This is a genomic window from Erwinia plantamica (genome assembly GCF_043420595.1).
GTDB classification, from domain to species: Bacteria; Pseudomonadota; Gammaproteobacteria; order Enterobacterales; family Enterobacteriaceae; genus Erwinia; species Erwinia aeris.
In genome coordinates this window covers 1-115343 of sequence record NZ_JBGCUC010000012.1, presented here as the reverse complement: position 1 = coordinate 115343, position 115343 = coordinate 1, and the positions used below count along the sequence as shown (strand labels likewise).

Below are 115343 nucleotides of genomic sequence, written 5' to 3'. Positions count from 1 at the left end.
ATGTATACCCGGCTGGCTATTCTGCTGCTATCCCTGTTTCTCGGCATGGGGAACGCTTATGCAGCCACGGCTCAGGAAGTGGATCAGCGTCTGGATTTTCTGTTTGGCTCCCATCAGAAATACCAGGATTTTCTTGGCGAACTGCAACAGGCGGTGGCGGCAAAAGACAAAGCCAAAGTGGCGACGATGATTGCTTATCCGCTTGAGGTCGGTTTAAAAGGGAAAGCGAAAACCTATCGCACTGCGGCAATGTTAAAGAAGCACTACGGCAGCGTATTCACGCCTGATTTAAGCCGCGTCATTATCGCGCAGAAATATGAAGATCTGTTCGCCAGGGATCAGGGCGTAATGGTGGGCGACAGCGGCCAGCTGTGGTTTAGCGAAGTGTGTCAGGACAAAGCCTGTCACAACACCCGCGTGCTGATTACACGCATCAATCAGTAGCCGATAATGCTTCAAGGACTCAATCATTTAACGCTGGCCGTTACGGACTTACGTGTTAGCCTGGCATTTTACCAGCGGCTGGCGGCCTGTCGCAAAAACCCTTATGCAAAAATGATCTTTAAATAGGGCGGCTTGTTGGCTCGCCGCACCACGGGCTTATCCCTTTCCCGGCTTTATGGCAGAATAACGTCCCTCACTGTTACCGAGCAGGAACCCCGATTGTGAAAATTCTCGTTGATGAAAACATGCCCTATGCGCGCGAACTGTTTAGCCGCACGGGCGATGTAGTGGCCGTTCCCGGCCGTCCCGTCCCGCAGGCCGAGCTGGATGACGCTGACGGCCTGATGGTGCGCTCCGTGACCAAAGTCAATGCGGAGCTGTTAAACGGCAAGCCGGTAAAATTTGTCGGCACGGCCACGGCGGGCACCGATCATATTGATGAGGTTTTTCTGCAACAACAGGGGATCGCTTTTTCGGCGGCGCCGGGCTGTAACGCTATCGCCGTGGTGGAATACGTTTTCTCTGCGCTGCTGCTGCTGGCGGAACGCGACGGCTTCGCGCTGAAAGATCGCACCGTCGGCATTGTCGGCGTCGGCAACGTCGGCGGGCGCCTGCAGGCTCGTCTTGCCGCGCTGGGGATCCGCACCTTGCTTTGCGATCCTCCGCGTGCCGATCAAGGCGACGAAGGGGACTTCCTGCCGCTTTCACAGCTGGTGGCGGAAGCCGATATCCTGACCTTCCACACGCCGCTGTTTAAGCAGGGCGCCTACAAAACGCTGCATCTGGCCGACGAGGCGCTGCTGCGGGCGCTGAAACCCAACGCTATTCTGATCAACGCCTGCCGTGGGCCGGTAGTGGACAATCAGGCGCTGCTGAAGGTGCTGGAAACGCGCCGCGATCTCAGCGTGGTGCTGGACGTGTGGGAGCCGGAGCCGGAGCTTTCCCTGCCGCTGCTGGAAAAAGTGGATATCGCCACCGCCCATATCGCGGGCTACACCCTGGAAGGGAAAGCGCGCGGCACCACCCAGGTATTTGAAGCCTGGACGCAGTTTTTAGGCAACCCGCAGCAGGTGGCGCTGGAAACCCTGCTGCCCGCGCCGGAATTCGGCCTGATCACGCTGCGCGGCGAGCTGGATCAGCCGACGCTGAAAAGACTGGTGCATCTGGTGTATGATGTGCGCCGCGACGACGCGCCGCTGCGAAAAGTGGCGGCCGTACCGGGTGAATTCGATCGCCTGCGTAAAAATTATCTGGAACGTCGCGAATGGTCTTCGCTGCGCGTGCAGTGCAATAGCGAAAGCACCGCGACGCTGCTGTCGGCGCTGGGTTTCAGCGCGTACTGGCAGGCCGATTGCTAAAAATTTCAGGCGTCGCGCCCCCACGTAAGGGCGCGACGCCCGCTACGAACAATTCTGAATCGTCGGGCGGTGTCGTCACCGCCCTCTGTTTTTTATGTACATTATCTGGAGTAAACCAACATGTCTGACGGCTGGAATATTGCGCTACTGGGCGCGACAGGCGCAGTAGGGGGAGCAGTACTGGAATTACTGGCCGAGCGTCAGTTCCCGGTTGGTGAGCTGTATCTGCTGGCGAGCGAACGCAGCGCGGGCGAAAACCTGCGTTTTGAAGGCAGAACGCTGCTGGTTAACAACGCCAGCGAGTTCGACTGGTCGCAGGTGCAGCTGGCCTTTTTCGCCGCCGGTCGCGAAGCCTCGGCGCGCTATGCCGAAGAAGCCGCGAGCGCGGGCTGCCTGGTGATCGACAGCAGCGATCTTTTCGCGCTGGAGCCGGACGTGCCGCTGGTGGTGCCGGACGTGAACCCGCAGGTGCTGGCCGACTACCGCAACCGCAATATCATCAGCGTGGCCGACAGCGTCACCAGCCAGCTGCTCTGCGCGATCAAACCGCTGGTGGATCAGGCGGGCCTGGGCCGTTTGCAGGTGACCAGCCTGATTGCCGCTTCGGCACACGGCAAGGCCGCTGTGGACTCGCTGGCGGGCGAAAGCGCGCGGCTGCTGAACGGGATGCCGGCGGAAGAGAACTTCTTCGGTCGCCAGCTGGCTTTCAACATGCTGCCGCTGCTGCCGGACGCCGAAGGCAGCGTGCTGCAGGAGCGCCGCCTGATCGATCAGGTGCGTAAAGTGCTGCAGGATGAAGGGCTGCCGATTTCGGTCACCACCGTTCAGGCGCCGGTTTTTTACGGCAACGCGCAAATTGTGCACGTGGAAAACCTGCGCCCGATGTCGGCGGAAGAGGCGCGCGAAGCGCTGATGCAGGCGGAAGATATCGCGCTTTCCGATGAAAACGACTATCCGACGCAGGTCGGCGACGCATCGGGCAGCGCACTGCTCAGCCTGGGCTGCGTGCGCAACGATTACGGCATCCCGGAGCTGCTGCAATTCTGGTCGGTAGCGGACAACGTACGCTTTGGCGGCGCGCTGATGGCGGTGAAAACCGCTGAGAAACTGGTACAGGAGTACTTCTGGTAATGTCGGCGCCGCAAACGTACAAACTGGCGCTGGGCATTGAGTATGACGGCAGCCGCTATTACGGCTGGCAGCGGCAGCAGGAAGTCAGAAGCGTGCAGGAGAAGCTGGAAAAAGCGCTCTCTAAAGTGGCCGATCATCCGGTGGTGGTGTTCTGCGCAGGCCGAACCGATGCGGGCGTGCACGGTACTGGCCAGGTGGTGCATTTTGAAACTACCTCGCTGCGTAAAGATGCCGCCTGGACGCTGGGCGTCAACGCCAACCTGCCGGACGATATCGCCGTGCGCTGGGTGAAGCCGGTTGCGGACGATTTTCACGCCCGCTTCAGCGCCACGGCGCGGCGCTATCGTTACGTCATCTATAACCGTCGTCTGCGTCCGGCGATTTTGCACGGCGGCGTAACGCATTTTTACCATCCGCTGGATGTGGAAAAAATGCAGCGGGCAGGGCAGGCGCTGCTGGGCGAAAACGACTTTACCTCTTTTCGCGCGGTGCAGTGCCAGTCACGCACGCCCTGGCGCAACGTCATACACCTTAATGTCAGCCGTCACGGGGCTTACGTGGTGGTGGATATCAAAGCCAACGCTTTTGTGCACCATATGGTGCGCAACATTGTCGGTAGCCTGATGGAAATAGGCTGTGGAAATCAGCAGGAAAGCTGGATGGCCGAGCTGCTGGCGGCGAAAGATCGCACGCTGGCGGCGGCAACGGCGCGGGCCGAAGGGCTTTATCTGGTCGCGGTCGATTACCCGGAACGTTATGATTTACCCCGTCCGCCGATGGGGCCGCTATTCCTCGAGGATTAACGCATTAAGGAACCTGTATGGAAGTGATTCACACCGTCATCGACTTTATTTTGCACATTGATGTGCATCTGCAGGCGATGGTTGCACAGTATGGCGTCTGGATTTATGCCATTTTGTTTTTGATTCTGTTTTGCGAGACGGGGCTGGTGGTGACGCCTTTCCTGCCCGGCGATTCGCTGCTGTTTGTGGCGGGTGCGCTGGCGGCTATCCCGGACAGCGCGCTGAACGTGCACGTGATGGCGCTGCTGCTTTGCGTGGCGGCGATTGTCGGCGATGCGGTGAATTACACCATCGGACGCCTGTTCGGCAATAAGCTGTTCAGCAATCCGAACTCAAAAGTTTTCCGCCGCAGCTACCTGGATAAAACGCATCAGTTCTATGAGCGTCACGGCGGCAAAACGATTATCCTGGCGCGCTTTGTGCCGATAGTCCGCACCTTTGCGCCGTTCGTCGCCGGTATGGGCAAAATGTCCTATCGCCATTTTGCGCTGTTCAACGTGGCGGGCGGTATTCTTTGGGTGGTGCTGTTCTCTTATGCCGGCTACTTCTTTGGCAACCTGCCTGCTATCCAGCAAAATCTGCACTATCTGATCGTCGCTATTATTCTGGTTTCGGTTCTGCCAGGCGTGGTGGAAGTGTTACGTCATCGCCGCGCGGCGCGTCAGCAGAAGCCGCAATAGCCTCTCTGTTATCGTCCGTCCGCCGGCAGCGGCGGCGGACGAGTTCCTTCCTGATGCTTTTGCTCATAAAATACGTTTTCATGGTCGTTGCTGACCGCTTCGCGGCATGATAAATAAACAGCCCGGCCCGCCCGTGCGCGGTGGCGCAAAAGGGAAACGCGGGCCGTTGACGAATTGGTAGCGCGCAAAACGGTTTTATGATGTAATACCGCCTAATTCTCAGGCGATAATCTGTGTTAAGTATCTGATTTAGCACAATAAACAACATAACAGGTCATCAATGAGCTGGATTGAAAGAATTCTCAACAAGAGCACAATCACCCCATCGCGCAAAGCCAGCATTCCGGAAGGCGTCTGGACCAAATGCGACAGCTGCGGCCAGGTTCTCTACCGTGCCGAGCTGGAACGCAATCTGGAAGTTTGCCCGAAATGCGATCACCATATGCGTATGCACGGACGTGACCGTCTGCACAGCCTGCTGGACGAAGGTTCGATGACCGAACTGGGCAGCGAGCTGGAGCCGAAAGATGTGCTCAAGTTCCGGGATTCCAAAAAATACAAGGATCGTCTGGCCGCGGCGCAGAAAGACACCGGCGAGAAAGACGCGCTGATTGTGATGAAAGGCACGCTGCACGGCATGCCGGTTGTGACGGCCGCGTTTGAGTTCTCCTTTATGGGCGGCTCGATGGGCTCCGTGGTTGGCGCTCGCTTTGTGCGTGCCGTTGAGCAGGCGCTGGAAGACAACTGCCCGCTGATCTGCTTCTCCGCCTCCGGCGGCGCCCGTATGCAGGAAGCGCTGATGTCGCTGATGCAGATGGCGAAAACCAGCGCCGCGCTGGCGAAAATGCAGGCGCGCGGTCTGCCTTATATCTCCGTGCTGACCGATCCGACCATGGGCGGCGTTTCCGCCAGCTTCGCCATGCTGGGCGATCTGAACATCGCCGAGCCTAAAGCGCTGATCGGCTTTGCCGGCCCACGCGTGATCGAACAGACCGTGCGTGAAAAACTGCCGCCGGGCTTCCAGCGCAGCGAATTTTTAATCGAGAAGGGCGCTATCGACATGATCGTGCGCCGTCCGGTGATGCGCTTTAAGCTCGCCTCCGTGCTGGCGAAGATGATGAATCTGCCGGCGCCGCAGGAAGAGCGCGTGCCAGAGGTGGAAGAGGCGCCACAAAGCCCTGAAGCCTGACCGATGTCCGAAAGGGCGCGCGTCGCCCTTTCACCAATGAACCGTAACTTGTGAACGGGATACATGGATACTCTTCCTCAAGCCACGTCGCCTCTGGCCACGTGGCTTCATTATCTTGAGAATCTGCATTCTCAGGCTATCGAACTCGGGCTGGCGCGCGTTCAGCGCGTCGCCGCACGGCTTGACCTTCTTAAACCTGCTCCGTTTGTTTTTACCGTCGCCGGCACCAACGGCAAAGGCACCACCTGCCGGACGCTGGAAACGCTGCTGATGGCCGCCGGCTATCGCGTCGGCGTCTACAGCTCGCCGCACCTGGTGCGCTATACCGAACGCGTGCGCATTCAGGGGCTTGAGCTGGCCGAAGCGGAGCATACCGCCTCATTTGCCGATATTGAAAAAGGGCGCGGCGACACTTCGCTGACCTATTTCGAGTACGGTACGCTTTCCGCGCTCTGGCTGTTTAAGCGTGCGCAGCTTGATGTGGTGATCCTGGAAGTAGGGCTGGGTGGCCGCCTGGACGCGACCAATATCGTGGATGCCGACGTATCGGTAATCACCAGCATCGCGCTCGATCATACCGACTGGCTTGGCCCGGATCGTGAAAGCATTGGCCGCGAAAAAGCGGGCGTCTTTCGTGGCGGCAAGCCTGCTATCGTTGGCGAACCTGATATGCCGCATACCATTGGCGAAGTGGCCGATGAGCTGGGGGCGCAGTTATTGAAGCGTGGTCGCGACTGGTCTTACCGCGTTGGCGAGCACGACTGGAGCTTTACCGACGCGCAGGGCACGCTGAACGGCCTGCCGATGCCGCAGGTGCCGCTGCCGAATGCCGCCACCGCGCTGGCCGCGCTGCGCGCATCGTCGTTAAAAGTTGATGACGCCACGCTTTACGAGCTGGACAAAGCGATTTTGCCCGGTCGTTTTCAGACCGTTGCACAATCGCCGCGCATTATTCTGGATGTCGCGCATAATCCTCATGCGGCTGGCTACCTGGCCGAACGCCTGGGCGAGCTGCCGAAAGCCGGAAAGGTCCATGCGGTGGTCGGCATGCTGCACGACAAAGATATCGCCGGGACGCTGGCCTGCCTGGCGCCGCAGGTCGACTACTGGTACTGCGCGCCGCTGGCAGGGCCGCGAGGCGCAAGCGCGGAGCAGCTGCTGGCGCATTTGCCGGGCGCGCAGGCCTGTGCCAGCGTGGCGGCGGCGTTTGACCAGGCGCGGCGGCAGGCCGGGCCGCAGGATATCGTGCTGGTGTGCGGTTCTTTCCACACCGTAGCGCAGGTAATGGAAACGATGGAAACGGAGAGTGGCAGTGGCAAGTAAGTTTCAAAATCGTTTGGTCGGAACGGTGATCATCGTGGCGCTGGGCGTTATCGTGCTGCCGGGCCTGCTGGACGGTAAGAAAAAGCACTATAAAGAAGAGTTCGCCGCGATCCCGCTGGTGCCTAAGCCTGGCGATCAGCAGGAAACGGAGATGGTGCCGCCGGTCACGCAGTCGCTGCCAGCCCAGCCGCCGGAAGGCGCGGGCACGGCGATAGCGGGCCAGACCAATGAAAATACCTCGCAGGCTGAAAGCGGCTCTACCGCGCCGCAGGCGGGCAACCAGCCGACCGTGGTGTCGCCGCCGCCGGTAAGTCATGTGGTGACGGAAAAACCGGTCGAAAAACCCAAAGCGCAGCCAAAACCCGTAGAGAAGCCGAAGGCGGAACCTAAGCCGGTAGCGAAGCCGGAAACCAAACCGGAACCGAAACCGGAGCCGAAGCCCGTACAGCAGGAGAGCGCGCCGGCAGGTCAGGCGTGGGTCGTGCAGCTGGGGGCGCTGAAGAACGCCGCTAAGGTTAACGAAATCGTCGCCTCGCTGCGCCTTTCCGGCTATCGCGCCTTTACGGTGCCGTCAACGCCGGTGCAGGGCCAGATTACCCGCGTTTATGTCGGGCCGGACGCTTCAAAAGCGAAGATGCAGGCCGCCGTGGGCGAGCTGAAAGGCATCTCCGGACTGAGCGGCGTGGTAAAGCCTTATAGCGCACGTTAGATTGTTGCTATCGCAGCAAGAGACGGCGCCTTTCAGGCGCTGAAATCGGGCTGTCGTTGTGCCGTTTCAGGCGAGGCGGCAGCCCGTAAAACAAAGTAAATCAAACAGTTGCCGGGACGAGTCGGCCAGCCTGTTTTCCCGTTATCTCTGCAGGTTTTGCGCTGGTTTTTTTCACGCCCGGTTTTCATCAGGACGGTTAAGGAAAAGCTACGCAAACGTTTTCTTTTTCTGTTAGAATTCGCCCCGAACTCAGGTTGTGTCCCTGTGCTGCCCGTGCCGACGCGGCAGACAGCAGAGGGATGCAGCCTGATCAGAGGCACAGTCGCTGGAAGAGTTCATGGTCTGGATAGATTACGTCATTATTGCGGTTATTGGTTTTTCGGCTCTTGTCAGCCTGATCCGCGGGTTCGTTCGGGAAGCACTTTCGCTCGTCACCTGGGGTTGCGCATTTTTTGTCGCCAGTCATTATTACTCCTTCCTTGCTGTCTGGTTCACAGGTTTTGAAGACGAACTGGTTCGAAATGGAATCGCCATCGCGGCATTGTTTATCGCCACGCTGATTGTCGGCGCGATAGTCAACTATGTGATTGGCTCGCTGGTTGAAAAAACCGGCCTGTCGGGAACCGACAGGGTGCTGGGAGTCTGTTTCGGGGCATTACGCGGCGTACTGATTGTGTCGGCCATGCTGTTTTTCCTTGATACCTTCACCGGCTTTTCCAAAAGCCCGGACTGGCAGCAGTCCCAGCTGATTCCCCAGTTTAGCTATATAATCAGGTGGTTTTTTGACTACCTGAAAAGCACGTCGAGTTTTTTACCCCGGTAATTGAGCCGGGGTTGCGGCTTATGAGGAAATGACCACATGTGCGGTATTGTCGGGATCGCCGGTTTTATGCCGGTCAACCAGTCGATTTATGATGCGTTAACGGTGCTGCAGCACCGTGGCCAGGATGCCGCAGGCATCGTTACCATTGATGCCCTGAACTGCTTCCGCCTGCGTAAAGCAAACGGCCTGGTGAGCGATGTTTTTGAAGCCCGCCATATGCAGCGTTTGCAGGGCAATATGGGGATCGGCCACGTCCGCTACCCGACCGCCGGAAGCTCCAGCGCTTCTGAAGCGCAGCCCTTCTACGTTAACTCGCCTTACGGCATTACGCTTGCGCACAACGGTAACCTGACCAACGCCCACGAGCTGCGCAAGCAGCTGTTTGAAAGCGGCCGCCGTCACGTGAACACCACTTCCGATTCGGAAATCCTGCTGAATATTTTCGCCACCGAGCTGGATCGTTTTCAGCACTATCCGCTGGAAGCGGAGAATATTTTCGCGGCGGTGGCGGCGGTGCACCAGCACGTGCGCGGCGCTTATGCCTGCGTAGCGATGATTATCGGCCACGGCCTGGTCGCCTTCCGCGATCCCAACGGCATCCGTCCGCTGGTTATCGGCAAGCGCGCAATGAAAGACGGCCGCAGCGAGTATATGGTGGCTTCCGAAAGCGTGGCGCTGGATACGCTGGGCTTTGAGTTCCTGCGCGACGTGGCGCCGGGCGAAGCGGTTTACGTCACTGAGAAAGGGCAGCTGTTCACCCGTCAGTGCGCGGAAAACCCCAAATGCAACCCGTGCCTGTTCGAGTACGTCTATTTTGCCCGCCCGGATTCCTTCCTGGACAAAATTTCCGTATACAGCGCCCGCGTGCGCATGGGCACCAAGCTGGGCGAAAAGATTGCCCGCGAATGGGAAGACCTGGATATTGACGTGGTGATCCCGATCCCGGAAACCTCCTGCGATATCGCGCTGGAAATGGCGCGCATTCTGGACAAGCCTTACCGTCAGGGTTTTGTGAAAAACCGCTACGTGGGCCGCACCTTTATTATGCCGGGCCAGCACCAGCGCCGCAGCGCGGTGCGCCGCAAGCTGAACGCCAACCGCGCGGAATTTCGCGGTAAGAACGTGCTGCTGGTGGACGATTCCATCGTGCGCGGCACCACGTCGGAACAGATTATTGAAATGGCGCGCGAAGCCGGGGCGAAAAAAGTCTATCTGGCTTCCGCCGCGCCGGAAATCCGCTTCCCGAACGTCTACGGCATCGATATGCCAAGCGCGACCGAGCTGATTGCGCACGGGCGGGAAGTGGACGAGATCTGCAAGCTGATCAAAGCCGACGCGCTGATTTTCCAGGACCTGGACGATCTGATTGAGGCGGTGCGCGAAGAAAATCCGGATATTGCCCAGTTTGAATGCTCGGTGTTTAACGGCGTCTACGTGACGAAAGATGTCGATCAGCGCTATCTGGAGCATATCCAGTCGCTGCGCAACGACGACGCAAAAGCGCTGGCGCGCCAGAACGAGGTCGAAAACCTGGAAATGCACAACGAGGGCTGATGCGCTCGCCGCTTTCCTGGTATCATGGGTCGGAAGCTATTCCGGCCCATTTTTTTTGGGCCGGCCCCAGGAAGGTTAAGGATTATTATGAAACGACTTATCATCGGCATTTCGGGCGCCAGCGGCGTAATTTACGGCATTCGCACGCTCCAGATACTGCAACAGGTCGACGAAGTGGAAACGCATCTGGTGATGAGCCAGGCCGCGCGGCAGACGCTGGCGCTGGAAAGCGACTATTCCGTGCGCGACGTGCAGGCGATGGCGGATGTGGTGCATGACGCGCGCGATATCGCCGCCAGCATCTCTTCCGGCTCGTTCAAAACCGACGGAATGGCTATCCTGCCCTGTTCAATGAAAACGCTGTCCGGCATCGTCCACAGCTACAGCGACGGTCTGCTGACGCGTGCGGCGGACGTGATCCTGAAAGAGCGTCGTCGGCTGGTGCTCTGCGTGCGGGAAACGCCGCTGCATCTTGGGCATCTGCGGATGATGACCACGGCGGCGGAGCTGGGCGCGATTATCATGCCGCCCGTACCGGCCTTCTATCATCGTCCTGAGAACGTCATGGACATCGTTGACCAGACGGTCAACCGCGTGCTGGATCAGTTTGATATCGAGCTGGATAACGATCTTTTCACGCGCTGGCAGGGTGCATAGAAGCCTGTCTCCTGCGCTTTTTTGGTGCGCTCGCTCCCATAAACACGCTTTGCGTGCAGAAAATGCACCAAAGCGAGGCATTCTTCTTCCATAATCCTGCTGTCGGGTCGCGTTTTTTTAACTTCTTTATGCGCCGGTGCGCTTTCGTGACCCTCTGGTAAAGGTGGCATGAAAGCTGCACGTCTTTACGCTGGCCCCTCCATAATAAAAGTGACTCTGAGGATAATCTATGAAGAAGCAGGTGATGGCTCTTTCTCTGCTGCTGGCGTTCTCTGCCGGTAGCGCGCTGGCCGCCGTGCCCAAAACGCTGCGTATCGGCACCGACCCAACCTATGCGCCGTTTGAATCCAAAAACGCGCAGGGCGAACTGGTGGGCTTTGATATCGACCTTGCCAACGAGATCTGTAAGCGTATGGCAACGAAATGTACCTTCGTCGAAAGCGATTTCGACGCGCTGATCCCGTCGCTGAAGGCGAAAAAAATCGATGCGATTATCTCTTCGCTTTCTATTACCGAAAAGCGTCAGCAGGAGATCGCCTTCTCTGAAAAACTTTATGCCGCCAACGCCCGCCTGATCGCCCCTAAAGGTGCCAAAATCGAACCGACCGTGGCGTCGCTGAAGGGCAAAACTATTGGTTTGCTGCAGGGCACAACGCAGGAAACCTATGCCAACCAGTACTGGCGCACGCAGGGCGTAACCGTAACGCCTTATGCCAATCAGGATTTGGTTTATCAGGATCTGACGGCGGGACGCATCGACGCCGCGTTTCAGGATGAAGTGGCCGCCAGCGAAGGCTTCCTCAAGCAGCCCGTTGGTAAAGACTACGCTTTTGCCGGCCCGGCAGTGAAGGACGAAAAAATCTTTGGCGTCGGCACAGGTATGGGGCTGCCGAAAGAAAGCACCGAGCTGAAAGCCGCTATCGATAAAGCCGTGGCGGCGATGCGCCAGGACGGCACCTATGACAAGCTGGCGAAAAAATATTTTAACTTTGACGTCTACGGCGGCTAAGAAAACCTGTCAGGGGGCGGCGCTGGCGGCTCCCGATTTGCCCCAGGGGTTGGGGCAAACGCCTTAAATCAGACAGGAAACTGCTTATGCTGTATGGCTACTCTGCAATCATTTTCAAAGGCGCGATGGTGACGCTGGAGCTGGCGCTCTGCTCCGTGCTGCTTTCGGTCGTGCTGGGCCTGATCGGCGCGGGCGCAAAGCTTTCCGGCAGTCGTCCGCTGGCTATGCTGTTTGAAGGTTACACCACGCTGATCCGCGGCGTGCCCGACCTGGTGCTGATGCTGCTGATCTTCTATGGGCTGCAAATCGCGCTTAACCAGGTTACCGAGCTGATGGGCCTCAGCCAGTTTGATATCGATCCGATGACGGCGGGCATTATTACGCTGGGTTTTATCTACGGCGCCTATTTCACGGAAACGTTTCGCGGCGCCTTTATGGCGGTATCGAAAGGGCAAATCGAAGCGGCCACCGCGTTCGGTTTTACCGCGTCGCAAACGTTCCGCCGCATCCTGTTCCCGGCGATGATGCGCTATGCGCTGCCCGGCATCGGCAACAACTGGCAGGTGATCCTCAAGGCGACCGCGCTGGTGTCGCTGCTGGGGTTGGAGGATGTGGTAAAAGCCACGCAGCTGGCGGGCAAAAGCACCTGGCAGCCGTTTTATTTCGCCATCGTCGCCGGTGTGGTTTACCTGATTTTCACCACGCTTTCTAACGGCGTGCTGTGGTGGCTTACGCGTCGCTACTCCGTGGGCGTGAAAAGGGCGGACTTATGATCGACATTTTGCAGGAATACTGGAAGGCCCTGCTGTGGACGGACGGCTACCGCTTTTCCGGCGTGGCGATTACGCTCTGGCTGCTGATTATCTCCGTGGCGCTGGGCGGCTGTCTGGCGATACTGCTGGCGATCGCCCGCGTGTCGTCCATTAAAGCCGTACGCTTTCCGGTCTGGCTGTTTACCTATCTGTTTCGCGGCACGCCGCTGTATGTCCAGCTGCTGGTGTTCTACTCAGGCATGTATACGCTGGACGTGGTTAAAGGCAACGATCTGCTGAATACCTTTTTCCGCAGCGGCCTGAACTGTACGCTGCTGGCGCTGACGCTGAATACCTGCGCCTACACCACGGAAATTTTCGCTGGCGCCATCCGCGCCGTGCCGCATGGTGAAATCGAGGCGGCGCGCGCCTATGGCTTCTCTACCTTTAAGCTCTATCGCTGCATTATTCTGCCTTCGGCGCTGCGCATCGCGCTGCCCGCCTACAGCAATGAGGTAATTTTGATGCTGCACTCTACGGCGCTGGCCTTTACCGCGACCGTGCCCGACCTGCTGAAGGTCGCGCGCGATATCAACTCCGCCACCTATCGGCCTTTCGTTGCTTTCGGCATCGCGGCGGCGCTGTATCTGATTATCTCTTATGTATTGATTAGCCTGTTCCGCAGGGCGGAAAAACGCTGGCTGGCGCATATGAAACCTTCATCGACCCATTGAGTAGACCTATGTCCAATAAACTAAACGTCACCGAGCTGCATAAACGCTATGGCGATCATGAAGTGCTGAAGGGCGTCTCGCTTCAGGCAAAGGCGGGCGATGTCATCACCATTATTGGCTCTTCCGGCTCGGGGAAAAGTACCTTTTTGCGCTGCATTAACTTTCTGGAGAAGCCGAGCGAAGGCTCTATTGCCGTTAATAATCAGCTGATTAATCTGGTGCGCGACACCGACGGCCAGCTAAAAGTCGCCAATAAAGAGCAGCTGCGGGCGCTGCGCACCAGCCTGACGATGGTGTTCCAGCACTTTAACCTATGGAGCCATCTGACGGTGCTGCAAAACGTGATGGAGGCGCCCATCCAGGTGCTGGGCCTGAGCAAGGCCGACGCGCAGTCGCGGGCCATTCGCTATCTGGATAAGGTCGGCATCGACGAGCGCGCGCGGGCAAAATATCCGGTGCATCTCTCCGGCGGCCAGCAGCAGCGCGTTTCCATTGCCCGCGCGCTGGCAATGGAGCCGGAAGTGCTGCTGTTTGATGAACCAACCTCGGCGCTCGATCCGGAGCTGGTGGGCGAAGTTTTGCGGATTATGCAAAAGCTGGCGGAAGAGGGCAAAACCATGGTGGTAGTGACGCACGAAATGGAATTTGCCCGCCACGTCTCCAGCCACGTGATTTTTTTACATCAGGGCCGGATAGAAGAGCAGGGGCCGCCGGAGGTGCTGTTTAACCATCCGCAAAGTCCGCGGCTGCAGCAGTTTTTAGCGGGCGCATTGAAATAGGGCCGTTACACCACGTCCGCCAGCGCTTCGTCCAGCTGATACCAGCGAAAGCTGAAGCCTGACGCTTCCAGCCGCTTCGGCAACACGTGCTGACCGCCCAGCACCAGCACCGCGGATTCGCCCATCATCAGCTTAATCGCGCTGGCGGGCGTGCGCATAAAGGCTGGTCGGTGCAGCGCGTGACCCAGCATGGCGGCGAACTGCTCGTTGCGTACCGCGTAGGGCGAAACCATATTGAACGGCCCGCGTAGATCCGGGTTATCCAGCAGCCACAGGATCGCATTCAGCATATCGTCCAGGTGGATCCACGGCATATATTGCTGTCCGCTGCCAAGGGGGCCGCCGATGCCCAGTTTGAAGGGCAGCTTCATTTTGCTCAGCGCGCCGCCGGTTTTAGCCAGCACGACGCCGGTACGCAGCAGGCAAACCCGTGTTCTGTCACTGTCGGCCGCCATCGCCAGCGCTTCCCAGTGCGCGCACAGCTTATGGGTAAATTCCGCATGGCCGGGATCGTCTTCAGTGATCACCACATCGCCGGTATCGCCGTAAAACCCCGTGGCCGAACCGGAGATAAAAACTTTCGGCGGGGTCGTACTGGCATTGATCAGCGTGGCCAGCTTTTCGGTCATCTGCCAGCGGCTTTCACAAAGATGCTGCTTTTGCTGTTCGGTCCAGCGCTTGTCGGCGATAGGCTCGCCGGCCAGGTTGATAACGGCATCCACGCCGTCAAGGTTACGCTGCTGATCCAGCCCGGACCACAGGCTAACCTTTTCCCCCAGTTTCTGCCGTGCGCTGACGACGTCGCGCGTGACCACGCTCACGCTGTCGCCCCGGGATAGAAGACGAGGGATCAGATGGCTGCCGATCAGACCGGTGCCGCCCGTGAGTAAAATGTGCATTTTTTTCTCCTCAAAGGGTGTCGTCAATGCCATAAGCTTAGGCGAAGTTGACGGGAAAGCGCGACGCGCGTCGGCAAAGTAACCGACGCCGGTCAGGAGAGATTGCCTTCTGTTAAAAAAATGGGTAAACAGGTTGCAGACGCCGCCTGATAAGGAACCGAGGATGAATTATCCCAACGTTGTTTTGTGGTCAGATGCCTGTTTTTTTAGTCCCTATGTGATGTCTGTTTTTGTGGCGCTCAGCGAAAAGGGAGTGCCTTTTTCAGTAAAGCGTGTCGATCTGGCCAGCGACCAGCACCTTGAGGCGGGCTATGGCGCGCTGTCGCTGACGCGCCGCGTGCCCACTTTGCAGCTTGATGATTTTATGCTTTCTGAATCCTCCGCCATCGCCGAATATCTGGAGGAGCGCTTTCCTGCGCCGGAGTTTGAACGGCTTTATCCGCAGGGCCGGGAAAAGCGCGCCAGGGCCAGAGAGATCCAGGCCTGGCTGCGCAGTGATTTTCTGCCGCTTCGCCAGGAGCGCCCCACGGAAGTTCTGTTTGCTGGCGAAACCTTTGCGCCGCTGTCGACGGCGGCGCAGCGCTCCGCTAATAAACTGATAAGCGCCGTTGAAAAGCTGCTGCCGTCGGGCCAGCAGAATCTTTTTGGCGAGTGGTCGATAGCGGATACGGATTTAGCGATAATGATTAACAGGCTGGCGCTGCATGGCGACAGCGTACCGGCGCGCGTGGCGGATTACGCTCATTTTCAGTGGCAGCGGGCGTCGGTGCAGCTTTGGCTGTCTGAATCTTCTAAAGATACCGCAGAATGACACAGCGGGATCAGTATCTTAAGGCGACCCGTGGCAGACTGCGCGGGCAGGCATCAACGAGCGCGAAGGCGCCAGAAAAGTAAGGGTTGGGGATGGTGGAGCAAGACAGCGGCACGGAGTGGGTGGATATCGTTAACGAAGATAACGAGGTAATCGCGAAGTCCAGCCGGGCGCAGATGCGGGCGCAATGTTTACGTCATCGCGCCACCTATATCGTGGTGCATAACGGCGCAGGCAAGATCCTGGTGCAGCGCCGGACGCAGAACAAAGACTTTATGCCGGGAATGCTGGATGCAACCGCTGGCGGCGTAGTACAAAGCGGCGAAGAGATGCTGGAGTCGGCGCGTCGGGAAGCAGAAGAAGAGCTGGGCATTGCCGCTGTACCTTTTGCGGAGCATGGTCTGTTCTATTATGAAGACCAGCACTGTCGCGTGTGGGGAGGCCTGTTTAGCTGCGTGTCTCACGGCCCGTTCGCGATGCAGGAAGAAGAGGTCGAAGAGATATTCTGGATGACGCCGGAAGAGATCACTGGCCGCTGCGACGAGTTTACGGATGATTCGCTGAAAGCGCTGTCGCTGTGGCTGAGCCGCAACGGCGAGCAGAATCGCTAAAAAAAAGGCCGCATAAGCGGCCTTTTTAGCACTGGTAATTAGCGAGTTTCGCGTACGGCCAGGCGGGGCTGTGTTTTACGACCCAGCATACCCATCCAACCTGCGATCGCGGCTTCCACCAGCAGCGTGATCAGGGCGATCCAGCTGGCTTTTGCCGTAGCGGCGGCGGCTTGCTCACCGGCTTCACGGGCTTTCTGCTCCGCTTGTTTTTTCAGTTCCTGATATTTCTGGTAAGCCTGCTCATAGCTCTGTTGCGTCTGAGCAACGATCTGATCGACTTCCTGATCGCTCTTACCGGTACGGGCTTTAACGATGTTTTTCAGCGCGTCAACGTCGGCAGCCTGAAGGGTAGCCTGGTTACGCTGCACGAGGCCTGAGAACCAGCTGGCTAAATCGGTATCGGCATTCTGCTGATCTTTGGCAGTGTCCTCAGCCTGATTTTGCGCGGTATCGGCTTCTTTATTAGCGTCCTGCTGCAGTTTTTCCGGCTGCAATTCTGGCTTGCCGGTCTGACGCAGCGTGGTTTCCAGCTCGTTTTGCAGATTGTTCAGGTCAATATTGTTTTCCTGCAGCTTCTGCTTAATGTTCTGGCCTACAGAAGGCGCTACGCTGGAAATACCGTTGCCCAGCATGTTGAAGCCGGAGCCGATCACGCTGGCAGTACCGCTAACGGCGCTGCTAAGCACAATAGCGAACAGCCACACGCAAACCAGCGTGTTCACGGCCCACATCAGTAATCCGTGCAGCGCGCCTTCACGCTGTGCCAGGCGGCCGGTGATATAGGCGCCCGCACCGACAGAGATCAGCATGCTCAGCCCTGTCCAGATAGTGGCGCCCGTGCCCAGGCCTTCAAGCGGATTTTGTTCTTTTAACGGATCGATCGTGGTCGCGCCAATTGCCGTACCCAGAATGGTTAGCAGCAAATAAATAACCACGGAAAGGATCACGCCTGCGAAAATAGCGCTCCATGAAATACGCTTTAGCGGAATGCCGCTATTTACTTCATTGTAAACCGGATGAACTTGGTGATCGCTCATGAGAGAACTCCCTTGCCTGATATAGGTGTTGTTCCTGAAGACATTATTATCAAAAAGACTCTGTCTCTTGCCATGATAAGCCTGGCACCGGAACCTGGATTCTACCAGGAATAATTTTATTCAGAATTTTTATTTTTTATATCAGAGGGTTGTGTGTTTATTCTTTGCGTAAAAATGAATGTTTCAGGACGGGCGCAAATACCGGGGGTAATGTTATTTCGCCAGGATGACTTTTTTATTTCCGAAAAAAAAAGCGGACCTTTCGATCCGCTTCAATTTAAAGTGCGTATTAACCTTCGGCCTGTTTCGCCTGAATGGCGGTCAGGGCGATAGTATAAACAATATCGTCTACTAACGCGCCGCGCGACAGATCGTTAACCGGCTTGCGCATACCCTGCAGCATCGGCCCGATGGAAATAAGATCGGCAGAGCGCTGTACGGCTTTATAGGTGGTGTTACCGGTATTCAGATCCGGGAAGATAAACACGGTGGCGCGACCGGCGACCGGTGAATCCGGCGCTTTGGATTTGGCGACGTCGGCCATAATCGCAGCGTCGTACTGCAACGGGCCGTCGATCACCAGATCCGGGCGTTTCTCTTTGGCGATGCGCGTAGCCTCGCGCACTTTTTCCACGTCGCTGCCCGCGCCGGAGTTGCCGGTCGAGTAGGAGATCATCGCCACGCGCGGCTCAATGCCGAAAGCGGTAGCGGAATCGGCGGACTGGATGGCGATTTCAGCCAGCTGCTCCGGATTCGGATCCGGATTGATGGCGCAGTCGCCATACACCAGCACCTGCTCCGGCAGCAGCATAAAGAACACCGAAGAGACCAGCGAACTGCCCGGCGCGGTTTTAATCAGCTGTAACGGCGGACGAATGGTGTTGGCCGTGGTGTGCACCGCGCCGGAAACCAGACCGTCCACTTCGCTGCTTTCCAGCATCATGGTGCCCAGCATCACGTTGTCTTCCAGCTGCTCCTGCGCCACAACCTCGGTCATACCTTTGTTTTTACGCAGCTCCACCAGGCGAGGCACATAGTTTTCCCGCACCTGCTGTGGATCGACGATTTCGATGCCTTTCCCCAGCTCGACGCCCTGGGCTGCGGCTACGCGCTGGATCTCATCCGGATTGCCCAGCAGCACGCAGGTAGCGATGCCGCGTTCGGCACAGATAGCGGCCGCTTTAACGGTGCGCGGCTCGTCGCCTTCCGGCAGCACGATGCGCTTGCGGGCATGGCGGGCCAGCTCGGTCAGCTGATAGCGGAAGGCCGGCGGCGACAGGCGGCGGCTGCGCTCGGAGGCGGCGGTCAGCGAGTCAATCCAGTCGGCGCTGATATGGCTGGCCACGTATTCCTGCACCCGCTCAACGCGCTGGGTATCGTCGCTGGGCACTTCCAGGTTAAAGCTTTGCAGGCTCAGCGAGGTCTGCCAGGTATTGGTTTTCACCATAAACACCGGCAGGCCGGTCGCGAAGGCGCGTTCGCACAGGCGCTGGATAGGCGCATCGATCTGATAGCCGCCGGTCAGCAGGATAGCGCCGATCTCCACGCCGTTCATTGCCGCCAGGCAGGCAGCCACCAGCACGTCAGGACGGTCGGCGGAGGTCACCAGCAGCGAGCCGGGACGAAAATGCTCCAGCATATGCGGCAGGCTGCGGGCGCAGAACGTCACCGACTTCACGCGGCGCGTGGCAATATCGCCTTCGTTAATAATCTGCGCATTAAGATGGTGGCACATATCGATAGCGCGGGTAGCTATCAGATCGAAGCTCCACGGCACGCAGCCCAGCACCGGCAGCGGACTGTTGACGGCCAGCTGCTGCGGATCGATATTGGCAATGCTGGCCTTGGTGGAGTCATCAAAAATTTCGGAAAGGTCGGGACGGGTACGGCCCTGTTCATCAACAGGCGCGTTCAGCTTATTAACGATCACGCCCGTGATGTTTTTATTTTTGCTGCCGCCGAAACTGCTGCGCGTCAGCTTGATACGCTCCTGTAGCGCTTCCGGCGAATCGTTGCCGGGCGACATCACAAAAACGATCTCCGCGTTCAGCGTTTTGGCGATCTCATAGTTCAGCGCCGTAGCGAACTGATGCTTGCGCGTCGGCACCAGGCCTTCCACCAGCACCACTTCTGCATCTTTGGTGTTCTCGTGGTAGCGCGCGATGATCTCTTCCATCAGCACGTCCTGCTGATTAGCGCCGAGCAGCGATTCCACGCGGCTCATCTGCAGCGGTTCGGCTGCCGGAATCGCGGAGTTTTTACGGATAATCAGCGTGGTCTGGTCAAGCGAATCGCCGCCGGTACGCGGCTGGGCGATAGGTTTAAACACGCTGAGACGGACGCCTTTACGCTCCATCGCGCGGATAACGCCAAGGCTGACGCTGGTAAGACCGACGCTGGTGCCGGTAGGGATGAGCATTATGGTACGAGACAAGGTAAACCTCTCATAATTAGACCCGTTATGCCGATGCTTTAGCGATAACTGCCGGAAAAACAGCGGCGGTGGGTTTCCTGATGTCTGAAACAGCACCGTCAGCCTGAGCTGACGGTGTGCACTTAAGCGGTTAAGCGGCTGGCGTCCTGCGCAATCACCAGCTCTTCGTTAGTCGGGATGACAATAGCAGGTCGGGTGCCTTCTTTATTGATAAAACCCGCTTTGCCGAAGCGAGCGGCCAGATTACGCTCATGATCGGGTTCAAAACCGAGCAGCGCCAGTTTCTTCAGCGTCAGCTCGCGCACCATTGCGGCGTTTTCACCAATGCCGCCGGTAAAGATAACCGCGTCCAGCCGGCCTTCCATCAGCGCCGTATAGGAACCGATGTATTTGGCAAGGCGATGGCAATAAACGTCCATCGCGCGCTTAGCATCTTCTTTGGTGGTGTAGTTCTCTTCCACGTAGCGGCAGTCGCTGGTCACGCCGGTCAGGCCAAGCAGCCCGGACTCTTTGGTCAGCATTTTGTTGATGGCGTCAACGCTCATCCCCAGCGTGTCGTGCAGGAAAAACACAATCGCCGGATCGATATCGCCGGAGCGGGTGCCCATGACCAGGCCTTCCAGCGGCGTCAGGCCCATAGAGGTGTCCACGCACTCGCCGTTACGAATTGCGCTGACGGAACCGCCGTTGCCCAGATGACAGGTAATGATGTTCAGTTCATGCAGCGGCTTGTTAAGCGCTTTGGCCGCTTCGTGCGTGACGTAGTAGTGGCTGGTACCGTGAGCGCCGTAGCGGCGCACGCCGTGTTCCTTATATAAATGATAAGGCAGGGCATACAGGTAAGACTCTTCCGGCATGCTCTGATGAAACGCGGTATCGAACACCGCCACGTTTTTATCGGAAAGATGCGGAAAGTTTTTCATCGCTTCATCGATACCGATCAGGTGCGCCGGATTATGCAACGGCGCAAAAGAAGAGGCGTCTTTAATACCCTGAACAACGTCCTGGTCAATCACCACGGACTGGGTCAGCTTTTCGCCGCCGTGCACGATACGGTGACCTATTGCAGTAATTTGTGCAGACAGCGCTGGTTTTTGTGCCAGAATAGTTTTAACGATAAAGTTAAGAGCTTCACTGTGAGCTGCGCCAGCGCCCAGGGCCGCTTCCTGTTTTTCGCCTTCCAGTTTCCACTTGATGCGCGCTTCGGGCAGGTGGAAACATTCGGCTAAACCGGAAAGATATTCGTCGCCGTTTGCGGGATCAAGAATGGCGAATTTTAACGAAGAGCTACCGCAGTTCAAAACCAGAACTAACTTACTCGACATGGTAGGTCCTATTGGTTGAGGGTGGCGAAAAAAAACTCAATCAGACTATCAGCGTAGCGCATGAAAGCTGGTACATTATGATGAACATCATGCTGTCGGCATAATTTGTCCGAAAGCAAAAAAATTTCATAAAAACCCAAAGATTTTTTGAATTTGTGCGGGCCGACCCGTGTGAGCTCAGCAGAATCGCAGCAAGCATGTAACAGCCATTCAACAATCGCGCACAGGATAACCAGAGTGCCTTGTAAAGACAAAATTTTTTGAAGGCTGTAAGGTAAAGTTGTTACGTGGTATTTTTTGTTTAATTTTTATCCGTGAAGTTGAGGTCAACCATGGCAAATGAATCCGGCACTGTCGGTTGGGTCAAGCTGTTTCAGAACGGGCAGCATTATATGAAGACGTGGCCAGCCGACAAGCGTCTTGCGCCTCTGTTTCCGGAAAACAGAGTTACCACGGCGACGCGATTCGGCATCCGTTTTATGCCGCCGCTGGCCGTCTTCGCCATGACCTGGCAGATCGCGTTGGGGGGCCAGCTTGGGCCTGCCGTCGCCACCGCGCTGTTCGCCTGTAGCCTGCCGATGCAGGGCCTGTGGTGGCTGGGCAAACGTTCCGCCACGCCGCTGCCGCCCACGCTGCTTAGCTGGTTTCATGAAGTGCGCGAAAAACTTCAGGCCGCTGGCCAGGCGCTGGCGCCTGTTGAAGGCAAACCTACTTACCAGGCTCTCGCCGACGTGCTGAAGCGCGCTTTCGGTCAGCTGGACAAAACTTTCCTCGACGATCTCTGAGTTCTACGGTTTTCGCCGCTGCGGCGGCGAAAAACTGCCCTGCATCAAAGAAGTAGCGGTTTGCTGTGCCTCGCTACAGCGCGTTATGCGATCCTTGCGCCATCCTTTCATTTTGTCCACCGTGACACCAGGAGTTGATGATGGAAATGAGCCATGCGCAGCGTTTAATCCTTTCTAACCAGTACAAGCTGATGATCCTGTTGGATCCCGATAATCTTGAGCGCTATCGTCGTCTGCAAACGATCGTCGAACGCGGCTATGGCCTGCAAATGCGCGAGTTGGATCGCGAATTCGGCGAGCTGCCGGAATCCGTCTGCCGTACGCTGATTGATATTATGGAGATGCACCACGCGCTGCATGTGTCCTGGACAAATCTGAAAGATCCCAGCGAAATCGAAGCGCGTCGCCTGCAGTTTTTAGGCTTCGACGCCGCTACCGAGGCGCGATTCCTTGGCTACGTGCGGTTTATGGTACAGATTGAAGGCCGCTATACTCAGTTTGATGCGGGCAGCCACGGCTTTAACGCCCAGACGCCGATGTGGGAAAAGTATCAACGGATGCTGGCCGTATGGCACACTTGCCCAAGGCAGTATCATCTGAGCGCGAACGAGATCGCGCAAATCATCAACGCCTGAGAAGGAACATGTAGTGAAGTGTAAAGGTTTTCTGTTTGATTTGGACGGCACGCTGGTGGACTCTCTCCCGGTAGTCGAGCGCGCCTGGGTAAACTGGGCCTCGCGGCACAACATCGCAGCGGATGAGGTGCTGAATTTTATCCACGGCAAGCAGGCTATCACCTCACTGCGTCATTTTATGGCCGGCGCGTCTGAAGAGGCCATCCAGCAGGAGTTTCTGGCGCTGGAAAAAATCGAAGCGGAAGATACTGACGGCATCGTAGCTTTACCGGGCGCGCAGGAACTGCTCGCCACGCTTAACGAGCTGCATATTCCGTGGGCTATCGTTACGTCCGGCTCTGTTCCCGTTGCTTCTGCCCGGCGTAAGGCGGCTGGCCTGCCGGAACCGGAGGTATTCGTCACCGCTGAACGCGTGCAAAACGGTAAGCCGGCACCGGATGCCTATTTACTGGGCGCCCAGCTGCTGGAGCTGGAGCCAGAAGAGTGCGTGGTAGTGGAAGACGCCGCTGCGGGTATCCTTTCCGGCCTCGCGGCGGGCAGCCATGTGATTGCCGTCAACGCCCCTGCCGGTTCACCTCGTCTGGAAGAGGTCGCCATGCAGCTCAGCTCGCTGGAGGAGCTGATCATCAATAAAAACGGTGACGGCACCATCGACGTGCATCGAAAGCACTAACTTATGATTTAGCCCCGCATCCGCGGGGCTTTTTTATGGCATCCTCCCGACAGTTTTGCTCATAAGCGGGAAGCGGATGTGAATAACGAGCTTATCTGGGTGCTGAGCCTGCTGGCAATGGCGATCGCGCTGTTTGTCAGCGGCAAGGTGCGTATGGATGTTGTGGCGCTGCTGGTGATTATCGCCTTTGTGCTTAGCGGCACGCTGACCTTGCAGGAAGCCACGATGGGCTTCAGCGACGCTAACGTGCTGCTGATCGCGGCGCTGTTTGTGATCGGTGAAGGGCTGGTTCGTACCGGCGTGGCGCTGAGAATGGGCGACTGGCTGATGAAAATGGCGGGCAGCAGCGAAGCGAAAATGCTGGCTTTGCTGATGCTGACCGTAGCCGGTCTGGGCGCGTTTATGAGCTCTACCGGCGTGGTGGCGATTTTTATCCCGGTAGTGATGAGCGTCTCGGCGAAGATGAACCGTTCGCCGGGCAGGCTGATGATGCCACTGAGCTTCGCGGGGCTGATCAGCGGCATGCTGACGCTGGTCGCGACGGCGCCCAATCTGGTGATCAACAGCGAGCTGGTGCGGGAAGGGCTGGCGGGTTTCGGCTTCTTCGACGTCACGCCGATCGGGCTGGTCGCGCTGCTGCTGGGTATCGGCTATATGCTTGTCGCGCGTTTCTGGCTGGGCGCGGCGGAAAACAAACAGGCCAGAAAAGGACAGGAACGCACTTTCCGCGATCTGATCAGGGATTACAGGCTGAGCGGCAGAGCGCGCCGCCTGGCCGTGCACCCCGGTTCGCCGCTGATTGGCGAGCCGCTGGATGATTTACGGTTGCGCGAGCGCTACGGCATTAACGTGGTTGGGCTGGAGCGCTGGCGCAAATTCCGGCGGGTGATGGTGCCGGTGACCGGCATGACGCAGTTTCGCGCCCGCGACGTGCTGCTGATCGATATGTCCGCCGCCGATATCGATATCCGCGAATTTTGCAGCGAATACCGGCTGGAACCGATGATCCTGCGCGGCGAATACTTTTCCGATCGGGCGCAGGATGTCGGCATGGCGGAAGTGCTGATTTTTCCCGATTCCGAACTGCAGGGCAAAACGCTGCGGGAAAGCTCGTTCCGTACGCGTTACGGCGTGAGCGTGATCGGCATCCGCCGTCGCGGCGAGGTACTGGAAGGCTTACTGAGCGATCTGCCGCTGGAGCTGGGGGACTGTTTGCTGGTGATCGGCGACTGGAAAAAAATCACTCAGCTGCAGCTACAAAAGCGGGACGTGCTGCTGCTCAGCCTGCCTGCTGAGGTTAAAGACGTCGCGCCCGCCAGCAGCCAGGCGCCGCACGCCATTTTTTGCCTGGCGCTGATGGTTGCCATGATGCTCACCAATGAAATCCCCAATCCCATAGCGGCGCTCATTGCCTGTTTGCTGATGGGTAAATTTCGCTGCATCGATATGGAAAGCGCCTACCGGGCGATCCACTGGCCGAGCATTATTTTAATTGTGGGCATGATGCCGTTTGCGCTGGCGCTGCAAAAAACCGGGGGAATAACGCTGATTGTCGATGGATTGATGGATCTGGCCGGCGGCTATACGCCGCACGTCATGCTGACCTGCCTGTTCGTTCTGTGCGCGACTATCGGTCTGTTTATCTCTAATACCGCCACGGCGGTGCTGATGGCGCCGGTTGGCGTCGCCGCAGCGCATCAAATGGGCGTTTCGCCTTATCCTTTCGCCATGATTGTCGCGGTAGCGGCTTCCAGCGCCTTTATGACGCCGGTTTCCAGTCCGGTCAACACGCTGGTGCTGGGGCCGGGCGGCTATCGCTTCAGCGATTTTGTCAAAACGGGCGTGCCTTTTACGCTGCTGATTATGGTGGTCAGCGTGCTGCTGGTGCCGCTGCTCTTCCCGTTTTAATCGCGGCTACAGCGATTGCTGGCTGATTTCATCCAGCGACAGGCTGAAGCTCGGCACGAAGACCTCTACAAAATAGTCCATTTCCGGGCTGCGCCGTTGAGTCAGGGTCTTTTCCAGCCGGGCTTTCGCCAGCTGAAACTCATGGTTACCGGCGGCCAGCTCTTCCAGACATTTCAGGTAGGCGCAGAGCGCATCAGCCTGCTTGACGATAGCCGTCTCGTCTTCGCTGCGCTGCTGCTCGTCCAGCAGCGGTCGCCAGGCATCCTGCAGCTCGTCGGGCAGCATCTCGACCAGCTTCTGCTGCGCTATCTTTTCAATCTTCTTATATTCGTTGGCGATCTGCGCGTTGTAATACTTTACCGGCGTTGGCAAATCGCCCGTCAGGACTTCGCTGGCGTCGTGGTACATCGCCATCAGCGCGATCCGTTCCGCGTTAAGGTTGCCGTTGAATTTTTTATTTTTAATCACCGCCAGCGCATGGGCCACCATCGCCACCTGCAGGCTATGTTCGGAAACGTTTTCCGTGCGCACGTTGCGCATCAGCGGCCAGCGGTTGATGAGTTTAAGACGGGAGAGATGGGCGAAAAAATGACTTTGATTCATCGGACGGTTTCCTGTGCCTGAAGACCAGAGCGGTAAGTATTCCGCTCTGGCATCACGGTAGTTTACAGAATGCAGCGATATTGGCCGATCCGGTTCGGTATCAGACTACTGGCGATAGCCTTCCAGGAAACGGCCGAACTTGCTGATAGCCATTTCAAGATCGTTTACGTGGGGAAGGGTAACGATGCGCACATGATCCGGCCATGGCCAGTTAAAGGCGCTGCCCTGCACCAGCAGCACTTTTTCCTGCAGCAGGAAATCCAGCACCATTTTCTGATCGTCATGGAGATTGAATTTTTTGGCATCGATTTTCGGGAACATATAAAGCGCGCCGTCCGGCTTGACGCAGCTGACGCCCGGAATATCGTTGATCAGTTCCCAGGCGCGCTGGCGCTGTTCATACAGCCTGCCGCCCGGCACGATAAACTCGCTGATGCTCTGGTAGCCGCCCAGCGCGGTCTGAATGGCGTGCTGCGCAGGCACGTTAGCGCACAGGCGCATTGAGGCCAGCATTTCCAGCCCTTCAATGTAGCCTTTGGCATGTTTTTTCGGCCCGTTCAGCACCATCCAGCCCTGGCGGAACCCCGCCACGCGGTAGGTTTTTGACAGACCGTTAAAGGTAATGGTTAACAGATCCGGCGCCAGCGCGGCGATAGAGTGGTGCTGAGCGGCGTCATAAAGGATTTTGTCGTAGATTTCATCGGCGAAAATGATCAAATTATGCTGTCTGGCCAGCTCCACGACTTCCAGCAGCAGCTCCTTGCTGTAAACTGCGCCGGTTGGGTTATTTGGGTTAATAATCACGATACCGCGCGTGCGCGGAGTGATTTTACTGCGAATGTCGTCCAGGTCCGGGAACCAGCCAGCCGACTCGTCACAAAGGTAGTGCACCGCTTTACCGCTGGAAAGCGAAACGGCGGCCGTCCATAGCGGATAATCGGGCGCCGGCACCAGCATCTCATCGCCGCTGTTCAGCAATGCCTGCATCGATTGCACGATCAGTTCGGAAACGCCGTTGCCGATATAAACGTCCTCGACGGTGATTTCGCGCAGGCCGCGAGCCTGATAGTGCTGCACGATAGCTTTACGCGCCGAATAGAGACCTTTAGAGTCGCAGTAACCCTGCGCGCTCGGCAGGTTGCGAATAACATCGACCAGGATTTCGTCAGGGGCTTCAAAACCAAAAGGCGCAGGATTGCCAATATTGAGCTTGAGGACTTTATTGCCTTCTTCTTCAAGGCGTCTGGCTTCTTTTAATACCGGGCCTCGGATGTCATAACAAACGTTATCGAGCTTGCTGGATTTATCAATTGGGGTCATTTCATTCGCCTTTGGCTGAGCCGCATTCCTGCCGTGGAAAAGTAAACCCGCACAATGTACTCCTCTCGCCAGCGCTTTTGAAGCCCGATAGCGGGTTTGCCCGGCGCGCCTGCGCGTTGTCTGAACGGCACAGCAGCAAAGCCCGTTCAGGTTCGACGCTTTTTCCTGGAGAAGGTTTAATAAAACTTACGCCTGCATTGGGTGCAGGAGCGTGTAAAAAAGCCCGTTTTTTTGCAAGCAAGAAGGCCATTTTTGTAACGATTAGGTAAAATAAGATGCATTGACACCGCATGAAACTATTCAGCTTTGCTTAACTGGCTGGTCAGTGGTTGCCCATCACCGCAGCAACAGGCGACGGTGACAAAAAGCGACAGAACCTTAACGGGAGAGCAGTCGTTGCTGATATATTGTTACTAATTGATAAATTTTTATGGTGCAAAGCGAGCAGAAGGTGCGATCCACAATAAAAAATTATTTTACTGATAAGAATAATCGGATTTGGGCTTAAAAAGTAATCGACAGTATGTCAGGATATCCTTCAGGAAAAAGGACGTATGACGAGCCTGTTTCCGGAACAATATTTAGCGCGTTTTATCGCCAATAATGTTAAGCTTTGTTTATTATTATTCCACTGTGACTACAGTGTTCTGGCTGTTTGATTTTTTATGGTTGTCTTACACTAACAGCGCCGGGCTAATCCAGCGGGCGGCTGGACGGTAACAGGGTGTGGCGGCAGGTAACCTGACGCACGCTGAAGTACCAAACGTATAAATCTGTCAGCGGCCTTGCAACGGCATCAGTCGGGCATATTGGGCCGCTGGGATAACGCGTTTGTGATTAAGGCAATGACGAGCCAACGGGTCGCATTGCCTACGGTTGTCTCTCTATCTTATTGATAAAGCAGATAATAACACCAGGATAGTAGTATCTTAAAAATCTTATAAAAGTGAAGAAAACATGACCAGTGCAAATCGTCCAATTCTTAATCTCGATCTCGATCTGCTCAGAACGTTTGTGGCCGTCGCCGATCTGAATACTTTTGCCGCTGCCGCGGCGGCAGTATGCCGTACGCAGTCTGCTGTCAGCCAGCAGATGCAGCGTCTGGAGCAGCTGGTAGGGAAAGAGCTGTTCGCCCGGCATGGCCGTAATAAGCTGCTGACCGAGCACGGTATTCAGCTGCTGGGCTACGCCAGAAAAATCCTGCGCTTTAACGATGAAGCCTGCACCTCGCTGATGTACAGCAATATCCAGGGCGTGCTGACTATCGGCGCTTCTGACGATACGTCAGACACCATTCTGCCTTTCCTGCTCAACCGCGTGACCTCGGTTTATCCGAAGCTGGCTATCGATGTTCGCGTCAAGCGTAATCCATTTATGATGGAAATGCTGAACCAGGGAGAAGTAGACCTGGTGGTAACCACTTCCAGCCCGATGAACTTTACCTGGCAGGTCCTGCGTACTTCGCCCACGCTCTGGTACTGTGCGGCCGATTACGTGTTCCAGCGCGGAGAAGCAATTCCTCTGGTGCTGCTGGACGAGCCAAGCCCTTATCGTGATATGGCTATTGATCACCTTAACGAAGCGGGTATCCCGTGGCGCATCTCTTATGTGGCCTCTACGCTGGCTGCCGTCCGCGCCGCCGTTAAAGCGGGTCTGGGCGTGACCGCTCGTCCGGTAGAGATGATGAGCCCGGAACTCCGCGTGATGGGTGCAGCCGAAGGGTTGCCGATGCTGCCGGATACGGAATACCTGCTGTGCCGCAATCCGGAAAGCGACAACGAACTGGCGCTGGCTATTTTCAACGCCATGGAGTCGAGCAACGATCCCTACAATCTGACCGCTACGGGTCAGGATCGCTCCGCTTTTGCAGATGAAGACGAGTGATAATTCGGTTTCTCTAACATCCTGATTAATATTCACAAAAGTTAGCAGAGCTGTTTAAAAAAGCCTTTCGAAACGGTTAGTGTTTCGGAGGGCTTTTTTTATGCCTTAATTTCCTTTCTCCCGCGTTTTTCTCCTGGTCTTTTTTATGCTGGTGTTTTAAAAAGCGCCAACGCCGTTTGTTGACCTTATCCGGCATCGTGAAAAAATTAAAAATCAAATTGAATTGATTTTGCTCACTTCTGCCTGGCTATTTTTTTCTCATAAAGACTAAAACCGTGTGCTGGATCAAAAAAATAACCCTTGTAAGGGGAAGGAAATGCAGGCAATTCCTGCCAGAATAGCCTGTGTTAAAACCGCGATCCGTGCAGGGAAATACCCGCTACACTTTAGTGCAGGGTCGGTCACTGACACGATTTAGCGCAATCTTTGCGCATCAAATGTTAAATAAATGCTACTTGTGTAAAATAACCTACGGATACTTTTATGAAAGTTGACAGAAGGTTATATAAAGGAGTAAAAAACCCCATAAAATTGCTGCTTAATCAACAAAGACAGCATAGTTTATCTGGTTTTTTATTTTTTCCCGTGAATCGAGGCTTCAGCCAACTGCCGTGCATGAGAGCAGCCCCCTGACGCCCTTTATTGAGTTAAGCAGAGTGTATGTCAACAACCACTGAAGTCGTCGCTCATCATTGGGCGTTTGCCGTATTTCTGATCGTCTCCATCGGTCTGTGCTGTGCAATGTTAGCCGGAGCGTGGTTTCTGGGCGGAAAAGCACGCGGAAGATACACAAATACCCCTTTTGAGTCCGGCGCCGCGCCGGTCGGCACCGCCAAGATGCGCATGTCCGCCAAGTTCTACCTGGTCGCCATGTTCTTCGTCATTTTCGACGTGGAAGCGCTCTATCTGTATGCATGGTCGACCGCCATCCGCGAAAGCGGCTGGATCGGCTTTATCGAAGCCACCATCTTTATTTTGGTACTGCTTGCCGGACTGGTTTATCTGGTGCGGATCCGCGCGCTGGACTGGGCACCCCCACCTCGCCGTGTGGTAGCCAAAACCACTACCGTTTCGCATTCCCATCGTCACACGCAGTAAAAGCGAGGCATAACAATGGATTATACGCTAACCCGCGCAGACCCGAACGGCGATAACGATCGCTACCCGCTGCAGAAGCAGGAGATCGTCACCGACCCGCTGGAAAAGCACGTTCATCAAAGCGTTTATATGGGCAAGCTCGAACATGCTCTGCACGATATGGTGAACTGGGGACGTAAAAACTCTCTGTGGCCGTTTAACTTCGGCCTTTCCTGTTGTTACGTAGAGATGACAACTTCCTTTACCTCCGTGCACGACGTGGCGCGATTTGGTTCCGAAGTTATCCGCGCCTCGCCTCGTCAGGCCGACTTCATGGTAGTAGCCGGTACGCCTTTCACCAAAATGGCACCGGTTATTCAGCGTCTTTACGACCAGATGCTGGAGCCCAAGTGGGTGATTTCGATGGGTGCCTGCGCTAACTCGGGCGGCATGTACGATATCTATTCCGTGGTGCAGGGCGTGGATAAATTCCTGCCGGTTGACGTTTATATTCCCGGCTGTCCGCCGCGCCCCGAAGCCTATATGCAGGCTCTGCTGCTGCTCCAGGAATCGATCGGCAAAGAGCGTCGTCCGCTTTCCTGGGTGGTCGGCGATCAGGGCGTTTATCGAGCCAACATGCAGTCCGAACGTGAAAGGAAGCAGGGCGAACGCATTGCGGTCACCAACTTGCGCACCCCGGACGAAATTTAAGAGTTAATGAACAAGGCCCAAACAGCACGCAGAAAAAAATAATACGCGGGCGGCCTGTTCTGACGCCAATACTGAGTGCCTGTCGACAGGCCCACATGGTGAACGACCTATGACAGATTTAACCACGCAAGATCTCGCTCAGCCAGAATGGCAAACCCGGGATCACCTGGATGACCCGGTGATCGGCGAATTGCGTAACCGTTTTGGGCCAGATGCCTTTACCGTTCAGCCAACCCGCACCGGCATTCCGGTGGTCTGGGTAAGACGCGAACAATTATTGGAAATTGTAGAGTTTCTGCGCAAGCTGCCGAAGCCTTACGTCATGCTGTACGATCTGCACGGTATGGACGAACGCCTGCGCACGCATCGCGACGGACTGCCAGCGGCGGATTTTTCCGTTTTCTATCACCTGCTGTCCATTGAGCGCAATCGCGACATTATGCTCAAGGTGGCGCTGTCCGAAAACGATTTGCATGTACCTACCATCACCAAAATTTTCGCCAACGCCAACTGGTACGAGCGCGAAACCTGGGAGATGTTCGGCATTACGTTTGATGGCCATCCGCACCTGACGCGTATCATGATGCCGCAAACCTGGGAAGGCCATCCGCTGCGTAAAGATTACCCGGCGCGCGCTACCGAATTCGATCCCTTCGAGCTGACCAAGCAGAAAGAAGATCTGGAAATGGAGGCGATGACCTTCAAACCGGAAGAGTGGGGCATGAAGCGCGGCACCGCCAACGAGGACTTTATGTTCCTCAACCTGGGCCCTAACCATCCTTCGGCGCACGGTGCTTTCCGCATTATTTTGCAGCTGGACGGCGAAGAGATTGTCGACTGCGTGCCGGATATCGGCTACCACCATCGTGGCGCGGAGAAGATGGGCGAGCGCCAGTCCTGGCACAGCTATATCCCCTATACCGACCGCATTGAATATCTTGGCGGCTGCGTAAACGAGATGCCTTACGTGCTGGCGGTAGAAAAGCTGGCGGGCATTAAAGTGCCTGAGCGCGTTGACGTGATCCGCGTGATGCTTTCCGAACTGTTCCGTATCAACAGCCACCTTCTCTATATTTCTACTTTTATTCAGGACGTCGGGGCGATGTCACCGGTGTTCTTTGCCTTTACCGACCGCCAGAAAATTTATGACGTGGTGGAAGCTATTACCGGCTTCCGTATGCATCCGGCGTGGTTCCGCATCGGCGGCGTGGCGCACGATCTGCCGAAGGGCTGGGATCGTCTGCTGCGCGAATTCCTTGACTGGATGCCGAAGCGCCTGAAGGCCTACGAACAGACGGCGCTGAAAAACTCCGTGCTGATTGGCCGCGCCAAAGGCGTATCCGCCTACAACATGGAAGAGGCGCTGGCATGGGGCACCACGGGCGCGGGCCTGCGCGCAACCGGTCTGGACTTCGACGTGCGCAAATGGCGTCCTTACTCCGGCTACGAAAACTTTGATTTTGAAGTGCCGATTGGTGACGGCATCAGCTGCGCCTACACCCGCGTTATGCTGAAAATGGAAGAGATGCGGCAGAGTATGCGCATCCTGGAACAGTGCCTGAAAAACATGCCGGAAGGGCCGTTTAAAGCCGATCATCCGCTGACCACGCCGCCGCCGAAAGAGCGCACGCTGCAGCATATTGAAACGCTGATCACCCACTTCCTGCAGGTTTCGTGGGGTCCGGTGATGCCGGCCAACGAGTCTTTCCAGATGATTGAAGCTACCAAAGGGATCAACAGCTACTATCTGACCAGCGACGGCAGCACCATGAGCTACCGCACCCGCGTGCGCACGCCTAGCTTCCCGCATCTGCAGCAGATCCCTTCCGTCATCAACGGCAGCCTGGTATCCGATCTGATCGTTTACCTCGGCAGTATTGATTTTGTTATGTCAGACGTGGACCGCTAATTATGCACGATCAAAGAATTGCGATCGAAACGATCGAGCCTTCAGATGCTTTCGTCCTGAGTGCGACAGAGCATGATGCGATAGAACAGGAAAAGCACCATTACGAAGATGCGCGGGCGGCGTCGATTGAAGCGCTGAAAATCGTGCAGAAACAGCGTGGCTGGGTGCCGGATGGCGCTATCAAAGCCATTGCCGACGTGCTGGGCATTCCGGCCAGCGACGTAGAGGGCGTAGCCACGTTTTACAGCCAGATCTTCCGCCAGCCGGTTGGCCGCCATGTGATCCGCTACTGCGACAGCGTGGTGTGCCATATCACCGGCTATCAGGGTATTCAGGCAGCGCTGGAAGCCAGCCTGAACATCAAGCCGGGCCAGACCACGCCGGACGGCCGCTTTACGCTGCTGCCGACCTGCTGCCTGGGCAACTGCGACAAAGGCCCGACGATGATGGTGGATGAGGACACGCATGTGCATCTCACGCCGGAAAACGTCGTCACGTTACTGGAGCAGTATCAATGACCATTAAAGAGATTGTTCGTACTGCAGAGACGCACCCGCTGACCTGGCGTATGCGCGAAGACAAGCAGGCGGTGTTCCTCGATGAATATCGCAGCAAAAACGGCTATGCCGGAGCGGAAAAGGCGCTGAAGGGCATGGCGCCTGACGAAATCGTGGCGCTGGTAAAAGATTCCGGCCTGAAAGGGCGCGGCGGCGCAGGTTTCTCCACGGGACTGAAGTGGAGCCTGATGCCGAAAGACGAATCCATGAACATTCGTTACCTGCTGTGTAACGCCGATGAGATGGAGCCGGGCACCTATAAAGACCGTCTGCTGATGGAGCAAATGCCGCACCAGCTGGTGGAAGGGATGCTGATTAGCGCCTTCGCGCTGAAAGCGTATCGCGGCTATATCTTCCTGCGCGGCGAATATATTGAAGCGGCCGTCAACCTGCGTCGCGCCATCGCGGAAGCGACCGAAGCGGGCTATCTCGGCAAAAACATTCTGGGCACCGGCTTTGATTTCGAGCTGATCGTGCATACCGGCGCGGGCCGCTATATCTGCGGCGAAGAAACCGCGCTGATTAACTCGCTGGAAGGCCGCCGCGCTAACCCGCGCTCCAAGCCGCCTTTCCCTGCTTCGGCAGGCGTCTGGGGCAAGCCGACCTGCGTCAATAACGTGGAAACGCTGTCCAACGTGCCGGCAATCCTCGCCAACGGCGTCGACTGGTACAAGAACATCTCTAAGAGCGACGATACCGGCACCAAGATGATGGGCTTTTCCGGCCGGGTGAAAAACCCTGGCGTCTGGGAGCTGCCTTTCGGCACCACGGCGCGCGAAATTCTGGAAGAGTACGCGGGCGGCATGCGCGATGGCCTGAAGTTTAAAGCCTGGCAGCCGGGTGGCGCGGGCACCGACTTCCTGACCGAATCGCATCTGGATCTGCCGATGGAGTTCGCCAGCATTGGCAAAGCGGGCAGCCGTCTGGGCACCGCGCTGGCGATGGCGGTCGACCACGAAATCAATATGGTATCGCTGGTGCGCAACCTGGAAGAGTTTTTTGCTCGCGAGTCGTGCGGCTGGTGTACGCCGTGCCGCGACGGCCTGCCGTGGAGCGTAAAAATCCTGCGCGCGCTGGAGCGGAAAGAAGGGCAGCCGGGCGATATCGAAACCCTGCTGCAGCTTTGCCGCCAGCTTGGGCCGGGCAAAACTTTCTGTGCGCACGCGCCGGGCGCGGTAGAGCCGCTGCAGAGCGCCATCAAGTATTTCCGTGAAGAATTTGAAGCCGGCATGGCGCCGCAGGTTTACAGCAACGCGCACGCGATCGCCGGTATCCAGGCGAACCTGCTGAAGGCGCGCTGGTAAAAATACCGTGCAAACAAAGAAATGCGCGAAATAACCAAATTAATTGGCGTTGTAGCCAGGCAGCAAGAGAACGCATCCCCGGCAGCTTACTTCAGTAAGTGACCGGGGTAAGAGAACGCCGCTAACACCGCTACAACGTCAGGTAAGACGGTTATTTAAAGAATTGTGTTTAACGCTCGGTTTCGAGCCTTACTTGAGCAATTTCACTATGGCTACAATTCATGTAGACGGTAAAGAATACGACGTCGACGGCGCGGACAACCTGCTACAGGCTTGCCTCTCGCTCGGCCTTGATATTCCTTATTTTTGCTGGCATCCGGCGCTCGGTAGCGTCGGCGCCTGCCGCCAGTGCGCGGTAAAGCAATTCCAGAATGCCGAAGATACCCGTGGTCGCCTGGTGATGTCCTGTATGACGCCAGCCTCCGACGGCACCTTTATTTCTATTGATGACGGCGAAGCGAAAGAGTTTCGGGAAAGCGTGGTGGAGTGGCTGATGACCAACCACCCGCACGACTGTCCGGTCTGTGAAGAGGGCGGTAACTGCCATCTCCAGGATATGACGGTGATGACCGGCCACAGCTTCCGCCGCTACCGCTTTACCAAACGCACCCACCGCAATCAGGATCTCGGCCCGTTCATCTCGCACGAAATGAACCGTTGTATCGCCTGCTATCGCTGCGTGCGCTACTACAAAGATTACGCGGACGGCAAAGACCTGGGCGTGTATGGCGCGCATGACAACGTCTACTTCGGTCGCCCGGAAGACGGTGTGCTGGAGAGCGAGTTCTCCGGCAACCTGGTGGAAATCTGCCCTACCGGCGTATTTACCGATAAAACGCACTCCGAGCGTTATAACCGTAAATGGGATATGCAGTACGCGCCAAGCATCTGCCAGCAGTGCAGCGTCGGCTGCAACACCAGCCCCGGCGAGCGTTACGGCGAACTGCGTCGTATTGAGAACCGCTATAACGGCACCGTAAACCAGTACTTCCTGTGCGACCGTGGCCGCTTCGGCTATGGCTACGTCAACCTGAAGGATCGTCCGCGCCAGCCGATGCAGCGTCGCGGCGACGACTGGATCGCGCTCAACGCCGAGCAGGCGATGCAGGGCGCGGCGGACGTGCTGCGCCAGGCGAAAAAAGTGATTGGTATCGGTTCGCCACGCGCCAGCGTTGAAAGCAACTTCGCGCTGCGTGAGCTGGTCGGTGCCGAGAACTTCTCCACCGGTATTCCGGCTGGCGAGCAGGCGCGTCTGGAACTGATGCTGAAAGTACTGCGCGAAGGCGGTATCCATACGCCAGCGCTGCGCGAAATCGAAAGCTACGATGCCGTGCTGGTGCTGGGCGAAGATCTGACCCAGGTCGGCGCACGCATCGCGCTCTCCGTGCGCCAGGCCGTTAAGGGCAAAGCGCGCGAAATGGCGGCGGCGCAGAAAGTGGCCGACTGGCAGATTGCGGCGATTATGAACATCGGCCAACACGCCAAACATCCGCTGTTTGTCACCAACGTAGACGAAACCCGTCTGGACGACATCGCCGCCTGGAGCTATCGCGCACCGGTGGAAGATCAGGCGCGTCTGGGCTTCGCTATTGCTAACGCGCTGGATGAAACGGCGCCGGCGGTAGACGGTCTCGATCGTGAACTGAGCGGTAAGATCGACGTAGTGGTACAGGCGCTGGCCGGCGCGAAGAAACCGCTGATTATTTCCGGCGTGCACGCGGGCAGCGAGGCGATGATCCAGGCGGCGGCTAACGTTGCCAGAGCGCTGAAAGGACGCGGCGCGGATGTGGGTATCACTTTGCTATCCGGCGCAGCCAATAGCGTGGGCCTGGGCATGATCGGCGGCAAGCCGCTGGATGCAGCGCTCGACGAGCTTTCAAGTGGCTCTGCCGATGCTGTTATCATTATGGAAAACGATCTCTATCGCCATGCGCCAAAAGCCCGTGTCGATGCGGCGTTGACCAACACGCCGAACGTGATCGTTATCGATCATCAACGCACGGCGACCACCGAGAAAGCGGGTCTGATCCTTTCCACCGCCAGCTTTGCAGAAAGCGACGGCACCGTGGTCAATCAGGAAGGCCGCGCGCAGCGCTTCTTCCAGGTTTACGATCCGTCCTACTACGATGACAAAATCCAGATGCTGGAAAGCTGGCGCTGGCTGCACTCGCTGGCCAGCACCATCAGCAGCCGCGAAGTGGACTGGACGCAGCTCGATCACGTGATCGATGCCTGCGTGGCGGCACTGCCGCAGCTGGCCGGGATCAAGGCCGCCGCGCCGGACGCCAGCTTCCGTATTCGCGGTCAGAAACTGGCCCGCTCGCCGATCCGCGCCAGCGGCCGTACCGCGGCTCGCGCCAATATCAGCGTGCACGAACCGCGTCAGCCGCAGGATAAAGACACCATGTTCGCCTTCTCTATGGAAGGGAACAACCAGCCGAATGCGCCTCGTTCGCAGATCCCGTTTGCCTGGGCGCCAGGCTGGAACTCTCCGCAGGCGTGGAATAAGTTCCAGGACGAAGTGGGCGGCAAACTGCGCTTTGGCGATCCGGGCGTGCGCCTGTTCGAAGCGGGCGAAGGCCAGCTGGAATGGTTCACCGCCGTGCCGGAAGCCTTCGCGGGCAAAGAGAACGGCTGGCGCGTCGCGCCTTACTTCCATCTGTTCGGCAGCGAAGAGATGACCCAGCGTTCACCGGTATTCCAGCAGCGTATGCCGCTGCCTTACGTGATGGTTAACCCGCAAGACGCGGCGAAACTGGGCGTCAACGCAGGCGCTACGGTCGCCTTCCGCTGCGCGGGCGAAACGCTGCGTCTGCCGGTTCGCTTCTCGACCGCCTTGCAGGCAGGGCAGGTGGGTTTACCGTTGGGCTTGCCGGGCGTACCGCCGTTCCTGCTGGGGGCAAGTATTGAGGATCTGCAGGAGGCAACACAATGAGCTGGCTGACACCGGAAGTTACAGATGTACTGATTGCCGTCGGCAAAGCGCTGGTGATCCTGTTTGTGGTGGTAGGCTGCGGCGCCTTTATGAGCTTTGGCGAACGTCGCCTGCTGGGCCTGTTCCAGAACCGCTACGGGCCAAACCGCGTCGGCTGGGGCGGTTCGCTCCAGCTGGTGGCGGACATGATCAAAATGTTCTTTAAAGAGGACTGGACGCCGCCGTTTACCGACCGCGTGATTTTTACGCTGGCGCCGATGATCGCGTTCACCTCGCTGCTGCTGGCAATGGCCATTGTGCCGGTCACCTCGACCTGGATGGGCGCGGATCTGAATATCGGTCTGCTGTTTTTCCTGATGATGGCCGGTCTGGCCGTGTACGCGGTGTTGTTTGCGGGCTGGTCGAGTAATAACAAATACTCGCTGCTGGGCGCGATGCGCGCCTCGGCGCAGACGCTGAGCTACGAAGTGTTCCTCGGCCTGTCGCTGATGGGCGTGGTGGCGCAGGCCGGTTCCTTCAATATGGTGGATATCGTCAACAGCCAGCAGCACCTGTGGAACATCATTCCGCAGTTCTTTGGCTTCCTGACCTTTGCCATTGCGGGCGTCGCGGTCTGTCACCGTCATCCTTTTGACCAGCCGGAAGCAGAGCAGGAGCTGGCCGACGGTTACCACATCGAATACGCCGGTATGAAGTTCGGCCTGTTCTTTGTCGGTGAATACGTCGGTATCGTAACCGTCTCTTCCCTGATTGTGACGCTGTTCTTCGGCGGCTGGAACGGTCCGTGGCTGCCGCCCGTTTTCTGGTTCGCGATTAAAACAGCTTTCTTCATGATGATGTTTATTCTGATCCGTGCTGCGCTGCCGCGTCCGCGCTACGACCAGGTGATGTCGTTCGGCTGGAAAGTATGTCTGCCGTTGACGCTGTTGAACCTGCTGGCGACTGCCGCAGTGATTCTGTACAACGCGCAGTAAGAGGTTATTACCATGAAAATAAAAGATATTCTGGTAGGGTTCGGCACCACGGTACGCAGTATCGTCCTGATCGGATCGAATGCTTTTGCCAAGCGTGAAACGCAGATGTACCCGGAGGAGCCGGTCTATTTGCCGCCTCGCTACCGTGGCCGCATCGTGCTGACCCGCGATCCCGACGGCCAGGAGCGCTGCGTGGCCTGTAACCTGTGCGCGGTAGCCTGTCCGGTAGGCTGTATTTCGCTGCAAAAGGCAGAAACGCTGGACGGCCGTTGGTATCCGGAGTTTTTCCGCATCAACTTCTCGCGCTGCATTTTCTGCGGCCTGTGTGAAGAAGCCTGTCCGACCACCGCTATCCAGCTTACCCCCGATTTCGAGCTGGGCGAGTTTAAGCGTCAGGATCTGGTTTATGAAAAAGAGAACCTGCTGATCTCCGGGCCGGGCAAATATCCGGAATATAACTTCTACCGGATGGCGGGCATGGCGATCGAAGGCAAAGACAAAGGTGAAGCGGAAAGCGAAGCCAAACCCATCGACGTCAAGGGTTTGTTACCTTAAGGAGCCAGGCATGGAATTTGCGTTTTATCTTTGCGGACTGGTGGCCGTGCTGACGACGTTGCGCGTTATCACCCACACCAACCCGGTCCACGCGCTGTTATATCTGATTATTTCACTGCTTTCGGTGGCGGGCGTGTTTTTCTCGCTGGGCGCTTATTTCGCCGGGGCGCTGGAAATTATCGTTTATGCGGGCGCTATCATGGTGCTGTTCGTGTTTGTGGTGATGATGCTAAACCTGGGCGACAGCGTGCAGGCGCAGGAGCGCGAGTGGCTGAAGCCGGGCGTCTGGTTCGGCCCCGGTCTGCTGTCGCTGCTGCTGCTGGTGGTGATGGTTTACGCCATCCTGACTATTAATGACCAGGGCATTGACGGCACGATGATCGATGCCAAAGCGGTCGGCATCAGCCTGTTCGGCCCTTACGTTCTGGCGGTGGAGCTGGCTTCCATGCTGCTGCTGGCCGGTCTGGTGGTGGCTTACCATATCGGTCGCGAACAGCGTCCGGGCGAGGTGTTAAGCAATCGCCCTGATGCGGTGAAGAAGGAGGAAAACGCATGATCCCTTTGCAACACGGGCTTATCCTGGCGGCCATCCTGTTTGTGCTTGGCCTGACCGGCGTGGTGATCCGCCGCAACCTGCTGTTTATGCTGATCAGCCTTGAGATCATGATCAACGCGGCGGCGCTGGCGTTTGTGGTCGCGGGCAGCTATTGGGGACAGGCGGACGGTCAGGTGATGTATATCCTGGCGATCAGCCTGGCCGCTGCCGAGGCAAGTATTGGCCTGGCGCTGCTGCTGCAGCTGCATCGTCGCAGCCAGAACCTCAATATTGATAAAGTGAGCGAGATGCGCGGATGAATCTTCTCTATTTAACTATTTTATTCCCGCTGATCGGTTTCGTGCTGCTGGCGTTTTCGCGCGGCCGCTGGTCAGAAAATCTGGCCGCTACGGTAGGGATGGGCTCCGTAGGGCTGGCCGCGCTGGTCACGCTCTATGCCGGACTGGATTTCTTTGCGCAGGGCCAGGCTGTTTTTAATCAGGCGCTGTGGACCTGGATGCACGTCGGTAACTTTGATATCAAAGTCAACCTGACGCTGGACGGCCTGTCTCTGACCATGCTGTCGGTGGTCACGGGCGTTGGCTTCTTTATCCATATGTTCGCCTCCTGGTATATGCGCGGCGAAGAGGGCTACTCGCGCTTTTTCGCCTATACCAACCTGTTTATCGCCAGCATGGTGGTATTGGTGCTGGCCGATAACCTGATGCTGATGTATCTGGGCTGGGAAGGCGTGGGGCTTTGCTCTTACCTGCTGATCGGTTTCTACTACACCAACCCGAACAACGGCGCGGCGGCGATGAAAGCTTTTATCATCACGCGCGTCGGCGACGTCTTCCTGGCGTTTGCGCTGTTTATTCTCTACAACGAGCTGGGCACGCTGAACTTCCGTGAGATGGTCGAGCTGGCGCCTGCGCACTTTGCGGCGGATAACCCTATGCTGCAATGGGCGACGCTGATGCTGCTTGGCGGCGCGGTAGGTAAATCGGCACAGCTGCCGCTGCAAACCTGGCTGGCGGATGCGATGGCAGGCCCGACGCCGGTCTCTGCCCTGATCCACGCCGCGACCATGGTAACGGCGGGCGTTTATCTGATTGCCCGCAGCCACGGTCTGTTCCTGATGACGCCGGAAGTGCTGCACCTGGTGGGGATTATTGGCGCGATTACGCTGGTGCTGGCGGGATTTGCCGCGCTGGTGCAAACCGATATCAAACGCGTGCTTGCCTACTCCACCATGAGCCAGATTGGCTACATGTTCCTGGCGCTTGGCGTGCAGGCGTGGGACGCGGCGATTTTCCATCTGATGACCCATGCGTTCTTTAAAGCGCTGCTGTTCCTCTCGTCCGGTTCGGTGATCCTGGCCTGCCACCACGAGCAGAACATTTTCAAAATGGGCGGCCTGCGCAAAAGCATCCCGCTGGTTTATGCCTGCTTCCTGGTAGGCGGCGCGGCGCTGTCGGCGCTGCCGCTGATCACCGCTGGCTTCTTCAGTAAGGACGAGATCCTGGCGGGTGCGCTGGCGAACGGTCATATTAATCTGATGGTGGCCGGTCTGGTCGGGGCCTTTATGACCTCGCTCTACACCTTCCGCATGATTTTTATTACCTTCCACGGCGAAGAGAAAATTCACGCGCACGCAGGCAAAGGCATTACGCACCATCTGCCGCTGATTGTGCTGCTGATCCTCTCCACCTTTATTGGTGCGCTGATTGTTCCTCCGCTGCGCGGCGTGCTGCCGGAAACCACCGAGCTGGCGCACGGCAGCGTGCTGACGCTGGAAATCACTTCTGGCGTAGTGGCGATTATCGGCATCCTGCTGGCAGCCTTTCTGTGGCTGGGCAAACGCTCGCTGGTTAACAGCATCGCCGGCAGCGCGGTTGGCCGATTCTTCACCACCTGGTGGTTCGCCGCCTGGGGCTTCGACTGGCTTTACGACAAGATTTTCGTCAAGCCTTATCTGTTCGTCGCCTGGGCCCTGTCACGCGATCCGCTGAATGCGCTGATGAATATCCCGGCACTGTTCTCCCGCCTGGCGAACAAAGGGCTGGTGGTCAGCGAAAACGGCTATCTGCGCTGGTACGTCGCTTCGATGAGCGTCGGTGCGGTCGTGGTGCTCGCGCTGTTGATGGTGGTCTAAAAGTTTGTGAGCGGGGTGGGGTAAACACTCACCCAGAATTAAAAGATGTTAAAAATTACCTGAATGTTGGGCGTCATCGGCGCAGTCAGTTTTGTTACCGCCAGCGCGCCGCACCCGCAGCATACTTTAGTATGTGAGGACTGCGAGCACTGCCGGGGGCCAAAATGGCCAGTAAGATAGCCCATGCAGGTTCAGAAAAGGGAATCAAATCGCCATGTTATTACCCTGGCTTATACTCATCCCGTTCATCGGCGGCCTGCTTTGCTGGCAGTTTGAACGCTTCGGGAGCAAGGTGCCGCGTTGGATAGCGCTGATCTCGATGGGGCTGACGCTGGCGCTCTCGCTACAGCTCTGGCTGCAGGGCGGCTATTCGCTGACCCAGGCTGCCGGGCTGCCGCAGTGGCAATCCGAGTTTCTGGTTTCCTGGATACCGCGTTTCGGTATCAACGTGCATCTGGCGCTGGACGGCCTGTCGCTGCTGATGGTGGTGCTTACCGGCCTGCTGGGCGTGATGGCTATCCTCTGCTCCTGGAACGAAATTGAGAAATGGCAGGGCTTTTTCCACCTGAACCTGCTGTGGATCCTGGGCGGCGTTATCGGCGTGTTCCTGGCTATCGATCTGTTCCTGTTCTTCTTCTTCTGGGAAATGATGCTGGTGCCGATGTACTTCCTGATCGCGCTGTGGGGACACAAGGCGTCGGACGGGAAAACGCGTATCACCGCGGCCACCAAGTTCTTTATCTACACTCAGGCCAGCGGCCTGGTGATGCTGATTTCGATTCTGGCGCTGGTCTTCGTTAACTACAACGCCACGGGCGTCTGGACGTTTAACTACGAAGATCTGCTGAAAACGCCAATGAGCAACACCGTTGAATATCTGCTGATGCTGGGCTTCTTTATCGCCTTCGCGGTGAAAATGCCGGTGGTGCCGCTGCACGGCTGGCTGCCGGATGCGCACAGTCAGGCCCCGACGGCCGGTTCCGTTGACCTGGCGGGCATTCTGCTGAAAACGGCGGCTTACGGTCTGCTGCGCTTTGCGCTGCCGCTGTTCCCGAACGCGTCCGCCGAGTTCGCGCCGATTGCGATGTGGCTGGGGATTATCGGGATTTTCTACGGTGCCTGGATGGCCTTCTCGCAGTACGACATCAAACGCCTGATCGCCTACACCTCTATTTCGCACATGGGCTTTGTGCTGATTGCTATCTATACCGGCAGCCAGCTCGCTTTCCAGGGCGCGGTGGTGCAGATGATTGCGCACGGTCTTTCCGCCGCAGCGCTGTTTATCCTGTGCGGCCAGCTTTATGAGCGTCTGCACACTCGCGATATGCGTCAGATGGGCGGGCTGTGGGCGCGCATCAAGTGGCTGCCAGGTCTGTCGCTGTTCTTTGCCGTAGCGAATCTGGGGATGCCGGGCACGGGTAATTTCGTTGGCGAATTTATGATCCTGACCGGCAGCTTCCAGTCGGTGCCGGTGATCATCGTCATTGCTACCTTTGGTCTGGTGTTCGCTTCCGTATACTCGCTGATTATGATGCAGCGGGCCTATTACGGCGCACCGAAGTCAGAAACGCCGCTGCGGGGGATGTCGCCGCGCGAGTTCCTGATGATTATGGTGCTGGTGGTTCTGCTGCTGCTGCTGGGCGTTTACCCACAGCCGATTCTGGACACCTCACATGCTGCAATGAGCAATATTCAGCAGTGGTTTACCGCTTCAATTTCAACTACAAGGCCGTAATTCGCCATGACAATAACTCCTCAACATTTGATCGCGCTGCTGCCCATGCTGATCGTCGGATTGACGGTGGTAGTCGTGATGCTCTCCATTGCGTGGCGGCGCAACCACTTCGTCAATGCCACGCTGGCGGTAGTAGGGCTGAACCTGGCGCTGTTCTCACTCTGGTTCGTGGGACACGCGGGCGCGATGGACGTGACGCCGCTGCTGCGCGTCGATGGCTATTCAATGCTCTATACCGGCCTGGTGATTTTAGCCAGCCTGGCAACCTGCACCTTCGCCTATCCGTGGCTGACCAACTACCCGGATAACCAGGAAGAGTTCTACCTGCTGGTGCTGATTGCAGCATTGGGCGGCGTGGTGCTGGCAAGCGCTAATCACCTGGCTTCGCTGTTTATCGGTATTGAGCTGATTTCCCTGCCGCTGTTCGGCCTGGTGGGCTACGCCTTCCAGCTGAAGCGCTCGCTGGAAGCCAGCATCAAATACACCATTATGTCCGCTGTGGCTTCCTCTTTTCTGCTGTTCGGTATGGCGCTGCTTTATGCCAACTCCGGCAACCTGGGCTTTATTGCGCTGGGCCGCAGCCTGAACGACGGAATGCTGCAACAGCCGCTGCTGCTGGCGGGGCTGGGCATGATGATTGTGGGCCTGGGCTTTAAGCTGTCGCTGGTGCCTTTCCACCTGTGGACGCCGGATGTCTACCAGGGCGCGCCTGCGCCGGTGTCGACCTTCCTGGCGACCGCCAGCAAAATCGCCATTTTCGGCGTGGTGATGCGCCTGTTCCTGTACGCGCCGGCCGCCGACAGCGAAGCGGTACGTCTGGTGCTGGCGATTATCGCGTTTGCCTCGATTCTGTTCGGCAACCTGATGGCGATTTCGCAGAGCAATATCAAACGTCTGCTGGGCTACTCTTCCATTGCGCATCTGGGCTATCTGCTGGTGGCGCTGATTGCTATCCAGACGCATCAGCTGTCGCTGGAAACGGTGGGCGTTTACCTGGCCGGTTATCTGTTCAGCAGCCTGGGCGCTTTCGGCGTGGTCAGCCTGATGTCCAGCCCGTATCGCGGCCCGGACGCGGACTCGCTGTATTCCTATCGCGGCCTGTTCTGGCACCGTCCGATCCTGTCGGCGGTGATGACGGTAATGATGCTGTCGCTGGCGGGTATCCCAATGACGCTGGGCTTTATCGGTAAATTTTACGTGATTGCCGTAGGCGTGGGCGCGCAGCTGTGGTGGCTGACTGGTGCGGTAGTGGTAGGCAGCGCAATCGGCCTTTACTACTATCTGCGCGTGACCGTTAGCCTGTATCTGAACCCACCGGAGCTGTTGCAGCGCGATACGCCAGCTAACTGGGCCTTTACCGCCGGCGGCGTGGTTGTACTGATCTCGGCGATTCTGGTGCTGGTGCTGGGTATTTATCCGCAGCCGCTGATCTCGCTGGTGCAGATGGCGCAGCCGCTGATGTAACTCAGCAGGCTGTTAAAAAATCCCGGCTCCTGACTGACAGGCCGGGATTTTTTTTGTGCGCAACCGGGCAGGCTTCAGTCCACCAGGTTGACGCCCAGGCTTTCCAGCAGGCTTAACGCTTCCAGACGGGAAAACGTTGCGCCTGCCACCGAATTGTTCAGTACATTGATGGAGAAATCGCGCGAGTCGGTCAAATCCGCCGCCTGAAGATTGGTTCTGTTAAACAAGCTTCCGGCCAGATCGCAGTTCAGTATTTCGGCTTTGCTCAGATCGCACTCTCTGAAATCCACGTCATGCAATTGGCACTCCATCATTTTCACTTCTTGCAGCGTCAGGCCGAAAAAGGAGGCGTTGGACAACAGGCATTGCGTAAAACGCAGCTCGTGATCCAGATTAAAAGCGGGCCAGTAAGCGCGCGTCCAGTCTGTGCCGCTGAGTTTGCATTCGGTAAAGCTGACCTCGTTAAAACGCGAATCGGGCATTTCCATCACGCTGAGATTACACTGGTCGAAGCGGCAGTTAATAAATTTGCAGCGGATAAACCTGGCGGCGGTAAAGTTGCAGTGGCTGAAGTCGCATCCTTCAAAAATGACGCCTTCAAAACAGGCGGACGGCAGCGCCTGCCTGTCGAAGCAGGTATCGAAATACTCTTTATTATCAGTTATTTTTGTCATATAAAACCTTAGCCTGTGCGGAAGGGAATGGCAGTATCCCTCACCTGACAGTAACAAAATTGACGCACATCGGGAGAAAGAAAATGGAGATCCGCTGGCAGAATCTACATCATAGCGAGCTGAATGCAACTCAGCTGTACCAGATCCTGGCGTTACGCAATGCGGTGTTTATCGTCGAGCAGAACTGTCCTTATCAGGACGTGGACGGCGCGGATCTGGCCGGTGAGAACCGTCATTTACTGGGCATAGCGAATAACCAGCTGCTGGCCTATGCGCGCCTGCTTGCGCCAAAAAACGACGAGGAGCCGGTGAAGATTGGGCGAGTAATCGTCTCTGGCGAGGCGCGAGGCCTGAAGCTGGGCAACCGGCTGATGGAGCAGGCGATTGTTGACTGCGAGCGCCACTGGCCGCAGCACGACATCTTTTTATCCGCTCAGGCGCATCTGCAGGATTTTTACGGACAGTTTGGCTTTAAGCCGACGGGCGAGGTCTATCCGGAAGACGGCATCCCGCATGTGGATATGGAAAGGGCGCGGATACACAAATAAGTAAGAGAGCGGAAAGACGCCTTAACAATGGCTTCTTAACAGCACGTCGGCTGCTGACATTTGCCAGCGGTGGCAAGCCCTGCGTTAGCAGGGCTATCCGGGCGGGTCACGCCACTTTTTTTGCTTTCTTGCCGGACTGTTTTTTCATCTCTTCAGAGTGAACCTGGCGTAAAATTCTTTTTTTCTCGCAGTCGGTAAATCTTGTCAGCACCTGCCTGATCAGCGGCTGATAGCCCAGCCCCGCAAGCTCTGCAATCATTTTGAGATCTTCAATCAGCGACTTGTTAAGACGTATTGAGATGGGCTGTAGCTCAAGCGCCTCATTAATCTCTTTTTCAAACGCCGCAGCGCTTGCCTCGCTGGAAATTTTAACATGCGCTTCGCTACGTCCAAGCACGCCTTCTTCCCATGCGGCATCCGTTGAGGCGATGAGAGAGGCGTTTTGGTCTGGCTTGTTAACGTTGTTACTCATAGTTTTTCGTATCCATATTTGTTGTAGATGCGTATTTCGTCATCGTCAGGGGCGTAGGCCGTCCTGATAGCTACCCCTCTACCCGGATAAAAGATAAAAACCACTTTGAGTTTTATTCCATAATCCGTTTCAGCAATAAACCAACGCGTCGGAGGATCTGACTGATGATCCTCTCTGTTATCTTCAAGAAAATGCCCGTCCCTGTTGGAAAAGCACTGGATTATTTCATCTTCCGTTACGGGAGGCTTTTTTTCAGACAGTTTCAGCCTGATTTTCTGAGAAATCATCAGCTCCATGATGTTTCATCCTTCTTCCCTGATTTTTGTATATACAAGATAAGTCCACTTTATAGCCATTTCAAGTGGTTTTCTTATTTTAATACCAAAGTTAAGGGATTTTTTGTATATACAATTTTTCATTGCGGATATTGGCGATTGGATTGATGACAGAGGCCAGCAAGCTCGATACGGAGTGGCTGGCTTAGAATTACTTAGCTCAACCGGGCGTGAGGCAGGGGCGTCAGGTTGGCTTGCGCTACCCGATGGGATAATGCTGTCCGATTTTTTCTACAGCAGGCAGCGCCGTTCTTCTCGCGCCAGGCATCGTAGCCTGATGTCGGCACAGGACTTTCTTTGTAGGTAACAGAAATTAGCCGGACGGCTTTTGCGAGTACCCCTGTGCCATTTGCCTGAATTGAACAGGGATAAAAAAGGCGAGGAGTTCCTCGCCTGTTAACGTTTAGCCCGCCGTCATCTGCCGGTCATCAACGTATTTACGCTTATCCGGCGCCGGTGGGAAATACTGATAGAGCCAGGTTTCGGTCAGCGTCTGGTCTTTGGTGCGCAGGAACAAACGCAGGTTAACCGGCTCGACGGAATCGCTGTTCGGATACCAGTCAAACAGAATGCGATAGCCGTCAATCGGCTCGACATACAGGATCTCGACCTGTTTAACGGTGCCCGAGGTGACCGTAATCACCGGTTCGATGCCTTTTGGCGCGGCCGCTTTCAGATCGCCGCCGACAAAATCCACCGCAAAACGGCGTGCCCAGACGTCCGGATAATGCTCGCCCGGCGCCCAGCCTTCAGGGAAGCCGCCCATACCGGTGCGGGTTGCCTTCACGCGCGACAGATCGCTGTGAACCGGCGGCAGGCCGCTCCAGTAAAGCTTGTAGCTGAAGCTGTGCGCGCTGCCGGCCTTGATGCTTTCTGTAGGACGCCAGAAGCACACGATATTATCCAGCGTTTCGCCCGTGGTCGGGATCTCCATCAGGTTAATTGCGCCTTTGCCCCACTTGCCGACCGGCTCCACCCACAGGCTCGGACGCTTGTTGTACCAGCCGATCACATCCTGATAATTCTCAAAGTCGTGATCCAGCTGCAACATGCCGAAGCCGCGCGGGTTCTCGTCCTGATAGGCGTTAAACGTCAGCCGCTGTGGATTATTCAGCGGGCGGCAAATCCACTCGCCGCTGCCGGTCCACATCGCCAGGCGATCGGAGTCGTGGATCTGCGGATGGATAGTGTCACACATGCGGCGCTCGTTGGTGCCGCAGCTGAACATGGTGGTCATTGGTGCAATGCCCAGCTGGTCGATATCTTTACGGGCATAAAGGTGGTTTTCCACCTCCATGACTACGCGTTTCTCTTCGCAGTGAATAATAAATTTAAACGCGCCGGTGCAGCTCTCGCCGTCCAGTAAGGTATAGACGGTGAAGGTGGTGTCATCGGCTTTTGGCGTTTCAAACCAGAAGGCGGTAAAGTCCGGAAACTCTTCTTTGCTGCCGAAGGTGTTGATAGCCACGCCGCGTGCGGAAAGACCATACTGATAAGTATCGTCAACCGCGCGGAAGTAGCTGGCGCCCAGAAAGGAGACGATATCACGGCTGGCCAGCTCCGGCTTTTTAAACGCGCGGAAACCGGCGAAGCCTAAATCGGTTTTGCCTTCCAGCTGTTTAGTATCGACTTTGGCGTCGTTGTAGTTAAACAGCTCGGGGCGGAAGTGAATTTCACGCGCCTGCCGATCGGCATCCACGGAGAACATGCGTAAACGGCGTTTAAACCCCATGCCGACGTGGAAAAACTGCACGTCAAGCTCGCGATCGGCGTTGCCGTTCCACAGCGAATGATTCGCATCGTACTGAATTTCGTTGTAGGCCTGCGGCGTCAGGGTGGCCAGCGTTTCGGGCAGGGGAGCGGGCGCGCCGCCGTAAGGTTTCTGCGCAAGGGTTGCGGCCATTTTTTGCAACACGTCAAAATCGAAACGCTTTGCCGAGCCGTCGGCGATATCGGTGTCGGCCCAGGCGGCCTGTGCAAACAACGTCGATAAACCGGACATCCCGCTTACCGTAGCGAAAGCCATTGACGCCTTCATAAACATTCTTCGATTCATGCCAGAGTCATATCCTTTGCTGAACGGAACTGTAAAAACTGCGCTAGATCTGTGGCTATAAGAGCCTGTTTTAGCTGAATTGTGAGCGGGTCACAGGGAGTTACGACAGCGTGTGGCGTCAGAAATTCAGTCAGGCAAAATTTAGCAGATAAATCTGACAAAAGCAGGCATTTAACGGGAATCAATATCAGCCGATTCCTGGGCGGATAAACAAGCAAAGCGGCAAAAAGTGTCTATAGTTAAAGGTATTATTCGCACAAGGAGATGTTATGGCTAAGACAACTGACCCACAAGAACTCGACACCCGCCTGGATGACGATCTGGCTCTGCTTACCGAAACGCTGGAGGAAGTGCTGAAATCATCTGGCGATCCGGCCGATCAGAAATATGTTGAGCTGAAAGCCAAAGCGGAAAAATCGCTGAACGACGTTAAAGCACGCGTCAGCAACGCCTCAGATAACTACTACCATCGCGCTAAACAAGTTGCCAGCCGTGCTGATGAGTATGTTCATGAGAAGCCGTGGCAGGGCATCGGCGTAGGCGCTACGCTGGGCCTGGTGGTAGGACTGCTGCTGGCGCGTCGCTAAGCGATAACGCCGGGCGCTACGCCAGTAATAACGGGCACCTTCAGGGTGCCCGTTTTGTTTTTGCCGCCCAGGTTGCCAAAGTGAAAATAACACGTTAATCCTGCCCTAAATCAAAATCGGCCCGCCTGGGCGCTCTTATACTGCCCGCTGCTTGTTTGATCTGGAGTGGGTGATGTCGCACAGTATCTTCAACCGCCGCTGGGCCGCCGTTATACTGGCAGCCCTTAGCCGTCATGGCGTGCAGCACATCTGTATTGCACCCGGTTCCCGATCCGCGCCGCTGACGCTGGAAGCCGCCGCGGGCAACCTGATCTGTCATACCCACTTTGACGAGCGCGGCCTCGGCTATCTGGCGCTGGGCCTGGCGAAAGCGACGCAGCGTCCGGTAGCGATAATCGTCACTTCAGGCACCGCCGTCGCCAATCTTGCGCCCGCCGTGATCGAAGCCAGCCTGACCGGCGAACGCCTTATCGTGCTCAGCGCCGATCGCCCGCCGGAACTCATCGGTTGCGGCGCCAATCAGGCCATCATCCAGCCCGGTATTTTCGCCAGCCACGTCGGCGGCGCGCTGGATCTTCCCCGACCCTCTGCGGATATTCCGGCTCGCTGGCTGGTTTCAGCCATGGATGCGCTGCTGCAACAGCATCCTACAGGCGCCGTGCATATCAACGTGCCTTTTGCCGAACCTTTATACGGCGAAGCGTCCTCGGCGTTCCAGACCTGGCACGATGCGCTGGGCAAATGGTGGCTCGAAGACACGCCCTGGCTGAACATCCACGCGGAGCGAGCCACGCCCGTGCTCAGCAGCTGGCCGAGCTGGCGGCAAAAGCGCGGGCTGATTATCGCCGGTAAAATCACGGCGCAGGAGGGCGTGGCGCTGGCCGAATGGGCAGAGACGCTGGGCTGGCCGCTGCTGGCGGATATTCAGTCCCACACCGGCGCTCCGTATCCCTGTAGTGAACTCTGGCTCCGGGAGGATCATGCGCGGCAGGTGCTTGAGCAGGCAGAGATCGTTATCCAGTTTGGCGCGCGGCTGACCGGGAAAAGGCTGACCAACTGGCTGGCGGCAGCGGATCCGGCGGCATACTGGCTCATCGATCCGCTGCCCGGCCATCTGGATCCCGCCCATCATCGCAGTCAGCGCATAGTGGCCGACATCGGCAAATGGCTTGTCGCGCATCAAGCCGTTTCGCAACCCGCATGGCTGCCTTCTCTACAGGCGCTGGCGCTGGAAACCCATGCAGCGCTCGCCGAAAGGCTACAGGATTTTGGTGAAGCGCAGCTGGCGCAGCGGCTGGCAGAGCTGCTGCCGGAGCAGGGCGTGCTGTTTCTGGGCAACAGCCTGACCATCAGGCTGGCCGACGCCTTTGCCCGCCTGCCTGCGGGCTATCCCGTTTATGCCAGCCGGGGCGCCAGCGGCATCGACGGGCTAATCGCCACGGCGACCGGCGTGCAGCGCGGCAGCGGCAAACCGTTGCTGGCGATAGTGGGCGATCTCTCGGCGCTGTATGACCTCAACAGCCTGGCGCTGACCGCCGGGCCGCTGGTGCTGATTGTGGTCAATAACGGCGGCGGACAGATTTTTTCCCTGCTGCCCACGCCTGAAAAAGAGCGCGAGCGGTTCTTTACCCTGCCGCAGCGCGCAAGTTTCGCCAGCGCCGCAGCCATGTTCGGCCTGGCTTATCATCGGCCGGAAGACTGGCTATCGCTGCGGGCCGCTGTCGAAGCGGGCTGGCGCAGCACTAACGCCACGCTGATTGAGCTGAAGGTTGAGGCTGGCGCGCAGTGGCTGGCGCGGGGCTTTCGGAAATGATGCTGCACGCGCGCTGGCGGGGCGAACACCGCAGCGACAGGCCGACATTGGTCTGGCTGCACGGCTTTCTGGGCAGCGGCAAGGAGTGGCAGCCGGTGCAGGAGTATTTCAGCGACTGGCCGCAGCTGAGCATTGACTTACCCGGTCACGGCGGCTCGCGGGCGCAGCAGGTTAGCGGGTTTGAGGCGCTTTCAGCGCGGCTGAACGCCACTTTGCACAACCATCGCGTTCGACGCTACTGGCTGATCGGCTATTCGCTCGGCGGCCGCGCGGCGCTGTATCACGCCTGCCGCTATGCAGATTCGTCGCTGGCTGGCGTGGTGGTGGAAGGCGCTCACTTCGGGCTGGCGTCGCCCCATGAGCGGGCGCAGCGGCTGGCTGACGATCGCCACTGGGCCAGCCTGTTCCGGCAGCAGCCGCTGGGCGACACGCTGCATAAGTGGTATCGCCAGCCGGTGTTTGCCGATCTGCGCGAACCGCAGCGGCAACAGCTGATCGCCCTGCGAGCCGATAACGATCCGCAGGCGCTGGCCGCTATGCTGCTCAATACCTCGCTCGCCCGCCAGCCGTATCTGCTGCCGGAAATCCAGCGCCTTCCTGTTTTCCACTATCTCTGCGGCGAGCACGACCTCAAATTTCAGCGTCTGGCCGCCGGGGCCGGGCTGCCGGTTACCACTATCCCGGCGGCGGGTCACAACGCCCATCGCGCCTGCCCACAGGCCTTTGCCGCCGTCCTGGCGCAAAAGCTCAACCCCGTTTAAGGAGAAATCATGATTTATCCCGATGAAGCGATGCTGTATGCGCCGACAGAGTGGCGGCCATGTGGCGACTACAGCGATATCCTCTATCACAAAACGTCGGACGGCATCGCCAGGATCGCCATCAACCGGCCCGAGGTGCGCAACGCTTTTCGGCCGCAAACCGTTAAGGAGATGCTGCATGCTCTGAGCGAAGCGCGGCACGACGAGCAAATCGGCGTCATTATCCTTACCGGATCGGGCGATAAGGCTTTCTGCGCCGGCGGCGATCAAAAAATTCGCGGTGACTACGGCGGCTACCGCGACGAGGCAGGCGTACATCATCTTAACGTGCTGGATTTTCAGCGTCAGATCCGCACCTGTCCCAAGCCGGTAGTGGCGATGGTGGCAGGCTACGCGGTCGGCGGCGGGCACGTGCTGCATATGCTGTGCGATTTGACGATAGCGGCGGACAACGCGCAGTTTGGCCAGACCGGCCCGAAAGTCGGCTCTTTCGACGGCGGCTGGGGCGCCTCTTATATGGCGCGGATCGTCGGGCAGAAAAAGGCGCGTGAAATCTGGTTCCTGTGCCGGATGTACAACGCGCAGCAGGCGCTGGAGATGGGGCTGGTCAATACGGTAGTACCGCTGGCCGATCTGGAAAGAGAAACGGTGCGCTGGTGTCGGGAGATGCTGCAAAACAGCCCGATGGCGCTGCGCTGCCTGAAGGCGGCGCTGAATGCCGACTGCGACGGCCAGGCGGGGTTGCAGGAGCTGGCGGGCAACGCCACGATGCTGTTCTACATGACGGAAGAGGGCCAGGAAGGGCGCAACGCTTTTAATCAGAAGCGGCAGCCGGACTTCAGCCGCTTTAAGCGAAATCCCTGATGCGCCGGGCGACGCTTTTTAATTACAACATACCAATGACGGCGGGCGTGATACTGCGCGATCGGCGGCTAACATCGCGCCACGGGCTGCTGGTCAGGCTGAAAGAGGCGGGCCGGGAAGGCTGGGGCGAGATAGCGCCGCTGCCCGGCTTCAGTACGGAAACGGTGGCGCAGGCGCAGGCTGAAACGCTGCGCTGGCTGCAAGGCTGGCGCTCGGGCGCGGAAACGGGGCACGCCTTGCTGACGCCAGTGTCGCCGTCGCTTTCGTCCTCAGCGCCATTGCCAAAAGAGCAGAACCTGTCGCCTTCCGTAGCCTTTGGCCTTAGCTGTGCGCTGGCCGAGCTGGCTGGCCTGCTGCCGTCAGCGGGCAACTATTCCGGTGCGCTGCTGTGCACGGGCGATCCTGACGAGCTGATCGTACAGCTCAACCAGCGGCCGCAGCCGGTAGCCAAGCTGAAAGTGGGCCTCTACGAAGCGGTGCGCGACGGTATAACCGCCTCGCTGCTGCTGCAAGCCGTACCGGCGCTGACGCTGCGGCTGGATGCGAACCGGCAGTGGAGCCTGGAGAAAGCCAGGCAGTTCGCCCGTTTTGTGCCGGAGACTCTGCGCTCGCGTATCGCTTTTATCGAGGAGCCGTGCCGAACGCAGGAGGATTCACGTCTCTTTGCGCAGGAAACGGGCATCGCGCTGGCCTGGGATGAGAGCAGCCGAAGCCCAGGGTACGTCCCGACGGCGGAACCCCATTTGCGCGCTATCGTGATCAAGCCAACGCTTGTCGGCAGCCTGGCGACGGTTTGCGAAACTATCGCCCGAGCCAGCGAGGCCGGCCTGACGGCGGTGATTAGCTCGTCGGTGGAGTCGAGCCTGGGCCTGACGCAGCTGGCGCGGATAGCCAGCTGGCTGACGCCTGGCGTCGCGCCCGGTCTGGATACGCTTTCGCTAATGCAGCAGCAGCTGGTACGCGCCTGGCCGGGGTCGCCGCTGCCGCTGACGGCTGCTGAAGACCTGGAGGAAGTATGCTGAGCGCTGACTGCTGGCCCTGGCTGTCGCTGACGGCTGCTGAAGACCTGGAGGGAGTATGCTGACTTCAGGCTGCTGGCCCTGGCTGCCGCTGACGCCTGCTAAAGACCTGGAGGAAGTATGCTGAGCGCTGACTATTGGCCATGGCTGTACTGGGCGAAGCTGGCGCCGACTCGCCTCGCGCTGACGGTTGACGATCGCGCCTACTGCTGGGCGCAGCTGGCAGACCAAATCGAGGCGCTGGCGGCAGGCTTCCACGCGCAGGGCGTAAGCGCCGGAAGCGGCGTGGTGTTACAGGCCGCCAACAGCGAACGGGCCGTGCTGGCCTGGCTGGCGCTGCTGCGCTGCGGCGCGCGCCTGCTGCCTGTCAATCCCCGGCTGCCGGCCTGGCAGACTGCCGCGCTGCTGCCTTCGTTAAATATGGACTATGCGCTGACGCTGAACGGCGAGGGGCCAGCAAATATCCCTGCGTTAAAGATAATCAATCAAGCTGGCCCGATCCCGGCCCGCTGGCAGCGCGACGCCATCGCCACGCTGACGTTAACCTCCGGCTCCACCGGCCTGCCGAAAGCCGCTGCACACACCTTTAACGCGCATTTCGCCAGCGCGCATGGCGTAACAACGAGGCTTAACTTCGGGGCGGACGACAGCTGGCTGCTCTCGCTGCCGCTGTTTCATGTTTCCGGCCAGGGCATTTTCTGGCGCTGGCTTTACCGCGGCGCAAGGCTGGTGCTCAGCGATAACAAAATCAGCCCGGAAGCGACTTTTGCCTCGCTGGTGCCTACGCAGCTCTGGCGTTTGCTGCAGGAGCCGACGCTGCGGCTGGGCACCGTTTTGCTTGGCGGGGCGGCTATTCCGCCAGCCTTGACCGCTCAGGCGGAAGCGCGCGGCATCGCCTGCTGGTGCGGCTACGGCATGACGGAAACGGCCTCGACCGTGGCGGCGAAAAGGGCGGACGGCGAGCCGGGCGTCGGCGAGCCGCTGCCCGGTCATAGCATCAGGCTAAACGAGGGAGAAATTACTATACGTTCAGAGGCGTTGGCCTGCGGCTACTGGCAGGACGGGAAGCTGCTGCCGCTTACCGATAAGGAAGGATGGTTTCACACGCGCGATGGCGGTGTGCAGCGCGGTAACAATCTGCTGATTAGCGGGCGTCTGGACAATCTGTTTTTCTCGGCGGGGGAAGGTATTCAGCCCGAACAGCTGGAAGCGGTGCTGGCCCGGCACGAAACGGTGGAGCAGATTTTTATCGTGCCGCAGCCTGATGAGGAGTATGGTCACCGGCCGGTTGCGCTGGTGGCGCTCAAGGGCACGTCTTCGTTCGCGCCGCTCCAGGACTGGGCGGCAAAAAATCTGGCCAGGTTTCAACGCCCGGTGCGCTGGTACACACTGCCGAAGCTGAGCGGCGACGGCATCAAGCCTTCCCGCAGGCAGCTGGCGGAGTGGGTGTTACGGCAGGAAAAACAGTAATGCCGGAACAAATTCCGGCATTACTGACTGTTGACAAAACTATGCTCAGCCGTCAGTTCGCTACTTCGTTGGGTGAATAGCCGCAGAGACAGAGCGGAACACGGAGACGCCGTGAATACGACTATCCAGGCTTGTTGCCCGTCCGCTCAGCCTCTACCGCTGTGGTGCTGCTGTAAAAAACGGCAATACACCCGCAGGCTTTTAAGTTGGTCATCAAACAATAATGCCGGGAAAATATCCCGGCATGGCTATGCTGACTGACGCTATCGAGGCCGAAGACGGCCCGGCATTTAGCCCTGTTTTGCTTCTTTCAGCGCCTGTTCCACGCCTGCGCCGTAGGCCGGATGCACCTGATAAAAGAGCGCGAGCTGGCGCTGCTGGATAAACTCCGGTATCTGACGCAGCTCTCCGGCGATACGCTGGAACATCCGCTGGTGTTCCTCTTCGCTCAGCAGGTTAAACAGCGCGCGCGGCTGGGTGAAGTAGTCATCATCTTCGCGATGGTTCCAGTGGTCGGCTGCGCCCTCCAGCGACAGCGGCGGCTCGCTGAAATCGGGCTGCTCCTGGAACACGTTAAAGCTGTTGGGTTCGTAGGTGGCGCCGTTGCCGCTGTTACCGTCCACGCGCATCGCGCCGTCGCGATGATAGTTGTGGAAGGGACACTTCGGCGCGTTCACCGGGATCTGATGATGGTTGACGCCCAGACGATAGCGGTGCGCGTCACCATAGGAGAACAGGCGACCCTGTAGCATCCGATCCGGCGAGAAACCGATGCCGGGCACTACGTTAGCCGGGCTCATGGCGACCTGTTCCACTTCGGCAAAGTAGTTGTCCGGATTGCGGTTCAGCTCAAACTCGCCCACTTCAATCAGCGGATAGTCGGCGTGCGGCCAGACTTTGGTCAGATCGAACGGGTTGTAAGGCGTGGAGGAGGCTTCGGCTTCCGGCATAACCTGCACAAAGAATTTCCAGCGCGGGAAATTGCCTTGCTCAATGGCGTCGAACAGATCGCGCTGCGAGCTTTCACGGTCGCGACCAATCAGCAGCGCGGCCTCATCGTCCATCAGGTTCTGAATGCCCTGTTCGCAGCGCATATGGAATTTAACCCAGAAGCGCTCCTGCTGGTCGTTGATAAAACTATAGGTGTGGCTGCCGAAACCGTGGATATGGCGATAGGAAGTGGGCAGGCCGCGATCGCTGAAGTCGATGGTCAGCTGGTGCAGCGACTCCGGCAGCTGCGAGAAGAAATCCCATTTGTAGGTTGGGTTACGCAGGTTGGTACGCGGATCGCGTTTCACCACGTGGTTCAGATCGGGGAACTTCAGCGGATCGCGCAGATAGAAAACGGGGGTGTTGTTGCCGACCAGATCCCAGTTGCCTTCTTCGGTATAAAATTTCATCGAGAAACCGCGAATATCACGCTCGGCATCGGCACCGCCGCGCTCGCCGGCCACGGTAGAAAAGCGCATAAACAGGTCGGTTTTTTTACCCACTTCGGAAAAAATCTTCGCCCGGCTGAAACGGGTAATATCTTTAGTTACGGTAAAGGTGCCGTAAGCGCCGGAGCCTTTGGCGTGCATACGGCGCTCCGGGATCACTTCGCGGTCGAAGTGGGCCAGCTTTTCCAGAAACCAAACGTCCTGTAGCAGCATCGGGCCGCGGCGTCCGGCAGTCATTACATTATTATTATGGGCGACTGGCGCGCCTGAGGCGGTGGTGAGTCCTTTTTTGGTCATGAGCGCATATCCTCGTTAACTGAAGTGATACCTTTCAAAATTTCTTTTTCAATCGGCACTGGCTATTGTGTGAGCTATATTGCCCGCTTCGGTTAATCGACGGCAATCTGGCGTTAGCTATTGCTGCCATTTGCCGTATTGATGGTGAAATGACGTTGTAATTTCCCGTGAGGCTTCATACTGTTAAACAGGTCTGAACAATGCGGAGAAGAACATGATCAGAGTGGAAATGCTATCTACCGGCGATGAAGTGCTGCACGGGCAAATCGTGGATACCAATGCGGCCTGGCTGGCCGAACTGTTGTTTCAAGAGGGATTACCCATGACGAGCCGCCAGACCGTTGGCGACAGTATGGAAGAGCTGGTCAGCGTGCTTACCGAGCGCAGCAAGGTGGCGGATGTGCTGATCGTCAACGGCGGCCTGGGGCCGACCAGCGATGATTTAAGCGCGGTTGCGGCGGCGAAAGCGGCAGGCGTCGGGCTGGTGATGCAGGAAGAGTGGCTGGCGAAGATGGAGGCGTTTTTTGCCGGACGCGGCCGCAAAATGGCCGACAGCAACCGCAAGCAGGCGGAAATCCCGGCGGGTGCCGAGATGATCGACAATCCGATCGGCACCGCCTGCGGTTTTGCGCTTCAGCTCAACCGCTGCTGGATCTTCTTCACCCCCGGCGTGCCGTCAGAATATAAAAGAATGGTCGAGGAGCAAATTCTGCCTCGTCTTAAAGCTCGCTTCCCGGTGTCAGACCCGCCGGTATGCCTGCGGTTGACTACCTTTGGTCGCGGAGAAAGCGATCTGGCGTCAGAAATCGAACCGCTGCCGCTGCCGGAAGGCGTGGTAATGGGATACCGCGCCTCAATGCCGATTATCGAGCTGAAGCTGAATGGCCCGGCCTCTAAGCTGCCTGAGATGGAGCAGTTCTGGCAGCAGGTGCGCGAGATCGCTGGCGAAAGCACGATTTTTGAAGGTACGGAAGGGCTGCCCGCGCAGCTGTCGCGTCGCCTGCAGGAACAGACCCATCGCCTGGCGGTCAGCGAACAATTTACCGCCGGACTGGTGCAGTATCAGCTCGCCTCGGTACAGGCGCCGCTGGCGGCGGGCAACGTGCTGCCGTCACAGGATGAAAGCCTGGCTGAACTGATGCAGCGCGCGCAACGGTTAGCCGAAGCGGATAAAGCCGATCTGGCGCTGGTGGTTGGCGCAGAAAAAGAAAATCACCTCGGCTTTGCCCTCTTTACGCCGCAGGGCTGCTGGAGCCAGCGGGTAAAGTTCAGCAACAACCGGCACGGGCTGAAGGCGCGTCAGGACGTCTCTGCCATGATGGCGCTGAATATGCTGCGGCGCTGGCTGGATGGTCTGGAGGTTACGGGCGGCCACGGCTGGATTGACGTGGTGGAGACGCAGCGAGGCTAAAAAAACCGCGCCGGAGGGCGCGGTTATTCAGCGTACAACTAAAGGTGCAGGATCTCGATCTCAATATCACCTTTAGCCTTGCAGCAGCACGGCAGGATCTCTCCCGGCTGAATAAAGGCCAGCGGTTTCTCCGCATAGCTGACTTCCCCTTTTACCAGGCGCATACGACAGGAGCCGCAGTAGCCTTCACGGCACTGAAACTCCACCTGATAGTTGTGGGCTTCCAGCGTCGTCAGCAGGTTAGGGTGATCCTCAGCGCATTCCAGACGCGTGCCGCAGGCGCTGAGGGTAACGTACATCCGCATGTTACAGCTGGAAGTCGTCGAAGTCGTTTTCGCCTACTTCGGAATCGATCTGCCCAACCAGATAAGAGCTGACCTCTACTTCCTGCGGCGCAACCTGCACGTTGTCCGAAACCAGCCAGGAGTTGATCCACGGGATCGGGTTAGAGCGGGTTTTAAACGGCAGCTCCAGACCCACAGCGTTCATGCGGATATTGGTGATGTATTCGATGTACTGGCAAAGAATATCTTTGTTCAGGCCAATCATCGAGCCGTCGCGGAACAGGTATTCCGCCCACTCTTTCTCTTGCTGCGCGGCCAGCACAAACAGGTCGTAGCACTCCTGCTGGCACTCTTTAGCGATTTCCGCCATCTCCGGATCGTCTTCGCCGCTTCTCAGCAGGTTCAGCATATGCTGAGTGCCGGTCAGGTGCAGCGCTTCATCACGGGCAATCAGCTTGATGATTTTCGCGTTGCCTTCCATCAGTTCACGCTCGGCAAAAGCAAACGAGCAGGCAAAGCTGACGTAGAAGCGGATCGCTTCCAGCGCGTTCACGCTCATCAGGCAGACATAAAGCTGTTTTTTCAGCGCTCTCAGGTTAACGGTCACGGTTTTGCCGTTGACCTGATGCGTGCCTTCGCCCAGCAGATGCCAGTAGTTGGTCATCTCGATCAGATCGTCGTAGTAGCCGGAGATATCTTTGGCGCGCGACAGGATCTGCTCGTTGGTAACGATATCGTCAAATACCACCGCCGGATCGTTAACGATGTTGCGGATGATATGCGTATAAGAGCGCGAGTGGATGGTTTCAGAAAACGCCCAGGTCTCGACCCAGGTTTCCAGCTCGGGGATCGAAATCAGCGGCAGCAGCGCCACGTTCGGGCTACGTCCCTGAATGGAATCCAGCAGCGTCTGGTATTTCAGGTTGCTGATAAAGATATGCTTTTCGTGGTCCGGCAGGCCCTGGTAGTCGATGCGGTCGCGCGACACGTCCACCTCTTCCGGGCGCCAGAAAAAGGAGAGCTGCTTTTCGATCAGCTTTTCAAAAATGCCGTATTTCTGCTGGTCGTAGCGGGCGACGTTGACCGGCTGGCCGAAAAACATCGGTTCGTTCAGCTGGTCGTTTTTATTTTGCGAGAACGTGGTGTAAGCCATGACATTATCCAGTGAGGAAGGGCAGGGAAAACCCGGCCCGACGTAAAATCAGGGGGCGAAGCTCGCCCCGCTTTGGTTAAATCTTGCAGGCGCCGCTTTCACAGCCGTCATCCTGAATGGATGGCGCCAGGTCGTCCTGAGCATCTTCCGCGCCGTCGCGGGTGTTCTGGTAATAAAGCGTTTTCACGCCGAACTTATAGGCGGTCAGCAGATCTTTCAGCAGCTGTTTCATGGGCACGCGACCGTTGGCAAAGCGCGTCGGATCGTAGTTGGTGTTCGATGAAATCGCCTGGTCGATAAACTTCTGCATCAGGCCGACCAGCTGCAGATAGCCGTCGTTATTCGGCATATCCCACAGCAGCTCATACTGATCTTTCAGACGCTCATACTCCGGCACTACCTGACGCAGAATGCCGTCTTTGGAAGCCTTGATGCTGATATGGCCGCGCGGCGGCTCAATGCCGTTGGTGGCGTTGGAGATCTGCGAAGAGGTCTCTGACGGCATCAGCGCGGAAAGCGTGGAGTTGCGCAGGCCGTGCGTTTTAATCGCCTCGCGCAGCGCTTCCCAGTCCAGGTGCAGCGGCTCGTTGCTGATCGCATCCAGATCTTTCTTGTAGGTGTCGATCGGCAGAATGCCCTGCGCATAGGTGGTTTCGTTAAACCACGGGCAGGCGCCTTGCTCCTGTGCCAGCTCGTTGGAGGCCTTCAGCAGGTAGTACTGAATGGCTTCAAAGGTTTTGTGCGTCAGGTTGTTGGCGCTGCCGTCGGAATAGCGCACGCCGTGCTTCGCCAGATAGTACGCGAAGTTGATCACGCCGATACCCAGCGTACGACGGCCCATCGCGCCGCGTTTGGCGGCCGGGATTGGGTAATCCTGATAGTCCAGCAGCGCATCCAGCGCGCGCACTGCCAGCGTGGCCAGCTCCTGCAGATCGTCCAGGCTTTCAATGGCGCCAAGGTTGAACGCCGACAGCGTACAGAGCGCGATTTCGCCGTTCTCGTCGTTGACGTCCATCAGCGGTTTGGTCGGCAGCGCAATCTCCAGGCAGAGGTTGGACTGGCGCACGGGCGCGATAGCCGGATCGAACGGGCTGTGGGTGTTGCAGTGGTCAACGTTCTGAATATAGATACGGCCGGTTGAGGCGCGTTCCTGCATCATCAGTGAGAACAGGTCTACCGCTTTTACGCGCTGCTTGCGGATGCTGTCGTCCTTCTCGTATTTGGTATACAGGCGCTCAAACTCTTCCTGATCGGCAAAGAAAGCGTCATACAGGCCAGGCACGTCGGACGGGCTGAACAGGGTGATTTCTTCGCCCTTCAGCAGACGGGTGTACATCAGTTTGTTGATCTGTACGCCGTAGTCCATGTGACGCACGCGGTTGCCTTCCACGCCACGGTTGTTTTTCAGCACCAGCAGGCTTTCTACTTCCAGATGCCACATTGGGTAGAACAGCGTCGCTGCACCGCCGCGCACGCCGCCCTGCGAGCAGGATTTCACCGCCGTCTGGAAATGCTTGTAGAAAGGAATACAGCCGGTGTGGAAGGCTTCGCCGCCACGGATCGGGCTGCCCAGCGCGCGGATGCGGCCAGCGTTGATGCCGATACCGGCGCGCTGGGAAACATATTTCACGATGGCGCTGGAGGTGGCGTTAATCGAATCCAGGCTGTCGCCGCACTCGATCAGCACGCAGGAGCTGAACTGGCGGGTTGGGGTGCGCACGCCGGACATAATCGGCGTCGGCAGGGAAATCTTAAAGGTAGAAATCGCGTCGTAGAAACGTTTTACGTAATCCAGACGTGTCTCACGTGGATAGCCGGAGAACAGGCAGGCCGCCACCAGAATATAGAGGAACTGCGCGCTTTCGTAGATATCGCCGCTCACGCGGTTCTGCACCAGATATTTGCCTTCCAGCTGCTTAACGGCGGCATAGGAGAAGTTCATATCGCGCCAGTGGTCGATAAAGCCGTCCATCTGCTCGAACTCTTCCACGCTGTAGTCTTCCAGCAGGTGGCGATCGTATTTACCCAGATCGACCATGCGCTTCACCTGATCGTAAAGTTTCGGCGGCTCAAACTGGCCGTAGGCTTTTTTACGCAGGTGGAAGATAGCCAGGCGCGCGGCCATGTACTGATAGTCCGGCGCATCGCGGGAGATCAGGTCGGCAGCAGACTTGATGATCGTCTCGTGGATGTCGGAGGTCTTGATGCCTTCGTAAAACTGGATATGGGAACGCAGTTCAACCTGAGAGACGGAAACGTTTTGCAGACCTTCTGCAGCCCAGTCAAGCACGCGGTGGATTTTATCCAGATTGATGCGTTCGGTGCGGCCATCGCGTTTAGTGACAAGCAGGCTCTGATTCATGTGGCGTTTTTATCCTGTCCGTGAGATCGAAAATATCCCCCGTTTATACACAGACTGCTCACGTGTGAGTAACTCTGTGGATAAACACTATATATAGGGGGTGGATGAAGTATTGATAACAATATGGTGGTTATTTTAGTAATTTCTGCGATCTTAACAAGCCTTGACGCAGCGGCAATTTTACTGATCGCGGGCTGGCCGTTTTCCTAAGTCCGCGTTTCTCAAGGCCCTGGGTCCATGTCAACAGGGCGAGAAATTTTTTCTTATTTTTCCTGAATGCGGGATCTTTGCGCACCCTTGATCCGCCGCCTTTTTTTTTGGCCAAAAAGTATACTTCAGATGCTGAAAATATCCTGACGAATGGCGAAAAAAGCGACGCAGGCACGAAATAAAATTTACGCCGAAGCTAATAAGAAATTCCTGCAAAGGCAGAAGGACAAAAAGTGCGGTGCGAGAAGGGAAGTGCAGCCAAAGCGGAGGCAGGAAAAAATTTCCCTTAAGAAACAGCGTCCTTAAGGGAAGAGGCGTTATTCCGCAGGGCGGTGCGTATGCACCATATAGTTAACGTCGACGCCCGGCGCCAGCTTGAACTTGTTGGTCAGCGGATTGTAATGCAGGCCAATCATATGACGCTCGCGCAGCGAGGTTTCATCAACCCAGTTCAACAGCTCGCCGGGGCGGATAAACTTTTTAATATCGTGCGTACCGCGCGGCACCATGCGCAGCACATACTCCGCACCGATCACCGCCATCAGCCAGGATTTGCTGTTGCGGTTAAGGGTGGAAAAGAACACTTCGCCGCCGGGCTTAACCAGCTTCGCGCAGGCGTGCACCACCGAGCGCGGATCCGGCACGTGCTCCAGCATCTCCATACAGGTCACCACGTCGTACTGACCGGCGAACTGCTCCGCATGCTCTTCAACGGTTTGCTGTACGTAGTCGACCTTCACGCCGCTTTCCAGCGCATGGAGACGGGCGATCTCCAGCGGTTCCGCGCCCATATCCAGGCCGGTCACTTCGGCGCCTTCACGCGCCATGCTTTCCGCCAGGATGCCGCCGCCGCAGCCGACGTCCAGCACCTTTTTGCCAAACAGGCCGTCGCTGTGCTGAGCGATATAACCCAGGCGCAGCGGGTTAATGCGGTGCAGCGGTTTAAACTCGCCTTCCAGATCCCACCAGCGCGACGCGACCGCCTCGAACTTGGCAATTTCCTGATGATCCACGTTAGCCGTGGCGCTGTTTTGCTCTGCCTTCATTGTTTCTTACTCCCTGGAAGTTTGGCTTCAGTATACATCTTTCCGCAGGCGAACGGCCGACAGGATAAAAGCGCGCGATTAAAGCGGGCGGAACGACGCTTTCCGTTCACCATAGTGCCTAAAGGTGATATACTTTCGCACCTTTAAATCCGGGTATAATTTAGAAGGAAAGCGCCTCCATGAGTGACCTGGCCAGAGAAATCACACCGGTCAATATCGAAGAAGAGCTAAAGAACTCTTACCTTGATTATGCCATGTCGGTCATCGTTGGCCGTGCATTGCCAGACGTCCGCGATGGCCTGAAGCCAGTACACCGTCGCGTGCTCTATGCCATGAACGTGCTGGGCAATGACTGGAACAAACCTTATAAAAAGTCAGCCCGTGTTGTCGGCGACGTTATTGGTAAATATCACCCGCATGGCGATACCGCCGTGTATGACACTATCGTGCGTATGGCGCAGCCTTTCTCGCTGCGCTACATGCTGGTAGACGGCCAGGGCAACTTCGGTTCCGTTGACGGCGACTCCGCTGCGGCAATGCGTTATACCGAAGTGCGCATGTCTAAAATCGCTCACGAGCTGCTGGCGGATCTGGAAAAAGAAACCGTCGACTACGTGCCGAACTATGACGGCACCGAGCAGATCCCGGAAGTCATGCCGACCAAGATCCCGAACCTGCTGGTTAACGGTTCTTCGGGCATCGCCGTGGGCATGGCGACCAACATTCCGCCGCACAACCTGACGGAAGTGATCAACGGCTGTCTGGCCTATATCGAAGATGAGAACATCAGCATTGAAGGGCTGATGGAACACATTCCGGGGCCGGACTTCCCGACCGCCGCCATCATCAACGGCCGTCGCGGCATTGAAGAAGCCTATCGTACCGGGCGCGGCAAAATCTATATCCGCGCGCGTGGCGAAGTGGAAGTGGACGCTAAAACCGGCCGCGAAACCATCATCATCCACGAAATTCCCTATCAGGTGAACAAAGCGCGCCTGATCGAGAAAATGGCGGAGCTGGTGAAAGAGAAACGTCTGGAAGGGATCAGCGCGCTGCGCGATGAGTCCGATAAAGACGGGATGCGCATCGTGGTGGAAGTGAAGCGCGATGCGGTAGGCGAAGTGGTGCTGAACAACCTCTACTCGCTGACCCAGCTGCAAACCTCTTTCGGCATCAACATGGTGGCGCTGCATCAGGGCCAGCCGAAGATCATGCCGCTGAAGGATATTCTGGAAGCCTTTGTTCGCCACCGCCGTGAAGTGGTGACGCGCCGGACTATCTTTGAACTGCGCAAGGCTCGCGATCGCGCGCATATCCTTGAAGCGCTGGCGATCGCGCTGGCCAACATCGATCCTATTATCGAGCTAATCCGCCACGCGCCAACGCCAGCGGAAGCGAAAGCGGGTCTGGTGGCGCGTCCGTGGGAGCTGGGCAACGTTTCCGCCATGCTGGAACGCGCGGGCGACAACGCGGCGCGTCCGGAGTGGCTGGAAGAAGAGTACGGCATTCGCGACGGCCAGTATTACCTGACCGAACAGCAGGCCCAGGCGATCCTGGATCTGCGTCTGCAGAAGCTGACCGGCCTGGAGCACGAAAAGCTGCTGGACGAGTACAAAGAGCTGCTGGAGCAAATTGCCGAGCTGATCCGCATTCTGGAAAGCGCAGAGCGCCTGATGGAAGTGATCCGCGAAGAGCTGGAGCTGGTGCGTGACCAGTTTGGCGACAAACGCCGCACGGAAATCACCGCCAACAGCGCCGATATTAATATTGAAGATCTGATCAACCAGGAAGATGTGGTCGTGACCCTGTCGCATCAGGGCTACGTGAAATATCAGCCGCTGACGGATTACGAAGCGCAGCGTCGCGGCGGCAAAGGCAAGTCGGCAGCACGCATCAAGGAAGAAGACTTTATCGACCGCCTGCTGGTGGCCAACACCCACGATACGATCCTCTGCTTCTCCAGCCGTGGTCGTCTCTACTGGATGAAGGTCTATCAGCTGCCGGAAGCGAGCCGTGGCGCGCGTGGACGTCCTATCGTCAACCTGCTGCCGCTGGAAGCGAACGAGCGCATCACCGCAATTCTGCCGGTGCGTGAATACGCGGAAGGCTGGAACATCTTTATGGCGACCGCCAGCGGCACCGTGAAGAAAACCGCGCTGACCGAGTTCAGCCGTCCACGCAGCGCCGGCATTATCGCCGTCAACCTGCGCGAAGACGATGAGCTGATTGGCGTGGCGCTGACCAACGGCAACGATGAAGCGATGCTCTTCTCTGCGGCGGGTAAAGTGGTGCGCTTCGCCGAGAACGCGGTGCGCGCGATGGGCCGTACCGCATCGGGCGTGCGCGGCATTAAGCTGGCGGAAGGCGATCGTGTGGTCTCGCTGATCGTGCCGCGTGATGACGGCGCTATCCTGACGGTGACGCAGAACGGCTACGGTAAGCGTACCGCCAACAGCGAGTACCCGACCAAGTCTCGTGCGACCCAGGGCGTTATCTCGATCAAGGTCACCGAGCGCAACGGGCCGGTTATCGGCGCGGTGCAGGTGGTCGACAGCGATCAGATCATGATGATCACCGATGCCGGTACGCTGGTGCGTACCCGCGTGTCTGAGGTCAGCGTGGTTGGCCGTAACACCCAGGGCGTTATTCTGATCCGTACTGCGGAAGATGAAAACGTGGTGGGCCTACAGCGCGTGGCCGAGCCGGTTGCCGAAGAAGAGCTGGATGCTATCGACGGCAGCGTGGCCGAAGGCGACGAGGACATCGCGCCGGAAGTGATGGAAGACGACGCGCCGGAAGGCGACGAAGAAGAGTAATTTCTTCCGCTTAAGGTGCCAGAGGCCGGTTCAGTGAACCGGCCTTTTTTTATGCGCCGAAGAAAATGCGGAAGACGCTACGCAGGATTGGCGTCCGAAACGGACAGCGGCGAAGAGGATTGCTATACACGCAGGGCGAACTACGGAGGGTTGCCATGCAAATCAAAGCCGAACGTTATTTTTCTCCGCTGACGGGCAGGGGAGAATGTTATCTGGTCAGCGTAATTAAGCGGGACGGAAGAAACCGGGAATACATTGTTGAGATCAATCCATTACACAGGGCAATGTACTTTCTTTTTACTGGAAACTGGCCGCATGATTATGTTGAAAATTTCGCCTGGATAGTAAGCTTTTATCCGCATGATGCGCTATTGTTGCCAGGCAAAGAGGGACGTTTTAAGCCTGACGGCGGCATGAACTTTACGCGTAGCGAGCTGGAGAAGTTTATGGTGCAGGGAATTGGGGCCGCCATAGAGGATTTTTCGCAACGGCATCGGCCGATGATGCTGGTAGCGGTGGCGATCCGGAAAAAGCTGGGCAGGTTGTATCATCGTCTTCTTATCCGGCACGCAGAGGCGGCCGGTTATCTTTATCATCAGACATATGTGCAGGAGGCTATTTATGTTATCGAGAAAAAATCAAAAAGCGCAAAGCCAGAGCGCGCGCCGACCTTCCAGAGAGGAGATTATTGCGCTATCGCTGGGTTGTATGAATGAATCTGCCGAGAAACTGGCCGCGCTGGCGCAAAAAAGCGACGTTTTTGCGGCCTGTCGCCGTTCCGCTGACGGTTATCCAGAAAAGTCTTAAGTAAGCGCGGCGTTTTACGCAGAAAACAGCGCGTTGAGCGTACGGGTAACTGGCTTTTTAACGGCTCTGGCGGTACTGTAGCGGGATCGTATTTGTCATCCCGACCAGCCGCCACTGTAGGTTCCGTTTGAAATATTTAGTCTCGTTCAGAACAACGTTAAGGATCTCTCGCTATCTGTTCCGGGCGCTGGCGCTGATGCTCTGGACGCTCGGTGCGCTGCTCACCACCTTTTATATTATTAACGTGCTGCACGAGAAAGAGGCGCAGGTACGGCAGGAGTTCAACGCCAGCTTTGAGCAGGCGCAGTGGTATATTCGCCATTCTACAGACGTTACGCGAGAACTGAAATATATCGCCGAGAACCGGCTGAACGCGTCCGCCAATGGCCTTGACGTGCTCAACGGCGTTTTTCCCGGCAAAACGGCGCTGCCACAGTTCTATCCGCTCTATTCCGACTCTGACTGTAGCGCCATGAGCGATGTCTGGCGCAATTCGCTGGAGTCGCTGAGCTATTTCCTGCACTACTGGAAAGCCAATTTCGCTTCCGCCTATGAGCTGAACAGGGTGTTCTTTATTGGCGGTGAAAGCCTGTGCCTGGCAGACTTTGGCGTCGGCAACGCCTCCGCCGACCGCGAGCGCGCGCTGAAAGCGCTGCACGAACGCATCCTGAAATACCGCAGCGGCAATGATGAAGAGCGCAAAAACAGCTTCTTCTGGATCGCGCCGGCCAGCCAGCCCGGTACGGGCTACTACTATATGGTGACGCCGGTGTATGTCGCCAGCAAAATGGCGGCGCTGCTGGGCATTGAGCAAACCATCCGCCTGGATGATTTTGTGGTGCCGGGCAGCTTCCCGGTCAACGCTATGCTGTTGGATGCAGACAATCAGCGCGTGCTGACCTCTTCCCGGCCCGGCAGCCGGGTATCGCTGGACGATCTGCCCGACGACAGTACCTGGTTCGGCTATATCAACGGCTACAAACAGCTGGTGCTGAAAAAAACGCTGACGCCGTCTTCGCTGACCATGGTCTATTCGGTGCAGACCAACGAGATGGTCGAAAAGCTGAAAATGCTGATCATCAATGCCATCCTGCTGAACGTCATCAGCGCCATTATTCTGTTTACGCTGGCCTGGCTGTTTGAGCGGCGCATGTTTTTGCCCGCCGAAGATAATGCCCATCGCCTGGAAGAGCACGAGCAGTTTAACCGTAAAATCGTCGCCTCTGCTCCGGTCGGCATTTGCATCCTGCGCACCAGCGACGGCACCAATATCCTCAGCAACGAGCTGGCGCATAACTACCTCAGTATGCTGACGCAGGAAGACAGGCAGCGCCTGACCGAAATTATTTGCGGCCAGCAGGTTAACTTTGTCGACGTGCTGACCGGTAGCAATACCAATTTGCAAATCAGCTTTGTGCATTCGCGCTATCGCAACGAAAACGTGGCGATTTGCGTGCTGGTGGACGTCAGCGCACGCGTGAAAATGGAAGAGTCGCTACAGGAAATGGCGCAGGCTGCCGAGCAGGCCAGCCAGTCGAAATCCATGTTTCTGGCCACGGTCAGCCACGAGCTGCGCACGCCGCTGTACGGCATTATCGGCAACCTGGATCTGCTGCAAACCCGCGCGCTGCCTAAAGGCGTAGAGTCGCTGGTCACGGCGATGAATAACTCCTCCAGCCTGCTGCTGAAAATCATCAGCGATATTCTCGACTTCTCTAAAATTGAGTCCGAGCAGCTGCGTATTGAACCACGGGAATTCGCGCCGCGCGAGGTGATCACCCATATCGCCTCTAACTATCTGGCGATGGTGGTGAAAAAACGCCTGACGCTCTGGTGCTTTATCGACAGCGACGTGCCGGTCACGCTGGACGGCGATCCGATCCGCCTTCAGCAGGTCATCTCTAACCTGTTGAACAACGCAATTAAGTTTACCCACACCGGCGGCATTATTTTGCAGGCCTACGTTAAAGACGGCTATCTGGCTTTCCGCGTGCGTGATACCGGCGTGGGCATACCGGCCAAAGAGATCACCCGCCTGTTCGATCCGTTCTTTCAGGTCGGCACCGGCGTGCAGCGTAATTTCCAGGGCACCGGCCTGGGGCTGGCTATCTGTGAAAAGCTGATCAATATGATGGACGGTGATATTGAGGTCGATTCCGAACCGGGAATGGGCAGCCAGTTTATCGTGCGCATTCCGCTTTATAACAGCAAGGTGAAAACCCCGCAGCGGCACGAAGGCCTGGAAGGCAAAACCTGCTGGCTGGAACTGCGTAACGAGGCGCTGGCCGCTTTCCTGGAAAAATTGCTCGACGGGCACGGCCTGAAGGTGCAGCGCCTGCATGAGCTAAGCCGCTGCGAGCCGGATGACGTGATCGTGACCGATTACGACTTCCAGAGTCAGCAGGTACACCGGGCGACTATCCGCTTTGACGGCAGCCATAACGATGGCCCGCAGGAGCTGTCGCCGGGGCGTTGGGTTTACGGCACCACCACGCCGCACGAGCTGCCCGCGCTGTTGGGACGCATCTATCGTGTTGAAGTAGAGATGCCGGACGCTTCGTCAGAGCTGCCGGAAACGGACGAGAAAAGCGTCACCAACGAAGATATTCTTATCCTGGTGGTGGACGATCATCCTATCAACCGCATGCTGCTGTCCGATCAGCTTGGCTCGCTGGGCTATCGGGTGAAAACGGCGCAGGATGGCGTGGATGCGCTCAACGTGCTGAGCCGCAACGAGATTGATATCGTCCTGACCGACGTCAACATGCCGAATATGGACGGTTACCGTCTGACGCAGCGCCTGCGGCAGCTGGGCCTGACCTTCCCGGTGGTCGGCGTCACCGCCAACGCGCTGGCGGAAGAAAAACAGCGCTGTATGGAAGCGGGTATGGATAACTGTCTGTCGAAGCCGGTTACGCTGGACACGCTACAGCAGACGCTGGCGTTTTACGCGGATCGGGTCAGGAAAAGCCGGGAAGGGTAACGCGGACGATAAAAAAAGCCTGGCGGGAGCCAGGCTCAGGATAAGCCCTGGGGGTTTAGTCTTTATCCACCGGCATGGTGCTGACGGATGAAAGATAGTTCAGCAGCGCGATATCGTTATCCACGCCCAGCTTCATCATCGCCGACTTCTTCTGGCTACTGATGGTTTTGATGCTGCGGTTCAGCTTCTTGGCGATTTCGGTTACCAGGAAACCTTCCGCAAACAGGCGCAGCACTTCGCTCTCTTTAGGGGACAGGCGCTTGTCGCCATAGCCGCCCGCGCTGATTTTCTCCAGCAGTTTAGCCACGCTTTCCGGCGTATACTTCTTGCCTTTTTGCAGTGCGGCCAGCGCTTTAGGCAGGTCGGTTGGCGCGCCCTGTTTCAGCACGATCCCTTCAATGTCCAGGTCCAGCACGGCGCTGAGGATGGCCGGGTTGTTGTTCATGGTCAGAACGATGATCGACAGGTCCGGATAGTGACGCTTGATATACTTAATCAGCGTAATACCGTCGCCATATTTTTCACCAGGCATCGACAGATCGGTGATCAGGACGTTGGCGTCAAGCTTGGAAAGGCTGTTGATTAATGCTGTGGAATCTTCGAACTCACCGACAACATTGACCCATTCAATCTGTTCAAGTGACTTGCGAATGCCGAACAGAACAATAGGATGGTCATCGGCAATAATTACGTTCAGGTTGTTCATATTATTGGTTACCTTGCTGCAGCAGTTCGTTGACGTAGCGGTCAATTTCACTGGTGGTATTTTTAATGTTTGAATTGTCACACTCGGTTATGTGCTGTTCTAACGTTTCACAAAGCTGCTTGCCCGGTGTCAAATTAAGCATGGCAAACACACCCTTCAGGCGATGCGCAGTCTGAGCAAGCGAACTCAAGTCCCTTTCTGCTGCCTCATTATACAATCTCTTTACATCATCTGGTACTGTCTCAACAAACAGCTGGAAATAGCCTGGCGCGAACAGCTGCGCAGGCGTCTCCTCTTCTTCGGTCTCATCCAGGGCCAGCTGAAGCTCAATAAGCTGCAGTAACGCATCCTGCATAGCGCTGCTGATATTGAAATTCACCCTGAAGCGATCGCGGGAAAGCGCGGTGTAGCCCGCTTCATCATCCGTCAGCAGCAGCGACCAGGCCGTCAGGCTGGCCGGGTCGTCCGTGACCAGCACATCGTGATCCTGTCCGGAAAAGCGCTCGTCCGGCGTAATACAGCTGGCGCCCCAGTTTTCTAACTGGTGCACCACAATTTTTCTGACCTCATCCACGTTGATATCAATTAACGCGGTCAGACCTTCCAGCAGCTTCTCTTCCTGAGCCTGCTGGTGTTCCTGCGGCGCATGAACCTGGATGCTGTAACGGGTGCCGATATCGGGACGCGCGACAATTTCAAGATGCCCGCCAAGCTGTTTGCACAGCTGCTTACAAAGGAAAAACGCCAGCCCCGAAGCCTGACCAAAACGGTCAAAGCTGGTTTCGCCGAGGAAAGGAAAATCGGTGTTGCCCATCTCGTCCACCGTCAGTCCGGCGCCGGTATCCACCATTTCAATCGCCAGCCTGTCCGGCCGATCGGCAGGATGGCTGACCTCAATAGAGATGCGGCCCCAGCTGGTGCTGGTAATGGAATAGTGCAGCAGAGTGGTCAGGATTTTGTAAATAGCGCGCCGATCGCCAAAACGGTTCTCGTCGCTGTTCAGACGGTTGCTGACCACCAGCTTCAGCCCCTTACGCCGCAGCGAGGGCAGGGCCTCGGTCACCAGCTCATCAAGCACGCTTTGCAGGTTAAAGGCTTCGGCGTCCGGCGCCCAGTCGTGCGTTTCCAGACGATTTAACAGCACGATATCATCCACCAGCCGACGCAGCGCCTGCGCTTCCTGCAGCGCGTCTTCCAGCTGCTCGCCAGGCTGCGCGGATTCGATAGCCTGCAAATGGCCGATCACATCGCCCAGCGGCCGGTTCAGCGCGTGTCCCAGATTCTGCAACAGCTGCTGACGCGTCTGGTGGCTTTTATCCAGCACCTGCTGCGCTTTTTGCAGCTTTTTATTCACCAACAGCTCGCGATCCTGATCGCGCATCATAAACAGCTGGGTGCTGGCCGCCAGCATACTGCGCGCATGGCGGATCTCATAAACTTCGTTGTTGACGGTAGCCTGCAACACGCCCTGATGCTGATCGGACATATTGATGATCTTTTGCAGATTGAGATGCGGCAGCAGGTGCTCGGCGATTTTGTTGCTGATAATCGTGCGGTTGCTGGCAAAGTCATACACCAGCAGGCCAACCGGCAGGCTGGCCACAATCTCTTCGTTGAGGATGCGCAGCGACTCCAGTTCGGCGCTCTGGTTTTCGCTTGGGCGCAGCGACTGCTGGCGCAGCAGCAGCAGACCGGCCAGCGAAAGCAGCAGCAGCACAAAATTCGCCAGCAGCGGCCACATCAGGTTACGCAGCGTGTCGGCGATCAGGCCGAGGATCGGCACGCGATAAACCAGCTGCAACGGCGTGCTGGTCAGCGAGGCGGCGATTTCTACATTGGGATTCAGCAGCGTGACTTTAGTGCTGTGCGTACTGTCTTCATTCACGCTGGCGCTGCTGCCGGTACCGGCCATATCCTGCTTCAGCTGGAAATTTTCCAGCGGCATATTCAGTGGGATCAGATCGTTAATCGGCAAATCGAAGGCGACCACGGTGGCCAGGTGGCCCGGCTGGTTAAAGGTGGTGCGCACGGTAAAATAGTGGTCATTCTGCCAGGTAAAGCGGCGCAGCGGCGAGAAGCTTTCCCGCTCGTCCAGCGCGTTGGCCTGCTGGAGCATCTCCGCGCGGCGCGCATCGACAATAGTGCTGATGGCGCTCTCTTTATAACGCGTCGCCATATCTTTTAACGGCAGCGTCGAAATTAAAATCAGGCTGTTATCCTGCCCGTTGAGAAAATACATTGACCAGGTGCTGTTTTCGGCGCCCCATAGCGTATCCAGATAGTTAGACATACGCAGCGTCATATCCAGCGTGCTGCTGTCGTGCGAGCCAAAAATCAGCGCTTCGGTTTTACGGCGGGTTTTCTCAAGATAATAGACATCGGGACGCAGGCGGGTTTCCTGCAGGCTGTTCGGCGGCGAGCCTGCGGCATTGGCCGCAAGATTTTCATAAATCTGCCAGGTAGCGAACCGGTAGGTGTCGATACGCTTCTGCATAACGTGAGCGATATCCGCCATCGCATAGCGTTTATCGGTCAGCCAGGCGTTAACGGCGTTGTGGATCATAAATCCGGATGCCAACAGCAGTACCAGGATAAACATCACGAAAAACCGGGTGACGTTACCGGAAGTCAGTGGAAATTTGTAGGGCATCATAGCCGTGGAACCCCAGTTAACGAGCCATCAGTCAGGCACAGGTAAAGGCAAGCCGCGAACAAAAGGCCGGATGAGACAACGGAAGACGGGCAGTGGCTGCCTGGCGATTCATGGGAACACACGGATCTGTTGTGCGGCCACGCGCGCGTAAACAAAGAAATCGCGTGGGGTGCTGCCAGCGCGCAGGCGCTTGCGGGTCTGGCATCCTGAATCGTCATAGGTTCCGTTAAAAGCTTGTCGCGGTAAACACTACTTTTTATCACATTTCGCTAAATTAAAGAAGAACGCGCCACGGGCAAGGCGCATATTATATCGCGACAAAACCATAGCGACGCGGGCGTTTGTGTTAAATAACCTGAAAAAAAGCCCCTGTTAATCAAATATTGAGGCTAAAGGTGATTTTACAGATAACTCCTGGTGGATAGCGTGCGATCTTCGCTTAACTCAAATCATTGGCTAAAGGTAAAAAAAACGTTTTGACGCGCTTTAGCTCCGCTTTACGCTCTTGCTGTTTTTTTGTACTGCCCCTGCCGTTTGCCTTTGCCGATTTCTGCACGCTGATATGAAAATTTGCGCGCGGTCAAAAAAAACGAGCCGCAGCAGCAGCAGAAAATTTTCTGGAAACTGTTACAGTTTTTACACTTCCTTAAAAAAATTCCTTAAGTTAAATCAATTTATTAATGCGTTATTTCATCAATTTTACTTGATAGTTGACAGTTTCCAGAATTGTAAACTAAGTCAAATTATAAATTATGTTTATCCTGTCGATAAATATTAATCAAGGCGAGTGGCGGGGTTTTTCATACTATCAGAAAGATAAAAGTTAAAAAAAATAGCGTATCAGCGCCTCTTTTTAGATTGTTTTTAACATTTCTACGCCGTCCGGAAATGTCGTTGCACCAGGTAAAGCCGCCTGCCCTCGGGTAAGGCGATCTATTACTTTGCGCGTAAAGCTGAAGGTTTTCTTCATGTTTACGTGCGAAACATCCAATGTCTGGTGTACACGAGGTTACTATGGCTCAGCTTACTGATGGCAGCGTGGAAATACTTTCGCGCGACGATGGCAGCATTCTTTCTCAGGTCGCAGCAGGGAATTCCAACAATACCATCCTCCTGAATCAACCCAGCGTAGTCCGCATTCATGGAACCCGCGCCATGGTGACCGAGTTCGAACGCCAGGGTAACGATCTCATCGTCCACATGCGTGACGGCAGCGTTAAACGCTATCAGCAATTCTTCCTGGATGACGTTGACGGCGATCACAGCGAGCTGGTTTTTGATGACGGCGTCAATCCGCCTGAGCACGCACTTTTCCCGGTCACCAACGAATTCGCCGATGCGCAGGCGGTGGTAGCGATTACGCCACAGTATGAGTCGCTTGGCTCGCTGGAACCGCTGCTGCTGGCTGATACCGGTGCTACCACCGGCGTTATCACCGCCGCAGGTATTGGCGCGCTTGGTCTTGGCGCAGCAGGCGTCGCCGCACTGGCGGGCGGCGGCGGTGGCGGTGGCGGCGGTGATGATGCAGTGACAGTAGCGCCATCCCTTACCGTCAATCCGTTAACCGGCGATAATACCCTGTCGACGGCGGAAAAAAATTCTGACCAGACGCTGAACGGCACCACCAGCGGCACGGAAGCGGGCAACACCGTTACCGTCGTGCTCAACGGCGTGACCTATACCACCACGGTCGGGGCAGACGGCAGCTGGAGCATCACCTTACCGGCCGCCGCGCTGGCTACGTTGCCGGAAGGCAGCAATACGCTGACCATCAGCGTGACCAACAATGCAGGCGCCACGGCGACCACCGCTGAAATCTTTACGGTAGAGGCCGGTGCGGTCACGCCGACCACGCCTTCCATCGCTATCGCCGCTTTTGCAGGTGACGACGTGCTGGATAACGGCGAGCAGCAGCAGGCGCAGATCATCAGCGGCACTACCACCAACGTGCAGCAGGGCCAGACCGTTACCGTTACCCTGAACGGCCAAACCTACACCACCACCGTTGACGGCAGCGGCGCGTGGAGCGTGGCCGTTCCGGCTGCGGCCGTGCAGGCGCTGGCGGCGGGCACCACGACCATTACCGCCACCGTTACCGATGCGGCGGGCGCGGCGGCAACCACCACGCACGATTTCACCGTTAACGCCCCGGCGACCGTACCGGCCATCACCATCGCTGCCTTTGCGGGCGACGACGTGCTGGATAACGGCGAGCAGCAGCAGGCGCAGACCATCAGCGGCACCACCACCAACGTGCAGCCGGGCCAGACCGTTACCGTTACCCTGAACGGGCAAACCTACACCGCCACCGTTGACGGCAGCGGCGCGTGGAGCGTGGCCGTTCCGGCTGCGGCCGTGCAGGCGCTGGCGGCGGGCACCGCGACCATTACCGCCACCGTTACCGATGCGGCGGGCGCGGCGGCAACCACCACGCACGATTTCACCGTTAGCGCCCCGGCTACCGCTCCGGCCATCACCATCGCCGCCTTTGCGGGCGATGACGTGCTGGACAACGGCGAGCAGCAGCAGGCGCAGATCATCAGCGGCACCACCACCAACGTGCAGCAGGGCCAGACCGTTACCGTTACCCTGAACGGCCAAACCTACACCGCCACCGTTGACGGCAGCGGCGCGTGGAGCGTGACCGTTCCGGCTGGCGCCTTACAGGCGCTGGCGGCGGGCACCACGACCATTACCGCCACCGTTACCGATGCGGCGGGCGCGGCGGCAACCACCACGCACGATTTCACCGTACCAGCCTTTGGCATCGGCAGCATTAGCGTTAATGCGCCGGGCGGCGACGGCTATCTCAGTATTACCGAAGCGCAGTCCGATCTCACCGTTTCCGGCTCTTCAGCCGATCTTCCTGCCGGCACGGTTATCCGGGTATCGCTGGGCGGGCGCGAATATACTGCCACCGTGGCGGCAGACGGCAGCTGGAGCGCCACCATCCCCGCCGCCGATCTGCAACAGCTGTCGCAGGGTCAGAATCTCATTATCGCGTCAGCCACCCTGGCGGACGGCACCGTCGTACAAAATGGCTCTGCCGCTTCGCTTAACGTTATTACCACCGAACCGAACGCCGGGCTTAATGTGCCCTTCGGCGACAGCGTTATCAGCGGCAGTGAAGCGGGCGCCGATCAGACGCTGACCGGCAATACCGGCGTGGCGGGCGCAGGCCAGTCGGTCACAGCGACAATAGGCGGCACGGACTATACCGGCACGGTCAACAACGACGGTAGCTGGAGCGTGACGCTGCCGGCCGGCTCGCTGCAAAACCTGCCGCAGGGCAGCAACGATATCACCGTAGTGATTACCGATCCGGCAGGCAACAGCAGTACCTCGACCACGCCGGTAAACGTAGCGACCGCCGCGCCAGCTCTTACCGTTACGCCACCGGATGCGACGCTGAACCAGGACGATGTGACCCAGCCGCTGATCCTGAGCGGCGTCAGCGCTGACAGTCAGAGCGTCACCGTCACGCTGAACGGCGTGACCTATAACACCACCGTTAACCCGGACGGCAGCTGGAACGTGAATATTCCGGCTTCCGATCTGCAACAGCTTGCCGATGGTGATTACACGCTGGGCGTGGTCGCTACCGACGGTTACGGCAACAGCACCACGCAAAATATTCCGCTGGCCGTGGACGCCACGCCGCCGACGGCGACGGTTAATCCGCTGGGCGGTGACGGCTATGTGAATGCGGGCGAAGTTGGTCAGCCGCTGGTTATTACCGGCACCACCCAGCCGGGCAGCACGGTGCTGGTGCGTTTTGACAGCGTTGACGTGCCCGCCACTGTCGACCCGGTTACCGGCGCCTGGACGGCGACGTTAAGCCCGGACAGCCAGGCCGCCATTGCTGACGGCACCTACGTCGTCACCGTCGTTACCACCGATGCGGCCGGTAACGCCAGCGAGACCTATACCACTGTAACCTATGCAACCACCACGCCGATCGTGACGGTTAATGAACTCACCGCCGACGGCTCGCTGAACAGCGCAGAAGTTACGGTCGATCAGGTGCTGACCGGCACGGCTACCAACGTCGCCCCAGGCAGCCCCGTAACCCTGCAGCTGGCGGACGGCACAATCTTTACCGGCAGCATTGAGCCGGGCGGCAACTGGAATATCACGCTGCCTGCGGCCACGCTAACGGCGTTGGCGAACGGCACGCAAAACTATACCGTTAGCGTCAGCGACGCGGCGGGCAATACCGGCAACGCCACCGGCAGTTTTGCGGTGGCCGTCGATAACACCGTGGCCGCGCTGGCTATTGCGCCGGTCAGCGGCGATAACGCTATTAATGCGACAGAAGCGCAGGCGGATCTGGTTATCAGCGGCAGCAGCACTGGCCTTGCCGCCGCCACGCCGTTGACAGTTACCTTTAACGGCGTGGATTACGCCTCTACGGTTAATCCGGACGGCAGCTGGACGGTAACCGTGCCTGCTGCCGCGTTGACCGGCATTGCCAACGGCAGCTATGCCGTTACCGTGACGGGTACGGACGCCAACAGCAATCCGATCGCCGGCACCAGCGACGTGAACGTGCGTACGTCGTTCCCGACAGAAATTATCCTTAACTCGCCGTTTGGCGACGGCGTACTGAACGCGGCTGAAAGCACGGCGGCGCAAACGCTGACGGGCAATACCGGCGTCAACTTCCCGGATCAGGCGGTAACGGTAACCGTTGACGGCGTAAGTTATCCCGCTACCGTCGATACCCTTACCGGCAGCTGGAGCGTGGCGCTGCTGCCGCCGGCGTTGGCCTCGCTACAGGACGGCACCGCAGATATTGTCGTTACCGTTACGGATTCGCTGGGCAATACGGCCAGCTCAACCACGCCGATCGTGGTCGATACCGCCGCGCCAGCGTTGGACGTCGCCATTCCGGGCGATAACGGCGTGATTAACGCGCAGGCGCAGAACCAGCCGCTGACCGTGAGCGGCACGGCGGAAGCGGGCAGCACGCTCAGCATAGTGCTGGCGGGCGTCACTTATTTGACCGGCGCGGATGCGGACGGCAACTGGAGCCTGGCGATTTCGCCTTCCGCGCTACAGTCGCTGCCGGACGGTAAATATGATATTACCGTGACCGCTACGGACGCGGGTGGTAACCAGACCACCTCATTGACGCCGGTAACCCTGGATACCGCGACGCCTGCGTTGACCATTGCACCGGTTTCCGGCGACGGCTATCTGAACGCGGCGGAACACGACGCCGCGCTCAGCGTAGCGGGCACGGCCGATGCGGGATCGGCGATTGTCGTTACGCTTAATAACGTTACCTATAACGCCGTGTCCGACGCCAACGGCAACTGGAGCGTCAGCGTGCCTGCTGGCGACGTCAATGCGCTGACGGACGGCACCTATGCGGTGAGCGTGCAGGCCACGGACAGCGCGGGCAACGCTACGTCAAGCCTGCAACCGCTGACGGTAGTGGCGGGCGCGGGCGCGCAGCCAACAATCGCCGTAGACGCCTTCACGGGCGACGGCGTGCTGGACGGCGCGGAGCAGGATCTCAATCAGCTGGTTACCGGCACCACGACCAACGTTCAGGCAGGCCAGATCGTTACGCTGACCATGAACGGCGCGCAGTATACGGGTACCGTACAGGCGGACGGCAGCTACAGCGTGCTGGTGCCGGCTACGGCCTATTACGGACTGGCCAACGGCACGCAAACCTTTACCGTTGATGTAGCCGACGTCGCGGGCAATCCGGCCACGGCGACCAGCGGCTATACCATCGATAATACCTTTAGCTCAATTGCTATTGGCGTCATCAGCGATGATAACGCTATCAACACCGTTGAAGCGCAAAACCCGCTGGTGATCCACGGCAGCACCCGCTTTGTCGCCTTTGGTGCGCGCATCCTGGTGCGCTTTAACAATGCGGATTATGAAACCACCGCCAATAATGACGGCAGCTGGAGCGTGACCGTTCCGGCCAGCGCGCTGAGCGGCCTGCCTAACGGCAACCAGACGATCACCGCGACGGCGACCGACGTTAACGGCAACCAGATCGCTACCACGCAGAGCCTGGATTCCGCTATTAATCCAGACTTTACCGTGACGCTGAACGAGCCGTTTATCGATGGTGCGCTGAACGGCACGGAGGCGCTCAGCGACCAGTCCCTTTCCGGCTCGACCGGCATTACCGGCAGCGGCCAGGCCGTTAGCCTGCTGCTGAACGGCATCACCTATACGGCAAACGTGGATGCGGACGGCAACTGGTCGGTCACGCTGCCCAATGCGGTGCTGCAAGGCCTGCCGCAGGGCGATAACACGCTGACCGTGACCGCCACCGATCCGGCTGGCAATACTTCTTCACTGACCAATACCTTTACCGTAGATACCTCAACGCCGACGCTGACGCTGAATGCGCTGGCGGAAGATAACCGCCTGAGCCTGGCGGAGCAGGGCCAGGCGCTGACGGTAACGGGCGACGGCGAGCCGGGCAACGTGGTCACGCTGGTGCTGAACACCACCACCTATACCGCGACGGTGACCGGCACCGGCAGCTGGAGCATTGAGCTGCCGGCGGCGGCGCTGCTGGCGTTAACCGACGGCAGCTATCCTGTTTCGGTCAGTGTGGTTGATGCGGCAGGCAACGTCTCTGCGCTGACCCGCACGCTGGATGTGGATCTGACGCCGCCAGCGTTGACGGTGAACCCCGTCTCTGGCGATGGCTATCTTAACGCTGCCGACACCAGCCAGCCGCTGGTGGTCAGCGGTACGGGCGAAACCGGCAACACTATCGCCGTCGAGCTGAACGGCACCGTTTACAACACTATTGTTGGCGCTAACGGTCAGTGGACGCTGACCGTGCCCAACACGGCGGTAAATACGCTGGCGGAAGGTAACTATACGCTTGCCGTTACCGCCAGCGATGCGGCCGGTAACGTGACCACCGCCAGCACGCCGCTGGTGGTGGATACCAGCGCGCCGGTTATTGCCGTTAACGATCTGACCGCTAACAATATTATCGACGGCGCGGAACAGCAGACCGACCAGCTGCTCAGCGGGACGGTAACCAATGCGGAAGTGGGGCAAACGGTCACCGTAACGCTTAACGGTGCCGATTATGTGACCACGGTGCAAACCGGCGGCGGCTGGCAGGTGGCGATCCCGTCCGCCGATCTGAGCGCGCTGGCCAACGGCACGCAGACGCTCAGCGTCACCGTGGCCGATCTGGCAGGCAACAGCAGCACCGTTGCCAAAACCTTTACCGTCGACAGTACGCTCAGCAGCGTGGCGTTCGATCCGCTCAGCGGCGACGGCTATCTGAACGCGCTTGAGGCGCAGACGGATCTGACCGTTACCGGCTCTACGGCGAACGTGGCGGCTGGCAGCACGGTCACCTTTACGCTCGGCGGCCAAACCTACACCGGCACCGTAGCGGCAAACGGCAGCTGGACGGCGACTATCCCGGCAGCAGATTTGCAGGCGCTGGCAGAAGGGCCGCAAACCGCGACGGCCAGCGTTATCGCACAAAACGGCAATACCGTGACCAGTGAAAACACGCTGAACGTATACGTTGATCGCGTGCCGGATCCCACGCTGCAAACGCCGTTTATTGACGGCACCCTGACCGGCCAGGAAGCGGGCGTCACGCAGACGCTGACCGGCACCACGGGGCAGGAAGGCGTTGGTCAGACCGTAACGGTCAACATCGGCGGCACCGATTATGCCGCCACCGTTAACAGCTCCGGCGTCTGGACGCTGGATCTGGCGCCAGCGGTGCTTCAGGCGCTGCCGCAGGGACAGTCTGCCGTGACGGTGACGGTCACCGACGTGGCGGGCAACGTTTCCGCCATTACGCCAGCGCCAGTTATCACCGTGGCCACCGCGCTGCCAACGCTGACGCTGGATCCGGTCGCAGGCGGCGATAACATTATTAACGCCGACGAGCAGGGCGCAGCGCTGGCTATCAGCGGCACGGGCACGGCTGACAATGACGTTACCGTTACGCTGAACGGCGTAACCTATACCACCACGGTCAATACGGACGGCAGCTGGAGCGTAACCGTTCCGGCGACCGATCTGGCGGCGCTGGCCGACGGCCCTTATGCGCTCCAGGTCAGCACCAGCGATGCCTTTGGCAATACCGCTACGCAAAACCTGGGTCTTTCCGTGGATACCGCGACGCCAGCCTTTACGGTAGATCCGGTCACCGGCGACAACACCATTGACCAGGTCGAGCAGGGCCAGGCGCAGAATATTACCGGCAGCGGCAGCGAAGGCGACACTATCTCCGTTACGCTGGGCGGCGCTACCTATACCACTACCGTCGGCACTGGCGGACAGTGGACGATTAGCGTACCGGCCAGCACGCTGGCTAACCTCACGGAAGGCGCTAATACGCTGACCGTAACGGCGACCTCGCCTGCGGGCAACGTCGCGAGCCAGGACACCACGCTGACGCTGGATACGGCGGTAGACGTGACCCTGATTATCAATGCCGTTTCCGGCGATGATTTAATCAACGCCGCCGAAGCCGCCCAGGGCTTTACCGTGACCGGCAGCGTGCCTGATGACACCAGCACGGTAGTCGTAAGCTTTAACGGCACGGATTATCCGGCGACCGTGGGCGCAAACGGCCTGTGGAGCGCGGCGATCCCGGCCGCGGCGCTGGCGGGCGTAGCGGACGGTGATTACACCCTGACCGTCACCGCCTCGCCTGCCAGCGGCGGCAGCCTGTCGCTGCCTCACGCCATTACCATAGATACCGCTGCGCCAGTTCTGACCGTCGCGGCTATCGCTGAAGACAACTTCCTGAACGCCGCCGAACAGGGTCAGCCGCTGGCTATTACCGGCACCGGCGAAGCGGGCGACAGCGTGCGCGTGGCACTGAACGGCAGCGTCTATACCGCCACCGTAGACGGCGACGGCAACTGGACGGTTACGGTTCCCGCGACGGCAACCATTGCTTTAACCGGCGGTAGCTATCCGGTCACCGTCACCGCGACGGATCCGGCGGGCAACGCCGTCACGCAAACCAGCGCGCTGGTTGTGGATGTCAGCACGCCTGTGCTGACGGTTAATCCGCTGAGCGGCGACGGTATCCTGAACGCCGAAGAGCAGGCGCAGCCGCTGACCGTTAGCGGCACGGCAGAGAACGGTTCAACCGTTACCGTCACGCTGGAGGGCACGGACTACACCGCCACGGCAGGCGCTAACGGCCAGTGGTCGCTGGCTATTCCGGCTGCGGATCTGGCCGGGCTGGCCAACGGCGACTACACGCTGACCGTAGCGACCGCCGACGCGGCAGGCAACGTGACGACTCAGGAGAGCACGCTGACGGTAGTGGCCGATGCCGCTACGCTGCCAACGCTGACGCTGGACAATTTTGCGGGCAACAACATTCTGGACGGCGCAGAGCAGCAGGTCAGCCAGACAATCAGCGGCACCACCACTAACGTCCAGGCGGGCCAGGTGGTGACGGTGACGCTGAACGGCTCGGTTTACAGCGGTCTGGTGCAGGACAGCGGCGCGTGGAGCGTCACTATTCCTGCTGCGGTACTGGCAGCGCTGCCAGCGGGCACGCAGACCTATAGCGTTTCCGTGGGCGATGCGGCGGGCAATGGGGTTACGGCAGGCGGCAGCTTCGATGTTAATACTGATATCAGCTCGGTAGCCATTAACCCGCTTAGCGATGACGGCTACCTGAACGCCACGGAGGCGCAGGGCGATCTGACCGTGAGCGGTGCGGTTTCTAACGTGCCGGAAGGCAATACCGTGACGGTAACCCTGAACGGCATTGACTACACCACTACGGTAACGACGGGCGGTACGTGGAGCCTGACGGTACCGGCGGCGGATCTGGCGGCGCTGGCTGAAGGCCCGGTGACCGTCAGCGCCAGCGTGCCTGACGTGGACGGCAACGCCGTGACCAACGAGGCGACGCTGAACGTGGCGACCACGCTGCCGACGCTGGCTATCGAGACGCCGTTTACCGACGGCGCGCTGAATGCGGGCGAGGCGGGAACGGCGCAAACGCTGACCGGTACGACCGGCCTCACGGGCGACGGTCAGAACGTCAGCATCGCTATTAACGGCAGCACCTATGCCGGCACCGTTGACGGCGACGGCAACTGGCGCATCGTTCTGTCGCCGGAAGTGCTACAGGCGCTGCCGCAGGGCGATACCCTGGCGACCGTTGCCGTCAGCGATGCGGCGGGCAACTCGACGACTGCTCCGCTGACCTTGAGCGTGGACACGCTGCCGCCTGCGGTTGCGGTTAACGCTATCGCTGGCGACAACATTCTTAACGCGGCGGAACAGGGCAGCGATCTGCCTGTTAGCGGCACAGGTGAAGCTAATGCCGCTATCGTGATGACGCTGAACGGCATCGACTACACCACTACGGTGGGCACGGATGGCCAGTGGACGGTAACGGTGCCGGCAGCCGATCTGGCCGCGCTGGCGGACGGCAGCTATGTGATCACCACTACCGTGACCGATCCGGCAGGCAACAGCGCAACCGCCGACAGCCCGCTGGCGGTTAAAGCCAGCGCGGCCGCGCTGCCAACCCTTTCTGTCGATCCTTTCACCGGCAACGATACGCTTAACGGCGCCGAACAGCAGACTACGCAATATCTCAGCGGTACGACCACTAACGTCGAGGCTGGGCAGCAGCTGACCGCCACGCTTAACGGCGTGGCTTACACCACGCGCGTGCTGGCCAGCGGTGCATGGCGCGTGGCGATCCCTTCTTCCGCGCTGGCGACGCTGGCTGACGGCACGGCGACCTTCAGCGTGGCGGTCAGCGACGCGGCGGGCAATCCGATCACCGTCAGTCATGATGTAACCGTGGACAGCACGGCGGCGGGCATCAGCCTCGATCCGCTCAGCACCGACGGCTACCTGAACGCTGCGGAAGCCCAGGATGCGCTGATTGTTACCGGCACCACCACCGGCCTGGCGCAGGGCGCGCCGGTGACCGTCACCTTTAACGGACAAACGTTTACCGGCGTGGTCGGCACCGGCGGCACCTGGAACGCCGTGATCCCGGCCGCCTCGCTGGCTGGCCTGGCGGACGGTGCTAACACGCTGACCGTCACCGCGACCGATGCCAGCGGTGCTACGGCAACCGGCACCGCTACGCTGAACGTGCAGGTCAACGATTTGCCTGCGGTCGCGGCGGATACGCCATTTAACGGCGGCGTGCTGAACGGCGCACAGGCGGCGACGGATCAGACGCTGACCGGTTCTACTGGCGTAACGGGCGACGGGCAAACCGTTGCCGTGGCGGTGGGCGATACCACCTATACCGGCACTGTAGACGCGAACGGCAACTGGAGCGTCACTATCCCGACCGCTGAACTTCAGGCGTTGCCGCAGGGCGCAAACGCGCTACAGGTTACCGTAGCCGATGCGGCCGGCAACGCCAGCACGGTGGCGGTACCGGTCACCGTGGATACCGTCGCGCCGACCCTGACGCTTAATCCGGTGGCGGGCGACGGCGTGGTCAACGGTAGCGAAGCAGCGGCGGATATCACCGTCAGCGGCGGCAGCACCGGCGCGGAAGAAGGTCAGCTGGTCACGGTTTCGCTGAACGGCCAGACTTACACCACCGCCATCGCGGCGGACGGCAGCTGGAGCCTTGCGCTGCCGGCCGGTCTGCTTCAGGCGTCGCCGAACGGCACTTATCCTGTTACCGTTTCCCTTAGCGACGCGGCGGGCAACACGGCTTCAACCGCTGCCGATATCACGCTGTCGACCGTGGCGCTACAGCCAACGCTGGATACGCCATTTATCGACAGCTACATCAACGTTACCGAGTCGCAGAGCGATCAGACGCTGAGCGGCACGACCGGCGCGACCGGCGCAGGCCAGACCGTAACGGTCAATATTGCCGGAACGGACTACACCGCCACGGTGGATAACGCCGGCAACTGGACGCTGCCGGTCAGCGCCGCCACGCTACAGGCGCTGGGCGAAGGCGTTCAGGGCATCACCGTGACCGCCACGGATGCCATCGGCAATACGGGCACCGCGACGACTTCTGTTAGCGTTGATTTGACTGCGCCAACGCTGACGGTCAATCCGGTCGCGGGCGATAACATTATCAACGCGGCGGAAAGCGTAGGGCCGGTAACCATTACGGGCACTGCTTCAGCCAGCGAAGCGGGCCAGCTGGTGACCGTCACCTTCAACGGCGTCGACTATCAACAGTCGGTGCAGGACGACGGCAACTGGACGGTCAATCTGCCCGCCAGCGTCACTCAGGGCATTGCGGACGGGACTTATCCAGTGAGCGTCAGCCTGACCGATGCGGCGGGCAACGTGTCCACTCAGGCGCTGACGGTCGTGGTTGATGCCAGCCTGGCAAGCCAGCCGACCGTGGCGCTGGATGCCATCAGCGGCGATAACTACCTTAATCAGAGCGAAGCGGGCGCGGATCTGGCCGTTACCGGCACCACCACCAACGTGACGGCAGGGCAGACCGTGACCGTCACGCTTAACGGCGTCGCCTATACGGCGCTGGTGCAGGCGGACGGCAGCTGGTCCGCGACGGTTCCGGCGGCGGATCTTGCCGCGCTGACCGACGGCGCGCAAACGCTGACCGCCACGGTCGCCGATGTGGCGGGCAACACGGGCAGCAATTTTGCGGAGTTTACCGTGGTCGCCCAGGCCGCCAGCCTGCCGACTATCTCAATCGATCCGGTCACCAGCGACGATGTGGTCAATAATCAGGAAGCGCAGAGCGATGTGCTGATCACCGGCTCCAGCCAGCGCATCCCGGAAGGCGGCACCGTGACGGTAACGCTGAACGGCGCGACCTATACCGGCACCGTTGACGCCGACGGCAACTGGAGCGCTACTGTGCCGGCTGCTGCGGTACAGGCGCTGACGCCGGGCGCCAATACGCTGACCGCCAGCGGCAGCGACGTGGCGGGCAACGTGGCGACGACAGCGGATAACTTTACCGTTGATACCACCGCGCCGGTGCTGAACGTGGCGTTAAGCGCGGGCGTGGATAACGTGCTGAACGCGGCGGAAGCGGCGGCCGGTCTGGTCGTCAGCGGCACCACCGATGCGGGTCTGCCGGTGAGCGTCACCCTTAACGACAAGGTGTACGCGACCACGGCAGATGCGGACGGCAACTGGAGCCTGACTATCGCCAGTGGCGATCTGACGGCGCTGGGCGACGGCACCACTCCGCTCAGCGTGGCGGTAACCGACGCCAGCGGCAACGTCGCTACCAGCGTCACCAACCTGACCGTGGCGGTCAATGCGCTGCCGGCGCTGACGCTGAATACGCCGTTCGTCGATGGTCTGGTCAACGCGACCGAAGCGGCGGCAGAACAGACGCTGACCGGCACGGCGACCAACCTTGCCGTCGGCACGGCGGTAACGGTTACGCTTGGCGATCAAACCTTTACCGGCGCGGTCAATGCGGACGGCACATGGAGCGCCGCCGTGCCGGCAGGCACGCTTGCCGCCCTGACCGACGGGCTCTATCAGCTGACGGTCGCCAGCGCGGATGCGGCGGGCAACCCGGCGACGGCCGAAGCCAGCATCGAGGTGCTGGTCACGACGCTGCCGACGGCCGCGATCAATACGCCGTTTATTGACGGCCTGCTGAACGCTGGCGAAGCGGGCGTCGATCAGGTAATTAACGGCACCACCGGCATTACCGGCGCGGGCCAGACGGTTACGCTGAATATCGACGGCAACGCCATTGCCACTACGGTCGACGACAACGGCAACTGGACGGCCACGCTGACGCCTGCGCTGGCGGCCACGCTGGGCAACGGCGAGCACACCATTAACGTGACGGTTGCCGATGTGGCGGGCAACAGCAGCACCGATTCGCTGGCCTATACCGCTATCGTTACCGGTCTGCCGACGCCGACGCTGACCCAGCCTTTCGTCGATGGCATATTAAACGCCGCCGAGGCGGCAGCGGGCCAGACGCTGGCGGGCACCACCGGCATTACCGGTGCGCAAACCGTTAGCGTGGATATCAACGGCACCGCTTACCAGGCGAACGTCGATCCGGCTACGGGTGACTGGACGCTGCCTCTGGAGGCTGGCGTGCTCTCTGCGCTGCCGGACGGCACGCTGCCGATTACGGTGACGGTCACGGATGCCGTGGGCAACGTCGGGACGGCCGGCGATTCGGCACTGGTCGCCGTTAACGCGCTGCCGGCGGTCACCATCGATCTGCCATTTACCGATGGCCTGCTCAACGTGGCTGAAGCTGCCACCACGCAGACGCTGAGCGGTAACACCGGGCTGGTCGCGGCGGGGCAGACGGTCACTGTTGCTATCGACGACGGTGCGCCGCTAACGGCGACGGTCAACGCCAACGGCAACTGGACGCTCGATCTGACTTCGGCACAGCTGACCGCGCTGGGCAGCGGCACCCATACTTTTGCGGTCACCGCGACCGATACCGCAGGCAATGCCAGCACGGCCACGCTTGATTTTGACGCGCTGCTGGCGCTGCCGCAGCCGACCATCGGTTCACCGCTGTTTACCGACGATATCCTGAATATTGCCGAGGCGGGAACGGCTATCACTCTGGCGGGCACCACGGGCGTCACCGGAGCGAATCAGGGCGTGCAGCTGCAAATCGATGTAGCTGGTATTACTTATACCGGCAGCGTGGACGCCAACGGCAACTGGGCGGTGGCGCTACCAGCCGGGGCGCTGAGCGCGTTGGCTGACGGCGCGCACACCGTAGATGTTACCGTGATTGACGCGGCGGGCAATATCAATACCAGTTCGCTCGGCTTCACCGCCGCGCTGACCGCACCAACGCCGACGCTGGATGTGCCTTTTGATGATACCTGGCTTAACGCGGCCGACGTGGCTGCGGGCGTGGCGCTTACCGGCACTACCGGGCTGGCAGGCGCGGGCCAGGCCGTTACGGTCACGCTGGGCGGCGTTAACTACGACGCGACGGTAGATGCAGACGGCAACTGGACGCTGCCGCTCTCCACGGCGCAGCTGGGCGCGCTGGATCAGGGGCTGCAAAACTATACCGTGGTGGCGGCAGATATCGGTGGTAACACGGCGACGGCGACGGGCAGCTTTACCGTCGACACGTCCGTGCCAACCATCGCCATCACGCCATTCACCGGCGATGGGGCGCTGGACTATCTGGAAAGCCTGACCACCCAGACGCTGAGCGGCACCACGACCGGCGCGGGCGAAGGCCAGGTGGTGACGGTCACCATCGGCACGGCGACCGTGAGCGGCGTAGTAGCCGCAGACGGTAGCTGGTCGGTTAACCTGACGCCGGAAGCGCTGGCGCAGCTGGGCACGACCGGCGATACCGGCACCATCAACGCTTCGGTCGTGGATGTCGCAGGCAATACGGGCACCGCGACCGCTGCGGTCACGGTCGACCTGACGCCGCCTCCAACGCCGCTGCTGACGCTGGCGCCGGTTTCCGACGACAACATCATCAACAGCACGGACGGCGCGACGCTGACGCTGAGCGGAACATTCGCTAATCTGCCTGTTGACGGCGGCGCGGTGACGGGAACCGTAGCGGTCAGCATCAATGGCGTGGCGCAGGCCGGAACGGCCGTGGTCAATAGCGTCGACGGCACCTGGACGCTCACCGTGCCGAACACGGCGGCGAATATCGCCGACGGCATCGCCACCGTAACCGCGACGCTGACCACCGATCAGAACACTACGCTGGAGGCAAGCAGCCAGGTGCTGGTGGATCGCTCCGTGCCTGTCGTCACCATCAACGCCTTTGCCGGCGACGACGTGCTGAACGGCGCGGAAGCGGCGGTTACCCAGATAATTAGCGGGACGGCGTCCGCCAGTGAGGCGGGCAGAGCGGTAACCCTCACGCTGAATGACAAGACCTATACGGCCATCGTTCAGGCGGACGGCAGCTGGTCTGCCACGCTGCCGTCAGGTGATTTGCAGGCGCTGGGCCAGGCGGGCCAAACTCTGACCGCCACGCTGACCGATGCGGCGGGCAACACCGGCACCATTACGCGCGACTTTACCGTAGACACCGGCGCGCCGCTGATTGCGGTGGACGCGCTGGTAGGCGATAACGTATTGAACGCTGCGGATATCCTGACCACTCAGGTAGTGACGGGAACAGCTAGCGGTGCCGAAGGCCAGACTATCGGCCTCTATCTGGGTGACGGCGCGCCAATCGCCACGGCGCTGGTCAATGCCGACGGCACCTTCAGCCTTGATCTGACGCCGGAGGTGTTGGGCAGCCTCACCGACGGCACGCTGGTGTTCGGCCTGCGGGTTAACGACGCCGCGGGCAACGCCACCGACGCCACGCTGACGGTAAATAAAGTGGTCAACGCGGCGCTGAATCTGGTGGTGGATTCCGTCTTCGGCGACGGCTTCCTGAACGCGGTCGACACCACGGTAGCGCAAACCATTACCGGTCTGGCCAGCTCCGCCGGGATTGGCGCGACCGTATCGCTGACGCTGGGCGGTACCACGCTGACGGCGGATGTCGGTCAGGATGGACGCTTCGCGTTGGTCGTACCGCCAAGCCTGCTTGGTTTGTTAAGCGATGGCGACACCGCGCTGAACATTGTGCTGACCGATGGCGCAGGCAACACCCGCACCGTGGGTGAAACCGTCACCGCCATTCTGGAAGCGCCGACCATCAGTGCCATCACCGGCCTGTTTGGCGGCGACAACCTGCTGAACATCGCCGAAGCGGCGCTGGCGCAGACGGTTGGCGGCACCATTGACGGCGCGGTCGGCTCCACGGTGACCGTGACGCTGGGCAGTAAAACCTACCAGACCACGCTTCAGGCGGGCGGCGCATGGAACGTGACTATTCCGCCGCTGGATCTGGCGGCGCTGACCACCGGCAACCAGACGCTGGGTGTCTCGGTGACCGATCCGGCGGGCAACACCTCGTCAACGTCGGCCACTATCGGCATCTTTACCGCCCAGCCATCCATTACGCTTAACCCAATCTTTGGCGACGGCATTCTGAATATCGCCGATGCGCTGGTTAACCAGACCATCAGCGGCACGGTCAATAACGTAGCGGCCGGTTCGACCATTAACCTGACGCTGGGCAATTCTACGGTGCAGGCGGCGGTAGGGCCGAACGGCGCCTTTACCGCCACGGTCACGCCGGACATTCTCGGTACGCTGACCAGCGGCACCCTGGCGGTGGGCGCCAGCGTGACCGATGCGGCAGGCAACATCGCCACCACCACCGGCAACCTGGTGGCCAAGCTGACCGCGCCGGTAGTCAATATCGCGCAGCTGTTTGGCGACGGCCTGCTTAACGCGGCGGATGCGGCGCTGGGCCAGACCATCGGCGGTACCATTACCAATGCCGAGCCGGGATCGCGGGTGGTGGTTAACGTAGCCGGGACGCAATTTGTGACCGCCACGGCAGCGGACGGCACCTTTAACGTGGCGCTAACGCCGACGTTATTGAAAGGGCTGCTGGACGGCAACCTGACCGTGGGCGTCAGCGTAACGGACAGCGCAGGCAACACTACTACCGCTAACGCCGGCGCGACGGTCGGCGTCAATACGCTGCCAACCGTGACGCTAAACCCGGTCTTTGGCGGCGATGGCGTGCTGAACCTGGTGGAATCGCTGGTCACGCAGACCATCAGCGGGACGGCCAGCAATGTAGCGCCGGGATCGACCGTTACCATCAACCTCGGCAACACCATTGTTACCACCACGGTCGGTGCGAACGGCGCCTATAGCGCCCAGGTGTCGCCTGCTCTGCTCAGCACGTTGCTGGACGGTAATCTTACCGTGGGCGTCGCCGTTACCGATGCGGTAGGCAACACCGCCAGCGCCAGCACGGGCGTGCGGGTTGGCATCCAGACTACGCCAACCCTGACGGTCAATACGGTATTTGGGGACAGCGTGCTCAGCGCCAACGATATCAACACCGTCCAGACTATCAGCGGTATAGCCCGTAACGTTACGGCCGGCTCCATTGTGACCGTCACGCTGAACGGTAAAACCTACACGGCGCCGGTTAACAGCAGCGGCGGCTGGACGCTGAACGTGCCGAAAGCCGATCTCAGCGCGCTGGCGAACGGCGTGCTGACGGTCAACGCCTCGGTAACGGACAGCTACGGCAACGTGGCGACCAATACCGGACAGCTGGTTGTGATTGCGCAGACGCCGCCGTCGGTCACTATCTCCAGCATCTTTGGCGATGGCCTGCTGAGCGCGGTCGATGCGCAAACCGCCCAGACGATTACCGGTTCGTCTACCAATGCCGAAGGCTCGATCCTGAACGTGCGCGTAGGCACCTCGACGTTGACCACCACCATCGGCGCGAACGGCACCTGGAGCGTGCTGGTGCCGGCCGCGACGCTGGCCGCGCTGCCGGATGGCAACGCGACAGTCACCGCCAGCGTAACCAATGCGGTAGGGAATACCGGTTCCGGTACTGATACGGCGGTGGTGAAAACCCATACGCTGCCAAGCGTGACTATTAATAACAGCACCATGTTTGGCGGCGACCACTACCTCAATCTGAGCGAGGCCAACACGCCGGCCACCATCAGCGGCAGCTCGGTTAATGCGGTCGGCAGTACGGTGACGGTTAATATTGCGGGCAACCTTTACACCACAACCGTGGGTTCTACAGGCGCATGGAGCGTCACGGTGCCTTCCGCCACGCTGAAAGGCATCGCCGACGGCAGCTATACCGTCACGGCTACCGTGTCCGATGTGGTAGGCAACACCGCCACAGGCAGTAATACCTTTACGGCCATTACCCATAACCTGCCGGCGATTGGCGTCGATCCGGTGCTGAGCCTGGTCAGCGTGCTGGTAACAGGGCTGACCGTGACCGGCGGCACGCTGAACCTGCCGCAGGGCACTACGCTGAGCGTCACGCTGAACGGTTCAACGCAGACCACCACCACGGATGCGCTTGGCCGCTATAGCGTGAAGTTCACCGGCGGCCTGTTAACCTCTATAAGCCTGAACTCTATCGTTACCGTAACCGCAGCAGATGTGGCAGGCAACCGCGCCACCACCAGCAATACCCTGCTGCTGGGATCGCTGTTGCCGGCTGCGGGCACCTCTTCTGCGGCGGCGGCAACGGCGCTGTTGGCAATGGCGGCGGATGATGCCACGGCTATCGCCTCTGCGGATACCAGCGACGCCGGCAACGCCTCTGTGGCTACGGCTTCCGCACAGGTGGCGACGGCGAACGCGGCACACAGCGAGTCAGACAGCGCGACGGCCAGCAGTACGGCGGATGCCACCACCACGACAGATGCCACCACCACGGCGGCGGCGACCACCACGACAGAGACTACGGCTACAGCGGATGCATCCGCTACGACCGCCGTAGCCGATGACGGCAGCTACAGCATCGGTGGGTTAATCGCGGCGCTGGCGGATGGTCAGACGGTAGAGGGTGCGTCGGTCGCGGGCAGCAGCGGCGAAGATACCGTAACGCTTAATACGCTGAACTTTACGCATATTGATGGCGGTGCGGGTACCGATACGCTGGTGCTCAACGGCGAGCATATGACGCTGGATCTCACCACGCTCGGGCTGAAGGTGGAGCATATCGAAATCATCAACTTAGGGCAAAGCGGCACCAACAGCGTCAAGCTGGATCTCAACGAGGCGCTGAATATTACCGATAAACAGACCGACGATCTGATGATCAAGGGGGTAACCGGCGATCAGGTTACGCTGGCCAACGGCGACGGCGGCACCTGGGCTGCCACTGCGCAGCGTACGGTAGACGGGCAGGTATTTGACGTTTACCACAACTCGGCGCTGGATGCGGCAAACACCCTGGGCGATGTGCTGATCCAGCATAATCTTCAGGTTCATCTGGTATAACAAGACCTTCCCTGCGCGAGGGCGGTATGGCTCGCGCAGGGAGGTTAACGTTAAGGAGGGTTTATCATTTGTAACAACAAAAAAAGCATAAACGAAAATAAAGAATGGCGAGGTTTTGTCATTTTTGCGTAAAGTGACGTTAAAGACATTAATAAGAAAAAATTGCCGTTTGGAACCACTTTCCAGATTTACGCCAGTAGTAAAGTGTGTATTAGCGGACTAGGTTATCCACTATCCAGCGTCGACTGCTCGCCTTTTTTTGACGATAAGTTATTGAGGTAAAAAGTGGTAAGTCGGGCCGAGTCTCGGTTATGGCAAAGAGTGGTACTGTTTTTTTTTGCCGGCGAAATAAAATCCTCGCCTTGTCGTTAGCATTTTTTTTGGAAATTTTTTTTACCATTAGCCTTGTTGTGGATTATTTTGTAAATCCAGAAAGCACCGGGTCTGGCCTGGCACCTTTTTTGAGGCGCTGGCCGCTGCATGTCCGCTTTAAGTAAAGTAAATCTTTACTTTTACGCGGCGTCACTTTACTCATTTAACTGGTGCACAAGGGGATTTTTATGGCGTATTCAGGCTCAGGCCGCGTCAATATCGTGTCGCTGGCAAGCGGTGAAACACTGCTCGTCGAAAACGATTCACAGGCTTACACCCTCAGCGAACCCAGTATCGTCACCTTACAGGGCGCGCCTTCTCAGGTTTCTGCCTGGCAGAGGCAGGGCAGCGATTTGATCCTGTATCAGGATGGCGGCGTCTCGCGTTTTCAGCAGTTTTTTAGTACCGATCCACAATCGCAAAGCCAGCTGATTTTTCAGGATGGCGCTACGCAGCAGCAGGCGCTGTTCGCAAACGAAGCAGATGAGGCTGAAACAACCGTCACACTGACGCCGACGCTGGCTGCGGTGCCGGCAGCCGTCGAAACAGTGGATTCCACGCTGATTGTTAACAATATGGCCGTGCCTGTTGATAGCGTAGCAGCGGCCGTCACCACCACTCCCACAACGCCTTCGCCAACGCCTGGCACCGGCGCTGTTACCGCAGAAGCCTCGAACACACTGCCGACGCTGACCATCAATCCGGTTTCTGGCGATGACGCGGTTAACTATAAAGAGGGCGTTTACGGCGTCGAAATTACCGGCACCAGCACGCAGCTGGCCTCCGGCACGCGGGTAGAGCTGACGCTGGATGGTAAAACCTGGTCCGGCTACGTCAATAACAACGTCTGGTCGGTGCAGGTTGGCGACAGCGATCTGGCGGCGATCAAAGACGGCAGCTACACCTTTTCCGTCAGCGCCACCGACGCCAGCGGCAACAGCGTCAGCGCCACGCGCGATCTGCTGCTTATCAGCCACTACAACAGCAGCATCCCGCTGGTCACCACCGATGAGCTGACGCTGGCCGACGTGACTTATCAAAACGGCGAGCCGATCTACACCGTGACCGGCACGATGCAAACGCCTTTTCCGCTGACCATGTTTGCCGTTAAGGGCGAGATCGAAAGCTACCGTACCGGCACGCTGAATGCGGACGGCAGCTGGAGCGTGCAGCTCACTTCCCAGGATATCCATACCCAGCATGGGCAAAATGCGCTGGTGCTGGGCGTGCAGGACGGCGCGGGCAACTGGTTCGAGCAGCAGATTTATGTTACCACCGATTTGGAGACGCCGGTCGGCACGGGCGGCGGTGGCGCGGAAGTGCCGGTTCCTGTTCCGCCGGTAGAGAACCCAACGGACGGTACGCCGCCGGATAACCCGGGCACCACGCCGCCGGAAACGGGCGGCGGCGCGACCGCTACGCCGAAGCCAACTATTGCCGTACCTTTCGGCGACGGCTGGCTGAATCACGATGAGAAAACCCATAGCGAAACGCTGAGCGGCACCACGGGCGTGACGGGCAGCGGTCAACAGGTAGCGATCAATATCAGCGGCAGCCGCTATCAGGCGACGGTGGCGGACGACGGTAAATGGAGCCTGGCGCTGACCTCCGCCCAGCTGATGGGCACTGATTTCTCTACCGGCAAGCACTGGATTAACGTCTACGCCACTAATGCCGAAGGCGAAAGCGGTAAGACCGGCGCCTACTTCTTTACCGATATCAGTACGCCGCATGTCAGCGTCGATACGCTGTCGAACACGGATATCAACCTGAATAGCGCCCGGCAAAACGGCCTGGCCTTTACCGGCACGGGCGATGCGGGCGACGGACTGACGCTGACGCTGGGCACCCAGACCTGGCAGACGCTGGTCGGCTTCGACGGCACCTGGCGGGTAGACATCACGCCGCAGCAGGCGCAGCAGCTGCAATTGGGCAACTATACGCTGAAAGCCAGCGTGACCGATCCGGCGAAAAACGTTGGCACGGAGACGCAGGATATTACGTTTTACAACGGCGCGGTGACGCCCGCTGCGGCTGTTGACAGTGTTTCCGCCGACGATGCCGCCGCAGCCGCAGCCGCGACCGCCGGGCAGGCGATCCCCGCTGCCCAGCCTGAAGCAGACAGTAGCGGCGTGCTGCTGGCCGCCACCGCCGTGCCGCATCCCACTATCAATACGCCTTTTGGCGATGGCTGGCTGAATCGCAGTGAAAAGCTTGACGGTCAGGCCCTGGTCGGCACGACCGGCGCGATCGGCAGCGGCCAGACGGTTACGGTGAATATCAACGGCGTGGACTACCAGGCCGCGGTGACCAACGATGGGAACTGGCGTCTGGATCTGAATACCGAAACGCTGCTGCACAGCGAATTTAATACCGGCAAGCGCTGGATCACCGTGACCGCCAGCAACGCGGAAGGCGAAACGGGTAGCACCCAGGCTTACTTCTTTACCGACGTCAGCACGCCGCAAACGGCTATCGACACCCCTGCTGACGGGACGCACATCAATCTCAACCAGATCGCCGAAAATTATCTCTTTACCGGCACGGGCGATGCGGGCGATGCGCTGACCCTGACGCTGGGCGCGCTGACCTGGCACACCACGGTCGGCTTTGACGGAACCTGGCAGGCGGCGCTGACGCCGCAGCAGGCGCAGCAGCTGACCGCGGGCGACTACACGCTACAGGCCACGATTTCGGACATGGCGAAAAACGTTGGCTCCAGTTCGCTGGCGCTGGACTTTTACAGCGGCAGCACGTCGCCGACCGTCACCATTAACAGCCTCTCCGACGACAACCGCGTCAATCTCAACATCCTTACCGATGATTACGCCATCAGGGGAACCGGCGAGGTGGGGGCCAGGGTTACCGTGTCCATCGGCTCGCTTGCACTCGGCTCGGTTATCGTAGGGCAGAACGGCGAATGGACAACCTGGCTGTACGAGAACGACGCTAAGCAGCTGACCGCCGGTAATACCACGATACTCGCCAGCGTGCAGGATTCGGCCGGGCATGAACACAGCGCGTCGCTAAGTGTGGAGCTTTATGCGGCGGACGTGCAGCCAACGCTGACCATGGATACGGTGGAAATCAACGATATCGTTGATTACGCCAACTATCAGAATGATGTCCAGCTGCACGGCGACAGCTGGGGTCTGCATACGGACACCGAAGTTACCATTACCCTGGCCGACAAAACCTATACTGGCTATGTCTACGCCAATCACTGGATGGCCACGATCCCTTCAGCGGATATAGAGGCGACGGCGGACGGCTACTATAACCTTAAGGTCAGCGTTGAAAGCGCGGGCGGCAATGCCAGCGCCAGCCGCGACGTCCTGCTGCTGTCGCATTTTCACAGTAGCGATCCCGTGCTGACGTTTAACGCGCTGACGCCAGAAGATGTTGTTTATCACGACGATAATGCTTACTACCTTATCAGCGGTACGGTGACCGAACCGCTCCCCGTAGACAAGCTGTCGTTTTATGGCGGCGAGCTGCTTAATTACTATGATATCAACGTGGCGGCGGACGGCACTTTCACCTCCGAGGTGCCGGTAAGCGAATACACCTCCATTTCTTCTACGCCTGGCTTCTACGTCTCCTATCAGGACGCGGCGGGCCATTGGTATGAGACGCGGGATAGCGTCACTCTGCCGGATGCGCCAGCCACAGTAGAAACGGCCGATCAAAGTACGTTTAGCCTGCTTGCGGAGGCTAATCCCCTGGATGACGTTAGTCACGCCAGCGCCACAGATGCGCACGAGAGCAGCGCGGCAGCCGTAACGGAAAGCGGCGCTACCGGGGGCGAACCGGCCGTAGCCAGCCACGTCGAAAGCGTTGCTCCCACCGCTGGCACCGAGGGCAATGACACCTTTACGCTCTCCACGTTGAATCTGCTCAGCAATCTGAACGGCGGCGCCGGTCACGACACGCTGGTGCTGAACGGCGCGCACGAAGTGCTGGATTTCGCCTCGCTGGGCCTGAAGATTGGCAGCGTTGAAACGATCGACCTCGGCACCTCCGGCAGCAACAGCCTTACGCTGGGGCAACAGGATCTGCTGGCGCTGACCGACAACGCCAGCGAGGCGCTGACCATCAAAGGCGCGGACGGCAGCGCGGTGACGCTGAGCACCGCCGAAGGCGGCGTCTGGAACGAGGCCGGTATGCAGACGATCGCCGGTCAGCAGTTTGATCTCTATCACAATTCCTCCGCAAGCCATGAAGGCACGCTGGCGGATGTCTTAATTCAACATAATCTACAGGTACAGACTGCCTGACGTAACAGGCCGGCGCGGGGTTGCCGCACCGGCCGTTTTTTCACCAAAAAGGAAGAAGGAAGAGAGGACCAGGATGAAGAAAGTGTGGGTATCTTTGTGCCTGGCCGCGCTGTGCGGCACCGTGGGACAGAATGCGCTGGCAGCAAAGCAGCAGAAAGTGGAATTTAACTGGCGTGCCGCTCCCACCGAGGAGCAAATCTCAACGCTGACGCTACGTGAAGCTATCCTCCGGGCCTTTGCCCGCAACCCAAAAATCTCCGAGGCCGCCGCGCAAATCCGCGTGGGCGAGGCCGATCTGGATGCCGCCGAAAGCGCCTGGTATCCGCAAATTTCCCTGGCGGCGACCGGTGGACGATCGCACACCACCGACTCCTCCGGCAGCCTCAACAACAACGGCTCTGGCGGCATTACCCTCAGCCAGCTGCTGTATGACTTTGGCCGCACCGGCGGCGCTATTGACGAACAGCATCACCTCTCTGAAGCCTATCGCTTCGCCCTTTACGACACCATGACCACGGTGGCGCAGGATACGCTACAGGCCTATTTGCAGGTCAAACGCTACCGGGCGCTGGTGGAGGCGGCCAAAAACAACGTCGCCTCGCTGGAACATGTCAAGGACATCGCCCATATGCGCGCCGACGCGGGGTTAAGCTCGCAGTCGGACGTGCTACAGGCGGAAACCCGCATCGCCGGGATGCACGCGACGATGGAGCAGTACCGCGCTTCAGAACGCTCTGCGCTGGCGCAGCTGACGGTGCTGACCGGCGTGGTGCCCAGCGCGCTGCCGGAGCTGCCGCAGTCGCTGTTGAATCAGCAGATCACGCTGGACAGGATCGCCTACGAAAAAAGCGCGGCGGTGCGCAGCGCGCAGGCCAAACAGGAAGCGGCGATCGAACGCGTTCGCCAGGCGTCCTCTAACCACTGGCCGACCATCAAAGTGCAGGCGGGCCGCACGCGTTATGAAAACGCCACCCGATCCTATTGGGACGATGAGCTACAGCTTCAGGTAGAAGCGCCGCTTTATCAGGGCGGTCTGGTCAACGCCAGAACCCGCGCGGCGGAAGGCGACCGCGAAGCGGCCCAGGCCGCCGTCGAACAGTCCAAGCTGGATATCAATCAGAGCGCCTCCACCGCCTATGCCGACATGATTGGCGCGCAGCAGCGCCAGACGGCAGGCGAGCAGCAGCTGAGCAGCGCCGCTCACACCCGCTCGGTTTACGCCGACGAATACAAATTAAATAAGCGCAGCCTCAACGATTTACTGAGCGTTGAGCAGGATGTCTTTCAGGCTGACAGCAGCCGTCTGACCGCGCTTTACGACGGCTGGGACGCCACCGTGCGCTACGCTTCCGCCGTCGACAACCTGCTGGATATTATGGGCATCGATCGTGAAGCCACCAGCGGACAAACCCTGCCATCGCTCTGATGCCAAACAAGATAAGGCCGTACTTATGACCAAAACCGCTAGTACTGAAAACTGGATTGACGCGATGCTGCGCGTGGCGGCGCGCTTTGGCAAACCGGCGGATGGCTCCACGCTGCGTCAGCAGATGCGCTGGTTCGAGCATCTGACGCCCGCGCAGCAGCTGGAACGGCTGGCGGGCCTGCTGGGCCTGCATCTGACCATGATGCCACGCGATAAAATTCGCTGGCGGCAGGAGGTGACGCCGGTGGTGCTGATTATGGAAAACGGCAGCGTGGTGGTGGTGGAAACCATCGATACGGAGGGCAAAGCGCGCTACTGGCTGAGCGACGGCGGCGACGTGGTGCGGGAAAGCGAGCTGGCGCTGCTGCTGGCGCAAAGCCAGGAGCAGGTCGGCATTGTCGGCGTGGCGGCGCGCGGACGCGACGCGCGCATCGACGAATTTGTGCAGCCGTACAAAAAGCACTGGTTCTGGGAAAACTTTCGCGGCATGGGCCGCCGCATCATGGAGATTTCGCTGGCTTCGGTGGTCGGCAACGTGCTGGCGCTGGCCGGCATCCTTTTCTCCATGCAGGTTTATGACCGCGTGATCCCGGCGCAGTCGGAGCCGACGCTATGGGTACTGTTCGCCGGCGTGCTGATTGCCGCCGCCATCGAATATGTGATTCGTTTGATGCGCACCCAGGTTTCGGATCTGATGGGAAAGCGCATCGATCTGAAAGTTTCCTCCATGCTGTTCGCGCGTGCGATGAATATTCGCAACGAAGCGCGGCCAAAATCCACCGGGTCTTTTATCTCGCAGCTGCGTGAAATCGATCAGGTTCGCGAGCTGCTGACCTCGACTACCGTGGGCGCGGCGGCGGATATGCCTTTTGTGATCCTGTTTTTATGCCTGATGGGCTTTATCGGCGGCCCGCTGGTGATTATTCCTCTGCTGGCGATCCCGCTGATCGTTATTCCGGGGCTGCTGGTACAGTTCCCGATGGCGAAGCTGGCGAAAGAGGGGCTACGCGAGGGCGCGCTGCGCAACGCGGTGCTGGTGGAAACCATCGAAGGCATCGAGGACATCAAATCCTTACAGGCGGAACCCTATTTCCAGCGGCAGTGGGAGCAGACGCATGAGGTCAGCGCCACTATCGGCATGCAGCAAAGGCTGTGGGGCGCGAGGCTGACCGGCTGGGCCTCGACGGTGCAGCAGCTGACCTATGCCAGCATGTTGGTGTTCGGCGTTTACCTGGTGCTGAACGGCGATATCACCACCGGGACGCTGGTCGCCAGCAGTCTGCTCTCATCGCGCACCATCGCGCCGCTGATGCAGCTGACCATGGTGTTTTCGCGCTGGCAACATGCCAAAACCGCGATGGCGGGTCTGGATGAGCTGCTGAAAAAACCGCTGGATCAGCCGGAAGAGGGCGAAATGGCGCACTGTCCGACGCTGACCGGCCATTACGATCTGCGCGGCGTGCAGTACAGCTACGATGAGGAAAACGTTAAAAACGTGGTGACCATCAACCAGCTGCAAATCAAGCCGGGCGAGCGCGTGGCGATCCTCGGCAAGGTCGGCGCGGGGAAATCCACGCTGCTGAAGCTGCTGGCCGGGCAGGCGCGGGCAACGCAGGGCAAAGTGATCGTCGACGGCGTGGACGTTCAGCGCATCGATCCGGTAGATCTGCGTCGTCAGCTGGGCTGGCTGTCGCAGGACTCGCGCCTGTTTTTCGGCACGCTGCGGCAAAACCTGATGCTGGGCAATCCGCACGCCAGCGAGCAGGAAATGCTCCAGGCCCTGAAGGTCAGCGGCGCGCTGAGCCTGGTGCAGCAGGATGCGTCCAGCCTTGACCGTATTATCAACGAGGGCGGGCGCGGCCTGTCCGGCGGGCAGCGGCAGATGGTGATGCTCAGCCGCATGATCCTGCGGCAGCCGCAGGTGGTGCTGATGGACGAGCCGACCGCCTCGATGGATGAAGCGCTGGAAGAGTATGTGATCCGGCAGATGCAGGGCTGGCTGTCGGGCCGCACGCTGGTGCTGGTCACGCACCGTCCGGCGCTGCTGAAGCTGGTGGACAGAATTATCGTTATGGATAACGGGCGCATCGTGGCGGACGGCCCGCGCGATGATATTTTACGCGCCGCCGCCGCGCAGACGGCGAAGCAAACCGGCGGACAGGGGGACGCAGCATGAGCCTGATACTGATCGACCGCAGCCTGAAACGTAACGAAAAGCGCACCTCGGCTATTATCTGGCTCTGTACCGCCGCGCTGGTGATCTTTTTTGTCTGGGCGCACTTCGCCATTCTGGACGAGGTCACGGTCGGCACCGGTAAAGTCACGCCGTCCAGCCGCGCGCAGATTATCGACAGCCTGGACGGCGGCATCGTCAATCAGCTGAACGTGCATGAAGGCGATATCGTCGAAAAGGGCCAGGTGCTGGGCCGTCTCGACCCCACGCGCTTTCAGTCCAATTTTGGCGAGGCGGCAGCTAAAGCCCGTACGCTGCGCGCCTCGGCGGAACGACTGCGTGCTGAACTGACCGGCGCGCCGCTGGCGTTCAGCGCTGAAACGCTCAAGGAGCCGGAGCTGGTGGCGCGCGAGACGCAGCTTTTCCAGTCGCGTCGGCGCAACCTCACGGAAACGGTCAGCAACCTTACCCAGTCGATGAAGCTGGTGCAGGACGAGCTGCGCATGACCGAGCCGCTGGTGGCGAAAGGCGCGGCGGGGCAGGTGGAGGTGATCCGGCTGCGTCGGCAGATTAGCGATCTGCGCGGTAAGATCGACGAGGCAAAAAATGATTACGCGGTACGCGCGCGCGAGGAACAGGTTAAAAACAATGCCGATCTGGATGCTCAGCTCCAGGTACTGACCGGTAAAGAGGATCAGCTGACGCGCGCCACGCTCTATTCGCCGGTGCGCGGCATCGTCAAAGATATCCAGGTCACCACCGTCGGCGGGGTGCTGCAACCGGGCGGTAAGCTGATGGAGATTGTTCCGCTGGAGGATCAGCTGCTGATTGAAACCCGCATCAACCCGCGCGATATCGCCTATATCCGTCCGGGATTGCCTGCGGTGGTCAAAATCACCGCCTACGACTCTTCTATCTACGGCAATCTGGATGGCGAAGTGGAGACGGTTTCGCCGGATACGCTGCAGGACGAGGTTAAACGCGACCAGTATTACTATCGCGTTTACGTACGTACGCAGAAGGCGGAGCTGGTCAATAAGGCCGGCAGAAAATTCCCTATCGTGCCCGGCATGGTGGCGAACGTTGAAATTAAAACCGGCCAGAAATCGGTCATGGATTACCTGGTTAAGCCGCTGAATAAGGTTAAAGAGTCGCTGCGCGAAAGATAATTACTTACGCCGCTGAATAGTGAATGAAATAAACTTTTATCATTCGCCGTTCAGCGGTTTTTTTTGGCCTTAATTATAACCGTAGAAACAGCGAGGCGTTCTGCAGATAGCGGCCATAAAAAAAGCCGAACACAAGGTTCGGCCGAAAAATAGGGTAAAACAAAACATTCGGGGTGAATGAAGGTAATAATGAAATAAAATGATGATAGCCCGGTTATTATAAACCAAAATGCTACGCCTTTTTATCATTCAGTGCTCACACAAGTAACATTACATAACCATATGAATCTTCAAAGATTAGCTATTACTTGACATTACGTGCGTTATTTTTTATCACTGCGTGCGGCCATAAAGTTCCCGGTTATTATCATTTTGTAATATTTGAATTACAAAATGAAACACATTCGGAAATTTAGTAGCATTTTCTTTATAGATTATTACTGTCCGCGCTCTACCATGAGGGTGCCGACTGAATTTTCGACGTTCAGCACGCAGTGGTAAATAAGGCATATAACAAGAGGGTAATACAAAATGAAACTTCGCGTTCTCTCCCTGGTCGTTCCGGCCATGCTGATCGCAGGTTCTGCCGGCGCGGCAGAAATCTACAATAAAGACGGGAACAAGCTCGACCTGTTTGGCAAAGTAGACGGCCTGCACTATTTCTCTGATAACGATGGCTCTGATGGCGACCAGTCTTATCTGCGCTTCGGCTTCAAGGGCGAAACCCAAATCAGCAACGAGCTGACCGGTTACGGCCAGTGGGAATACCAGGCGGCGCTGAACACCACGGAAAATGAAGGCACCGCAGACAGCTACACGCGTGTTGGCTTTGCCGGTCTGAAATTCGGCGATGCGGGCTCTCTGGACTATGGTCGTAATTACGGCGTGGCTTACGATATCGGCGCATGGACCGACGTGCTGCCGGAGTTCGGCGGCGACACCTACGGCGCGGACAACTTTATGTTCCAGCGCTCCAGCGGCCTGGCGACCTACCGCAACAACAATTTCTTCGGTGCGGTTGAAGGCCTGAACTTCGCTATCCAGTATCAGGGCAAAAACAACAGCGGCACCGAGCTGGACGGACGTGACGTGCTGGCGCGCAACGGCGACGGCTGGGGTTTGTCCACCACTTACGATCTGGGTTCCGGCTTCGGTATCGGCGCGGCGATGTTCAGCTCTGACCGCACCAACGAACAGAACAATAACACCAACGGCATTCTGGGTAACGGCGACAAGGCAACAGCCTATACCGGCGGTCTGAAATATGATGCTAACAACATCTACCTGGCGGCGATGTATACCCGTTCTTACAACGCAACCCGCTTTGGCGACAGCAGAAGCGACGACAGCATCTACGGTTACGCCAACACGGCGGATAACTGGGAAGTGGTGGCGCAGTATCAGTTTGACTTCGGCCTGCGTCCGTCTCTGGCGTTCGTCAGCTCTCGCGGCTCCGATATCGAAGGATACGGCACGCAGAACCTGAAAAAATATGTGGATGTAGGCGCGACTTACTACTTTAACAAAAACATGTCTACCTACGTTGACTACCAGATCAACCTGCTTGATGACAACAACTTTACCGACGCTGCCGGCATCAACACCGATGACGTAGTAGCGCTGGGCTTAGTATACCAGTTCTGATTTACGCGGGAGCGCGCCATGCGCTCCCGCTTCTTAACTCTTCGCCGTTTCCCTGCGCTTAGCGTACCTCCCTGACCACTTTCTCAGCGAAAACGTGGACGATTGAGCTGTCTGGTATGCGTCTGCTTGTAATGCTTGTAGCCTGAAAAGATAATCAGCGCGAGACAGACGAAAGGCAGCAGAAAGTAGATCATAAAGACCTCCATTATTGCGGCAAAGCGCCGCGGTAAAGTGGGTTCAATGGGTATACTGAGTAGCATCCGTCAGAAGATCAACCCCGCCTGGTCCGGCGCCATGCTGCATTTTCACGCTTTCAGGACCAAAACTATTGCAGGGAAATTTGCGTAATATGAAGAAGAAATGGCTGTACTATCCTGTTATGGCAGCATTTATCCTGCTTTCCGGCTGTGACCGTCATCGTGAAACCGTTGGTGCGTCAGCCATGGTGCTGGAAGGACGCACTATGGGAACATTCTGGAGGGTTAGCCTCGCCAACGTTGACCCCGGCCTGAAAGAAAATCTGCAAAAAGCGGTACAGCAGCAGCTGGATAATGACGATCGGGAGCTGTCGACCTGGAAAGCCGATTCGGTGCTTTCGCGCTTTAATCAGTATCGCGGCAGCGACCCGCAGCCGGTCAGCGACAACATGGCGGACATCGTCACTCTGGCGCTGCGCATCGGCCAGAAAACGCACGGCAAAATGGACATCACCGTCGGGCCGCTGGTCAATTTGTGGGGATTTGGGCCGGTTAAGCAGCCTGCCACCGTGCCGACGCAGGCGCAGATTGCGGCGGCGCGCGCGCTGACCGGCCTGCAACATCTGCGCGTTATCCAGCGCAGCGAAGGGGCTTATCTGCAAAAGGATCTGCCGAATCTTTATGTCGATCTGTCCACCATGGGAGAAGGGTTCGCCACCGATCATCTGGCGCGCCTGCTGGAAAAAGAAGGGATCAATAATTACTTGGTTTCCGTTGGCGGCGCGGTGCTGACGCGCGGCCAAAACGCCGAAGGCAAGGCGTGGAAAGTAGCGATCCAGAAGCCTACCGATAAAGAAAACGCGGTGCAGGCGGTAGTGGATCTGCAGGGGCACGGTATCAGTACCTCCGGCAGCTATCGCAACTATTATGAGCTGAACGGCAAACGCATTTCGCATGTGATCGATCCGACCACCGGCGAGCCGATCCAGCACAAGCTGGTTTCCGCAACGGTGATCGCGACCACCGCGCTGGAAGCAGACGGTTGGGATACCGGCCTGATGGTGCTTGGCGAAGAGCAGGCGAAGGCGCTGGCGCTGCGCGAACAGCTGGCGGTTTATCTGATCGTGAAGCAGGGCAACGGCTTTAGCAGCTGGATGTCGCCGCAGTTCAGCGCCTTCCTGCTGCCGGAAGCGCAATAGCGGCATTTACTCACGGGCAACGGCCCGCTAAGGAGCCATTATGCTGGACTTATTTAGTGAAGAAGCGCCCTGGCTGGAGCCGCTGGCGGAAGGCGCGGCTATCCTGCGTCGACGCGCGCGGGACGAGGCGGCAGCGCTGCTGGCGCTGGTTGACGATATCGCCGCGCAGAATCCTTTTCATCACCGCATTACGCCGGGCGGACACCGCATGTCGGTGGCGATGACCAACTGCGGCGATTTCGGCTGGTCGACGGACGCGCGCGGCTATCAGTACAGCGAATACGACAGCGTTAGCGGCCAGCGCTGGCCGGCGATGCCGGATCGCTTCCGTCAGCTGGCGGTGGCCTGCGCGGAAGAGGCCGGTTTTCCCCATTTTCAGCCCGATGCCTGCCTGATTAACCGCTATGCGCCGGAGGCGAAGCTCAGCCTGCATCAGGACAAGGACGAACAGGATATGCGCCAGCCTATCGTCTCTGTTTCGCTGGGCCTGCCCGCCGTGTTTCAGTTTGGCGGCTTCGAGCGAGGCGACGCGGTGCAGCGCGTGCTGCTGGAGCATGGCGACGTGGTGGTATGGGGCGGGCCGTCGCGCCTGCGCTATCACGGCATCCTGCCGTTAAAAGCGGGCAGCCATCCGGCCACCGGCGCATTTCGCTATAATCTGACCTTCCGGCGCGCTTTTCGGTAAACGAGAATTATTATTGCTATCGTCCCGCTTCTCATTAAACTGCAGGCTGCTCAGAATAATGGGATAGTGTCATGGAGTTGCTTCGCGTCGTTTACCGCCAGTATCGCTGGCCTTTTGTGCTGGTTATTGGCCTCAGTTTGCTGAGCGCCGCGCTCGGTATCGGGCTGATCGCTTTTATCAACCGCGAGCTGATTGTTTCGCTGAACGCCGGTACCTGGCTGCTGCCGTCTTTCCTTGGGCTGCTGCTGCTACTGATGGCGGTGACCCTGGCCTCGCAGCTGGCGCTGACGCTGCTTGGCCACCATTTTGTTTATCGGCTGCGCGGTGAGTTTATTCGACGCATTCTGGATACGCAGATCGAACGTATCGAACAGATCGGCAGCGCCCAGCTGCTGGCCGCGCTGACCAGCGACGTCCGCAGCATTACCCTTGCCTTTGTGCGCCTGCCCGAGCTGATCCAGGGCGTGATCCTGACTTTAGGTTCGGCCGCTTACCTGGCGTGGCTGTCGCCGAAAATGCTGCTGATCACCACTCTCTGGCTGACCATCACCATCGTCGGCGGCTGGCTGCTGGTCTCCAGAGTCTATCGCCATCTGGCGAAGCTGCGCGAGCTTGAAGACGCGCTTTACGCCGACTATCAAACCATTATCGAAGGGCGCAAAGAGCTGGCGCTTAACCGCCAGCGCGCGCAGCAAATTTACGAGACGGTTTATCAGGAAGACGCTCGAGCATATCGTCACCATATTGTGCGCGCCGATACTTTCCATCTCAGCGCGGTGAACTGGTCGAATATCATGATGCTGGGCGCCATCGGGCTGGTCTTCTTTATGGCTAACGGTCTGGGCTGGGCGAATACGGCGGTAGCGGCGACCTATTCGCTGACGCTGCTGTTCCTGCGCACGCCGCTGCTTTCCGCCGTCGGCGCGCTGCCTACGCTGCTGAGCGCCCAGGTTGCCTTTAACAAGCTCCACACCTTCAGGCTGGCGGCTTACCAGGAAAGCTTTGCGCAGCCCGCCGCCGCGCGTGCGTGGCAAACGCTGGAGCTGCGTGACGTGGTGTTTCATTATGGCGACGGCGGCTTTGCCGTCGGCCCGATCGACATGACGCTGAAACGCGGCGAGCTGGTCTTTCTGATCGGCGGCAACGGCAGCGGTAAATCCACGCTGGCGATGCTGCTGACCGGCCTTTATCAGCCGGTATCCGGGCAGATCCTGCTGGATGGCGTGCCGGTGGCGGCAACGGAGATGGCGGACTATCGACGCCTTTTCTCCGCCGTCTTTACCGATGTTCATCTGTTTGACCGCCTGATCGACGCCAGCGGCGAGCCGGCCGATCCGGCTCAGGTACAGCTGTGGCTGGAGCGCCTGCATATGCAGGATAAACTCAAGCTGGAAGGCAACCGGGTGCTGAACCTTAAACTGTCGAAAGGGCAGAGCAAGCGTCTGGCGATGCTGCTTGCTACGGCGGAGCAGCGCGACATTCTGCTGCTGGACGAATGGGCCGCCGATCAGGATCCGCATTTCCGCCGCATCTTCTACCGCGAGCTGCTGCCGTGGCTGAAAGAGATGGGCAAAACCGTTGTTGCCATCAGCCATGACGACCACTATTTTCTGCACGCCGACAGGCTGCTGGAAATGCGTGAAGGCAAACTAAGCGAGCTGATCGGCGAAGCGCGCGATCAGGCTACGCTGGATGCGGTAAAACGCACCGGCACCGACTAGCCTGCCGACGCCGGCTTGCCGTCACTCAGGCTGGCTAAAAAATGGATAAGCCAGCCTGAGGCTATGGCTTAATAAGGACCAGTGGGCGTATCGGCCGCCTGCGTGACGATGACCCAGCTGGTCAGCTGCTCTTCAGCCAGCGCCACGCGGCCGGTAAACAGCGTGCCGACGGGAAAGCCTGGCGATAAGGCCCGGTTCAACCGCAGCGTGACGTTGGTCAGTCCGGCCCGGCAAGCGATGATTTCCGCCTCGTTGAAATGCATAAACTGGCGGAAAAGCGGGAACAGCGCCTTATACAGACTCTCCTTGAGGGAAAAAGCGGCGGTGAGCGCGGTCGTGAAGGGCACGCCGCTGCTCTGTAAAATGCCGTGTTCGCGCTCGTTAATAATCATCTCATGCATCTCTTCCGCCGCTTCGGGCCGCATAACCTCTTCGCAATCCACGCCGGGCTGCTTTCCCGTCCCCTTATCGGTCAGCAGGAGGCTGATGCAGGCGCGGGTATGTGAAAGTGAACCCGCTATTCCTTCTGGCCAGACCGGCGCGCGGTCGGCATCGTTAGTCAACAGGAAGTCGTCAAAGCCAAACTGACGCAGCGCTGCACGCACGCACAAGCGGCTGGCAAGGTATTCCGCCCGGCGTTTCGCCACGGCTTTATTCAGGTGAGCAGGGAAGGGCAGGCGATAGTCGGTGAACAGTTGGTCGCTGTAATAAGCCAGATCGTAGCGGGCCTGTACCAGCAGAACATCAGGATGTTCTGCCAGTCGGGAACTGACGGGCGCGGCTAAAAACCGATCTTTGGGTAAGGTGGCGCCCGACAAAATCGCCGGTTCGCTCTGTGCCGGTCTGTTGAGCCAATCAGAACGCATTTCTTCTGCCTGTTAATCAAAAAGAGGATTTAAGCAGGTTAGCGTACCGAGAGTAAAGCGCGGCGCAGGTTACTTGTTGGGAGGAATGTGCAGCCCTTTCAGTGAAACGACAAAGTGCTTATTGCCGCGGGAAATCTTCGCGCCGCGATCGCACCAGTGGCTGGCGAATCGAAAAAAATCATCGCTGTCAATGTCATAGGCCAGTTCAACCTTGCTGATACCGGACTGCAGCATCTCTTCAGCGTCCCTGTAATTTCTTGCCTTAATGATTGCCATTGGGTTACCTGTTACTGCCTCAAAAAGTGTAGGGTCAGCCTATGTCAAGAAGATGACAGTTTTGTTGCAGCGTCTGGCTTTAAGATTAAGGCTAATGCCAACCGGGCCGGCAAGAAGTGTGCTTTATGACGGAAGCACTTTCGTAGAGGCTTTCTGGTCAACGCATTGAAGATAAATTAGCGACTTTTTAATGATTTATAATTGGCCTCAGGATCGCAGCGCGCTGAAAATGCTGGCCTGACACCTGACACCTGACACCTGACACCTGACACCTGACACCTGACACCTGACACCTGACACCTGACACCTGACACCTGACGCCTGACGCCTGACGCCTGACGCCTGACGCCTGACGCCTGAGCCCCGAAGGCTGTAAGGAATTATACGCGGCTGTATCAGGCTGTTGGCCAGTCAGCGCTAAACCACCATACCGCCTTGATCTGGCTGATATCTCAGTAACCACTGGCTGATAATTTCTGATAATAATTAATTAGCGCGATATTCAAGTGTGGAAAATGGTTACTTTCACTATCTGAATAAGCTGGGCGGCGGGCAAAAAGGCTGAATTGTAAACGTTTACAGACAGGCAAAGCTTTTTCAGAACTTTCCGGTAAGAGACGTCACCTTATGCTCGTTTTCGTTATAATTTGTAAGTTATTTAAAATTAAGGTGATTTTTTTACAACCCTGCTTCTCTGGCGGCCAGCTTTTATGCCGCATCCTTTTCTAAGATTCCTCCCATGTGTGAAGTGTTGTTTATGAGTGCTATGTTGCCGCTTTTGTTGTTTTAGGCTATCAGAGGTCACCATGGAAACGCGAATAAAACACCTGGATGGAATGCGGGGACTGGCAATACTGCTGGTGATCGGCTTTCATGCCTGGGCCAGATGGCCTGAATACCTGGGGTACGTTTCGTTTACTAAGGATTTTCCTTTATTCGCCTGGGGCTATCTGGGCGTGCCGCTGTTCTTTATGATTTCCGGGTTCGTTATTTTTATGACCCTGGATAAATCAAAAAGCTTTATAAATTTTATGTTTAAGCGCTGGCTGCGGCTCTTCCCGGCCATGCTGATAGTAACGCTGCTGATCTTCGCTACGGCCAGCTTATTTAGCGAAAGACCGCTCGGCGTCCCGCATCCGGCCAATGCCATTCCGGGCCTGACTTTTATCAGTCCGGAGATACTCCAGTATTTGACCGGTGTGACCTTTAAACCGCTGGAAGGATCGTTCTGGTCGCTTTACGTTGAAGCCGCGTTTTATATCTTTATCGGTGCCGTCTACTTTACGCTGGGCAGAAAATACTGCCTGCCTTCGCTGCTGGTGCCGATGTTTCTGGTGGCGGGCGCCTCCGCCTTCAAAATGATTGGTCATCCGGCCATTGCGGATTTTATCTCCAAGTTCGGCTTTATCCACTACTCATGGTTTATGATCGGTTGCCTGGTGTATGAGCGGCTGCATCAGCGCGACGCCAAATTCCATTACGCACTGGTGCTGGTGGCGGTGTTGATTAACTTCAGTTATTACATCAAAAACAATGGCTATATCGTTATTTTACCGCTGCTGCTGATGCTGGCGCTGTTTATCGTCAGCTTTTACAGCCGGCTCGTGGAACGACTGCTGTCAGGAAAGTTCCTGACGCTCACCGGCTTTATCAGCTACACCATCTATCTGCTGCATGAAAACATGCTGATCGCTACGTTAAGGAAGCTGGAGCGCCATATCAGCAGCGATTACGTGATGGTCTTTATGCCGATAGCGGTAGTCGCCGCGCTTTACCTGGTTGCCTGGCTGATCACTAAATACATTGAACCGGCCGTCAGAGATACGCTGAGGAACCTTATTCTGTTCCGAGGGAAAAAGAAGGCACTGCCCAACGGCTAAGCGCGAACGGGCAGGGCGGTTGCTGGCAGAGAGGGCACAGCGGCCGTAAAGCCGTAAAAAAGGGCGCAGATGACTGCGCCCTGAGTTTATTTCACTTCGGTAATCACGCTGCCTTCATGGGTGGACGGCTGCTCTTTTGTCTTGCGGAAGATCGCCACCGCCAGCACCAGCGCCGCGACGGCAGGTATAGCGCCGATATAGCCCACCGAGGACATGGAAAGATCCAGGCTAACCTTATTGCCCAGCAGCGCGCCCGCGCCGATGCCAATATTGAAAATACCGGAGAACATCGCCATAGCAACATCGGTGGCGTCCGGTGCCAGCGTCAGCACTTTCATCTGCATCCCCATGCCGATCATCATAAAGGCCATGCCCCAGAACAGCCCCAGCACAATCAGACCGGCCTTGCTGGCCGCTACCGACGCCAGCAGCAGCAGGCAGATCGACAGCAGTGCGATAGAGCCGGTCAGCAGCGGCGACAGGCGTTTTTCGCCGCTCTTGCCAAAAATAATGCTGCCGGTAATGCCCGCAATGCCGAAAATCAGCAGCAGAAGCGTGGCGAAGCTTTGGTCAAATCCGGCTACTTTCTCGACAAAAGGTTCAATGTAGGTAAACGCGGTAAAGTGCGCGGTCACCACGGCGACGGCCAGCACGTAAAGGCCTACCAGCGCAGGGCGGCGCAGCAGATCCGGCAGGCTTTTCAGCGAGCCGGTATGCTCCGACGGCACGCGCGGCATAATTTTTAAAATCAGACCCAGCAGCACTAAAGCTCCGACGCCAATGGCCAGGAAGGTGCTGCGCCAGCCGAATGCCTGACCGATAATTCTGCCCAACGGCAGGCCCAGCACGGAAGCCAGCGCGGTAGCGGTCGCAATCAGGCTCAGCGCCTGCGCTCTTTTACCCGGCGGGGCCAGCCTGACCGCCAGCGATGCGGTAATAGACCAGAACAGCGCATGGGCCAGCGCTACGCCCGCGCGGCTCAGCAGCAGCACGTCGAAGCTCCAGGCGAAAAAGGCCAGCACATGGCTAAAGGTAAACAGGCCAAAGATCGCAATCAGCAGCACGCGCCGATCGGTATTGCTGGTCATCAGCATCAGCGGCAGCGACATTAGCGCCACAATCCACGCATAGATGGTCAGCATAATGCCCGCCTGCGCCGATTCCATGCCGAAGCTATGGCCGATATCGGACAGCAGGCCGACAGGCATATATTCCGTGGTATTAAAGATAAACGCAGCAACAGCCAAAGCCAGAACGCGTGACCAGGCAACTTTGCGTGAAACGGTAACGGTGTTCATATCAGTCATAGGCTTCTGCTCCGCAAAACTCAAAACGCGTCATTCTAGAGCCGGCCGCATAAAATTCAATCCGAAAGTGATCGTCATCACACTTTTTACATAGTTTGAAGGTTTAGAAAAGGCTATATCCTGCTACGACGTCGCTGGCCAACAGACCTGGGGAGTTATTTGCGGGCAGGCAGCAGCATGCGGTCAGGCGTAGATGTTCAGCAAAGGAGGAAACAGATAAGCATAAAGAGAGGCGCTAACAGGGGGGCCGAGGACAGTCTTGGTTACGCTGCGTTTACCACCTCGTTGATATCAGCCGCACGCTTTTGGCTTTTCCCTTCTGGTCATTTTCAGCCCCTGAATGCATTTGCGATAAAACAGCCCTGTGAGGGGCTTTGATCTATCTATAAAAGCCTGACGTCTGCCCATCAGTTCAGGCCCTCACACCGTTGCGGGCCATCACCAGCGGTTTAAAAGCCAGTCAGGCGGCGTGTTGACCTGCTGCCATGATCCGATCGAACACGTCTACGGCAGCGCTGGCACCGCCTGCCTGAGAGATTTCTTGCTGTAAGACGGCCAGGTTTCTCTGACAGGCCGGATCGGCGCTTATCTCCTGCGATGCCATAAGCAGACTGGCTGCAGAAAGGATTTCCCGAGGCAAATATTTTCCTATGCCCAGCGCCTGAATCCGCCGGGCATTGAGGCGTTGTTCGGCCTGCTGCGGTACGGCTATCATCGGCACCCCGAAATAAACGGCCTCCATCAGGCTGTTCATTCCGGCATGGGTGATAAACAGGCTTGCCGCCTGTAGCACATCAAGCTGGGGTATCTGACGGTGAATTTCAATATTGGCGGGCAGCTCTCCCAGCTGGGCAGAATCGACATAGCGGCCAATAGCCATTACGACATGCCACTCGCTATTGGTGAAAGCCTGAATGCAGGTGCGGAAAAAGGCGGTCTGATGCGTATAAACCGAACCCAGCGAGATGACGACAACCGGCCGTCCTGCTGTTTTTAGTCGCCAGCCAGGCTGCGCGGCCAGTGGCCTGATTTCGGGCCCGACAAAGGTTACGCCAGGGGGAATAGTGTCTGGTTTTTCCTGAAAAGAGCGCGGAATAAAGGCAATGGCAGTATCGCGGGCAGCCAGGATGGCACGAAGATCCACGTTCAAATTATTGTCGTGCAGCATTTTTTCCAGAATCGGTATGCAGGGCCACTCTTCGCCCGACAGGCCCAGCCACTCCTCGGACTGCCCCTGATAGCTGACGTGGGTAGGATTAAGGCTGATGGCCGGAACTTGCCAAAGATGGGCGAATATCTTGCCCAGCCAGCTAAGCGGGCCGTAGGCGATAATGTCGGGCCGGTCGTTCTCAAAGGCCGCCAGCAAAGGGCGACAGGTCGCCTGTGCTTCCCGTGCCAGCTCGCGGACAACGTAGCCCATCTCCTCTGGTCGTGGCTGCTCTTTAGTAAAAGTGGGTTCAAACAGAACCGGCGTGGCGCCGCAGGAAGCGACAAGAGAGGAAAACTCTGGCGAGGTGGTATAGCTGACCCTGTAGCCCCGCGCGACCAGTGCCTTGACCAGCCCCAGGGTCGGGTTGACGTGTCCTTGTTCAGCGCAGTTAAAAATGGCCACGTGCCGTTGGGTATTCTTGCCGCTTATATTCACCGTCATAGTCAGTTTTCCTGAAAGAATGAGAGTTAAAACCGCTTTAGTTTTCCCTGTGCCCGGCCACTGTTGTAACCGCCCGTATAGCTGGCCATTGCTATCAGTCACGTTGGCTCAGGGATTCTCAAAGATATCATTCAGTTAATGAAATTAATATGTCAGGATTTTCTCATAACAAAGAGCGCCGCCGGGCTAACAGCCTTGCACCGGGTATGAGCCGGCATGACAATATTTGGGATAATGTGGTGGCCGAGTCGTTCTTCGATTTACTGAAAAAAGAGCGTATAAGAAAAGGATCTATAAAACTCGCGATCTGGCCCGCGCCGATATCTTCGATTACATTGAAGTGCTCTGAAATCAGGCCCAGTATCATAGCCAGCCCGGGGCATCAGTCCGTAGGCCTGCGGACAGGTTTCAGCGTGAGGACAGGATCTGTCTATTGTTGAGAGGGCAGCGCGGATCTTAGCTTCTGTTGGATAGCTTTTGCCGTATGTGGTATTGCTGGCTTTGCTGCTTCTTATCTTGTCAGAGAGTGGATGGATAAAAAATGAAGAAACTTTTACTTATAGTCGCTATTTCCATGAATATAGTTAACTTTGCCTGTGCGTCTCCTACACCCAATCACACCGTTCCTGCTGGTAAGGTTGCGCAGTGGAAAGGATATGATGTCATTGTTAAGAGGGACAGCTTAGGGATTGTCACTGTTGACGGAAAACCAGCGGCTGTGGATGAAATCACAGAGAAGGCTACAGCCTATCGGCAAGGGCTGTTTAGTGTGATCATCTATAAGAGCGGTAAAGTCGCTTTGATGAAGCAAGGGCAGTTTGTAGGCTATTTGAAGAAAAGCTGACCAGGAAGGGCTGATGAGCCTCTTTTTTATGGGGCATTTGGGGAAATGTACATCATACGAGGACAGGCTTATCAAGCGCTCTGTACTATCCTGATCCCAAAATGAGTCCCTGACTGACAGACTCAGTAGTGATGCCTTTGCCAGGCCATATGAATCGCCACGGATAATCCAGACACTTCCGAGCCGTTGATAATACTGGTTTTCATATTCTGTCGGTGACATCTGTTCGCTAGAACCATGCCGACGCTTACTGTTATAAAACATTTCGATGTAATCAAAAATATCGCTGCGGGCTTCTTCCCG

The 115343-nt window shown here is 58.1% G+C and carries 78 protein-coding genes and 3 pseudogenes; 59 read left to right on the top strand and 22 right to left on the bottom strand.

What is annotated here, in order from left to right; all coding sequences use genetic code 11:
* The 16 genes and pseudogenes from AB3U87_RS14215 to hisP all read left to right on the top strand — a co-directional run bounded on the left by AB3U87_RS14215 (position 1) and on the right by hisP (position 13945).
* Positions 1–444: a hypothetical protein gene (locus tag AB3U87_RS14215; RefSeq protein ID WP_369896417.1), complete on the top strand. Its 444-nt coding sequence runs from the start codon at positions 1–3 to the stop codon at positions 442–444.
* Between the two features lie 6 nt (positions 445–450).
* Positions 451–537, top strand: a pseudogene (locus tag AB3U87_RS22610) (glutathione transferase); the annotation flags it as partial.
* Positions 538–665: 128 nt separating this feature from the next.
* Positions 666–1802, top strand: coding sequence for a 4-phosphoerythronate dehydrogenase PdxB (gene pdxB, locus AB3U87_RS14210; protein WP_394149453.1), 1137 nt, complete (start codon positions 666–668; stop codon positions 1800–1802).
* A 120-nt stretch (positions 1803–1922) separates the two neighbouring features.
* Entirely contained in the window at positions 1923–2933 is a 1011-nt protein-coding gene (locus AB3U87_RS14205) for an aspartate-semialdehyde dehydrogenase (RefSeq protein ID WP_301251943.1), read from the top strand.
* The gene (truA, locus tag AB3U87_RS14200) at positions 2933–3736 is read left to right on the top strand and encodes a tRNA pseudouridine(38-40) synthase TruA (protein ID WP_253459728.1); all 804 of its coding nucleotides are present in this window, start codon (positions 2933–2935) and stop codon (positions 3734–3736) included. Before AB3U87_RS14205 ends, truA begins: the two co-directional genes overlap by 1 nt.
* Before the next feature lie 17 nt (positions 3737–3753).
* Positions 3754–4416, top strand: a complete 663-nt coding sequence (locus tag AB3U87_RS14195) for a DedA family protein (RefSeq protein WP_125288277.1) — start codon at positions 3754–3756, stop codon at positions 4414–4416.
* A gap of 280 nt (positions 4417–4696) precedes the next feature.
* A complete protein-coding gene (gene accD / locus AB3U87_RS14190; RefSeq protein ID WP_125288276.1) occupies positions 4697–5605 on the top strand; it encodes an acetyl-CoA carboxylase, carboxyltransferase subunit beta in 909 nt (302 codons plus the stop codon).
* Positions 5606–5668: 63 nt separating this feature from the next.
* A complete protein-coding gene (gene folC, locus AB3U87_RS14185; protein WP_394149450.1) occupies positions 5669–6928 on the top strand; it encodes a bifunctional tetrahydrofolate synthase/dihydrofolate synthase in 1260 nt (419 codons plus the stop codon).
* Entirely contained in the window at positions 6918–7637 is a 720-nt protein-coding gene (gene dedD / locus AB3U87_RS14180; protein WP_253459733.1) for a cell division protein DedD, read from the top strand. The genes folC and dedD overlap by 11 nt, the downstream gene beginning before the upstream one ends.
* Positions 7638–7974: 337 nt before the next feature.
* Positions 7975–8460: a colicin V production protein gene (gene cvpA / locus AB3U87_RS14175; protein ID WP_125288273.1), complete on the top strand. Its 486-nt coding sequence runs from the start codon at positions 7975–7977 to the stop codon at positions 8458–8460.
* Between the two features lie 36 nt (positions 8461–8496).
* Positions 8497–10014, top strand: a complete 1518-nt coding sequence (gene purF / locus AB3U87_RS14170) for an amidophosphoribosyltransferase (RefSeq protein WP_125288272.1) — start codon at positions 8497–8499, stop codon at positions 10012–10014.
* Between the two features lie 87 nt (positions 10015–10101).
* Positions 10102–10671: a UbiX family flavin prenyltransferase gene (locus tag AB3U87_RS14165; protein ID WP_301730506.1), complete on the top strand. Its 570-nt coding sequence runs from the start codon at positions 10102–10104 to the stop codon at positions 10669–10671.
* 229 nt (positions 10672–10900) lie between these two features.
* Complete coding sequence (argT, locus tag AB3U87_RS14160) at positions 10901–11680, top strand: lysine/arginine/ornithine ABC transporter substrate-binding protein ArgT (protein ID WP_253459738.1); 780 nt, start codon at positions 10901–10903, stop codon at positions 11678–11680.
* 86 nt (positions 11681–11766) lie between these two features.
* Positions 11767–12453 carry a histidine ABC transporter permease HisQ gene (locus AB3U87_RS14155; protein WP_394149447.1) on the top strand — a complete coding sequence of 229 codons (687 nt, stop codon included), beginning with the start codon at positions 11767–11769 and terminating at the stop codon, positions 12451–12453.
* Positions 12450–13166 carry an ABC transporter permease gene (locus AB3U87_RS14150; RefSeq protein WP_301251938.1) on the top strand — a complete coding sequence of 239 codons (717 nt, stop codon included), beginning with the start codon at positions 12450–12452 and terminating at the stop codon, positions 13164–13166. Before AB3U87_RS14155 ends, AB3U87_RS14150 begins: the two co-directional genes overlap by 4 nt.
* 8 nt (positions 13167–13174) lie before the next feature.
* A complete protein-coding gene (gene hisP / locus AB3U87_RS14145) occupies positions 13175–13945 on the top strand; it encodes a histidine ABC transporter ATP-binding protein HisP (protein ID WP_394149445.1) in 771 nt (256 codons plus the stop codon).
* Positions 13946–13950: 5 nt separating this feature from the next.
* Here hisP and AB3U87_RS14140 read toward each other — a convergent pair whose 3' ends face one another.
* Positions 13951–14844, bottom strand: coding sequence for a TIGR01777 family oxidoreductase (locus AB3U87_RS14140; RefSeq protein WP_253459749.1), 894 nt, complete (start codon positions 14842–14844; stop codon positions 13951–13953).
* Between the two features lie 163 nt (positions 14845–15007).
* Between AB3U87_RS14140 and yfcF the strand changes: the two genes are divergently transcribed.
* Positions 15008–15655, top strand: coding sequence for a glutathione transferase (gene yfcF, locus AB3U87_RS14135; RefSeq protein WP_253459752.1), 648 nt, complete (start codon positions 15008–15010; stop codon positions 15653–15655).
* Between the two features lie 92 nt (positions 15656–15747).
* Complete coding sequence (gene yfcD, locus AB3U87_RS14130; protein WP_125288264.1) at positions 15748–16266, top strand: NUDIX hydrolase YfcD; 519 nt, start codon at positions 15748–15750, stop codon at positions 16264–16266.
* Between the two features lie 38 nt (positions 16267–16304).
* Here the strand turns inward: yfcD and AB3U87_RS14125 are convergent, their stop codons facing one another.
* The 3 genes from AB3U87_RS14125 to ackA all read right to left on the bottom strand — a co-directional run bounded on the left by AB3U87_RS14125 (position 16305) and on the right by ackA (position 21062).
* Positions 16305–17303, bottom strand: a complete 999-nt coding sequence (locus AB3U87_RS14125; protein WP_394149442.1) for an APC family permease — start codon at positions 17301–17303, stop codon at positions 16305–16307.
* Between the two features lie 289 nt (positions 17304–17592).
* On the bottom strand, positions 17593–19737 hold the full coding sequence (pta, locus tag AB3U87_RS14120; protein ID WP_253459759.1) for a phosphate acetyltransferase: 2145 nt from the start codon (positions 19735–19737) through the stop codon (positions 17593–17595).
* Between the two features lie 122 nt (positions 19738–19859).
* A complete protein-coding gene (gene ackA, locus AB3U87_RS14115; protein WP_253459762.1) occupies positions 19860–21062 on the bottom strand; it encodes an acetate kinase in 1203 nt (400 codons plus the stop codon).
* 332 nt (positions 21063–21394) lie between these two features.
* Between ackA and yfbV the strand changes: the two genes are divergently transcribed.
* The 4 genes from yfbV (at position 21395) to AB3U87_RS14095 (ending at position 25063) form a co-directional block, all read left to right on the top strand.
* Positions 21395–21847: a terminus macrodomain insulation protein YfbV gene (yfbV, locus tag AB3U87_RS14110; protein WP_253459766.1), complete on the top strand. Its 453-nt coding sequence runs from the start codon at positions 21395–21397 to the stop codon at positions 21845–21847.
* A gap of 140 nt (positions 21848–21987) precedes the next feature.
* Positions 21988–22482, top strand: coding sequence for a YfbU family protein (locus tag AB3U87_RS14105; protein ID WP_394149439.1), 495 nt, complete (start codon positions 21988–21990; stop codon positions 22480–22482).
* A gap of 13 nt (positions 22483–22495) precedes the next feature.
* Positions 22496–23155, top strand: coding sequence for a sugar phosphatase (locus AB3U87_RS14100; protein ID WP_301251932.1), 660 nt, complete (start codon positions 22496–22498; stop codon positions 23153–23155).
* Between the two features lie 78 nt (positions 23156–23233).
* Positions 23234–25063 carry an SLC13 family permease gene (locus AB3U87_RS14095; RefSeq protein WP_253459772.1) on the top strand — a complete coding sequence of 610 codons (1830 nt, stop codon included), beginning with the start codon at positions 23234–23236 and terminating at the stop codon, positions 25061–25063.
* Positions 25064–25069: 6 nt separating this feature from the next.
* On the opposite strand, the gene yfbR is transcribed toward AB3U87_RS14095, so the two are convergent.
* Both yfbR and AB3U87_RS14085 read right to left on the bottom strand, forming a co-directional pair.
* Positions 25070–25666 carry a 5'-deoxynucleotidase gene (yfbR, locus tag AB3U87_RS14090; protein ID WP_253459774.1) on the bottom strand — a complete coding sequence of 199 codons (597 nt, stop codon included), beginning with the start codon at positions 25664–25666 and terminating at the stop codon, positions 25070–25072.
* Between the two features lie 105 nt (positions 25667–25771).
* Entirely contained in the window at positions 25772–26986 is a 1215-nt protein-coding gene (locus AB3U87_RS14085; protein WP_253459776.1) for a pyridoxal phosphate-dependent aminotransferase, read from the bottom strand.
* A 957-nt stretch (positions 26987–27943) separates the two neighbouring features.
* Here AB3U87_RS14085 and lrhA point away from each other — a divergent pair.
* The 14 genes from lrhA to nuoN all read left to right on the top strand — a co-directional run bounded on the left by lrhA (position 27944) and on the right by nuoN (position 44781).
* Positions 27944–28870, top strand: coding sequence for a transcriptional regulator LrhA (lrhA, locus tag AB3U87_RS14080; protein WP_125288256.1), 927 nt, complete (start codon positions 27944–27946; stop codon positions 28868–28870).
* Positions 28871–29530: 660 nt separating this feature from the next.
* Positions 29531–29968 carry an NADH-quinone oxidoreductase subunit A gene (locus AB3U87_RS14075; RefSeq protein ID WP_253459778.1) on the top strand — a complete coding sequence of 146 codons (438 nt, stop codon included), beginning with the start codon at positions 29531–29533 and terminating at the stop codon, positions 29966–29968.
* Between the two features lie 15 nt (positions 29969–29983).
* Positions 29984–30658, top strand: coding sequence for a NuoB/complex I 20 kDa subunit family protein (locus AB3U87_RS14070; RefSeq protein ID WP_125288254.1), 675 nt, complete (start codon positions 29984–29986; stop codon positions 30656–30658).
* A 109-nt stretch (positions 30659–30767) separates the two neighbouring features.
* Complete coding sequence (nuoC, locus tag AB3U87_RS14065) at positions 30768–32567, top strand: NADH-quinone oxidoreductase subunit C/D (protein ID WP_253459780.1); 1800 nt, start codon at positions 30768–30770, stop codon at positions 32565–32567.
* Positions 32568–32569: 2 nt separating this feature from the next.
* The gene (nuoE, locus tag AB3U87_RS14060; RefSeq protein ID WP_253459782.1) at positions 32570–33085 is read left to right on the top strand and encodes an NADH-quinone oxidoreductase subunit NuoE; all 516 of its coding nucleotides are present in this window, start codon (positions 32570–32572) and stop codon (positions 33083–33085) included.
* A gap of 2 nt (positions 33086–33087) precedes the next feature.
* Positions 33088–34428, top strand: a complete 1341-nt coding sequence (gene nuoF / locus AB3U87_RS14055) for an NADH-quinone oxidoreductase subunit NuoF (RefSeq protein WP_253461264.1) — start codon at positions 33088–33090, stop codon at positions 34426–34428.
* 208 nt (positions 34429–34636) lie between these two features.
* Positions 34637–37363 (top strand): NADH-quinone oxidoreductase subunit NuoG, encoded by a 2727-nt coding sequence (gene nuoG / locus AB3U87_RS14050; RefSeq protein ID WP_253459784.1) that lies wholly within the window; start codon positions 34637–34639, stop codon positions 37361–37363.
* A complete protein-coding gene (gene nuoH, locus AB3U87_RS14045) occupies positions 37360–38337 on the top strand; it encodes an NADH-quinone oxidoreductase subunit NuoH (protein ID WP_253459787.1) in 978 nt (325 codons plus the stop codon). Before nuoG ends, nuoH begins: the two co-directional genes overlap by 4 nt.
* Positions 38338–38349: 12 nt before the next feature.
* Entirely contained in the window at positions 38350–38892 is a 543-nt protein-coding gene (gene nuoI, locus AB3U87_RS14040) for an NADH-quinone oxidoreductase subunit NuoI (RefSeq protein WP_253459790.1), read from the top strand.
* A gap of 10 nt (positions 38893–38902) precedes the next feature.
* Positions 38903–39448 carry an NADH-quinone oxidoreductase subunit J gene (nuoJ, locus tag AB3U87_RS14035; RefSeq protein ID WP_125288247.1) on the top strand — a complete coding sequence of 182 codons (546 nt, stop codon included), beginning with the start codon at positions 38903–38905 and terminating at the stop codon, positions 39446–39448.
* Positions 39445–39747: an NADH-quinone oxidoreductase subunit NuoK gene (gene nuoK / locus AB3U87_RS14030; RefSeq protein ID WP_034894855.1), complete on the top strand. Its 303-nt coding sequence runs from the start codon at positions 39445–39447 to the stop codon at positions 39745–39747. Before nuoJ ends, nuoK begins: the two co-directional genes overlap by 4 nt.
* On the top strand, positions 39744–41582 hold the full coding sequence (gene nuoL / locus AB3U87_RS14025; RefSeq protein WP_253459793.1) for an NADH-quinone oxidoreductase subunit L: 1839 nt from the start codon (positions 39744–39746) through the stop codon (positions 41580–41582). The genes nuoK and nuoL overlap by 4 nt, the downstream gene beginning before the upstream one ends.
* Positions 41583–41796: 214 nt before the next feature.
* Positions 41797–43317, top strand: a complete 1521-nt coding sequence (gene nuoM, locus AB3U87_RS14020; RefSeq protein WP_253459796.1) for an NADH-quinone oxidoreductase subunit M — start codon at positions 41797–41799, stop codon at positions 43315–43317.
* A gap of 6 nt (positions 43318–43323) precedes the next feature.
* Entirely contained in the window at positions 43324–44781 is a 1458-nt protein-coding gene (gene nuoN / locus AB3U87_RS14015; protein ID WP_253459799.1) for an NADH-quinone oxidoreductase subunit NuoN, read from the top strand.
* A gap of 74 nt (positions 44782–44855) precedes the next feature.
* On the opposite strand, the gene AB3U87_RS14010 is transcribed toward nuoN, so the two are convergent.
* Positions 44856–45455, bottom strand: coding sequence for a pentapeptide repeat-containing protein (locus tag AB3U87_RS14010; protein WP_394149432.1), 600 nt, complete (start codon positions 45453–45455; stop codon positions 44856–44858).
* An 83-nt stretch (positions 45456–45538) separates the two neighbouring features.
* Here AB3U87_RS14010 and AB3U87_RS14005 point away from each other — a divergent pair, with 83 nt between their 5' ends.
* Positions 45539–46003 carry a GNAT family N-acetyltransferase gene (locus AB3U87_RS14005; protein WP_253459804.1) on the top strand — a complete coding sequence of 155 codons (465 nt, stop codon included), beginning with the start codon at positions 45539–45541 and terminating at the stop codon, positions 46001–46003.
* Positions 46004–46109: 106 nt separating this feature from the next.
* On the opposite strand, the gene AB3U87_RS14000 is transcribed toward AB3U87_RS14005, so the two are convergent.
* The 3 genes from AB3U87_RS14000 to AB3U87_RS13990 all read right to left on the bottom strand — a co-directional run bounded on the left by AB3U87_RS14000 (position 46110) and on the right by AB3U87_RS13990 (position 48866).
* Complete coding sequence (locus AB3U87_RS14000; protein ID WP_125288240.1) at positions 46110–46475, bottom strand: hypothetical protein; 366 nt, start codon at positions 46473–46475, stop codon at positions 46110–46112.
* Positions 46472–46771: a hypothetical protein gene (locus AB3U87_RS13995; protein WP_369896409.1), complete on the bottom strand. Its 300-nt coding sequence runs from the start codon at positions 46769–46771 to the stop codon at positions 46472–46474. The genes AB3U87_RS14000 and AB3U87_RS13995 overlap by 4 nt, the downstream gene beginning before the upstream one ends.
* Positions 46772–47213: 442 nt before the next feature.
* Positions 47214–48866: a glucan biosynthesis protein D gene (locus AB3U87_RS13990; RefSeq protein ID WP_125288238.1), complete on the bottom strand. Its 1653-nt coding sequence runs from the start codon at positions 48864–48866 to the stop codon at positions 47214–47216.
* A 269-nt stretch (positions 48867–49135) separates the two neighbouring features.
* On the opposite strand from AB3U87_RS13990, the gene elaB reads away from it, so the two are divergent.
* From elaB to menE, 6 genes are all read left to right on the top strand, one after another.
* Entirely contained in the window at positions 49136–49453 is a 318-nt protein-coding gene (gene elaB / locus AB3U87_RS13985) for a stress response protein ElaB (protein WP_253459807.1), read from the top strand.
* Between the two features lie 172 nt (positions 49454–49625).
* On the top strand, positions 49626–51266 hold the full coding sequence (menD, locus tag AB3U87_RS13980; RefSeq protein ID WP_394149429.1) for a 2-succinyl-5-enolpyruvyl-6-hydroxy-3-cyclohexene-1-carboxylic-acid synthase: 1641 nt from the start codon (positions 49626–49628) through the stop codon (positions 51264–51266).
* Positions 51263–52027, top strand: coding sequence for a 2-succinyl-6-hydroxy-2,4-cyclohexadiene-1-carboxylate synthase (gene menH, locus AB3U87_RS13975; protein WP_394149427.1), 765 nt, complete (start codon positions 51263–51265; stop codon positions 52025–52027). The genes menD and menH overlap by 4 nt, the downstream gene beginning before the upstream one ends.
* Before the next feature lie 9 nt (positions 52028–52036).
* A complete protein-coding gene (gene menB, locus AB3U87_RS13970; protein ID WP_394149425.1) occupies positions 52037–52891 on the top strand; it encodes a 1,4-dihydroxy-2-naphthoyl-CoA synthase in 855 nt (284 codons plus the stop codon).
* Positions 52891–53913 carry an o-succinylbenzoate synthase gene (gene menC, locus AB3U87_RS13965; RefSeq protein ID WP_394149423.1) on the top strand — a complete coding sequence of 341 codons (1023 nt, stop codon included), beginning with the start codon at positions 52891–52893 and terminating at the stop codon, positions 53911–53913. Before menB ends, menC begins: the two co-directional genes overlap by 1 nt.
* Positions 53914–54033: 120 nt before the next feature.
* Complete coding sequence (gene menE / locus AB3U87_RS13960) at positions 54034–55380, top strand: o-succinylbenzoate--CoA ligase (protein WP_394149475.1); 1347 nt, start codon at positions 54034–54036, stop codon at positions 55378–55380.
* A 290-nt stretch (positions 55381–55670) separates the two neighbouring features.
* Here the strand turns inward: menE and AB3U87_RS13955 are convergent, their stop codons facing one another.
* The gene (locus AB3U87_RS13955; RefSeq protein ID WP_253459819.1) at positions 55671–57116 is read right to left on the bottom strand and encodes a catalase; all 1446 of its coding nucleotides are present in this window, start codon (positions 57114–57116) and stop codon (positions 55671–55673) included.
* Positions 57117–57330: 214 nt separating this feature from the next.
* On the opposite strand from AB3U87_RS13955, the gene AB3U87_RS13950 reads away from it, so the two are divergent.
* A complete protein-coding gene (locus tag AB3U87_RS13950; RefSeq protein WP_301251916.1) occupies positions 57331–58527 on the top strand; it encodes a nicotinamide mononucleotide deamidase-related protein YfaY in 1197 nt (398 codons plus the stop codon).
* Between the two features lie 38 nt (positions 58528–58565).
* On the opposite strand, the gene yfaE is transcribed toward AB3U87_RS13950, so the two are convergent.
* From yfaE to ubiG, 4 genes are all read right to left on the bottom strand, one after another.
* A complete protein-coding gene (gene yfaE, locus AB3U87_RS13945) occupies positions 58566–58826 on the bottom strand; it encodes a class I ribonucleotide reductase maintenance protein YfaE (RefSeq protein WP_199746382.1) in 261 nt (86 codons plus the stop codon).
* A gap of 7 nt (positions 58827–58833) precedes the next feature.
* Entirely contained in the window at positions 58834–59964 is a 1131-nt protein-coding gene (nrdB, locus tag AB3U87_RS13940) for a class Ia ribonucleoside-diphosphate reductase subunit beta (protein ID WP_253459825.1), read from the bottom strand.
* Positions 59965–60040: 76 nt separating this feature from the next.
* Positions 60041–62326, bottom strand: a complete 2286-nt coding sequence (nrdA, locus tag AB3U87_RS13935; protein WP_253459827.1) for a class 1a ribonucleoside-diphosphate reductase subunit alpha — start codon at positions 62324–62326, stop codon at positions 60041–60043.
* 527 nt (positions 62327–62853) lie between these two features.
* Positions 62854–63582, bottom strand: a complete 729-nt coding sequence (ubiG, locus tag AB3U87_RS13930; RefSeq protein WP_125288228.1) for a bifunctional 2-polyprenyl-6-hydroxyphenol methylase/3-demethylubiquinol 3-O-methyltransferase UbiG — start codon at positions 63580–63582, stop codon at positions 62854–62856.
* A 179-nt stretch (positions 63583–63761) separates the two neighbouring features.
* On the opposite strand from ubiG, the gene gyrA reads away from it, so the two are divergent.
* The 3 genes from gyrA (at position 63762) to rcsC (ending at position 70188) form a co-directional block, all read left to right on the top strand.
* Entirely contained in the window at positions 63762–66398 is a 2637-nt protein-coding gene (gene gyrA / locus AB3U87_RS13925) for a DNA topoisomerase (ATP-hydrolyzing) subunit A (RefSeq protein ID WP_253459830.1), read from the top strand.
* Between the two features lie 155 nt (positions 66399–66553).
* Positions 66554–67114 (top strand): hypothetical protein, encoded by a 561-nt coding sequence (locus AB3U87_RS13920; RefSeq protein ID WP_394149419.1) that lies wholly within the window; start codon positions 66554–66556, stop codon positions 67112–67114.
* A gap of 218 nt (positions 67115–67332) precedes the next feature.
* Positions 67333–70188 carry a two-component system sensor histidine kinase RcsC gene (gene rcsC, locus AB3U87_RS13915; RefSeq protein WP_301730496.1) on the top strand — a complete coding sequence of 952 codons (2856 nt, stop codon included), beginning with the start codon at positions 67333–67335 and terminating at the stop codon, positions 70186–70188.
* Positions 70189–70243: 55 nt separating this feature from the next.
* On the opposite strand, the gene rcsB is transcribed toward rcsC, so the two are convergent.
* The gene (rcsB, locus tag AB3U87_RS13910; RefSeq protein ID WP_034938033.1) at positions 70244–70894 is read right to left on the bottom strand and encodes a response regulator transcription factor RcsB; all 651 of its coding nucleotides are present in this window, start codon (positions 70892–70894) and stop codon (positions 70244–70246) included.
* A gap of 1 nt (position 70895) precedes the next feature.
* Positions 70896–73547 carry a phosphotransferase RcsD gene (gene rcsD, locus AB3U87_RS13905; RefSeq protein WP_394149417.1) on the bottom strand — a complete coding sequence of 884 codons (2652 nt, stop codon included), beginning with the start codon at positions 73545–73547 and terminating at the stop codon, positions 70896–70898.
* Positions 73548–74561: 1014 nt separating this feature from the next.
* On the opposite strand from rcsD, the gene AB3U87_RS13900 reads away from it, so the two are divergent.
* The 9 genes from AB3U87_RS13900 (at position 74562) to AB3U87_RS13860 (ending at position 108216) form a co-directional block, all read left to right on the top strand.
* Positions 74562–93353 carry an Ig-like domain-containing protein gene (locus tag AB3U87_RS13900; protein WP_394149415.1) on the top strand — a complete coding sequence of 6264 codons (18792 nt, stop codon included), beginning with the start codon at positions 74562–74564 and terminating at the stop codon, positions 93351–93353.
* Positions 93354–93913: 560 nt separating this feature from the next.
* Positions 93914–98002: a BapA/Bap/LapF family prefix-like domain-containing protein gene (locus tag AB3U87_RS13895; RefSeq protein WP_394149413.1), complete on the top strand. Its 4089-nt coding sequence runs from the start codon at positions 93914–93916 to the stop codon at positions 98000–98002.
* A gap of 73 nt (positions 98003–98075) precedes the next feature.
* Positions 98076–99428 carry a TolC family outer membrane protein gene (locus AB3U87_RS13890; protein WP_253459848.1) on the top strand — a complete coding sequence of 451 codons (1353 nt, stop codon included), beginning with the start codon at positions 98076–98078 and terminating at the stop codon, positions 99426–99428.
* Positions 99429–99453: 25 nt separating this feature from the next.
* Complete coding sequence (locus AB3U87_RS13885; RefSeq protein WP_301730493.1) at positions 99454–101604, top strand: type I secretion system permease/ATPase; 2151 nt, start codon at positions 99454–99456, stop codon at positions 101602–101604.
* Positions 101601–102770 carry a beta-barrel domain-containing protein gene (locus AB3U87_RS13880; RefSeq protein ID WP_253459854.1) on the top strand — a complete coding sequence of 390 codons (1170 nt, stop codon included), beginning with the start codon at positions 101601–101603 and terminating at the stop codon, positions 102768–102770. Before AB3U87_RS13885 ends, AB3U87_RS13880 begins: the two co-directional genes overlap by 4 nt.
* 531 nt (positions 102771–103301) lie before the next feature.
* Positions 103302–104414 carry a porin OmpC gene (gene ompC / locus AB3U87_RS13875; RefSeq protein WP_301251905.1) on the top strand — a complete coding sequence of 371 codons (1113 nt, stop codon included), beginning with the start codon at positions 103302–103304 and terminating at the stop codon, positions 104412–104414.
* A gap of 349 nt (positions 104415–104763) precedes the next feature.
* A complete protein-coding gene (gene apbE, locus AB3U87_RS13870; RefSeq protein ID WP_253459859.1) occupies positions 104764–105810 on the top strand; it encodes an FAD:protein FMN transferase ApbE in 1047 nt (348 codons plus the stop codon).
* A 40-nt stretch (positions 105811–105850) separates the two neighbouring features.
* Complete coding sequence (alkB, locus tag AB3U87_RS13865; RefSeq protein WP_301251903.1) at positions 105851–106495, top strand: DNA oxidative demethylase AlkB; 645 nt, start codon at positions 105851–105853, stop codon at positions 106493–106495.
* Positions 106496–106566: 71 nt separating this feature from the next.
* The gene (locus tag AB3U87_RS13860; RefSeq protein ID WP_253459866.1) at positions 106567–108216 is read left to right on the top strand and encodes a multidrug ABC transporter permease/ATP-binding protein; all 1650 of its coding nucleotides are present in this window, start codon (positions 106567–106569) and stop codon (positions 108214–108216) included.
* 68 nt (positions 108217–108284) lie between these two features.
* Here AB3U87_RS13860 and AB3U87_RS13855 read toward each other — a convergent pair whose 3' ends face one another.
* On the bottom strand, positions 108285–109082 hold the full coding sequence (locus AB3U87_RS13855; RefSeq protein WP_394149408.1) for a 4'-phosphopantetheinyl transferase family protein: 798 nt from the start codon (positions 109080–109082) through the stop codon (positions 108285–108287).
* 69 nt (positions 109083–109151) lie between these two features.
* Positions 109152–109358 carry a hypothetical protein gene (locus AB3U87_RS13850; protein ID WP_125288215.1) on the bottom strand — a complete coding sequence of 69 codons (207 nt, stop codon included), beginning with the start codon at positions 109356–109358 and terminating at the stop codon, positions 109152–109154.
* An 806-nt stretch (positions 109359–110164) separates the two neighbouring features.
* Between AB3U87_RS13850 and AB3U87_RS13845 the strand changes: the two genes are divergently transcribed.
* Positions 110165–111238 carry an acyltransferase family protein gene (locus AB3U87_RS13845; RefSeq protein ID WP_301251153.1) on the top strand — a complete coding sequence of 358 codons (1074 nt, stop codon included), beginning with the start codon at positions 110165–110167 and terminating at the stop codon, positions 111236–111238.
* An 86-nt stretch (positions 111239–111324) separates the two neighbouring features.
* Here AB3U87_RS13845 and AB3U87_RS13840 read toward each other — a convergent pair whose 3' ends face one another.
* Together AB3U87_RS13840 and AB3U87_RS13835 are read right to left on the bottom strand one after the other, a co-directional pair.
* Entirely contained in the window at positions 111325–112536 is a 1212-nt protein-coding gene (locus tag AB3U87_RS13840; RefSeq protein ID WP_253461269.1) for a sugar transporter, read from the bottom strand.
* 469 nt (positions 112537–113005) lie between these two features.
* Positions 113006–114196 carry a macrolide family glycosyltransferase gene (locus AB3U87_RS13835; protein WP_394149406.1) on the bottom strand — a complete coding sequence of 397 codons (1191 nt, stop codon included), beginning with the start codon at positions 114194–114196 and terminating at the stop codon, positions 113006–113008.
* Positions 114197–114384: 188 nt separating this feature from the next.
* Here AB3U87_RS13835 and AB3U87_RS13830 point away from each other — a divergent pair.
* Together AB3U87_RS13830 and AB3U87_RS13825 are read left to right on the top strand one after the other, a co-directional pair.
* Positions 114385–114539, top strand: a pseudogene (locus AB3U87_RS13830) (IS3 family transposase); the annotation flags it as partial.
* A gap of 198 nt (positions 114540–114737) precedes the next feature.
* On the top strand, positions 114738–115040 hold the full coding sequence (locus AB3U87_RS13825; RefSeq protein ID WP_394149479.1) for a hypothetical protein: 303 nt from the start codon (positions 114738–114740) through the stop codon (positions 115038–115040).
* Positions 115041–115211: 171 nt separating this feature from the next.
* On the opposite strand, the pseudogene AB3U87_RS13820 reads toward AB3U87_RS13825, so the two are convergent.
* A pseudogene (locus tag AB3U87_RS13820) lies at positions 115212–115343 on the bottom strand (IS3 family transposase); the annotation flags it as partial.

Coding starts and splice junctions, on each gene's coding strand:
- AB3U87_RS13920 (WP_394149419.1), top strand. CDS start 66,554: ATGCAAATCAAAGCCGAACGTTATTTTTCTCCGCTGACGGGCAGGGGA.
- apbE (WP_253459859.1), top strand. CDS start 104,764: ATGAAGAAGAAATGGCTGTACTATCCTGTTATGGCAGCATTTATCCTG.
- ackA (WP_253459762.1), bottom strand. CDS start 21,062: ATGTCGAGTAAGTTAGTTCTGGTTTTGAACTGCGGTAGCTCTTCGTTA.
- accD (WP_125288276.1), top strand. CDS start 4,697: ATGAGCTGGATTGAAAGAATTCTCAACAAGAGCACAATCACCCCATCG.
- AB3U87_RS13835 (WP_394149406.1), bottom strand. CDS start 114,196: ATGACGGTGAATATAAGCGGCAAGAATACCCAACGGCACGTGGCCATT.
- alkB (WP_301251903.1), top strand. CDS start 105,851: ATGCTGGACTTATTTAGTGAAGAAGCGCCCTGGCTGGAGCCGCTGGCG.
- nuoH (WP_253459787.1), top strand. CDS start 37,360: ATGAGCTGGCTGACACCGGAAGTTACAGATGTACTGATTGCCGTCGGC.
- nuoI (WP_253459790.1), top strand. CDS start 38,350: ATGAAAATAAAAGATATTCTGGTAGGGTTCGGCACCACGGTACGCAGT.
- nuoG (WP_253459784.1), top strand. CDS start 34,637: ATGGCTACAATTCATGTAGACGGTAAAGAATACGACGTCGACGGCGCG.
- yfcD (WP_125288264.1), top strand. CDS start 15,748: ATGGTGGAGCAAGACAGCGGCACGGAGTGGGTGGATATCGTTAACGAA.
- nuoK (WP_034894855.1), top strand. CDS start 39,445: ATGATCCCTTTGCAACACGGGCTTATCCTGGCGGCCATCCTGTTTGTG.
- lrhA (WP_125288256.1), top strand. CDS start 27,944: ATGACCAGTGCAAATCGTCCAATTCTTAATCTCGATCTCGATCTGCTC.
- AB3U87_RS13845 (WP_301251153.1), top strand. CDS start 110,165: ATGGAAACGCGAATAAAACACCTGGATGGAATGCGGGGACTGGCAATA.
- yfaE (WP_199746382.1), bottom strand. CDS start 58,826: ATGTACGTTACCCTCAGCGCCTGCGGCACGCGTCTGGAATGCGCTGAG.
- AB3U87_RS13900 (WP_394149415.1), top strand. CDS start 74,562: ATGGCTCAGCTTACTGATGGCAGCGTGGAAATACTTTCGCGCGACGAT.
- yfbV (WP_253459766.1), top strand. CDS start 21,395: ATGGCAAATGAATCCGGCACTGTCGGTTGGGTCAAGCTGTTTCAGAAC.
- purF (WP_125288272.1), top strand. CDS start 8,497: ATGTGCGGTATTGTCGGGATCGCCGGTTTTATGCCGGTCAACCAGTCG.
- AB3U87_RS13825 (WP_394149479.1), top strand. CDS start 114,738: ATGAAGAAACTTTTACTTATAGTCGCTATTTCCATGAATATAGTTAAC.
- AB3U87_RS13855 (WP_394149408.1), bottom strand. CDS start 109,082: ATGCGTTCTGATTGGCTCAACAGACCGGCACAGAGCGAACCGGCGATT.
- AB3U87_RS14070 (WP_125288254.1), top strand. CDS start 29,984: ATGGATTATACGCTAACCCGCGCAGACCCGAACGGCGATAACGATCGC.
- cvpA (WP_125288273.1), top strand. CDS start 7,975: ATGGTCTGGATAGATTACGTCATTATTGCGGTTATTGGTTTTTCGGCT.
- menC (WP_394149423.1), top strand. CDS start 52,891: ATGCGCCGGGCGACGCTTTTTAATTACAACATACCAATGACGGCGGGC.
- rcsD (WP_394149417.1), bottom strand. CDS start 73,547: ATGATGCCCTACAAATTTCCACTGACTTCCGGTAACGTCACCCGGTTT.
- AB3U87_RS13990 (WP_125288238.1), bottom strand. CDS start 48,866: ATGAATCGAAGAATGTTTATGAAGGCGTCAATGGCTTTCGCTACGGTA.
- nrdA (WP_253459827.1), bottom strand. CDS start 62,326: ATGAATCAGAGCCTGCTTGTCACTAAACGCGATGGCCGCACCGAACGC.
- AB3U87_RS14105 (WP_394149439.1), top strand. CDS start 21,988: ATGGAAATGAGCCATGCGCAGCGTTTAATCCTTTCTAACCAGTACAAG.
- menD (WP_394149429.1), top strand. CDS start 49,626: ATGTCGCACAGTATCTTCAACCGCCGCTGGGCCGCCGTTATACTGGCA.
- AB3U87_RS14075 (WP_253459778.1), top strand. CDS start 29,531: ATGTCAACAACCACTGAAGTCGTCGCTCATCATTGGGCGTTTGCCGTA.
- gyrA (WP_253459830.1), top strand. CDS start 63,762: ATGAGTGACCTGGCCAGAGAAATCACACCGGTCAATATCGAAGAAGAG.
- ompC (WP_301251905.1), top strand. CDS start 103,302: ATGAAACTTCGCGTTCTCTCCCTGGTCGTTCCGGCCATGCTGATCGCA.
- AB3U87_RS14140 (WP_253459749.1), bottom strand. CDS start 14,844: ATGCACATTTTACTCACGGGCGGCACCGGTCTGATCGGCAGCCATCTG.
- nuoE (WP_253459782.1), top strand. CDS start 32,570: ATGCACGATCAAAGAATTGCGATCGAAACGATCGAGCCTTCAGATGCT.
- AB3U87_RS13895 (WP_394149413.1), top strand. CDS start 93,914: ATGGCGTATTCAGGCTCAGGCCGCGTCAATATCGTGTCGCTGGCAAGC.
- AB3U87_RS13890 (WP_253459848.1), top strand. CDS start 98,076: ATGAAGAAAGTGTGGGTATCTTTGTGCCTGGCCGCGCTGTGCGGCACC.
- yfbR (WP_253459774.1), bottom strand. CDS start 25,666: ATGAATCAAAGTCATTTTTTCGCCCATCTCTCCCGTCTTAAACTCATC.
- AB3U87_RS14150 (WP_301251938.1), top strand. CDS start 12,450: ATGATCGACATTTTGCAGGAATACTGGAAGGCCCTGCTGTGGACGGAC.
- ubiG (WP_125288228.1), bottom strand. CDS start 63,582: ATGAAGGCAGAGCAAAACAGCGCCACGGCTAACGTGGATCATCAGGAA.
- AB3U87_RS13850 (WP_125288215.1), bottom strand. CDS start 109,358: ATGGCAATCATTAAGGCAAGAAATTACAGGGACGCTGAAGAGATGCTG.
- AB3U87_RS13950 (WP_301251916.1), top strand. CDS start 57,331: ATGATCAGAGTGGAAATGCTATCTACCGGCGATGAAGTGCTGCACGGG.
- AB3U87_RS14165 (WP_301730506.1), top strand. CDS start 10,102: ATGAAACGACTTATCATCGGCATTTCGGGCGCCAGCGGCGTAATTTAC.
- AB3U87_RS13880 (WP_253459854.1), top strand. CDS start 101,601: ATGAGCCTGATACTGATCGACCGCAGCCTGAAACGTAACGAAAAGCGC.
- nuoJ (WP_125288247.1), top strand. CDS start 38,903: ATGGAATTTGCGTTTTATCTTTGCGGACTGGTGGCCGTGCTGACGACG.
- AB3U87_RS14155 (WP_394149447.1), top strand. CDS start 11,767: ATGCTGTATGGCTACTCTGCAATCATTTTCAAAGGCGCGATGGTGACG.
- AB3U87_RS13840 (WP_253461269.1), bottom strand. CDS start 112,536: ATGAACACCGTTACCGTTTCACGCAAAGTTGCCTGGTCACGCGTTCTG.
- rcsB (WP_034938033.1), bottom strand. CDS start 70,894: ATGAACAACCTGAACGTAATTATTGCCGATGACCATCCTATTGTTCTG.
- nrdB (WP_253459825.1), bottom strand. CDS start 59,964: ATGGCTTACACCACGTTCTCGCAAAATAAAAACGACCAGCTGAACGAA.
- argT (WP_253459738.1), top strand. CDS start 10,901: ATGAAGAAGCAGGTGATGGCTCTTTCTCTGCTGCTGGCGTTCTCTGCC.
- elaB (WP_253459807.1), top strand. CDS start 49,136: ATGGCTAAGACAACTGACCCACAAGAACTCGACACCCGCCTGGATGAC.
- AB3U87_RS13860 (WP_253459866.1), top strand. CDS start 106,567: ATGGAGTTGCTTCGCGTCGTTTACCGCCAGTATCGCTGGCCTTTTGTG.
- AB3U87_RS14010 (WP_394149432.1), bottom strand. CDS start 45,455: ATGACAAAAATAACTGATAATAAAGAGTATTTCGATACCTGCTTCGAC.
- nuoC (WP_253459780.1), top strand. CDS start 30,768: ATGACAGATTTAACCACGCAAGATCTCGCTCAGCCAGAATGGCAAACC.
- AB3U87_RS14005 (WP_253459804.1), top strand. CDS start 45,539: ATGGAGATCCGCTGGCAGAATCTACATCATAGCGAGCTGAATGCAACT.
- yfcF (WP_253459752.1), top strand. CDS start 15,008: ATGAATTATCCCAACGTTGTTTTGTGGTCAGATGCCTGTTTTTTTAGT.
- folC (WP_394149450.1), top strand. CDS start 5,669: ATGGATACTCTTCCTCAAGCCACGTCGCCTCTGGCCACGTGGCTTCAT.
- AB3U87_RS13995 (WP_369896409.1), bottom strand. CDS start 46,771: ATGGAGCTGATGATTTCTCAGAAAATCAGGCTGAAACTGTCTGAAAAA.
- AB3U87_RS14000 (WP_125288240.1), bottom strand. CDS start 46,475: ATGAGTAACAACGTTAACAAGCCAGACCAAAACGCCTCTCTCATCGCC.
- AB3U87_RS14085 (WP_253459776.1), bottom strand. CDS start 26,986: ATGACCCCAATTGATAAATCCAGCAAGCTCGATAACGTTTGTTATGAC.
- AB3U87_RS13955 (WP_253459819.1), bottom strand. CDS start 57,116: ATGACCAAAAAAGGACTCACCACCGCCTCAGGCGCGCCAGTCGCCCAT.
- nuoN (WP_253459799.1), top strand. CDS start 43,324: ATGACAATAACTCCTCAACATTTGATCGCGCTGCTGCCCATGCTGATC.
- nuoL (WP_253459793.1), top strand. CDS start 39,744: ATGAATCTTCTCTATTTAACTATTTTATTCCCGCTGATCGGTTTCGTG.
- AB3U87_RS14205 (WP_301251943.1), top strand. CDS start 1,923: ATGTCTGACGGCTGGAATATTGCGCTACTGGGCGCGACAGGCGCAGTA.
- AB3U87_RS14125 (WP_394149442.1), bottom strand. CDS start 17,303: ATGAGCGATCACCAAGTTCATCCGGTTTACAATGAAGTAAATAGCGGC.
- truA (WP_253459728.1), top strand. CDS start 2,933: ATGTCGGCGCCGCAAACGTACAAACTGGCGCTGGGCATTGAGTATGAC.
- menH (WP_394149427.1), top strand. CDS start 51,263: ATGATGCTGCACGCGCGCTGGCGGGGCGAACACCGCAGCGACAGGCCG.
- menB (WP_394149425.1), top strand. CDS start 52,037: ATGATTTATCCCGATGAAGCGATGCTGTATGCGCCGACAGAGTGGCGG.
- hisP (WP_394149445.1), top strand. CDS start 13,175: ATGTCCAATAAACTAAACGTCACCGAGCTGCATAAACGCTATGGCGAT.
- AB3U87_RS13885 (WP_301730493.1), top strand. CDS start 99,454: ATGACCAAAACCGCTAGTACTGAAAACTGGATTGACGCGATGCTGCGC.
- AB3U87_RS14215 (WP_369896417.1), top strand. CDS start 1: ATGTATACCCGGCTGGCTATTCTGCTGCTATCCCTGTTTCTCGGCATG.
- nuoM (WP_253459796.1), top strand. CDS start 41,797: ATGTTATTACCCTGGCTTATACTCATCCCGTTCATCGGCGGCCTGCTT.
- AB3U87_RS14195 (WP_125288277.1), top strand. CDS start 3,754: ATGGAAGTGATTCACACCGTCATCGACTTTATTTTGCACATTGATGTG.